92 protein-coding genes (1 of these 92 cut by a window edge) are annotated in these 114,651 nt (G+C 69.5%); 49 read left to right on the top strand and 43 right to left on the bottom strand.

What is annotated here, in order from left to right:
- On the top strand, positions 1-212 hold the end of the coding sequence (locus tag NR810_RS29450) for a C40 family peptidase (RefSeq protein ID WP_257457582.1). 472 nt of this gene lie to the left of the window's left edge; the window shows 212 of its 684 coding nt (coding positions 473-684); its start codon lies off the left edge, out of view; it ends in the stop codon at positions 210-212.
- Positions 213-314: 102 nt separating this feature from the next.
- On the opposite strand, the gene NR810_RS29445 is transcribed toward NR810_RS29450, so the two are convergent.
- Positions 315-1,454, bottom strand: coding sequence for an AAA family ATPase (locus NR810_RS29445; RefSeq protein ID WP_257457581.1), 1,140 nt, complete (start codon positions 1,452-1,454; stop codon positions 315-317).
- A gap of 184 nt (positions 1,455-1,638) precedes the next feature.
- Here NR810_RS29445 and treZ point away from each other — a divergent pair, with 184 nt between their 5' ends.
- On the top strand, positions 1,639-3,483 hold the full coding sequence (gene treZ / locus NR810_RS29440; RefSeq protein WP_257457580.1) for a malto-oligosyltrehalose trehalohydrolase: 1,845 nt from the start codon (positions 1,639-1,641) through the stop codon (positions 3,481-3,483).
- Positions 3,484-3,512: 29 nt separating this feature from the next.
- Here treZ and NR810_RS29435 read toward each other — a convergent pair whose 3' ends face one another.
- Positions 3,513-4,121: a hypothetical protein gene (locus NR810_RS29435; protein WP_257457579.1), complete on the bottom strand. Its 609-nt coding sequence runs from the start codon at positions 4,119-4,121 to the stop codon at positions 3,513-3,515.
- Between the two features lie 450 nt (positions 4,122-4,571).
- Here NR810_RS29435 and NR810_RS29430 point away from each other — a divergent pair, with 450 nt between their 5' ends.
- The 3 genes from NR810_RS29430 (at position 4,572) to NR810_RS29415 (ending at position 9,051) form a co-directional block, all read left to right on the top strand.
- Positions 4,572-5,855 carry a discoidin domain-containing protein gene (locus NR810_RS29430; RefSeq protein WP_257457577.1) on the top strand — a complete coding sequence of 428 codons (1,284 nt, stop codon included), beginning with the start codon at positions 4,572-4,574 and terminating at the stop codon, positions 5,853-5,855.
- A 163-nt stretch (positions 5,856-6,018) separates the two neighbouring features.
- Positions 6,019-7,701: a hybrid sensor histidine kinase/response regulator gene (locus NR810_RS52230; RefSeq protein WP_306818600.1), complete on the top strand. Its 1,683-nt coding sequence runs from the start codon at positions 6,019-6,021 to the stop codon at positions 7,699-7,701.
- A gap of 42 nt (positions 7,702-7,743) precedes the next feature.
- A complete protein-coding gene (locus NR810_RS29415; protein WP_257457576.1) occupies positions 7,744-9,051 on the top strand; it encodes an NCS2 family permease in 1,308 nt (435 codons plus the stop codon).
- Positions 9,052-9,138: 87 nt separating this feature from the next.
- Here NR810_RS29415 and NR810_RS29410 read toward each other — a convergent pair whose 3' ends face one another.
- Together NR810_RS29410 and NR810_RS29405 are read right to left on the bottom strand one after the other, a co-directional pair.
- Positions 9,139-9,561, bottom strand: coding sequence for a hypothetical protein (locus NR810_RS29410; RefSeq protein ID WP_257457575.1), 423 nt, complete (start codon positions 9,559-9,561; stop codon positions 9,139-9,141).
- A gap of 45 nt (positions 9,562-9,606) precedes the next feature.
- Positions 9,607-9,894 (bottom strand): hypothetical protein, encoded by a 288-nt coding sequence (locus NR810_RS29405; RefSeq protein ID WP_257457574.1) that lies wholly within the window; start codon positions 9,892-9,894, stop codon positions 9,607-9,609.
- 86 nt (positions 9,895-9,980) lie between these two features.
- Here NR810_RS29405 and NR810_RS29400 point away from each other — a divergent pair, with 86 nt between their 5' ends.
- Positions 9,981-10,382: a hypothetical protein gene (locus tag NR810_RS29400; protein ID WP_257457573.1), complete on the top strand. Its 402-nt coding sequence runs from the start codon at positions 9,981-9,983 to the stop codon at positions 10,380-10,382.
- A 10-nt stretch (positions 10,383-10,392) separates the two neighbouring features.
- Here the strand turns inward: NR810_RS29400 and NR810_RS29395 are convergent, their stop codons facing one another.
- The 4 genes from NR810_RS29395 to NR810_RS29380 form a co-directional block, all read right to left on the bottom strand.
- Complete coding sequence (locus NR810_RS29395; RefSeq protein ID WP_257457572.1) at positions 10,393-11,538, bottom strand: serine hydrolase domain-containing protein; 1,146 nt, start codon at positions 11,536-11,538, stop codon at positions 10,393-10,395.
- Between the two features lie 52 nt (positions 11,539-11,590).
- On the bottom strand, positions 11,591-13,192 hold the full coding sequence (locus tag NR810_RS29390) for a serine/threonine protein kinase (protein WP_257457571.1): 1,602 nt from the start codon (positions 13,190-13,192) through the stop codon (positions 11,591-11,593).
- A gap of 92 nt (positions 13,193-13,284) precedes the next feature.
- Complete coding sequence (locus tag NR810_RS29385; RefSeq protein ID WP_257457567.1) at positions 13,285-14,046, bottom strand: ABC transporter permease; 762 nt, start codon at positions 14,044-14,046, stop codon at positions 13,285-13,287.
- Positions 14,043-14,993: an ABC transporter ATP-binding protein gene (locus NR810_RS29380; protein ID WP_257457566.1), complete on the bottom strand. Its 951-nt coding sequence runs from the start codon at positions 14,991-14,993 to the stop codon at positions 14,043-14,045. The genes NR810_RS29385 and NR810_RS29380 overlap by 4 nt, the downstream gene beginning before the upstream one ends.
- A 67-nt stretch (positions 14,994-15,060) precedes the next feature.
- Between NR810_RS29380 and NR810_RS29375 the strand changes: the two genes are divergently transcribed.
- The 4 genes from NR810_RS29375 (at position 15,061) to NR810_RS29360 (ending at position 19,562) form a co-directional block, all read left to right on the top strand.
- Positions 15,061-15,642 carry an FHA domain-containing protein gene (locus NR810_RS29375; RefSeq protein ID WP_306818599.1) on the top strand — a complete coding sequence of 194 codons (582 nt, stop codon included), beginning with the start codon at positions 15,061-15,063 and terminating at the stop codon, positions 15,640-15,642.
- A gap of 201 nt (positions 15,643-15,843) precedes the next feature.
- Positions 15,844-17,523, top strand: a complete 1,680-nt coding sequence (gene ettA / locus NR810_RS29370) for an energy-dependent translational throttle protein EttA (RefSeq protein ID WP_257457565.1) — start codon at positions 15,844-15,846, stop codon at positions 17,521-17,523.
- A gap of 178 nt (positions 17,524-17,701) precedes the next feature.
- A complete protein-coding gene (locus tag NR810_RS29365) occupies positions 17,702-17,953 on the top strand; it encodes a hypothetical protein (protein WP_257457564.1) in 252 nt (83 codons plus the stop codon).
- 448 nt (positions 17,954-18,401) lie between these two features.
- A complete protein-coding gene (locus tag NR810_RS29360) occupies positions 18,402-19,562 on the top strand; it encodes an ATP-grasp domain-containing protein (RefSeq protein WP_257457563.1) in 1,161 nt (386 codons plus the stop codon).
- Between the two features lie 6 nt (positions 19,563-19,568).
- Here the strand turns inward: NR810_RS29360 and NR810_RS29355 are convergent, their stop codons facing one another.
- Together NR810_RS29355 and NR810_RS29350 are read right to left on the bottom strand one after the other, a co-directional pair.
- Positions 19,569-20,138, bottom strand: a complete 570-nt coding sequence (locus tag NR810_RS29355) for a TIGR02265 family protein (RefSeq protein WP_257457561.1) — start codon at positions 20,136-20,138, stop codon at positions 19,569-19,571.
- A gap of 10 nt (positions 20,139-20,148) precedes the next feature.
- Positions 20,149-20,919: an alpha/beta hydrolase gene (locus tag NR810_RS29350; RefSeq protein ID WP_257457560.1), complete on the bottom strand. Its 771-nt coding sequence runs from the start codon at positions 20,917-20,919 to the stop codon at positions 20,149-20,151.
- Positions 20,920-21,087: 168 nt separating this feature from the next.
- On the opposite strand from NR810_RS29350, the gene NR810_RS29345 reads away from it, so the two are divergent.
- The 6 genes from NR810_RS29345 (at position 21,088) to NR810_RS29320 (ending at position 29,045) form a co-directional block, all read left to right on the top strand.
- Complete coding sequence (locus tag NR810_RS29345; protein ID WP_257457557.1) at positions 21,088-23,271, top strand: hypothetical protein; 2,184 nt, start codon at positions 21,088-21,090, stop codon at positions 23,269-23,271.
- A gap of 32 nt (positions 23,272-23,303) precedes the next feature.
- Entirely contained in the window at positions 23,304-24,515 is a 1,212-nt protein-coding gene (locus NR810_RS29340) for a lamin tail domain-containing protein (protein WP_257457556.1), read from the top strand.
- The gene (locus NR810_RS29335; protein WP_257457555.1) at positions 24,503-25,003 is read left to right on the top strand and encodes a thermonuclease family protein; all 501 of its coding nucleotides are present in this window, start codon (positions 24,503-24,505) and stop codon (positions 25,001-25,003) included. The genes NR810_RS29340 and NR810_RS29335 overlap by 13 nt, the downstream gene beginning before the upstream one ends.
- Positions 25,004-25,129: 126 nt before the next feature.
- Entirely contained in the window at positions 25,130-26,791 is a 1,662-nt protein-coding gene (locus NR810_RS29330; RefSeq protein WP_257457554.1) for a mechanosensitive ion channel family protein, read from the top strand.
- Positions 26,792-26,817: 26 nt separating this feature from the next.
- Entirely contained in the window at positions 26,818-27,561 is a 744-nt protein-coding gene (locus NR810_RS29325) for an ATP-binding cassette domain-containing protein (RefSeq protein WP_257457553.1), read from the top strand.
- Entirely contained in the window at positions 27,558-29,045 is a 1,488-nt protein-coding gene (locus NR810_RS29320) for an ABC transporter permease/substrate-binding protein (RefSeq protein ID WP_257457552.1), read from the top strand. The genes NR810_RS29325 and NR810_RS29320 overlap by 4 nt, the downstream gene beginning before the upstream one ends.
- Positions 29,046-29,067: 22 nt before the next feature.
- Here the strand turns inward: NR810_RS29320 and NR810_RS29315 are convergent, their stop codons facing one another.
- Positions 29,068-29,979 (bottom strand): DUF3396 domain-containing protein, encoded by a 912-nt coding sequence (locus tag NR810_RS29315; protein ID WP_257457551.1) that lies wholly within the window; start codon positions 29,977-29,979, stop codon positions 29,068-29,070.
- Complete coding sequence (locus tag NR810_RS29310) at positions 29,976-30,815, bottom strand: hypothetical protein (protein ID WP_257457550.1); 840 nt, start codon at positions 30,813-30,815, stop codon at positions 29,976-29,978. The genes NR810_RS29315 and NR810_RS29310 overlap by 4 nt, the downstream gene beginning before the upstream one ends.
- 47 nt (positions 30,816-30,862) lie before the next feature.
- Between NR810_RS29310 and NR810_RS29305 the strand changes: the two genes are divergently transcribed.
- Entirely contained in the window at positions 30,863-31,078 is a 216-nt protein-coding gene (locus NR810_RS29305; protein ID WP_257457549.1) for a hypothetical protein, read from the top strand.
- Positions 31,079-31,175: 97 nt separating this feature from the next.
- Complete coding sequence (locus NR810_RS29300; protein ID WP_257457548.1) at positions 31,176-32,222, top strand: ribonuclease T2 family protein; 1,047 nt, start codon at positions 31,176-31,178, stop codon at positions 32,220-32,222.
- Between the two features lie 54 nt (positions 32,223-32,276).
- Here NR810_RS29300 and NR810_RS29295 read toward each other — a convergent pair whose 3' ends face one another.
- Both NR810_RS29295 and ppdK read right to left on the bottom strand, forming a co-directional pair.
- Positions 32,277-33,983: a hypothetical protein gene (locus NR810_RS29295; RefSeq protein ID WP_257457547.1), complete on the bottom strand. Its 1,707-nt coding sequence runs from the start codon at positions 33,981-33,983 to the stop codon at positions 32,277-32,279.
- Positions 33,984-34,076: 93 nt separating this feature from the next.
- Positions 34,077-36,872 (bottom strand): pyruvate, phosphate dikinase, encoded by a 2,796-nt coding sequence (gene ppdK, locus NR810_RS29290; RefSeq protein ID WP_257457546.1) that lies wholly within the window; start codon positions 36,870-36,872, stop codon positions 34,077-34,079.
- Between the two features lie 143 nt (positions 36,873-37,015).
- Here ppdK and NR810_RS29285 point away from each other — a divergent pair, with 143 nt between their 5' ends.
- Positions 37,016-40,501 carry a methyl-accepting chemotaxis protein gene (locus NR810_RS29285; protein ID WP_257457545.1) on the top strand — a complete coding sequence of 1,162 codons (3,486 nt, stop codon included), beginning with the start codon at positions 37,016-37,018 and terminating at the stop codon, positions 40,499-40,501.
- On the opposite strand, the gene NR810_RS29280 is transcribed toward NR810_RS29285, so the two are convergent.
- The gene (locus tag NR810_RS29280) at positions 40,483-41,493 is read right to left on the bottom strand and encodes a coiled-coil domain-containing protein (RefSeq protein WP_257457544.1); all 1,011 of its coding nucleotides are present in this window, start codon (positions 41,491-41,493) and stop codon (positions 40,483-40,485) included. The two genes, NR810_RS29285 and NR810_RS29280, sit on opposite strands and share 19 nt — an antisense overlap.
- A 52-nt stretch (positions 41,494-41,545) precedes the next feature.
- Here NR810_RS29280 and NR810_RS29275 point away from each other — a divergent pair, with 52 nt between their 5' ends.
- The 3 genes from NR810_RS29275 (at position 41,546) to NR810_RS29265 (ending at position 45,636) form a co-directional block, all read left to right on the top strand.
- Positions 41,546-42,490, top strand: a complete 945-nt coding sequence (locus NR810_RS29275; protein WP_306818598.1) for an NlpC/P60 family protein — start codon at positions 41,546-41,548, stop codon at positions 42,488-42,490.
- A 181-nt stretch (positions 42,491-42,671) separates the two neighbouring features.
- The gene (locus NR810_RS29270; RefSeq protein ID WP_257457542.1) at positions 42,672-44,093 is read left to right on the top strand and encodes a hypothetical protein; all 1,422 of its coding nucleotides are present in this window, start codon (positions 42,672-42,674) and stop codon (positions 44,091-44,093) included.
- A gap of 97 nt (positions 44,094-44,190) precedes the next feature.
- Positions 44,191-45,636, top strand: coding sequence for an ATP-binding protein (locus tag NR810_RS29265; protein WP_257457540.1), 1,446 nt, complete (start codon positions 44,191-44,193; stop codon positions 45,634-45,636).
- 181 nt (positions 45,637-45,817) lie between these two features.
- On the opposite strand, the gene NR810_RS29260 is transcribed toward NR810_RS29265, so the two are convergent.
- The 3 genes from NR810_RS29260 to NR810_RS29250 form a co-directional block, all read right to left on the bottom strand.
- The gene (locus NR810_RS29260) at positions 45,818-46,789 is read right to left on the bottom strand and encodes a COX15/CtaA family protein (protein WP_257457539.1); all 972 of its coding nucleotides are present in this window, start codon (positions 46,787-46,789) and stop codon (positions 45,818-45,820) included.
- A gap of 431 nt (positions 46,790-47,220) precedes the next feature.
- Positions 47,221-48,606, bottom strand: coding sequence for a hypothetical protein (locus tag NR810_RS29255; protein ID WP_257457538.1), 1,386 nt, complete (start codon positions 48,604-48,606; stop codon positions 47,221-47,223).
- A gap of 64 nt (positions 48,607-48,670) precedes the next feature.
- Positions 48,671-51,538 (bottom strand): sigma 54-interacting transcriptional regulator, encoded by a 2,868-nt coding sequence (locus NR810_RS29250; protein WP_257457536.1) that lies wholly within the window; start codon positions 51,536-51,538, stop codon positions 48,671-48,673.
- 248 nt (positions 51,539-51,786) lie between these two features.
- Here NR810_RS29250 and NR810_RS29245 point away from each other — a divergent pair, with 248 nt between their 5' ends.
- Complete coding sequence (locus NR810_RS29245) at positions 51,787-52,962, top strand: AAA family ATPase (RefSeq protein WP_257457534.1); 1,176 nt, start codon at positions 51,787-51,789, stop codon at positions 52,960-52,962.
- On the opposite strand, the gene NR810_RS29240 is transcribed toward NR810_RS29245, so the two are convergent.
- Entirely contained in the window at positions 52,952-54,361 is a 1,410-nt protein-coding gene (locus tag NR810_RS29240) for an NAD-dependent succinate-semialdehyde dehydrogenase (protein WP_257457533.1), read from the bottom strand. The genes NR810_RS29245 and NR810_RS29240 overlap by 11 nt on opposite strands.
- A 417-nt stretch (positions 54,362-54,778) precedes the next feature.
- On the opposite strand from NR810_RS29240, the gene NR810_RS29235 reads away from it, so the two are divergent.
- Positions 54,779-56,200, top strand: a complete 1,422-nt coding sequence (locus NR810_RS29235; protein ID WP_257457532.1) for an alpha/beta hydrolase — start codon at positions 54,779-54,781, stop codon at positions 56,198-56,200.
- A 164-nt stretch (positions 56,201-56,364) separates the two neighbouring features.
- Complete coding sequence (locus tag NR810_RS29230) at positions 56,365-57,063, top strand: class I SAM-dependent methyltransferase (RefSeq protein WP_257457531.1); 699 nt, start codon at positions 56,365-56,367, stop codon at positions 57,061-57,063.
- A 46-nt stretch (positions 57,064-57,109) separates the two neighbouring features.
- Here the strand turns inward: NR810_RS29230 and NR810_RS29225 are convergent, their stop codons facing one another.
- Positions 57,110-57,595 carry a DofA protein gene (locus NR810_RS29225; RefSeq protein WP_257457530.1) on the bottom strand — a complete coding sequence of 162 codons (486 nt, stop codon included), beginning with the start codon at positions 57,593-57,595 and terminating at the stop codon, positions 57,110-57,112.
- Between the two features lie 298 nt (positions 57,596-57,893).
- Between NR810_RS29225 and NR810_RS29220 the strand changes: the two genes are divergently transcribed.
- Positions 57,894-58,595, top strand: a complete 702-nt coding sequence (locus NR810_RS29220; RefSeq protein WP_257457627.1) for a phosphatase PAP2 family protein — start codon at positions 57,894-57,896, stop codon at positions 58,593-58,595.
- On the opposite strand, the gene NR810_RS29215 is transcribed toward NR810_RS29220, so the two are convergent.
- From NR810_RS29215 to NR810_RS29205, 3 genes are all read right to left on the bottom strand, one after another.
- Positions 58,590-59,855: a GAF domain-containing sensor histidine kinase gene (locus NR810_RS29215; RefSeq protein ID WP_257457529.1), complete on the bottom strand. Its 1,266-nt coding sequence runs from the start codon at positions 59,853-59,855 to the stop codon at positions 58,590-58,592. The genes NR810_RS29220 and NR810_RS29215 overlap by 6 nt on opposite strands.
- A gap of 140 nt (positions 59,856-59,995) precedes the next feature.
- Positions 59,996-60,619, bottom strand: coding sequence for a head protein (locus tag NR810_RS29210; RefSeq protein ID WP_257457528.1), 624 nt, complete (start codon positions 60,617-60,619; stop codon positions 59,996-59,998).
- 32 nt (positions 60,620-60,651) lie between these two features.
- Positions 60,652-60,858 (bottom strand): hypothetical protein, encoded by a 207-nt coding sequence (locus NR810_RS29205; RefSeq protein WP_257457527.1) that lies wholly within the window; start codon positions 60,856-60,858, stop codon positions 60,652-60,654.
- A 491-nt stretch (positions 60,859-61,349) separates the two neighbouring features.
- On the opposite strand from NR810_RS29205, the gene NR810_RS29200 reads away from it, so the two are divergent.
- The 3 genes from NR810_RS29200 to NR810_RS29190 all read left to right on the top strand — a co-directional run bounded on the left by NR810_RS29200 (position 61,350) and on the right by NR810_RS29190 (position 65,543).
- Entirely contained in the window at positions 61,350-61,970 is a 621-nt protein-coding gene (locus NR810_RS29200) for an acyltransferase (RefSeq protein WP_257457626.1), read from the top strand.
- 217 nt (positions 61,971-62,187) lie between these two features.
- Positions 62,188-63,372 (top strand): two-component system sensor histidine kinase NtrB, encoded by a 1,185-nt coding sequence (locus NR810_RS29195; protein ID WP_257457526.1) that lies wholly within the window; start codon positions 62,188-62,190, stop codon positions 63,370-63,372.
- A gap of 83 nt (positions 63,373-63,455) precedes the next feature.
- Positions 63,456-65,543, top strand: a complete 2,088-nt coding sequence (locus NR810_RS29190; RefSeq protein ID WP_257457525.1) for a neutral/alkaline ceramidase — start codon at positions 63,456-63,458, stop codon at positions 65,541-65,543.
- An 18-nt stretch (positions 65,544-65,561) separates the two neighbouring features.
- Here NR810_RS29190 and NR810_RS29185 read toward each other — a convergent pair whose 3' ends face one another.
- Complete coding sequence (locus NR810_RS29185; protein ID WP_257457524.1) at positions 65,562-66,401, bottom strand: hypothetical protein; 840 nt, start codon at positions 66,399-66,401, stop codon at positions 65,562-65,564.
- 115 nt (positions 66,402-66,516) lie between these two features.
- Positions 66,517-67,953: a serine/threonine-protein kinase gene (locus tag NR810_RS29180; RefSeq protein WP_257457523.1), complete on the bottom strand. Its 1,437-nt coding sequence runs from the start codon at positions 67,951-67,953 to the stop codon at positions 66,517-66,519.
- A 227-nt stretch (positions 67,954-68,180) separates the two neighbouring features.
- Between NR810_RS29180 and NR810_RS29175 the strand changes: the two genes are divergently transcribed.
- Positions 68,181-68,678 (top strand): gluconokinase, encoded by a 498-nt coding sequence (locus NR810_RS29175; RefSeq protein ID WP_257457519.1) that lies wholly within the window; start codon positions 68,181-68,183, stop codon positions 68,676-68,678.
- Here NR810_RS29175 and NR810_RS29170 read toward each other — a convergent pair.
- The 4 genes from NR810_RS29170 to NR810_RS29155 all read right to left on the bottom strand — a co-directional run bounded on the left by NR810_RS29170 (position 68,663) and on the right by NR810_RS29155 (position 72,273).
- Entirely contained in the window at positions 68,663-69,706 is a 1,044-nt protein-coding gene (locus tag NR810_RS29170; protein WP_257457518.1) for a phosphotransferase family protein, read from the bottom strand. The two genes, NR810_RS29175 and NR810_RS29170, sit on opposite strands and share 16 nt — an antisense overlap.
- Before the next feature lie 68 nt (positions 69,707-69,774).
- A complete protein-coding gene (locus tag NR810_RS29165; RefSeq protein WP_257457517.1) occupies positions 69,775-70,035 on the bottom strand; it encodes a hypothetical protein in 261 nt (86 codons plus the stop codon).
- Positions 70,036-70,048: 13 nt separating this feature from the next.
- Positions 70,049-71,488 carry an aldehyde dehydrogenase family protein gene (locus tag NR810_RS29160; protein WP_257457516.1) on the bottom strand — a complete coding sequence of 480 codons (1,440 nt, stop codon included), beginning with the start codon at positions 71,486-71,488 and terminating at the stop codon, positions 70,049-70,051.
- Positions 71,489-71,598: 110 nt separating this feature from the next.
- Positions 71,599-72,273 carry a TetR/AcrR family transcriptional regulator gene (locus tag NR810_RS29155; protein WP_257457515.1) on the bottom strand — a complete coding sequence of 225 codons (675 nt, stop codon included), beginning with the start codon at positions 72,271-72,273 and terminating at the stop codon, positions 71,599-71,601.
- Between the two features lie 107 nt (positions 72,274-72,380).
- Here NR810_RS29155 and NR810_RS29150 point away from each other — a divergent pair, with 107 nt between their 5' ends.
- Entirely contained in the window at positions 72,381-72,998 is a 618-nt protein-coding gene (locus NR810_RS29150; RefSeq protein ID WP_257457513.1) for a phospholipase D-like domain-containing protein, read from the top strand.
- On the opposite strand, the gene NR810_RS29145 is transcribed toward NR810_RS29150, so the two are convergent.
- Positions 72,995-73,672 (bottom strand): helix-turn-helix domain-containing protein, encoded by a 678-nt coding sequence (locus tag NR810_RS29145; protein ID WP_257457622.1) that lies wholly within the window; start codon positions 73,670-73,672, stop codon positions 72,995-72,997. The genes NR810_RS29150 and NR810_RS29145 overlap by 4 nt on opposite strands.
- Before the next feature lie 247 nt (positions 73,673-73,919).
- Positions 73,920-74,405, bottom strand: a complete 486-nt coding sequence (locus NR810_RS29140) for a helix-turn-helix domain-containing protein (protein ID WP_306818596.1) — start codon at positions 74,403-74,405, stop codon at positions 73,920-73,922.
- A 425-nt stretch (positions 74,406-74,830) separates the two neighbouring features.
- On the opposite strand from NR810_RS29140, the gene NR810_RS29135 reads away from it, so the two are divergent.
- The 9 genes from NR810_RS29135 to NR810_RS29095 all read left to right on the top strand — a co-directional run bounded on the left by NR810_RS29135 (position 74,831) and on the right by NR810_RS29095 (position 87,110).
- Positions 74,831-76,513, top strand: a complete 1,683-nt coding sequence (locus NR810_RS29135; protein WP_257457512.1) for a HEAT repeat domain-containing protein — start codon at positions 74,831-74,833, stop codon at positions 76,511-76,513.
- A gap of 41 nt (positions 76,514-76,554) precedes the next feature.
- Entirely contained in the window at positions 76,555-77,514 is a 960-nt protein-coding gene (locus NR810_RS29130; RefSeq protein ID WP_257457510.1) for a ParA family protein, read from the top strand.
- 29 nt (positions 77,515-77,543) lie between these two features.
- Positions 77,544-78,563, top strand: coding sequence for an extensin-like protein (locus tag NR810_RS29125; protein ID WP_257457508.1), 1,020 nt, complete (start codon positions 77,544-77,546; stop codon positions 78,561-78,563).
- A gap of 261 nt (positions 78,564-78,824) precedes the next feature.
- Positions 78,825-80,024, top strand: a complete 1,200-nt coding sequence (locus tag NR810_RS29120) for a hypothetical protein (RefSeq protein WP_257457506.1) — start codon at positions 78,825-78,827, stop codon at positions 80,022-80,024.
- Entirely contained in the window at positions 80,024-80,782 is a 759-nt protein-coding gene (locus tag NR810_RS29115; RefSeq protein WP_257457504.1) for a ferritin-like domain-containing protein, read from the top strand. The genes NR810_RS29120 and NR810_RS29115 overlap by 1 nt, the downstream gene beginning before the upstream one ends.
- A 132-nt stretch (positions 80,783-80,914) precedes the next feature.
- The gene (locus NR810_RS29110; protein ID WP_306818595.1) at positions 80,915-81,448 is read left to right on the top strand and encodes a TspO/MBR family protein; all 534 of its coding nucleotides are present in this window, start codon (positions 80,915-80,917) and stop codon (positions 81,446-81,448) included.
- 83 nt (positions 81,449-81,531) lie between these two features.
- Positions 81,532-82,443 (top strand): ABC transporter ATP-binding protein, encoded by a 912-nt coding sequence (locus tag NR810_RS29105; RefSeq protein WP_257457502.1) that lies wholly within the window; start codon positions 81,532-81,534, stop codon positions 82,441-82,443.
- Positions 82,444-82,456: 13 nt separating this feature from the next.
- On the top strand, positions 82,457-86,032 hold the full coding sequence (locus tag NR810_RS29100; RefSeq protein WP_257457500.1) for a M1 family aminopeptidase: 3,576 nt from the start codon (positions 82,457-82,459) through the stop codon (positions 86,030-86,032).
- A 523-nt stretch (positions 86,033-86,555) separates the two neighbouring features.
- The gene (locus NR810_RS29095; protein ID WP_257457499.1) at positions 86,556-87,110 is read left to right on the top strand and encodes a hypothetical protein; all 555 of its coding nucleotides are present in this window, start codon (positions 86,556-86,558) and stop codon (positions 87,108-87,110) included.
- A gap of 12 nt (positions 87,111-87,122) precedes the next feature.
- Here the strand turns inward: NR810_RS29095 and NR810_RS29090 are convergent, their stop codons facing one another.
- A complete protein-coding gene (locus NR810_RS29090; RefSeq protein WP_257457498.1) occupies positions 87,123-87,896 on the bottom strand; it encodes a M50 family metallopeptidase in 774 nt (257 codons plus the stop codon).
- A 95-nt stretch (positions 87,897-87,991) separates the two neighbouring features.
- A complete protein-coding gene (locus NR810_RS29085; RefSeq protein ID WP_257457496.1) occupies positions 87,992-88,879 on the bottom strand; it encodes an aldo/keto reductase in 888 nt (295 codons plus the stop codon).
- 173 nt (positions 88,880-89,052) lie between these two features.
- Between NR810_RS29085 and NR810_RS29080 the strand changes: the two genes are divergently transcribed.
- Positions 89,053-90,117 carry a sensor histidine kinase gene (locus NR810_RS29080; RefSeq protein ID WP_306818594.1) on the top strand — a complete coding sequence of 355 codons (1,065 nt, stop codon included), beginning with the start codon at positions 89,053-89,055 and terminating at the stop codon, positions 90,115-90,117.
- Between the two features lie 24 nt (positions 90,118-90,141).
- On the opposite strand, the gene NR810_RS29075 is transcribed toward NR810_RS29080, so the two are convergent.
- From NR810_RS29075 to NR810_RS29065, 3 genes are all read right to left on the bottom strand, one after another.
- Positions 90,142-90,906 carry a class I SAM-dependent methyltransferase gene (locus NR810_RS29075; RefSeq protein WP_257457495.1) on the bottom strand — a complete coding sequence of 255 codons (765 nt, stop codon included), beginning with the start codon at positions 90,904-90,906 and terminating at the stop codon, positions 90,142-90,144.
- 30 nt (positions 90,907-90,936) lie between these two features.
- A complete protein-coding gene (locus NR810_RS29070) occupies positions 90,937-91,707 on the bottom strand; it encodes a hypothetical protein (protein ID WP_257457494.1) in 771 nt (256 codons plus the stop codon).
- 82 nt (positions 91,708-91,789) lie between these two features.
- A complete protein-coding gene (locus NR810_RS29065) occupies positions 91,790-92,701 on the bottom strand; it encodes a LysR family transcriptional regulator (RefSeq protein ID WP_257457493.1) in 912 nt (303 codons plus the stop codon).
- A gap of 119 nt (positions 92,702-92,820) precedes the next feature.
- Here NR810_RS29065 and NR810_RS29060 point away from each other — a divergent pair, with 119 nt between their 5' ends.
- Positions 92,821-93,837, top strand: coding sequence for a zinc-dependent alcohol dehydrogenase family protein (locus tag NR810_RS29060; protein WP_257457489.1), 1,017 nt, complete (start codon positions 92,821-92,823; stop codon positions 93,835-93,837).
- Here NR810_RS29060 and NR810_RS29055 read toward each other — a convergent pair.
- The 3 genes from NR810_RS29055 to NR810_RS29045 are packed head-to-tail and all read right to left on the bottom strand — an operon-like array spanning position 93,818 to position 96,478.
- The gene (locus NR810_RS29055) at positions 93,818-94,735 is read right to left on the bottom strand and encodes a PhzF family phenazine biosynthesis isomerase (RefSeq protein WP_257457488.1); all 918 of its coding nucleotides are present in this window, start codon (positions 94,733-94,735) and stop codon (positions 93,818-93,820) included. The genes NR810_RS29060 and NR810_RS29055 overlap by 20 nt on opposite strands.
- Before the next feature lie 37 nt (positions 94,736-94,772).
- A complete protein-coding gene (locus NR810_RS29050) occupies positions 94,773-95,576 on the bottom strand; it encodes a hypothetical protein (protein ID WP_257457487.1) in 804 nt (267 codons plus the stop codon).
- 26 nt (positions 95,577-95,602) lie between these two features.
- Positions 95,603-96,478: a hypothetical protein gene (locus tag NR810_RS29045; protein WP_257457486.1), complete on the bottom strand. Its 876-nt coding sequence runs from the start codon at positions 96,476-96,478 to the stop codon at positions 95,603-95,605.
- A gap of 343 nt (positions 96,479-96,821) precedes the next feature.
- On the opposite strand from NR810_RS29045, the gene NR810_RS29040 reads away from it, so the two are divergent.
- Positions 96,822-99,041, top strand: coding sequence for a class I SAM-dependent methyltransferase (locus tag NR810_RS29040; RefSeq protein ID WP_257457485.1), 2,220 nt, complete (start codon positions 96,822-96,824; stop codon positions 99,039-99,041).
- Positions 99,042-99,114: 73 nt separating this feature from the next.
- Here the strand turns inward: NR810_RS29040 and NR810_RS29035 are convergent, their stop codons facing one another.
- Entirely contained in the window at positions 99,115-101,466 is a 2,352-nt protein-coding gene (locus NR810_RS29035; RefSeq protein WP_257457484.1) for an ATP-binding protein, read from the bottom strand.
- Positions 101,467-101,793: 327 nt separating this feature from the next.
- Here NR810_RS29035 and NR810_RS29030 point away from each other — a divergent pair, with 327 nt between their 5' ends.
- On the top strand, positions 101,794-103,683 hold the full coding sequence (locus NR810_RS29030; protein WP_257457483.1) for an OmpA family protein: 1,890 nt from the start codon (positions 101,794-101,796) through the stop codon (positions 103,681-103,683).
- 33 nt (positions 103,684-103,716) lie between these two features.
- A complete protein-coding gene (gene agmC / locus NR810_RS29025; protein ID WP_257457482.1) occupies positions 103,717-107,166 on the top strand; it encodes an adventurous gliding motility protein AgmC in 3,450 nt (1,149 codons plus the stop codon).
- Positions 107,167-107,241: 75 nt separating this feature from the next.
- On the opposite strand, the gene NR810_RS29020 is transcribed toward agmC, so the two are convergent.
- Together NR810_RS29020 and NR810_RS29015 are read right to left on the bottom strand one after the other, a co-directional pair.
- A complete protein-coding gene (locus tag NR810_RS29020; RefSeq protein ID WP_257457481.1) occupies positions 107,242-108,810 on the bottom strand; it encodes a sensor histidine kinase in 1,569 nt (522 codons plus the stop codon).
- A gap of 129 nt (positions 108,811-108,939) precedes the next feature.
- Positions 108,940-109,929: an endonuclease/exonuclease/phosphatase family protein gene (locus NR810_RS29015; protein WP_257457480.1), complete on the bottom strand. Its 990-nt coding sequence runs from the start codon at positions 109,927-109,929 to the stop codon at positions 108,940-108,942.
- 219 nt (positions 109,930-110,148) lie between these two features.
- Here NR810_RS29015 and NR810_RS29010 point away from each other — a divergent pair, with 219 nt between their 5' ends.
- The 4 genes from NR810_RS29010 to NR810_RS28995 all read left to right on the top strand — a co-directional run bounded on the left by NR810_RS29010 (position 110,149) and on the right by NR810_RS28995 (position 113,353).
- Positions 110,149-110,685: a hypothetical protein gene (locus NR810_RS29010; protein WP_257457477.1), complete on the top strand. Its 537-nt coding sequence runs from the start codon at positions 110,149-110,151 to the stop codon at positions 110,683-110,685.
- 46 nt (positions 110,686-110,731) lie between these two features.
- Positions 110,732-111,574, top strand: a complete 843-nt coding sequence (locus NR810_RS29005; RefSeq protein ID WP_257457476.1) for an AAA family ATPase — start codon at positions 110,732-110,734, stop codon at positions 111,572-111,574.
- A gap of 13 nt (positions 111,575-111,587) precedes the next feature.
- Positions 111,588-112,796 (top strand): vWA domain-containing protein, encoded by a 1,209-nt coding sequence (locus NR810_RS29000; protein ID WP_257457475.1) that lies wholly within the window; start codon positions 111,588-111,590, stop codon positions 112,794-112,796.
- A gap of 116 nt (positions 112,797-112,912) precedes the next feature.
- Positions 112,913-113,353 carry an organic hydroperoxide resistance protein gene (locus tag NR810_RS28995; RefSeq protein ID WP_257457474.1) on the top strand — a complete coding sequence of 147 codons (441 nt, stop codon included), beginning with the start codon at positions 112,913-112,915 and terminating at the stop codon, positions 113,351-113,353.
- Between the two features lie 58 nt (positions 113,354-113,411).
- Here the strand turns inward: NR810_RS28995 and NR810_RS28990 are convergent, their stop codons facing one another.
- A complete protein-coding gene (locus NR810_RS28990; RefSeq protein ID WP_257457472.1) occupies positions 113,412-114,593 on the bottom strand; it encodes a DUF6068 family protein in 1,182 nt (393 codons plus the stop codon).
- Between the last annotated feature and the right edge of the window lie 58 nt (positions 114,594-114,651).

Here is a 114,651-nt window from a genome sequence, read left to right as displayed (position 1 = left end):
ACTTCAAGCGCGTGTCGCTGTCCGAGGCGAAGCCGGGTGACGTGGTGTGCCTGAAGACCAACGGCGGCCACCACGTGGTGATGTTCGCCGGCATGAAGGACGGCAAGCCCCAGTTCATCGGGTCCAACAACGTGAACCCGGATGGCTCGCAGAGGATCTCCATCTCCTCGATGAACTACCCCATCATGTCCATCCACCAGTACCGCGGCTGAGCGGAGCCGCACGAGGACGGGGGGACGCTCGAGAGACGGCTCTCCGGGACCTGGATGGACGCGCGGTGCCGGAGGCTCGTACCGGCATCGCGTTTTCTTTTCTCACCCGGCGACGGTGACGACCTGATCGCCGTCCAGCACCAGGCGCACGGTGGACACCTGGGGCTCGCCGAAGTGGTCGTACGCGGCGCGCTCCAGCTGCGGCACCAGGGCGGCACGCAGGCCGCGTGCCCCCGTCTCCCGCTTGAGCGCCCGCGCCACCACCCACTCGCGCACCGCGGGCTCCACCACCAACGTCAGGCCCTCGTGGGCGAACTCGCGCTCGTAGGCGCGCAGCACGTTGTCCTCGAGGATGCTGCCCAGCGTCGTCGCGTCCAGCGGCGCGAAGGAGACGATCCGGCTGAAGCGGCCGATCAGCTCCGGGATGAAGCCGTAGCGCGCGAACGCCGTCGTCTGTTCGAGCTGATCCTCCGTCACCGCCTCCGCGATGACCGGCTCGCGCTTGCGCACCTCACGCCCGAAGCCCATGCGCTCCTTCGTCCCCAGCTCCTCGGCCGTGCCCTTCAGCCCGCTGAAGGCCCCGCAGGCGATGAAGGTGAGCGCCGACAGCTCCATGGGCATGGGCGGCGTGCGGCTGGTGAAGCCGAAGTCCGGCGGGAAGTCCGCCCTCGGCGCGCTCAGCAGGTTGAGCAGGCCGCGCTGCACGCCGAAGCCACTCACGTCCTTGGTGGTCTGCTGCCCGGCGAAGCGGGCATCGGAGCGGCTGGTGGCGAGCTTGTCGAACTCGTCCATGCAGATGGCCCCACAGGCCGCCCACGCCGCGTCCCCGCCCGCTGACTCGTAGAGGCGCGAGAGCATCGTGGTCACGTCGTCTCCCACGTACCCCGTCTCGGAGAACTGCGTGGCGTCCACGATGAGCGTGGGCACCCCGAGGATCTCCCGGAAGAGCAGCTCCACCAGGAACGTCTTCCCACTGCCGGTGGGGCCCAGGAACAGACAGTTCTCGCGAGTGCCGGGCTCGGGGGCGATGCCCTCCAGGTGGATGCGCCGCAGCCGCTGCAGGTGGCGGTAGGCCAGCACCGACGCCGCGCGCCGGGCCTCCTTCTGGCCACGGTAGCCGAGCCCGGAGAGGCGCTCGTCGATCTCCCGTGGGGAGAGCACCTCCAGCGCGGCGACGCGCTCGCGAACGGACTGGCCATGCTCGAAGGGGAGTGCCTGCAGATGGTCGGGACGTGGGCTCATGAAGTGGGCGGCATCTTTCCGGCAGCGACGGCACCGGACAAGCGTTGCCTGGAGACACTCCCGTTGCCCGGCCGCTCTCGGAGGGGGCGAACACCGTGCAACAGGGCCACCAGTGAACATCTCCCTGCCTCATGGGCTCGGAGGACACGTTCCTCGTGGCGTCAGGGTGGATAAGTAGGTGGACATGGAACGAGCAGAGGACACGCGGGGGCGGACTCATCGCCTGGGCGCATGGGTGGAACCGGGTACGGGTGTCCGGTGGCGCGTCTGGGCCCCCGGACATCACAAGGTCGAGGTGGTGCTGTTCGGCCGGGACGGGCAGCCAGGCTCCTCGCTGCCCATGGCCGACGAGGGCCACGGTTTCTTCTCCACGACACTTCCGGGCGAGGGCGCGGGCGTGCGCTACAAGCTGCGGGTGGATGGCGAGGGTCCCTTTCCGGACCCGTGGAGCCGTTCACAACCGGACGGTGTGCACGGCCCCTCCGAGGTGGTGGTGCCGGACTTCGCCTGGACGGACGCCGCGTGGAAGGGGCCGGACCCGGAGGCCCAGGTCATCTATGAGGTGCACGTGGGCACCGCCACGCCCGAGGGCACCTTCGAGGCCCTCATCCCCCGCCTGCGCTCGCTCAAGGCGCTGGGCATCACCACGCTGGAGCTGATGCCGCTGGCCAGCTTCCCGGGCTCGCGCAACTGGGGCTACGACGGGGTGGACCTCTTCGCGCCCCAGGCGGAGTACGGCGGCCCCCAGGGCCTGCGGCGTCTCATCGACGCGGCCCACGCCGAGGGGCTCGCGGTGCTCATCGACGCCGTCTACAACCACTACGGGCCGGACGGGAACTACCTGCGCTGCTACTCGCCCTACTACTTCACCGGGCGCCATCACACCCCGTGGGGCGAGGCCGTCAACTACGACGGCGAGGGCGCCGAGGTGGTGCGCTCGCTGGTGCTCTCCAACGTGGAGATGTGGATCCGCGACTACCACGCGGACGGGCTGCGGCTGGACGCGGCCCACGCCATCATCGATGACGGCAGGTCCCACCTCCTCACGGAGATCGCCGAGCGCGCGAGGGCCTCGGCCCCCGGACGGCGCGTGGTGGTCATCGCCGAGGACGAGCGCAACGACACGCGCCTGGTGCGTCCGCCCGCCCAGGGCGGCTACGGGCTGGACGGCGTCTGGGCGGATGACTTCCACCACCAGATGCGCCGCGCCTTCGCGGGCGACAGCGAGGGCTACTACCGGGACTACACCGGCAGCGCGGAGGACCTCGCGCGCACGCTGCGGCAGGGGTGGTTCTACGAGGGGCAGACTTCCCAGGTGCATGGCCGTGCCCGGGGCACGCCGGTGGAGGGCACCGAGCCCTGGCGCCTGGTGCACTGCATCCAGAACCACGACCAGGTGGGCAATCGGGCGCATGGCGAACGGCTGGGGGCGGACGTGTCCCCGGCGGCCTTCCGCGCCATGAGCACGCTGCTGCTGCTCTCGCCCTACACGCCGTTGCTCTTCATGGGGCAGGAGTGGAACGCGAGCACGCCCTTCCTCTACTTCACGGACCACAACGCCGAGCTGGGCAAGCTGGTGACGGAGGGGCGGCGCAAGGAGTTCGCCGGCTTCGCGCGCTTCGCCGGTGAGGAGGTGCCGGACCCGCAGGCCGTGGAGACCTTCGCGCGCTCGAGGCTCGACTGGAGCGAGGCCGAGCGGCCGGAGCACGCCGGGGTGCTCGCCCTCTACCGCGAGCTGCTGCACCTGCGCGCCACGGATCCGGCCCTGAGGCACAACCGCCGGGGCCAGTACGACGCACGGCCCCTGGGTGAGCACGCGCTGGTGCTGGAGCGCCGGGGTCCCGAGGGCTCGCTGCAGGTGCTCGTCAACGTGCGCGGCACGCTGGAGCACCGGCTGCCCGCTGGCGCCCGGCTGGTGTTGTGGAGCGAAGCGCCCCGCTTCGGCGGCACCTCGCGCGAGGAGCCGCTGCGAAGCGGGGTCGTCCGGCTCGAGGGGCCCTCGGCCGTGGTGGTGCGCATCACGGGCTGAGCCCCGCTGGAGCCACGTGGGCGGTGTGACTAGAAGGCACCGCCCACGTTGAGGCCGACGTTGATGTTGTTGCCGTCCTGCGCCAGACCCAGGTTCTCGCCGCCGAGGAAGCTGTAGGTCGCGCGCGCGCCGGCCCGGATCGCACCGAACCGGTAGTCGACGCCCGCGGCCAGGGGCACTTCGGTGACGAAGTCATTGTCGAAGATGACCTCCGAGTCGCCGCTCGGGTTGAGCACGCTCACGCCGAAGCCCGCGCCGACGAAGGGCATCAGGTTGCCCTCGCTGCCGAGCTTGGGGCCCACCTTCGCCAGCGCGCCCACGTTGTGCCGCCACAGCGCGCCGTCCAAGTTCTCGAACGGGTTGCGCGAGCCCGCGTAGCCGAGCTCCACGCCCAGCAGGGGCAGGGGCCTCGAGTCGGCCTGGATGCCGAGGGACGCGCCCGCGCCCGTGTTGTCTCCCAGGTCGCCCGTGTATGCGTTCAAGCCGCCGGTCACGGAGATGCCCAGGTCATTGGTGATGCCGCGGTCCGCTCCCCGGTCCGGGTCGTAGATGCGCACGTCGTCCTGGGCGAATGCGGGTAAGGCCAGCAGCGCGGCCGCCGCGGCTGCGCCGAGACCCCAGCTCTTCTTGAAACCCATGGTGTTGCCTCCCTGTGGTCCCCCGTAATCGTTCGGGGGTCTGTCGAAAACTGGACCCGGGGTCCGATGACAGGAAGCGCACCCCTCCTCATCCCTCCCACCCCAGCACCCCCCCAGGCGGCCAGCGCTCCGGTTCCCGGTCTGGCCGAGGCTGGGAACGTGGAAAGTGACTTGCTATACCGCCCCCTCCCCTCCGACCTCTCAGGTCGGTAGGCGAGCAGCCAGCGCAGGGCCTACACGGGTCGCGCGCTGGCGGCCCGACTCCGGGAGTCCATCGGACCGATGCGACTCCATAGGGAGGGGTATGCTCGCAACCACTTGTAATTACTGAGAAATTCTCAGGAATTGATTGGAGGAGCGAGTGTTCCATGGCCAACACTCGGGATGGGTGCCCTGCTGGAAGTCCTGCCGGCGCACCGGTCCCTTCACCGCAAAGGAAGCGACATAGTGATGAATCGACTCCCCTCCCGCCGCCGGCAGCTGGCCGCTTTCGGGCTCGTCTCCCTCGTCACCTTCACCGCGTCCCAGGCCCTGGCGGCCGGTGGCTTCGTCTCCGCCATCGCGAGTGCGGATGACGGCAACACGCCGGCCAATGCCATCGACGGCAGCCTGCCCACCCGTTGGTCCGCGGATGGCCGCGGTCAGTGGCTCCAGGCGGACCTGGGTGCCGTGAAGTCCCTGAGCGCCCTGGACATCGCCTGGTACCGGGGCAACGAGCGGGCCAGCCGTTTCACCATCTCCGTCTCGTCGGACGGCAACACCTTCACGCAGGCGTTCTCGGGCACTTCCTCCGGGACGACGGCCTCCGCCGAGCGTTACACCTTCCCCGCGCAGAGCGCCCGCTACGTGCGCGTGACGGTCGATGGCAACACCATGAACAACTGGGCGAGCATCTCCGAGCTCGCCGCGCCCACCTCCGGCGATCCGGCGCCCACCCCGACGCCCACCCCGACTCCCGAGACGGGCAAGGACGTCTTCGGCGTCACGATGATCTACCCGACGAAGGCGGGCGGCGAGACGTGGTTCCTCAAGGACAACGCGCTGCAGGACTCGCGCTTCGACCCGCAGGACACCATCACGCGCAACGCGGACGGCTCCTGGAAGATGAAGAGCAGCCAGGTGCGCATGCACGCCAAGACCTCCACCGGCTACGACTCGAAGAAGATCCCCACGTATGACCCGGACGTGCTGGCGAGCCGCGGCTACATGCAGGCCGCCAACGACTGGAAGAACGTGGAGATGACCGGCTTCATCAAGGTGAACGCCGCCAGCGACATGAGCGACAACTTCGCCTGGTACGCGCGCGGTGGCCGCCACACCGACTCGCTGGCGTGCGAGGGCTCCTCGTACAAGGGCAGCCTCCACTACGACGGGCGCGCCCGTTGGCAGAAGGAGTCCTGGCACGTGAGCTACGACCAGACCGCGTACAAGACGGCCACCACCTCGCTCAAGGGCCGCTGGGTGGGCTTCAAGTCCATCATGAAGAACACCGCCTACAACGGGAAGCCCGCGGTGAAGCTGGAGCTGTGGCTCAACGACAACGCGGACAAGGTGACCTGGAAGAAGGTCTACGACACCATGGACTACGGGCAGATCGGCGGTGACCTCGATCACTGCGGTGGCTCCGTGGCCGCCGCGCCCATCGTCTGGGGCGGCCCCCTGGCCACCTTCCGCTGGGACAGTGCCTCGGACGTGGACTTCAAGTGGTTGAGCGTGCGTGAAATCACCGAGTAACGAAGGCCTCACCCACGATGGGTGAAGTACCGGGCGCGGGGAGTGTGACTCCCCGCGCCTCTTTCGTTTCCGGGTGCTGGCCGGGTACTCGCGGCTCGGCGGAAGGGGAGGGTAGACTGGTGCTCCGACACACGGTGGGGGGCCCCGTCGTAGAGGATCATCGATGTCCGCCGTGACCCAAGTCAGCCACTCGTCCACCGCCGCCACTTCCGAGAATCATGGGGACGCCCTGCTGAGCGCCCTGGCCGAGGTGGAGCGGGCGAGCCCGGATGGCAGCCTGGTGCTGAGGGTCGTGCGGGACGCCGCCGGGGCCATCGCCGATTTCGAGTGCGTGTTCATCAACGCCGCCGGGGAGCAGGTGACGCGGCGGGTGGCCGGTCCGCTCCTGGGGCGGCGGATGTTGGAGGTCTTCCCCACCGAGAAGGCCCGGCAGCACTTCGCCATGTACCGCCAGGTGGTGGAGTCGGGGCAGCCGTGCGTGCTGGAGGTGATGCTGCCCGAGGACGAGGGGATGTGGCTGCGCATCACCCTGACGCGGTTCCAGGATGGCGTGCTGGTGCGCTTCCAGGACATCTCCCCGAGCAAGCGCTCGGAGCGGGAGCGGGACACGCTGCTCGTGCAGGAGGTCACGGGACGTCTGGAGGCGGAGGCGCTGGCGCGGGAGCGAGCGGGAGAGCTGAACGCGGCGCGCGAGAGGCTGGTGCAGACGGAGCGGCTGTCGGTGGCCGGGCAGCTCGCGGCGGGGGTGGGGCATGAAATCAACAACCCGCTGGCCTTCGTGACGGGCAACCTGCACGTGGCGCTCGAGCAGTTGTCGGTGGCGGCGCGGGAGCTGGGGCCCACGGTGGCCGAGCGGTTGAAGGACACGGTGCATGCGCTGGAGGATGCCCGCCGGGGCGCCGAGCGCATCCGCACCATCGTGAAGGACCTGAGGACGCTGGCGCGGGCGGACGAGACGCGGCTGGGGCCGGTGGACGTGCACGCGGCGCTGGAGTTCAGCGTGTCGCTGGCGATGCCGCACCTGCGCCACCGGGCCCAGGTGGAGCGCCGTTACGGCGTGGTGCCGCCGGTGCGGGCCAACGAGGCGAAGCTGGGGCAGGTGTTCCTCAACCTGCTCGTCAACGCGGCGCAGGCCATCCCCGAGGGAGACGTGACGCGCCACCGGGTCTCGCTGGTGACGCGGCGGGAGGGCGAGCGGGTGGTGGTGGAGGTGCGTGACACCGGCGTGGGCATGACCCCGGAGGTGCTGGCGCGCATCTTCGAGCCCTTCTTCACCACCAAGGATCAGGGAGAGGGGACGGGGCTGGGGCTCTCCATCTGCCTGGGCATCATCCATTCGATGGAGGGCGAGCTGAAGGCGGAGAGCGAGCCGGGACGGGGCAGTACGTTCCGGGTGGTGCTGCCGGTGAGCGAGGTTCTGGATGTCATGGCCGTGCCGACGCCGGCGCGGACGATGGCGGACGTGCAGGCGCGCAAGCGGGTGCTGATCATCGACGACGAGCCGGGCATCGGCTCGGTGATGAGGCGAATCCTCGGGCGGGTGCACGAGGTGGTGGTGGTGCAGAGCGGCCGCGAGGCGCTGGCGGTGCTGGAGAAGGACGACGGCTTCGACCGCGTGTTCTGCGACCTGATGATGGCGGATCTGACGGGGATGGACCTGTACGCGCGGCTGGTGGAGACGCGGCCCGAGTGCCTGTCACGTTTCGTCTACATGACGGGAGGCGGGTTCACGGACCGGGCGCGGGACTTCCTCAAGCAGGTGTCGGCGCCGCGCATCGACAAGCCCTTCGAGGCGGAGGTCATCCGGGCGTTGGTGGCGCAGGCTCCGCCGAGGCGCGCGACATAAAAGGCTGGGGTGGGGGCGTGGGGGCGTCTATATGGGCGCCCCATGGAAGCTCTCGAGCGTTTCTTCCTCATCCGTGAGCGGGGCTCGTCCGTGGGGACGGAGCTGCGCGCGGGCCTGGTGACGTTCCTGACCATGGCCTACATCCTGCTGGTCAACCCGCAGATTCTGTCCGAGGCGGGGATGCCGGTGGCGGATGTGACGGTGGCCACGGCCCTGGGAGCGGCGTTCGGCACGCTGCTGATGGGGGTGTACGCGAAGTTCCCGTTCGCGCTGGCACCGGGCATGGGGCTGAACGCGTACTTCACCTATGGGGTGGTGAAGGGGCTGGGGGTGGACTGGCGCTTCGCGCTGACGGCGGTGTTCGTCGAGGGCCTGCTGTTCATCGTGCTGTCGTACGGAGGAATCCGGACGATCATCCTCAATGCGATTCCGGCACCCATCAAGCTGGCCACGACGACGGGCATTGGCCTGTTCCTGGCGCTCATCGGGCTGAAGAACGCGGGGCTGGTGGCGGACAGCCCGGCGACGCTGGTGCAGCTGGGGGTGTTGCACGCGCCGGTGCCGCTGCTGGCATTGGCGGGGCTGGTGCTCATCGGGGCGTTGATGTCGCGGAAGGTGCAGGGGGCGTTGTTGATAGGCATCGCGGTGGTGGCGGTAGCGGCGTGGGGGCTGGGGCTGGCGAAGGCGCCGGAGTCGTTCGTGAGCGTGCCGGGGCTGCCGCGCGAGACGTTCTGGGCGTTCGACTTCTCGCAGGTGCTGACGGGGAAGTTCCTGACGGTGATGCTGGCGTTCCTGTTCGTGGACGTGTTCGACACGGCGGGCACGCTGTTGGGAGTGGGGCGTATCGGAGGCTTCCTGAAGCCGAACGGTGAGCTGCCGGGAGCGGGCCGGGGCTTCATGGCGGACGCGGTGGGAACGGTGGCGGGGGCGGCGTTCGGCACGAGCACGGTGACGTGCTACATCGAGTCGGCGGCGGGCGTGGAGGAGGGTGGGCGCACGGGACTGACGGCGGTGGTGGTGTCGGTGCTGTTCCTGCTGTCGCTCTTCTTCGTACCGACGCTGGCGGCGATTCCGCCGGTGGCGACGGCGCCGGTGCTGGTGGTGGTGGGGGCGCTGATGATGAGTGGAGCGCGCGAGCTGGATTGGAGCCGGATGGATGACGCGCTGCCGGCGTTCCTGACGATCGCGCTGATGCCTTTCACCTACTCCATCGCGAACGGAATCAGCGCGGGCATCGTGTCCTACGCGGCGCTGAAGCTGTTGTCGGGACGTCCGCGCGAGGCGCACCCGGTGGTGTACGTGCTGGCGGTCCTGCTGGTGCTGCACTACGCCACGGGAGGGGGAGCCTGAAAAAGCTGCTCTGTCGTAGGCACCTGGATGCCCTTGGAGCGCCTACCGCTGCCTCATGCTTGCCGTTCCTGCTCGTCTCCGCGCACGTCATGAATGATGGGCGCGTCGCTGGTTCGCTTCGATGATGACTTTGAGGATCATGAGGAGGTCGAACACATCCTTGAACTTCCCTTGAGGACCTCGACTTCCGGCCATACGGATGAACCGGAAACCGTCTCTTGTACGGACCCTGACGCCAACAGCCTCATTCTTCGAGGGCGGCGATTCGCAGTCGATGATGTCGTCGAGCGCAATTCGGACGATCTGCTGCTTCTCGAGGGCATAGATGGCCTTGTCGGTGAACGCGACGAGAGATTCTTCCCAGGGAGGCGGATTCTTGTACCAACCTACCAGTGATTCTCCGGCGGGCAGTTCCATGGACAGTGGGGCCGCGGAATGTCCATCGGACACTTTGAAGGCGGTCGATTCCTTCATGTTGCGACGAATCAGCGCGGCTATCATCAAAGCCATCAGGTCCCTCCGAGAATGAAAGTGGCGGTATCCCTTCCGCCAACATTACGCCGCGACACGAGCGCTCGTATCCGGGAAGAGGATGTCGCGCAGTGCCATCTCGCTCCGCGGGTAACCACCCATACCCGGTGCGCTCGGCGACGCGAGGCACGACTCGTTGGGAGGCGACGAACTCATCGGCCATCGGGCCTCCACGTCGCCGAGCACCGCTCGGGCGCGCGAGGGGGCTCGCGTCAGCACCACGGGGCGCTCCAACCGCGCCACCAGTCTCCGCCCGAGGTAGCCCGTGTAACGGCGGACGGGGAAGATGGTCGAGTTCGAGTATCTGACCATCCATCAGGGCCGCCTGGGGTCCGGGGAGGCAGGCATGGGTTGGCGGAGCCTGTCGCCGGACGCAGCTTCCCGGCAGGAGGTGGGCCATGCGCTCACGGACCGTACTCGCCGGGCTGACCGTGGCCATGTGCGCCTTCGGCGCGCTGGCGGAGGACCCCACGCCACCGGAGCTGAAGGCGATCGAGGAGAAGGCCACGCCCGGGGATCAGTTCACCCAGCAGGAACGCGGCTCCATCCTCGGCACGGTGAAGGGGGCCACCGGCAACGTCATCACCCTCGACGTGGGCCCGAGGGAGCCACTGGTCCAGGTGGTCGTGAAGGACGAGGACAGGCTGCCGATCCGTCAGGACGGGGGACAGGGCTCGCTCACCCTCGAGCAGCTCCAGGAGGGCATGCCCGTCCGCACCTGGTTCCGAGGCGAGGGCGGCGTCCGGGTCGCCACGTCCATCGAGGTATTGCCCCCGCGCGCCCAGGCTCCCCGGAAGTGAGGCGCCTCTCCTAACGCGCGTTGGGGAAGGTCTCGAAGGGCCACTCGCGCCGCTCCGTCTCGTGGCCGAGCCAGCGGTCCGCGAGCCGCTGCGCGAGCCTCCACGGCTCCCCGCCGGCACGATTCGTCAGGACGATGACCGTGAGCCGCTGCTCCGGGTACTTCACGATGGCGTTGGTGAAGCCACTCGTCTCGCCATGATGGGAGAGACGCATCCGTCCCCCGTCCTCATCGACGAACCAGCCGAACCCATAACGCGCGGACGCGCCATCCGGCAGCGTCGGCGGCGTCCACGCGAGCCGCTGGGTGTCCGCACGGACGAGCGTGTGCGCGTCCAGCGCCGCGTCCCAGGCCACCAGCTCCGCCACGGACGAGTAGATGCCACCATCTCCCAGCACCGCGCTGGTGGGGCTCTGGTCTCTCGGGCGGAAGCCGTTCGCATCGGCCACGTAGCCGTAGGCGCGCCGTGCCACCGTCGAGATGCCCTCCTCATGGGCGACCGTCGAGCGCATGCCGAGCGGGGCGAAGATGCGCTCGTGCAGGAACCGGGCGAAGGGCATTCCGCCCACCCGCTCCACGACGAGGGCGAGCACCGCGTAGCCGGAGTTGCTGTAGCGCACCGCGCTCCCGGGCGGGAAGTACGTGCGGTCGGCGCGGGAGAGCAGCTCGAGGACGTCCCTGTCCTTCACCTGCACGGTCTGGGTGTCCGGGACGAAGGCCTCGTAGTCCCAGATGCCCGAGGTGTGGTGGAGCAGGTGCCGGATGCGGACCTCGCGCAGGTACGCCGGGAAGCCGGGGAGCACGTCGGCCACGCGGTCGTCGTAGCGGAGCTTGCCTTCCTCGGCCAGGAGCATGATGGCGGTGGCCGTGAACTGCTTGGAGAGCGAGGCCAGGCGGTACTGGGTCTCCGGCGTGGCCCGGGTGCGCGTCTGGAGGTCCGCCAGTCCGTAGGCGCGGCTGAGCACGACCCGCCCTTCGTGGATGACCACGACGCTGGCGCCAGGCGCCTCCGGGGTGTCATGGGCGGCGAAGATCGCATCCACGGCGTGCGCGTCCGCGGCCGGGAGCGCCCGGGTGCTCGACGTGGCTCCGGCGCATCCCAGCATCACGGCGAAGAGGACGGGGAGCGCGAGGGAAGGGGCGGTGAGGTTCGGCATGGCCGGGAGTCGTACCACCCGCGCGCGAGCACGGGGACTCCCGGAGCGCGCCTCAACGGTCCGTCTTGATGCCCAGCGGCGAGGCCGAGGGGCGGCGGGGCTTCTGTACCGCGGGCTTCGGCGTGAGCTTCACCGAGACCTCGGGTGCGTCCCCGGCGGACACCGGGCGTGACACCGGCTCGTAGCCATCCAGCTTCAGGGCGAGCATCACCGGTGGCGCGTTCGTGGTGAGCGGCAGTTCCAGCGGCGTCTCTCCATGCTGCTTCCCATCCACCACCACCACCGCGCCCGACGGCTCCGAGAGCACCTTCAACGTCACCGCTTGCGGCGCCGGGGCCCGCTCGGGCTGCGTGGGTGGGGTGGGTTGGGCCACCGGAGGGTGCTCCGGCATGGGCGCGAGGGACTCCGCGGGCGTGGAGCGCAGGAAGACGAGCGCGACTCCCGCGCTGATGAGCAGCGCGCCCAGTCCGGCCACCATCGGCACCACCGGCATGCGCCGCCGCCGCGTGACGGGGAGGGGACTGATGGACAGCGTGGGCCGGGAGGCGACCAGCGTGATGGGCCTGGGCGGTGAGACGGCCGGGGTCCCCGTCTGCGAGGGGGGAGAGCCGGGCGGGGGCGGGAGCGGAGGCCGCTGCGACTGCGAACGGACGCTGCTGCGGGACGGATTGGTCTTCGCGTCCAGGTCCGTGTCCTCGGCGAGCTGGTCCAGGTTGGCCGGGTCCGACTCGCGCGCGATGCGCTCCGCGTACACCTCCCGCAGGAAGGCGGACAGGTGCGCGTTGCTGGCCGGCAACCGCTGCTGGAGGATGTAGTCCTCGATGGCCAGCCGGAAGGCCCCGCAGTCCGGGTAGCGCTCCTGCGGCGTGGGCGCCAGCGCCTTGAGCACCAGCTCGTCGAGGCCCGGCGGCAGCTTGGGGTTGAGCTGCGAGGGCTTCGCCACCTGGCAGTCCCGCACCAGCCGCAGCGTCATCATGTCCGACTCGCCCTTGAAGAGGCGCCGGCCCGTCAGCAACTCCCACAGCACCACACCCAGGGCGAACAGATCACTCCGCGCGTCCACCGGCTGGCCATTGGCCTGCTCCGGCGACATGTACGGGTACTTGCCCTTGAGCACTCCGGTGGCCGTGTGCGACGCGCTGCCCACCGCCTTGGCCACTCCGAAGTCGATGACCTTCACGCCTCCGTCGAAGCCCACCAGGATGTTCTGCGGCGACACGTCCCGGTGCACCAGCTGCAGCGGCCGGCCCTGGGGGTCTCTCGCCTGGTGCGCGTAGTGCAGCCCCGCGGCCGCCTCCGCGATGATGCGCAGCACCAGCCCCACCGGCAGCGGTCTGCTCAGCGAGCGCGCGAACTTCTCCATCCGGCGCACGTCGTCGCCCTGCACGTACTCCATGGCCAGGCAGTGCCGGCCGTCGATCTCCGTCAGCTCCAGGATGGTGATGAGGTTGGGATGCGCCAGCCGCGCCACCAGCCTCGCCTCCTCCAGGAACATCTCGAGGAAGTCCTCATCCTCGGCCAGGTGCGGCAGGATGAGCTTGAGGACGACGAGCCTCTCCAGCCCAGATCCCTTCTCCAGCGCGAGGAACACCTGTCCCATCCCGCCGGAGGCGATCTTGCGCAACAACTGGTACTTGCCGAAGGGGACTGCCATGGCGCGTCACGATAACCCGGGTTCCAAGAATCCGCGAATGTCCAATTCGTGACTTGTTCGAGTAGGCAGGCGGGCAAGCATCGGACGGGTGGTCATGCTTTCAATTTGTAACCAGATTGCAATGCAGCCCAGGCCACGCCGGTAGCAAACACCGCGAGGGCCAGAAGGATTCCGCTGCCCAGCAAAGGGGAGAAGCCGCTGGTGCCCAGCATCCCGTAGCGCAGCCCCTCCACCATATAGACCATGGGGTTGAAGAGGCTGAGGTGGTTCCACGGCGAGGGCAGCGTGCGCACCGAGTAGAAGATGCCGCCCAGGAAGGTGAGCGGCAGCATCACGAAGGTGGGGAAGAAGTTGATCTGCTCGAACTTCTCGGCCCACACCGCCGCGAGCACCCCCAGCACGCTGAAGGTGTAGGAGGAGAGCAGCAGGAAGAAGAGGGTGGCGGGCGCGTGCTCCAGGCGGAAGCCGGTGAAGAGCGTGGCCACGGCCCAGGTGAGCCCGCCCACCATCAGCCCGCGCACCATGGCTCCGCCGATGAAGCCGGCCATCAGCTCCAGGGGCCCCAGGGGCGCCACCAGCAGGTCCACCACCGTGCCTTGAATCTTGGTGATGAACAGCGAGGAGCTGCTGTTGAGGAAGGCGTTGTTGGCCAGGCCCAGGAAGACGAGGCCCGGGACGATGAAGGACAGGTACGGCACGCCCTCGACCTCGTGCACGCGCCCGGAGAGCGAATAGCCGAAGACGAGGAAGTAGAGCGAGGTGCTGATGAGGGGCGAGAGGACGGTCTGGCCCGGCACGCGCATGAAGCGCCGGACCTCCTTCGCCAGCAGGGTCTTCATCCCGATGGTGTTCATGGTGTCGTCGAGGCGGAGGCGGCGGGCTTGCCGCGCAGGATGTCGATGAGGATGTCCTCGAGGCGCGAGTGGCGCGTCTCCACGTTGTTGACGGGCAGGCCCTGCGTGTAGAGGGCGCGGAGGATGTCGCTGGCGGGAGCGCAGCCCTCGCGCTCGGCGTAGGTGAGGGTGGAGCCATCGGCGGAGAGTACGGCCCCCATCTGACGCGTGGACTCGGGGAGCACGGCGACGGCGTCGGTGAAGGTGACGACGAGCCGCTTCTCGCCCAGCCGGCGCAGCAGCGCCTTCTTGTCCTCCACCAGCAGCAGCTTGCCCTCGTTGATGACGCCCACGCGGTCAGCCAGCTCCTCGGCCTCCTCCAGGTAGTGCGTGGTGAGGACGATGGTGGTGCCCTCGGAGGCCAGCTTGCGCACGTACGTCCACAAGTCCCGGCGCAGCTCCACGTCCACGCCCGCGGTGGGCTCGTCCAGGAAGACGAGCTTCGGCTTGTGCACCAGCGCCTTGGCGATGAGCAGCCGGCGCTTCATTCCGCCCGACAGCGCGCGCGTGAGCGAGTCCGCCTTGTTCTGAAGGTTGAGCGCGGTGAGGACCTCCTGTACCCGCGCCTCGTCCCGGTGCTGCCCGTAGAAGCCCTGCTGGATGTGGAGCGACTCGGCCACCGTGAAGAAGGGGTCGAAGTTGATCTCCTGCGGCACCAGCCCCACCTCGTAGCGCGGGCGCACCGGATCTTCGTCCAGGTCCTTGCCGAAGAGGATGATCTTCCCGCTCGTCTTCTTCACCAGCCCGCACACCGAACCGATGAGGGTCGTCTTGCCGGCGCCGTTGGGGCCGAGCAGGGCGAAGATCTCCCCGGGGCGGATGCTGAGGTTGACGTCGGAGAGGGCCGTGAGCTTGCCGCCGTAGGTCTTCGTGAGACCTCGGAGCTCGAGCGCGGGGGTGGAGGACATGATGGGATGCGCCTTTACCACCACCGGGGCTCACGGAAAGGCCTGACTGCATTACAATGGGGCTGCAATGCTGACCGTGAAGGAGCTGAGGACACTGGCGGTGCGCCTGACGGAGCCGTTCTTCTGTCAGCAGGTGGGTCCGTTCGCGCTGGTGCAGAAGCCGCCCAGGCCGGTGGTGGAGCAGATGGCGATGCGGCTGGGGGCTCAACGCACGGTGCTGGGCCCCGGCATGGGCAGCCTGGAGGCGCTTCAGGTGTCGATGCTGTTGAATTTCGACCTGTTGCAGGTGGCGACGCTGCCCCCGCTGCGCTCCCAGGACTCGCTGGCGGTGGGGCGGTTGCCGAGCTGTGACCTGGTCATCAACGACCCGTCCGTGTCCAAGCACCACGCGGAGCTGCGCTGGTACGGGCCGGCCTCCAGCTGCCGCGTGAGGGACCTGCGCTCCACCAACAGCACCTTCCGCAATGGCCAGCCCCTGGTGCCCGAGCGGGAGTACCTCCTGAGGGACGGGGACCTGCTGCGCTTCGGGAACGCGGATTTCGCCTTCTTCCTGGCGAAGTCGCTCCACCTCCGGCTGCTGCGCAGTGGCCCCACGCCGATGGCCCCCGCGGTGGGCCCCGGCCGGCGCGGCATCCCGCCTGGGGAGTAGGGGGGCAGGTCATCTCCGGGGGAGGGGGGAGGACTCCGAGGACGTGACGCGTGGTACGGGCTGTTCTCACGCGGAAGAGGCGGAAGCCCGGGAAAGACATGTCCGGGAAGAGCGGGAGCTCGGCCGAGCGCCTTGAGCCCGCCGCGGCACCCTGCTATCCGCCACCGTCCCCGTCACCGAGTTGGAGGCAGAAAGAGCACGATGGCCCAGAACTTCATCTTCACCATGCAGGACCTGCGGAAGGTCAAGGGCGGCAAGGAGATCCTCAAGGGCATCTACCTGTCCTTCTTCCCGGGAGCGAAGATCGGCGTCATCGGTCCGAACGGCTCCGGTAAGTCGACGCTGCTGCGCATCATGGCGGGCGTGGACAAGGAATTCTTCGGCGTGGCCAAGCCGGACCCGAGCGCACGTGTGGGCTACCTGGCACAGGAGCCGCAGCTCGACAACTCGCTGGACGTGAAAGGCAACGTGGAGCTGGGCCTCAAGCAGGTGCGTGCGCTGCTGGACCGCTTCAACGAGGTGAGCGCGAAGTTCGCCGAGCCCATGGACGACGCGGCGATGGAGAAGCTGCTGGCCGAGCAGGGCCGGTTGCAGGATGCCATCGACGCCTGCAACGGCTGGGAGTTGGATCGGACCCTGGAGATGGCGATGGACGCGCTGCGTCTGCCGCCCGGGGACGCGGATGTGACGAAGCTGTCCGGCGGTGAGAAGCGCCGCGTGGCGCTGTGCAGGATTCTGCTGGAGAAGCCGGACCTGCTGCTGCTGGACGAGCCCACCAACCACCTGGACGCCGAGAGCGTGGCGTGGCTGGAGCAGGCCCTGAAGGAGTACAAGGGCACCATCGTCTGCATCACGCACGACCGGTACTTCCTCGACAACGTGGCGGAGTGGATTCTGGAGCTGGACCGCGGCGAGGGAGTGCCCTGGAAGGGCAACTACTCGAGCTGGCTGGACCAGAAGCAGAAGCGGCTGGAGCTGGAGGAGAAGTCGGAGAGCGCGCGGCAGAAGACGCTCAAGCGCGAGCTGGAGTGGGTGCGGGCCTCGCCCAAGGCGCGCCAGGCGAAGAGCAAGGCGCGTATCGCGGCGTACGAGGATCTGCTCAACCAGACGCAGGAGAAGAGGGATCCGACGGGCGAGGTGACGATTCCGCCCGGGCCGAAGCTGGGTGGCCTGGTGGTGGAGGCCAAGGGGCTGCGCAAGGCGTACGGGGACCGGCTGCTGGTCGACGAGCTGAACTTCAAGCTGCCGCCGGGCGGCATCGTGGGAATCATCGGGCCGAACGGCGCGGGCAAGACGACGCTGTTCCGGATGCTCACGGGAGTGGAGAAGCCGGACGCGGGCGAGCTGCGCATCGGCGAGACGGTGAAGATGGCGTACGTGGACCAGAGCCGCGACGCGCTGGACGGGGACAAGAGCGTCTTCGACGAGGTGAGCGGCGGGCTGGACTACATCGACCTGGGCCGTGCGGGACAGATTCCGAGCCGTGCGTACCTGGCGGGCTTCGCGTTCAAGGGACAGGACCAGCAGAAGCGGGTGAAGGACCTGTCGGGCGGCGAGCGCAACCGGGTGCACCTGGCGAAGATGCTGAAGAGTGGCGGCAACGTGCTGCTGCTGGACGAGCCCACGAACGACCTGGACGTGGAGACGCTGCGGAGCCTGGAGGACGCGCTGCTGAACTTCGCGGGGTGCGCGGTGGTGATCAGCCACGACCGGTGGTTCCTGGACCGCATCGCGACGCACATCCTGGCGTTCGAGGGAGACAGCCGGGCGTTCTTCTTCGAGGGCAACTTCCAGGACTACGAGGCGGACAAGAAGAAGCGGCTGGGGGCGGAGGCGCTGGAGCCGCACCGCATCCGCTACCGTCCGCTCACGAGGAGCTGAGCTTCCACGAAGCACCCACCCCCTCCCTCTCCCTCTGGGAGAGGGTCGGGGTGAGGGTATCGGAGGTCCCAGGTTCACGGCTGTGGAAGTCCCCTCTCCCTCTGGGAGAGGGCTAGGGTGAGGGTCCACGAGCCACTCGCCGTTCATCCTGAACTACCTCGACCCGAAGGAGGTCCGGATGACCTTGCTCGCGGAGAACGGCTTCGCCCGCTGCGAGAAGCTGACGGCCCACCCCGAGTTCGAGCGCTGGAAGGACATGATGAGCCCTGGCGAGTTCTGGAGCACGGTGGGTGAGTCCTGGCTGGAGAAGGTGGGCGAGCCCGCGAGCCATGAAGCCCAGGAACGCGGAGGAGGCGGCCCGGCTCGAAGCCGAGAGACAGCGGCTCTCTTTTCATCCTGTTCGCGAGGCACACCAACTGACCGCGCGTGAGCATGGCGCCAAGAAAGACGCCAAGGTCGCCCTGGAGGCCCTCACTCTAGGTGACGGGGAGCGCGTGCGCGCATGCCTGGAGGAAACGTCCCTCTCGGTGCTTGATGAGCGCGGTGGGAAGACGGGCCTCTCCGCATACCTGAAGGAGGTTCGCGAGCGGCTCGTTCCCGTGCTCGGTGGACGAGCCCCGGGCTCCTGAGCACTGGCGGGGGGACGGGAGCACCCGTGTTCAGTCCGGGTAGACCCTCACCCCAGCCCTCTCCCAGAGGGAGAGGGGGCATACACGGTTGGTTGCCCAAGGGCCGGGTACCCTCACCCCGGCCCTCTCCCGGCGGGAGAGGGAGGGCGGGTGTGCGGGTTCTCACCTCCGCTCGGGCCTGAATGTGGGCCGCGTCCCGGGTCGCGCTATGGTGCTCCCGTCGCGCAGGAGGCCCGCCCGAGCCCGCCCATGAACGTCGTCTTCATCTCCCCTCACTTCCCCCCTCAGTTCTTCCACTTCGTCACCGCCCTGCGCGAGCGCGGTGTCAATGTCCTGGGCATCGGCGATACCCCCTACGACTCCCTCCGCCACGAGCTGCGCGAGTCCCTCTCCGAGTACTTCTTCACCCCCAACCTCAACGACTACGACGCCCTCCTGCGCGCCACCGGCTACCTCACCTGGCGCCATGGCCGTATCGATCGCATCGACTCCCTCAACGAGACCTGGCTCGAGGTCGAGGCCCGTCTCCGTCAGGACTTCCACGTCCCCGGCCTCCTCCCCGCCGACATCGCCCGCCTGCGCACCAAGCTCGGCATGCACGATGTCTTCAAGAATGCCGGCGTCCCCCACCCCGATGGCATCCCCGTCAAGGACGCCGCCGGAGTGAAGGCCTTCGCCACGAAGGTCGGCTACCCGCTCGTCCTCAAGCCCGACGTGGGTGTTGGCGCCGCCCGCACCTTCAAGGTCTCCTCCGACGCCGACGTCGACGCCGCCCTCTCCGCGCCCCTCCCCGGCTACGTGGCCCAGGCCTTCGTCCGCGGCACCATCGTCACCTATGACGGGCTCGTGGACCGCGACGGCCACATCGTCTTCCGCCTCAGCCACGAGTACAGCGACGGCGTCATGGAGGTCGTCCTCGAACAGCGCGACATCTCCTTCTGGAGCCTCAAGGAGATTCCTCCCGCGCTCGAGACGCTCGGCCGCCGTGCCGTGGCCGCGCTCGGCCTGCGCGAGCGCTGGTTCCACCTCGAGTTCTTCCGGCTCTCCGATGGCAGCTACGTCGCCCTCGAGGCCAACCTGCGTCCGCCCGGCGGCTACATGACGGACATGATGAACTACGCGTGCGACATCGACGTGTACCGGCTCTGGACCCGCATCCTCACCGGCGATGACGTGCGCGACTTCCGTTACACGCCTCGCTACCACGTCTGTCACACCGCCCGGCGCGCCTCCAAACGCTACCGCTACTCCCACTCCGAGCTGGTGGCGAAGCTCGGCGATGCGCTGCTGATGCATCGCGAGATGCCCTCCGTCTTCCACAGCGCCATGGGCAACGAGATGTACCTCACCCGCCACGACAGCCTCGCCGCCACCCAGGACGCCGTTCGCCTCATCCAGGCCACGGCCTGACGGCCCTCAGCGCTCCTTCCAGCTGAGGAGGTACGTGGTGCCCTCCTCCTCCCTGTGCACGATGACCACCCGTGGCTCCTCCGCGCCGCTCACCCTCAGGAAGCTGGTGAAGAGCTCCTCGGCATAGCCCGGCGCGTCCAGCACCGAGTTCATCCACATCTCGTACCTGCTCGGCCCCAGCTCCTTGAGCTGCACCTCGGTGTAGTTGTCCGAGGAGCGCAGCGCCTGCACCATCCTGTGCACCGTGCGCTTGGGCCCGAGCAGCCGCAACAGCCGCAGCAGCGCGCGGCCCACCAGCGTCTGGCCGTAGCCCTCCACGTGCCGCGCCGCCAGCTGGCGGAAGGCCTCCTCGCGAGGCACTCCCGGGTACACCTCCGCGATGATGATGTGGAGGCAGTGCTTCCACATGTCCAACCGGTAGGCCGGCAACAGCGGCCGATCCAGATCCAACCCCGCCTGGCGCAGGCGCTCCCGCATGCGCGGCGTCACCCGCTCTCCCACTCCGTGCCGGAGCAGACCCTCCACCACCTGGACGAAGACCATCCGGTCTTCCCCCTTCACTTCGCGGGGCCGCATCCGGACCTCGTCACCCGAGCAGCCAGCGCATGGCGAACGGAAGCCGCCGCTGCCAGTCCCGCTCGTGGTGCTGGCCTTCCGGCTCGAGCACCAGCGCCACCTCGTGGTCGGCGTAACCCAGCCCCTTGAGGTGGAAGTAGAAGTCGCGCGTGGCCTCGCCGTAGGGCAGCGGGACGCCACCCGGGTCGATCCACTCGTGCGTCCCGGCGTCCAGGTAGATGCGCGTCCAGCGCCGCGAGTGCGCCGTCCAGTGCTGGAACAGCTTGTACTGGCTCCACATCACCGAGGGCGACAGCGCCCCGATGCGGCCGAACACCTCGGGGTTCCTCCAGCCCAGGTAGAGCGACATCAGCCCGCCCAGCGATGAGCCCATGATGCCCGTCCACTCGGGGCCCTGGCGCGTCCGGTAGACGCCATCGACGTAGGGCTTGAGCGTCTCGACGAGGAAGCGCGAGTAGGCCTCGCCACCGCCGTTCACGTTGACGCTCGGATCGTCCCAGGGCGAGTACTCCCTCATGCGCCCCGGGCCCGAGTCGATGCCCACGATGATCCATGGCTCCTGGCCCTCGCCCACCATGTGCTCCAGGACGAGGTTGGCGCACCAGGTGTCGAAGAGGGCCGACTCGGGATGCGCGAAGACGTTCTGCCCGTCGTGCATGTAGAGGACGGGGAAGCGGTGGTGGGGGGCCTGGTCGTACCCTTCCGGCGTGTAGATGCGCACGGTGCGGGCGAAGCCCTCCTGGGGGGAGGCGAAGTCTCGGATGATGTGCACGTGACCCATGGGGGGACGCCGACGAGCGGCTGGGTTCGAAGATAGATGGCCCGGCGCTCCCGGCCAACCCTCTCGCGGATGTCCTCGCTACGCCCGAAGTGTGGGTCCGCGTCGGTCCGGGTCCGCTGTCTGGATGGCTGTCCCCCTCCGGGACACCTCGCAGGTGGGGTCTCCGAGGTGTCCTCGTTGGTCTCCTTCGTGCAGAGCGCCGGCTCCGTGCGACACGCCTGCCTGTTTGCCCTGCTGATTGCCTGCACCCTCCTCGCCGCGCCGGGCGCGCGCGCCGAGCCATACGAGGCCGGGCTCGCCATCGACGACGAGACGGACCTGCGAGCGCTCTTCGAGGACGGGGTGCTGTCGCGGGAGAGCTTCGACACGCTGCTGGACCTGCTGCGCACGGGGGTGGACCTCCGCACGGCCACGCGCGAGGCGCTGTACTCGTTGCCGGGCCTCACCTGGGCGCAGGTGGATGCGCTCCTCGCGTACCGGGCGCGGCGGGAGGGGGTTTTCTCGCCGGGAGAGCTGGTGGAGGCCGGGGTGCTCTCCGCGGCGGAGCTCCGCCGGCTGAGGCCCTTCCTGGTGGAAGAGGCGCGCGGGGCGTGGGACGTCTCCGGGCGGCTGCGCCTGCTGACCGCGTACGCCGCGGCGGATGCGTTGGTACCTCCGGTGCTGCTCCAGGGCCAGGCCGAGGGCCCCCTGGGCTTGCGAGGTGGAGGCGTGCTCTCGCTCACCCGGCGGCGCCTGGGCTCCGTGCGCCTGGACTCGCGACGCCGCGTGCTGGTGGCCGAGCTCCCCAGCGTGACGCCCCGTGCGCCGAAATTCCACGTGCGCTGGGCGGGCGAGCACGCCTCGGTGCTGGTGGGCACGTACCGGTTGGGCTTCGGACAGCGACTCACCCTCGACACCACGGGCCGTCCGGCGCCGGAGGGCTTCGTTCCCGATGAGAGCTTCCTCACGCCTGGCACTCCCGAGAAGCGCTGTGTGTTGTCGGGAACGGGCGCATGCGTGGGCGAGGAGGCCCAGGGCCGCGTCACCCCGGACTTCGGCTGGACGGAAGGCTTTCGCGGCGTGGTGGGCACCGTGCACGGGCAGGTGGAGGGACTGGAGCTGTCCCTCACCGGCTTCGGCTCGCACCAGTCGCGCGACCTCTCCCAGTACGAGCTGTTCGACCGGAAGGACTGCCAGGGCTCGCGCACGGAGGGGTGCCGGGCGCCGGAGGTGCTCGCCGTGCTCCCCGGGAAGCAGGTGCCGGGGCCCGCGCGCTTCGTCTCGCGCACCCTGCCGGACGTGTTCCACGAGGTGGCCGGGGGCGGCCATGTCTCCCTGGGTGTCTCTCCTCGCACCCGGGTGGGGGTGACGGCCTGGGGAGCCTGGCCGGTGTGGGCGGTGGAGGGCGCGGTGCTCGACTTCCGGGAGAGCGCTCGCTACCCCATGGGTGGCGGTTACGGCGCGGTGGGCGCGGATGCCGCATGGGGCCTCGGGCCGGTGGACCTCTTCTTCGAGGGCGCGCGGAGCTTCGCGGGCCTTTCCGGACAGCCGCGCGGAGGTTTCGGCGCCGTCCAGCGCACCGTGCTCGGAGACCCGGGCCAGGAGTGGGAGCTGACGCTGCGCTACTACGGGCGGGACTTCGACAACCCCTACAGCCGCGCCGTCTCCAGCCCCGACGAGTCCGAGGGCCTGCGCGCGAGCAACGAGCTGGGTGCCCGGCTGCGCTACCTGCACCGCACGGTGGAGGGGGCGTGGCGGCTCTCGGGTCGGGTGGACGTGTGGACGCAGCCTCCCGGTGGCGAGGCGCCCGGCGTCTTCCACCTGCGCACCTCCGCCCGGGTGGACTTCACGGGTGTACCGGAGCTCCAGCCCTCGGTGTGGGTGGAGCATCGCAACAAGGACCTCGGGCGCAACGGGCCGGAGCTGTGCTTCGAGGGCAATGACGGGACCCTGTCCACCGGAGAGCCGATTCCCTGCGCGGGTGAGCAGTACGGCGTCGCGGGACGCGTGCGGCTCGAGGCCTCCGAGGCGCTGACGCTCGCCGTGCAGTACCAGCACACCCTGATGGGCAGCCGCCGTCAGCCCAGGGGCTTGCGGAAGGATGGGCGTGCCGTGCTGGAGCTCCTCTTCCGGCCGCTGCCGTCCCTGCGCCTGCACGGGCGCGCGAGCTGGCGGGACGAGGACCTGTCCGAGAACACCCGGCTGACGCAAGCGCTGCGCACCTCGTTGGAGGTGGCCTGGGCGGTCCTGCCCGGGTGGAGCGCACGCGGGCGGTACGAGCTCGCGCTGGACCTGAAGTCCCCCGAGGGCTCGCTCACGCCCCCCGAGCCGCCGCAGCACCTCTTCCGTCTGGAGTTGGAGAGCCGTTTCTGAGTCTGGAGCCGATCGTGGAGAAACACGTTGTCATGTCTCGTGCTGTCCTGGCCCTGGCGCTCGCGAGCAGCGCCTGTGGTCTGTCTTTCGATGAAGTGGAGCCATCCTGTGAGGGATGGAGGCCCGGAGATGTCGTCATCACCGAGCTGCTGCCGGACCCGGCGGGCGCGGACACCGGACAGGAGTGGATGGAGCTCCACAACCCGGGGAGCGCGGCGGTGGACCTGAAGGGGCTGTTGCTCTACGCGGCGCGCTTGGATGGCTCGCAGGAGCGGGCATACCTCTTCGAGGAGTCCATGCCGGTGGATGCGAGGGGCTACCGGGTGCTCGGGGACGTGCGCGTCGAGCAGTTGCCGGCCCATGTGAATCACTCGTACGGCGACACGCTGGGCTCCCTGGGCAACACGGGTGGGCTCATCGGTCTGCGCTGTGGAGATGTCGTCGTGGACGAGGTGCATTACATCGCGCCGCTCCGCTCGGGTGTGGCGCGCATCTACGACGGAAGGCTCGTGCCGGATGCGCTCGACAATGACGACACGAGCCGTTGGTGTGATGCACCCGCGCCCGGCTCGGGCAGTGGCCCACGGGCGAGCCCCGGGACCGCGAACCCGCCCTGTGCGAATCCGCCTGGAGGCGGGGATGGAGGTGTGTCCGTCGATGCGGGGGGGACCGCGGATGCGGGTGTGCCCGGGGACACGTGTCTGTCTCCTGGCATGGGCACGCTCCGGCCCGTGTCGCGCCCTGGTCCTGGTGAGCTGGTCATCACCGAGGTCATGTCCGATCCGAAGGCCGTGGCGGATGCGCAGGGAGAGTGGGTGGAGGTGCATGCCCTGCGAGATGTGGACCTCAATGGGGTGTTGCTCTCGGACGAGAGCGGTGGGGGAACCCTGCTCAATGACAGGCAGTGCCTGGAGGTGAGGGGTGGTACCCAGGTGGTGTTCGCGCGGAGCAGGGAGTCCTCGACCAACGGGGGCGTGCGGTCCGTGTTGGCGACCTTTTCCTTCGGTCTGAGCAACAGCGGGGGAACCCATGCGCTGCGGTTGTCCCTGAATGGGACGCTGCTCGATGAAGTGACCTGGACGGGCACTTCGCTCCCCGGCGTGTCCCGGCAGCTCGATCCCACGCGGAAGGACGCCGTGCGCAATGATGAGGCGGGGAGCTTCTGCTCGACACCCGGGGGCGTTCTCTACAACGCGGTGGACCGGGGCACTCCCGGTGCGGAGAACCGTCCATGCGCGCCGTGAGTGCCTGGCGGGTGCTCGCGGTGGTGCTCGGGTGCGTGCTCATCGTCCTGTGTGCATGCGGCTCGGAGTCCGCCTGTGGCCCGAGCGCCGGTGTGGTGTCGAGGGTCATCGACGGTGACACCGTGGTGCTCCAGAGCGGCGAGCGCGTGCGCTACCTGCTCGTGGACACTCCGGAGAGCACGGGGGGCAAGCACGAGTGTTTCGGTGCCGAGTCCCGTGACTTCAACCGCTCGCTCGTCGAGGGCCGTGTCGTGCGGTTGCGGTACGGAGAGGCGTGTACGGACCGCTACGGGCGGCTGCTCGCGTACGTGAGCGTGGATGGGCAGGAGGTGAACGCACTGCTCGCCGAGCGCGGCTACGCCTGCGTCCTCTACATCGCTCCCGCGGGCGAGTCGCGGCGCTCGGAGTTCCAGTCCCTGGAGTCCTCGGCCCGGCGGGCCGGGCGCGGCATGTGGGGCGAGTGTTCCTCCGTCCCTTGTGAGAAGTAGGGGCCGCCGGAGCAGCAGCACCCTCCGACCAGCCAGCAGGGCGAGCGGTTGGTTCTTCCGGGCTCGTGGGGAACGAAATCGTCCTCCGCTATTTGATTTGAACTCAAATTAGTTTAGGGGAGAGAGATGTACCGATACCTCGTCTTCTTCCTGATGTTGCTGCTGGCACCGGCCACCGGCCTCGCGCTCAACGAGGGACTGGGTGAGGTGCCCGCGGAGGTGGATCGCCATACGCCCGCGGCCACGGTGGCCGGCTTCCTGGATGCCACGCACGCCCGGGACCTGGCTCGCATGCCGCACTACCTGTGGTTGTCACATCTGCCAAAGGAGAAGCAGCGCGCCGAGGGCGAGCGGCTCGCGCTGCGGTTGATGTTCGTGGTGGACCGCACGTTGTGGTTCGACTTCTCGCACATCAGCCAGGAGCCGCAGGGGGAGCCCACGGATGCGCTCCATGACAGCCTCGGGAAGATTCCGCTCGGACGGGGCCTGCGGGACATCCGGCTGCGGAAGGTGGACGGGCCCGAGGGTGCCTCTCTCTGGGTGTTCAGCGAGGACACGGTCCGCGCCATCGATGCACTCTTCGCCGAGCATGGCTCGCCGATGCTGGAGGTGCTGCCTCCCTTCCTCTTCGTGCGCCCGTTGTGGATCCTGGAGCTGTGGCAGTGGTTGGGCCTGGCGCTGCTGGTGGGGGTGGCGGGGCTGGCGAGCCGGGTGCTCGAGGGGTGGGGCCATGGCCTGGGCCTGCGAGCCATGCGCCTGACGAAGTCCGGTTGGGATGATCAGCTGCTCGCGGCGGGCCGGGGTCCGGTGCGCTACGGACTCGGGGCGGTGCTGATGGCGCTGGGCTCGCGCCTGCTGCTGCTGCCACCGCCCGCGCAGCACGGGGTGGACCTGCTCGCGCGCTCACTGGTCATCATCGCGGTGGCGTGGTTCGTCGTGCGCTTCGTCAAGCTGGCCGCCGGTTTCATCGAGCAGAAGGTGGCCAGCGAGTCCGGTGCGGACGTGGGGCGCGTGCGAGGCCTGCGCACCCAGCTCGCGGTGATGCGCCGCATCGTCGAGGTGGCCAGCTATGTCATCGCCGCCTCGCTGCTGCTCCTGCAGTTCGAGGCCGTACGCAACGTGGGCGTGTCGCTGCTGGCCTCCGCGGGGCTCGCGGGCCTCGTCGTCGGCCTGGCGGCGCAGAAGTCCATCTCCACGCTGCTGGGCGGCATCCAACTCTCCATCACCCAGCCGGTGCGCATCGGCGACACCGTCATCGTGGAGAACGAGTGGGGGTGGATCGAGGAGATCACCCTCTCCTATGTGGTGGTGAAGGTGTGGGACCTGCGGCGGCTGGTGGTGCCGATGAGCTACTTCCTCGACAAGCCCTTCCAGAACTGGAGCAGGACGTCGACGGAGATCCTCGGCACGGCGGAGCTGTACGCGGACTACAAGACGGACGTGGGCGCGGTGCGTACCGAGCTCGCGCGCATCCTCCGGGAGGAGGGCCGCGAGCTGTGGGACGGCAAGGCGCAGGGGGTGCAGGTGACGGGGTGCAGCGAGCGGACGATGACGCTGCGCGTGCTGGTGAGCGCGTCGGACGCGGGCAAGGCGTTCGACCTGCGGTGCCTGGTTCGCGAGAAGCTCATCGCCTTCCTCCAGCGGCAGCCGAACGGACTGCCCGTGCTGCGCGCCGAGGCCCTCCTCCCACCGGAGGTGGCCTCGCCCTGGGGCAACGCGGCGTTCTCCGCGCCAGCCGGCAAGCCCGCGGAGAACGTGGTGGCCCCGCCGGGCTCGCGGCGCGAGTAGCCTACACGGATGGAGGAGGGTGCTGCGTGTTCGAGCTCGAACAGGTGTCCAGACGCTTCGGCGACATGCAGGCGCTGTATCCGCTCGATCTCCGGATACCCGCCGGGCGGACCACGGTGCTCCTCGGGCCGAGTGGCTGTGGCAAGTCCACCCTGCTGCGGTTGATGAACGGCCTGCTCCGGCCCGACACCGGCCGCGTCCTCTTCCGTGGCCAGCCCCTGCGTGACGAGGACCTGCTCGCCATACGCCAGCGCATCGGCTACGCGCTCCAGGGCGGAGGCCTCTTCCCGCACCTCACCGCCGAGGGCAACACCACCCTCATGGCCCGCTACTTGAAATGGCCCGAGGAGCGCATCCACGCACGGCTGCGCGAGCTCGTCGAGCTCACCCGGTTTCCCCCGGACGCGCTCGACCGCTACCCCGGCCAGCTCTCCGGTGGCCAGCGCCAGCGCGTCAGCCTCATGCGCGCGCTGCTGCTCGAGCCGGACGTGCTCCTGCTCGACGAGCCGCTCGGCGCGCTCGACCCGATGATCCGCTACGAGCTGCAGGGCGACCTGCGCGACATCTTCGCCCGGCTCGGCAAGACGGTGGTGCTCGTCACCCATGACCTCGGCGAAGGCGCCTTCCTGGGCGACCACGTGGTGCTGATGCGCGAGGGCCGCATCGTCCAGCAGGGCCCGCTCGCCGAGCTGGAGCGCGCTCCCGCCGACCCCTTCGTCACCCGCTTCTTCCAGGCCCAACGTCTGCCCTTCGAGGGCCGCCAGTCATGAGGGCCCTCGCCGCCAGCCTGCTCCTGGTGCTCGCCGCGTCGTGCTCCGGCACGTCCTCGGAAGAGCCTCCCGTGCGCGTGGGCTCCAAGAAGTTCACCGAGTCCGTCATCCTCGGTGACATGGTGACGCAGCTCGTTCGGAGCACCGGCGCGAAGGCCGCACATCGGCGCGAGCTCGGCGGCACCCAGGTGCTCTGGCAGGCCCTGCGCCGGGGGGAGATCGACGTGTACCCCGAGTATACCGGCACCCTGCGCCAGGAGATCTTCGCCGGCCGCCCGCTGCCCGATGAAGAGGCCCTGCGCCAGGCGCTCGCCGCCGAGGGCCTGCGCATGAGCGCGCCCCTGGGCTTCAATGACACCTATGCGCTCGGCATGAAGGAGGACGAGGCAGAGCGGCTGGGCATCCGGACCCTCTCCGACCTGCGCAAGCACCCGGAGCTGCGCTTCGGCTTCAGCAACGAGTTCATGGACCGGGGTGACGGCTGGCCCTCCCTGCGCGCCCGCTACGCGTTGCCCCAGAAGGATGTGCGCGGGCTCGACCATGACCTGGCCTACCGGGGTCTGGAGAGCGGCGCCATCCAGGTGACGGACCTGTACTCCACCGACGCGGAGATCCAGTACTACGGCCTGCGTGTCCTGGAGGACGACCTGAGGCACTTCCCCGCGTACGACGCCGTGCTCGTCTTCCGCGCGGACCTGGTCGAGCGCGCCCCCGAGGCGGTGGCCGCGTTCGGACGATTGGAGGGCCGCATCTCCGAGGGGGAGATGGTGGAGCTGAACGCGCGGGCGAAGCTCCAGCGTGTCCCCGAGCGGCAGGTGGCCGCCACGTTCCTGGAGCGCGAGCTGGGACTGGTGGTGACGGTGCGAGGGGAGGGGTGGGGCGCGAGCCTGTGGAGGCATACGCGCGAGCACCTGTTCCTCGTGGGCCTGTCCCTGCTCGCGGCCATCGTGGTGGCGGTGCCCCTGGGCGTGCTGGTGGCGAGGCGGCCGAGGGTGGGGCAGGGCGTGCTCGCGCTGGCCGGCATCATCCAGACGGTGCCATCGCTGGCGCTGCTCGTGTTCATGATTCCGCTGCTGGGCATCGGCTCGAGGCCCGCCATCGTGGCGCTGTTCCTCTACAGCCTGCTGCCCATCATCCGGAACACGGCGGCCGGGCTCTCCGGCATTCCACCCGAGGTGCGCGAGTCCGCCGAGGCGCTCGGTCTGCCGTCCGGCGCGCGCCTGCGCCTGGTGGAACTGCCCATGGCCGCGCCGTCCATCCTCGCGGGCATCCAGACATCCGCCGTCATCAACGTGGGTACCGCCACGCTGGGGGCTCTCATCGGTGCCGGGGGCTACGGACAGCCCATCCTCACCGGCATCCGGCTGGATGACATTCCTCTCATCCTCCAGGGCGCCGTGCCGGCGGCCGGGCTCGCCCTGCTGGTCAATGGCTTGTTCGAGTTTGTCGCACGGCTCGTGATTCCCCGAGGGCTGCGGCTGTAGCTCGACTTCTCCGCGTGGTGCTTCAATCGAGGAAGCGACGCTCCCAGCGGAGCAGGTCCTCCGGGGTGAAGGTGCCGCCACGGAGGGGTTTCTCATGAAAGAGCCAGGGCTCCAGCACGCGCGCCAGTTCCCGGTAGGCGGGCAGGTCCCTTCCGTTCTCTGCGTCGCCCGCCTCGGGCCATGGACCCAGGATGATGACAGCGCGCTCCGCTCCCATGTCCTGGACGGTGGTTTCGGGCGAGCGTAGCCGCGCTCGCAGGTTCTCGACTCCCCCGAGCTCGCCCAGGACGGGTTGTCCCAGGAAGGTCAACCAGGCAGGGCCTCGCACACGTGTGCCGATCTCCCAGGAGGTGTAACCCAGCTCTGGGATGTCCATGCCAGGGTAGCGGAAGCAGAGCTTGCGAACTTCACGCTTCACACCCACCAGGTCGGTCTCGCAATTGAAGGAGAGGCCCGCGTGACCCGAGCAGAAAGGGAGGAGCGCCGCTATTTCGATTGCCAGAGCGCGCACCCGGTCAGGGCCGTGTTCCTCGAGATATTCCGTGGGAAGCCAGAAGGAGACCGCTGACACCGCGCCCGGCTTGTTACCCAGTGAGGGGTCATTGAGGGGCTTGCCATGGTACCGGAATCGGTAACGATCCTCGGTGGTGGATGCATCCGTCAGGTGAAAGGCAAACCGTTGGTTCGAGAGTATCTCGCGCCGGACGTGGTCCCAGCCTGCATCATCGAGCTCGTGCCAGTTGCCCTCGGCGTCGGTGTACAAGCCAAGTGCGTTGGGGCCGACCATGGAGCGGTAGATTCCCAGCGCGCGGAGCACGGCGGGCGCTACCTCCGCATGAGCGCGCCGCATGTAGAAGGTGAGGGTCAGGCCATCGCGTATCAGGAGGTAGCCGCTCTCCGCATGGATACGGATTCTCGGGTAGTGCCCACTCATCGAATGACTCCCAGGCGGGGAACGATACGAGCGGCTTCTTCGCCAAACGCTTCCTGATACATCCTGCCCTGGTTGGAGCCTTGATAGGGGTGCCCAGGTGGGTACTCGTACCAATCGGGGGCTTTGTCGGTGTTCACACAGGGGAACTTGAAGTCGTAGACGGCTCTTACATCGAGTGGATCGCCTGAGTGGATGACCACGTCGGGCTTGAGGGAGCCTTTCAGCTCCCCTGCGTTGCCGGTCTTCTCCAGAAGGCGCTCCTCCGCTGTACTGACCAGCCTCTTGTGGCCTGTCTGTCCGTCGTAGAGGTAGCGCTGCTCCAGGCTGAAGCGACCCGGAAGCAGCTTGCTCAACGCGGCTTCGACACAGTCGCGGGCCTGCTCGTGCATCTCCGTGCCGAGCTGCATGGCCCACGTGACGTTCCTGCGGGGCGCGTTCTTCGCCGGCTGGTTGCACTCGTCCGCATTGGGAGTCAGTTCCTTGAAGTCGCCCTCGTGCCGAAGGAGGACCTCCGAGCGAGCGGAATCCGCGCACCTTGTCAGTTCCTCTTCGACGGATCTTCGCGTGTCCTCGTCGAGAGCTAGCCTCACCACGGCGGCAGCGGAGGCGACCTCCTTGCCGACCATGGCGAGGCATGCGCTGGGGTTGTGCCGGCAGCTTGCCGTCGCGGAGTCGAAGCTGGCGGCGGGAGCGGCGTTGCTGTAGCTCGGGGTGAGCAGGGGAGGTCGTCCACCGCTTGGAGTGGCACACCCAGCCAGCAGCAGTGCGGTTGCCGCACTCAGCCCGGAGCCGAGGGCGATGGTCTTTTTTCTCAACCCAATCGTGGGTCCCAGCATCCATGGGTCTCCTTGCCAAGCCACGGCGAAGGTCATTCTAGAAGTGCATGCCGCGCTTCGTTTCAGGCAAGGTGGGCGAGCTGTCGGCTACACGAACCATGCCCTGGGCCCAGGGCGGGGTAGCCCCCTGCACCGGCATCCGGCTGGATGACATTCCTCTCATCCTCCAGGGCGCCGTGCCGGCGGCCGGGCTCGCCCTGCTGGTCAATGGCTTGTTCGAGTTTGTCGCACGGCTCGTGATTCCCCGAGGGCTGCGGCTCTAGGATTGTGCGGCGCGCGACTCGCATCCTCGTTGCCCGGTGATGGGGAATTGAAGAGGACATACGTTGCGCGGCCACACCCCACAGCAACGGAGAATCGATGACCATGGAACTGCACGGGCGCTCCATCACCGCGCTCCTGGTGGCCAGTGTCCTCTTCGGTCTCGGGCCTGGCGCCTGGGCGAGTGTTCCCGTCAGTGGCACCCTGCAAGCGGAGAGGGATTGCGAAGCCTTCGTCTCGAAGAAGAAGAAGAGCAACCCGGACAAGGCGCACCTCGAGCCCGGTGACGCCTATGTCATCCTGGAGGTGAACCGCCCCAACCAGCCCGACTGGTTCCGGGTGCGTGTGGAAGACGCCAATCCCCCGGAGCGGTGGGTGGAGGCCAGCTGCGGAAGGCAGACGCTGAGTGGGGTATCGCCAGGGGTCGAGGGTCCGACCCAGCCCGAGGCGCCCATCGACGCGGACGACCCTTCCCTCTGTAGAACCGCGGGCCTGCAGGACAGCTTCAAGCTGGCCCTCAGCTGGCAGCCGGCCTTCTGCGAGAGCCACCGCAGCAAGAAGGAGTGCGCCGTCAACTTCCCCGCCACCTTCCAGTCCTCGGGCAACTTCACCCTGCACGGCCTCTGGCCCAACCGGGAGGCGTGCGGCATCAACTATGGCAATTGTGAGAACAGGCGGAAGCCGCGCGAGTTCTGCGACTACCCCGACCTCGGGCTGAATCCAGAGGTGGCCAAGCAGTTGAGCCAGGTGATGCCCGGCACCGCCTCCTGTCTGGAGCGCCATGAGTGGTTCAAGCATGGCACCTGCCAGGTGGATTGGGACATCGACCAGTATTACGAGGTGGCCATGGACCTCGTCCGCCAGTTCAACGGCTCGGGCATCAACAAGTACATGGCCGAGAACATGGGCAAGCAGGTCGCGATGGAAGACTTCCTGAAGCAGGTGGACACCGCCCTGGGCGCCGAGGCTCGCAGCCGGCTGCAATTGAGCTGCGCCGGAGGCAAATTGACGGATGTCTTCATCTCCCTGCCGCCCCAGATCGAGCCGGGGGCGAGCCTGAGCGAGCTGATCGGCATGGCCCCGCCAGACTTCCGCAGCAAGTGTCCCTCGCGGTTCACCATCGACGCGGTGGGCTACTCACGCTGAGCCTTCGCCCAGGCCCGCCGCTTCCGGCGGGCCGCGGCCCCGTGCCCCGGGCCGCTACTTCGCCTCCTCGTACATCCGCATCCAGGCGTTGATGTCGAAATCCTTGCTCGGATCCAGGTACGCGCCCGTCTCCTGGGTGCCCCAGGGCGGCGGATCCATCGAGGACGGCTGGTTGGTGTACGCCCAGCGGTACAAGTCCACCGCCTGCTGCGGGGTGACCTTCCCATCCTTCAGCGCGTTGCCGAGCATCACCCCGAAGTAGCCGCTGCGCACGTCACCCGGGTTGGTGGCCTTGTCGTCGATGTGCTCGACGGCCGCGTTGCCCACCGCGGGAATGCCCTGGAACGAGCTGCCGACGGCCAGGAACTCCGCGAAGTGGTGGGTGACGGTGCTGGCCGAGGCGGTGTCGGTGATGTTCGGGTTGAACCCGCCCGCCGCGTTGTTGAGGTCACCATCCAGCTCCTTGAAGGTCGTCTCCAGGAGCGAGCCCGCCGGGATGTTGCCTCCGCCGAGCGCCTTGCGCGCGGTCTCGTGGTAGCCCGCGTTCTCCGGCTCGTTGAAGGCGAAGTGCACCAGGTGGGCGAACTTCTTCCCGTCGTTGCCGGCGATGTCCGCCGCGGCCTGCATGACGTTCGTCATGTACTGCGAGGGGCTGAGCGAGCCCGCCTTCACCGCCTCGAGCTCCTTCACCGTGGCGAGGAACATCCGCCGCTCCTCCGGGGAGGACAGGTTGCGGATGTGGGCCTCCTGCTCCGGGGTGAGCTTGTCGGTCCGCAGCGCGTTGAGCCGGTCGATCAGCTCGGCGTCGTTGGGCACGCGAAGCAGCTCGATGCGCGCCGGCAGCAGGCCCCGGGCGCTGGCCTGGCGCATCACGTCCTCCAGGCCGTTGAAGGGCATGTCGCTGGAGCGCGGCCCCCAGGACGGACCCTGGTTGATGCCGTTCTCGAAGAAGCGCGTGCGCTCGCCCTCCGTCATGCGGCCCACGTACTCCTGAAGGGAGTGCCCGCTCTTGTCTCCGGCGATCGCCTCGCCAGCGGCGCGCGCCCACAGGCCCGCGTCACGGCCGGAGCCCAGCGCCTTGCCCGGCGTCATCGCCGCGTCCAGGAAGCCGCGCCGCATCTCGTCCGCGCCAGGCGCCGAGGCGGTGGAGCCCAGCACCTGCGAGACGGTGAGCGCGGTGTTCACGTCCCGCGCCGCCTGCTCGCCGAACATCCGCTGCTCGGCCACGGAGAACTGGCCCGAGGAGAAGGCGGTCCCCAGGCTGCGAGCCGCCATGTCGAGGTCCGCCCGCGTCTCCGCGGCCCGCCCCGCGTTCTCCAGCATCCGGGCCGTGTTGGCCGGGCCGAGCGCCTTGTACATGTCCGCGAGGAAGGCGGGGTCGTCCTTGTGCTTCTCCACCGTCTGGAGGAAGTCGCTCCCCCGGATGCGCTCCCACTCCGCGGTGGGGTAGTTGTTCTCCTCGAGCAGGCGCGCGGCGGCCTCGGCGCCGTTGCGCGCCTCCTCCGCCCGGCCGTGCGGATCCACCTGCTGGGGGGCGCCCGTGCGCGGGGCGGCCAGGGCCTGGGGCTGGGCCCGTGCCGCGGGCTCGTAGCGGTCCGCCTGGAAGGGGGAGCCGCCCCGCGCCTCCGTCCGCGCCGTGTCGGCCTGGTTCCGGGTGCCGTCCTGGCTCTTCACCTCGGACTTCGCTTCGGCGGGCTTCGCCTCCGCGGGTTGCCGATGCTGGATGCCCTCGGACTTCCGGTTCGTTCCACTGATGGCCATGGCGTCACGTCCTCCCCTGTCGAGCCGCCACCCGGGTTTCAGGGGCGCGCCATGCCATTATCGCGCACTTCGCGCCCGTGTTGCTCGGGGGGGTCAGGACGTGAGCGCCGCGTGGGCCGCGGCCAGCCGCGCGATGGGCACGCGGTAGGGCGAGCACGACACGTAGTCGAGCCCGATGCGGTGGCAGAAGGCGATCGTCTTCGGGTCCCCTCCGTGCTCGCCGCAGATGCCCACGTCCAGCTTCGGCCGCGTCTTCCGGCCGAGCTTCACCCCCAGCTCCATGAGCGCGCCCACCCCCCGCTGGTCCACCGTGGCGAAGGGGTTCTCCGGGAGGATGCGCTTCTGGAGGTACTCGCTCAGGAAGCCCGTCTCCGCGTCGTCACGCGAGATGCCGTACGTCGTCTGCGTGAGGTCGTTCGTCCCGAAGGAGAAGAACTCCGCGTCCTGGGCGATCTGGTCCGCGGTGAGCGCCGCCCGGGGGATTTCGATCATCGTCCCGAACTGGTACGCCACCTCCAGGCCCTGCTCCTTCATCACCTCGCGGGCCTCGGCCTCGAGCAGTTCCTTCTCCACCCGCAGCTCGTTGCTGTGCGCGATGAGGGGAATCATCACCTTCGGGAAGACGCGCACGCCCTCCCGGGCGCACTGGCAGGCCGCCTCGAAGATGGCCCGCACCTGCATGCGCACCAGCGCCGGCAGGTGGATGCCCAGCCGCACCCCGCGCAGGCCTAGCATGGGGTTGGTTTCGCGCATCGACTCCACCGCCTCCAGCAGGCGGCGCTTCTGGGCGAGCCTGGCCCGCATTCCCGCCGCCTCGGGCCCGTCCTTCAGCAGCTCCAGCCGCGTCTCCAGCTCGGTGACGTCGTGCAACAGCCCGTCATGGTTGGGGAGGAACTCGTGCAGGGGCGGGTCGATGAGCCGGATGGTGACGGGCAGGCCGTCCATCGCCCGGAACAGGCCGAGGAAGTCCTCCCGCTGGAAGGGCAGCAGCCACGCCAGGGCCTCGGCGCGCTCCTCGTCCGTGCGGGCGAGGATCATCTGCTGCACGTGCGGCAGGCGCTCCGTCTCGAAGAACATGTGCTCGGTGCGGCACAGCCCGAGGCCCTCCGCGCCCAGCTCCCGCGCCAGCTTCGCGTCGCGCGGGTAGTCCGCGTTCGCGTACACGCCCAGCTCGCGGAGCTCATCGGCCCACTTCAGCAGCTCGAGCAGGTGCGGGTCCGACAGGTCCGGGATGACCGTCTCCAGCGTGCCCGCGAAGACCTCGCCCGTGGTGCCGTCGATGGAGACGGTGTCCCCCTCGCGCAGCACGCGCCCGGCCACCGTGAGCTGCCGCTTCTCGCAGTCCACCTCCATCTCCGCGACGCCCACCACCGCCGGCTTGCCGAACTGCCGCGCCACCAGCGCCGCGTGGCTGGTCCGCCCGCCCCGGCTGGTGAGGATGCCCCGGGCCGCCAGCATGCCGTGCACGTCGTCCGGCTTCGTCTCCGGCCGCACCATGATGACGGCCTTCTTCTCCTCCTTGCTCCAGCGCTCGGCGGTGTCGGCGTCGAGGGCCACCACGCCGCTGGCGGCGCCAGGCGAGACGTTCAACCCCGTGGCGAGCAGGTCCCCCCGCTCCCGCGCCGCCTTCACCTCGGCGGACGAGAAGCGCGGGTGCAGGAAGAAGTCCACCTGCTCCGGCTTCACCCGCAGCACCGCCTCCTTCCGGGTGATGCGCCGCTCCCGGGCCAGCTCCACCGCGATGCGCACCGCGGCCTGCGCCGTCCTCTTGGCGTCCCGCGTCTGGAGCATCCACAGCTTGCCCCGCTCGATGGTGAACTCGACGTCCTGCACGTCCCGGAAGTGCCGCTCCAGCTTCTGGCAGATGCGCTCGAGCTGGGCGTGGAGCTTCGGATGCTGCTCCTTCAGGGCGGCGATGCGCAGCGTGGGGCGCGTGCCCGACACCACGTCCTCGCCCTGGGCGTTGGTGAGGTAGTCGCCCTCCATCTCCCGCTCGCCCGTCGACACGTTGCGCGTCGTCACCACGCCCGTGCCCGAGTCCTCGCCCCGGTTGCCGAACACCATGGTGACGATGTTGACGGCCGTGCCCAGGTCATGCGCGATGCCGGCCGCGTTGCGGTAGTCCACCGCGCGCTTGCCATTCCAGCTGCGGAAGACCGCCTCGGTGGCCAGCCGCAGCTGCTCGATGGGCTCCTTCGGGAAGTCGCGGCCGGACTTCTCGCGGATGATGCGCTGGAAGGCCTGGGTGATGGCCTTCAGGTCCTCGGCGGGCAGGGCCGCGTCGTTCTGGATGCCACGCTGGCGCCGGTACTCCTCCAGCACATGCTCGAAGGGCTCGTCGGGCAGCCCGAGCACGACGGTGCCGAACATCTGCACCAGCCGGCGGTAGGCGTCGTAGACGAAGCGCGCATCCCCCGTCTCGGCGACGAGCCCCTCGGCGACCTCGTCGTTCAGCCCGATGTTGAGCAGGGTGTCCATCATCCCGGGCATGGAGAACTTCGCCCCCGAGCGGCACGAGACGAGCAGCGCGTTCTCCGGGTCTCCGAGCGTGCGGCCCGTCCGTCTCTCCAGCGTCCGCAGGGCCGCCAGCTCCTGCTCCCACAGGCCCTCGGGGAATCCGCCCTCGGCCTGGAAGGCATTGCACGCCCGCGTGGTCACGATGAAGCCGGGCGGCACGGGGAGTCCGATGCGGGTCATCTCCGCCAGGTTGGCCCCCTTGCCGCCGAGCAGATCCTTCATGTCTCCGCGGCCCTCGTCGAAGAGGTACACCCACTTCTCACGGGGGGCCGGCTGGGCGCGGGGGGCTCGAGCGGCCCGGGTGCGCCGGGAGTGGGTACGGGCCAGGGTGGGTGTCTTGCGGGGCGGAGTCTTCCGGGCGCGGGTGGGCATGGCGAGCCTCCTCCAAAGCTGGGGATGGGGCGCGCGGAAGCGCAAGATGTGGCGTCACAACCCTCCCTCCCCGACGTCTTGAGCTTCGAGCGGCCCAGGAGCCGTGCGGGGCCCTCTTCCGGGGCTCCAGGGCAAGGCATTCCATGGGAGAGGGAGAGGTCAACGTCGAGTCGCTCGTCCGGCGGCGCCGCGCCGTCAATCTGATCTCCACCCTGCTGGGACTGGGTCCCACGGTGTACCTGCTCGGCCTGATGCTCGGGCTCACCGGCGGGCAGATGTGGAAGTTGTTGGGCATCCATGTCGTGGTGGCGCTCGGGCTCTACCGGCTGGTGCTCGCCATGCCCCTGCAGGTCCGGCTCATGCGGCTGGCGCTGGAGCCGCGGCCGGGAGAACCGCCAGGGCCCCGGATCGCGCGCATCCTCGAGCTGCCCCAGCAACTGCACCTGCTCCACCTGGGCCTCATCACCGTCATGCAGGTGGCGGCCTGCTTCGCGTACTGCTGGTACTTCGAGCGCGGGATGGGGCTGGCCCTCGCGTGCGCCGCCGTGCAGGTGGTGCTGATGGCCTTCGTCCTCGTCCACCACCTTCAAGGGGTGGAGGACTCCCTGCTCCCCCAGGCGGTGGAGGAGTTCCACCGCGCGCCCTGGGTGCGGCCCGCTCCCCGTCCCCTGCTGTGGCGCAGGCTGCGCTGGTTCCTGCCCTACATCTCGGGCCTCACGCTCGCCTGTGCCCTGGCGGTGCCCGGCGGCATCCTCTGGAGCAAGGGCAGGGGCGCGCAAGGGCAGCTCCAGCTCGAGCTGACGTTGGTGTTGCTGGGCCTCTTCTTCGGAGGGCTCGGCATCCTGTCCACCTGGAGGATCGCCCGGCAGATCGACCTGGGCGCGCGGCGGCTCCAGCGCTCGCTCGAGCAGGCCGCGACGGGCGACTACCAGCCTCCAGAGTGGATCTCCACCGACGAGCTGGGACGCCTGGCCATCGTCACCACCCGCGCCCTGCTGGGGTTGAACGAGCTGGCGCGGCGGCTGCGTGAGTCGGGCCAGCAGCTCCAGCTGTCCGCGGAGGAGCTGGGACGCAGCCAGGAGGAGCAGCGCGAGAAGCTGGAGGGCCAGGTCACTGCGCTCGAGAACACCCGCGCCCACGCCCAGGGGCTGCTGAAGACCTCCGAGCTGTCGGTGCTCAAGGCGGAGGCGGTGATCGGCCTGGCCGAGAGGGCCAGCGCCTCCCGCCAGTCCGGATTGGCCGCCGTCCATCAGGGCATCGCCAGCCTCACCGGGCTCCAGGACGACTCCGGGCAGCTCTCGGCCCGCCTGCTGTCGCTCGAGGCGTCCACCGGACAGCTCGAGTCCCTCACGGGACGGGTGCAGGAGCTGCTCGTCCAATCCCGCCAGCTCGCGCTCAATGCCTCCATCGAGTCCGCGGGCTCCGGAGCCCTGGCCCGGGACTTCTCCAACGTGGCCCTGCAGTCCCGGCTCCTCTCGGAGCGCTCCCTCGCGGCGACCCGGCGGGTGCACGAGCACCTCCAGGACATGCGCGGCGCCCTGCGCGAGGCGGTGCGGACGACGCAGCAGGGCGCCGCCAGCGTCGCACGCGACATGCGGCAGGTGCGCGAGGCGGGAGAGGCCCTGGGGATGATCGCCACGTCCGCCGAGGAGAGCGCCGAGGCGGCCCGCACCATCGCCGGTGTGCTCGGCGAGCAGAACGAGGGCATCGCCCGGCTCTCCCAGGCCGTCTCCGGCCTCCTGGAGGTGGCGGGCAGGGTCTCCCACCAGGCCCGGGACTCCTCCGAGGTCACCCTGGAGGTGAAGGAGCTGGCCGGGAAGGTCATCGCCTCGGTGCGCGAGCAGGGCGTGGCCGCGGAGACGGGCCCCGCGTCCGGGAGCGAGCAGGAGCGCTCCCTGCTGGTGAAGGGCCTCGTGCGCGTCCAGCTCCTCACGCTGCTGCTCTGGGTGGGTCCGAGCGCCTGGCTGATGTGGCTGCTGCTGGGGTTGGAGCCGAAGTACGCCCCGGAGGCGGCGGTGACGGGGCTCCTCCCGCTCCTGCTGATCTGCGGGGCGCTGGTGCCCGTGCGCATGGCGCGGCGGTTGGCGGACTGGGCCCTGGAGTCTCCCGCTGGCGCGAGCCCCGAGTCGCGGCTGCGGCGGATGTTGGAGCTGCCCCGGCGTCAGGGCGTCGCGCAGATCCTCCTGCTCGCCGCCGCGAGCCTGGTGGCCGCGTGGGGGTGCTGTGTGCTGTACGGGGGCGATGCATGGCGCGCCGTGCCGTGCGCGCTCATGTCCCTGCTGGTGGCCGCCTTCGCCAGCGTGCCGGAGATGCTGCGCATGGAGGACGTGGTGCGGCCCCTGGCGTCGAGGCGGTTCCTCGGCCACCCGGAGGTGGAGCTTCCGGGGAGCTGGCCCTTCTGGCGCTCCTTGGACTGGTACCTGCCGTACCTGATGGGGCTGTCGGCCATCTGTGCCCTGTCGACGATGGCCGTCGTCCTGGGGTGTACCCGGAGCGAGGCCGCCCTGCGGTTGACGGCCCTGGCCGTGGAGTCCGGGTGGGAGCTGGCGTTGATGGGCACGTTGCTGGTGCTGCAGGCGGGACGGATCGCCCGGCGGATGGCGTCACAGCTCGCCCGGGGCACCCGCGAGCTGGAGACGTCGCTGGTGAGCATCGCCGACATGGCGGGCCAGGCCGACAAGGAGAGCCTCGCGGGCCGGGAGCCGCCCCTGCCCCGGTGGGTCTCCACCGATGAGATTGGCATCCTCTCGCTGGCCACGGCCCCCATCTTCAAGGAGCTGGGGCGGCTGACGCGCGAGGTGGTCGAGGACAACGCGCGGCTCGAGCAGGCCTCCGGGAAGCTGCGCGCCTCGCGGTCGAGACAGGCCGAGAGCTTCGAGCGGCAGGCGGTGGCGGTGGCGGAGGCGGACGCCACCATGCGCGAGGTGAAGAGGACGTCCTCCATGGCGGCGTTCCAGGCGGCCGCGGTGTTGGAGCGGGCCGAGCGCAGCGAGACCTTCCGCCGCGTGGGAGAGGCGGCCATCGCCGAGGGCCAGCGGGGCCTGGAGGCCCTGCGGGCGCACGAGCTGGGAGTGGAGGAGCGGCTGGGCGCGCTGGAGGCGCACGCGGGCCGCGTCGGTGCCACGACGACCCTGCTGCGGCAGCTCGCGTCGGAGTGCGACGTGCTGGCGCTCAACGCCTCCATCCAGGCCATGCAGGCCGGGGACGCGGGCCGGGTCTTCTCGGTCATCGCCCGGGAGCTGCGGGGGCTGGCGGAGAGCTCCAGCCAGGCCACGCGCGAGGCGGAGCGCCTGCTCAAGGGCATCACCCGCGAGACGCGTGCACTGGCCGAGACGGTGCGCGAGAGGGGAGCGCGGCTGCGGGAAGGGCTGGCACAGGCGCACCGGCTCTCCGAGGAGCTGCGCCAGCTCTCCGCGCTGGTGGAGGAGTACCGCGGCGCCGCCCGGCAGATCGCCGCGGCCATCCACCAGCAGAACGCCGCCATCGACGAGGTGCTGCGGGAGATGACGGAAGTGGACCGGGCGAGGGAGGCGCTGACGCGAGGGCTGGCCGCCTCGCCCCACCTGCGCGACAGCGTGGGGCGGGGGCTCGTGCCCCCCGCTCCCGCCGGCTACTTGCCCTTGGCGTAGTCGCGGTTGGCGATGACACCCTGCACCTCGGCGAGCGCGCGAGCCCCCGAGGCGGACTCCAGCGCCTTCTCGGCGATGGTCTGGACCTGGCGCTTGGCCTCGGCCAGCTCGGCCTGGAGCGTCTGCAGGGCCTGCGCCTGCTTGCCATTGGTCTCCTTGAGCGAGGCGATCTCCATGTTCGCCACCCGCTGCGCCGTCTCCGCGTCCTTCTGGGCGAGGGTGAACTTCACCTCCCACTCGTGCTTCACCCGGTTGCCGGCGATGGCCGCCGCCGTGTCCGTCTCCTTCTTCAGCACGAGCGGGAAGTCCGTCACCTGCCTGCGCAGCTCCTCCAGCTCCTTCTCGCGCAGCTTCAGGGCCTCCTCGCGGGCCGCCCACTCCTTGCGCAGCGTCTCCTCGCGGTCACGCTCGGCGGCGGTCTGCAGCCGCAGGTGCTCGGCGAAGGCGTCCTGCTCCTTCTTGCGCTGAAGCTGGATGTCGTACTGGTACGCCTCCTCGGCCCGCTTGCGCGCCAGCTCGGTGGCTTCCCGCTCCGCCGCCAGGTCCGTGGCGAACTTCGCGCGGGTGTCGGCGATCTCCTTCTGCAGCCGCTCCATCTCCGCCTGGAGCTCCGCCTTCTTCTTGTCGTACTCGGTGACGAGCAGGTCCAGCGCGCTGGCGGCGATGTCCTTGCCGTGCAGGACCGAGAGCTCCTCGTTCTTGAGCTGGATGGCCTCGTCGAGCTGCTTGAGCTCCTCGACGAGCGCCATCACCTGCTCGTTGATGCCGGCGAGCGTCTTGTTGATGGTGAGGCCGGCCTCGGTGACCTTCTTGACGGCGGACTCGGCGGTGAGGCCGGAGACATCCGTGAGGACGTTGCGGGCGTGGGCGTGACGTGCCTCCTGCTCCTTGGCCGAGACCACGGGCTTGTTGCGGGTCTTCCGGGCCAGCTCCTCGAAGGCGGCCTTGGTCTGCTCGGTGGAACGGCTGCGGGCGGAGTTGCGGTTGGCCATGACGTGATGCTCCAGGTGGGATGAGGGGCCGCGACGGATCGGGCCCGGTGGGATGTGTGAAGTCCTGGCCCCCTCTCGGGCGGCCATGAGCAAGGAATACCCAATGGGTCTGACATGGCCGGGGCTCCGGACAGGCTCCCGGAGGTCGTTTCCGGGGCCGTCCTCGAGGGTGACCTGGGATGTCAGACCCCCCGCTCTCCGGATGCGGAGTCACGGTGAAGGCACATCTCGCGTCTTCCACTCAAACCCATACACGCCCAGGGCGAAGGGTCGAATCGTGGAGACACTCAAGAAAGGCAGCAGGGGAGCCGAAGTCAGTCAATTGCAATCGCTCCTGAACACCGTCCTGAAGCCGAGCCCGCAGCTGCCCGAGGACGGGGACTTCGGACAGAAGACCCACGAGGCCGTGGTCCGGTTCCAGAAGGCCCGGCACCTCACCGCGGATGGGGTGGTGGGCGCCAAGACCTGGGCGGCGCTGGGCCAGCCCCCCTCGGCCCCTGTCTCAAGGCAGGCGTTCGCGGCTCCGTCCGCGGAGCCCTCGGAAGCGGGGCGCGCACCGTGGATGACCATCGCCTCCGGCGAGGTGGGCGAGAGCGAGGAGAAAGGGGCGGGTCAGAACAACAGCCGCATCGTCGAGTACCACGGCGCGACGAGCCTCCGCGCCAAGGATGACGAGACGCCCTGGTGCTCCTCGTTCGTCAACTGGGTCATGAAGAAGGCGGGATACTCCGGGACGAACAACGCGCAGGCCAGGAGCTGGCTGGAGTGGGGCGAGCCCCTCTCCTCGCCGCGCTATGGGGCCATCACCGTCATCAAGCGCAAGGGCGCCCAGAGCGACGCCGCCACGGGCTCCTCGACGGGGTTCCATGTCGCGTTCTACGTCGGCTCGACGGCGACCCACATCGAGCTGCTGGGCGGCAACCAGAGCGACTCCGTGAAGATCTCCAAGTTCCCGCTCGGCTCCTACGAGGTCCACGGCTACCGCTGGCCGCGCTGACTTCATCGGCCACGCGCCCACCATGCAGCCAGGCACCAGCGTCTTCCGGTGAACGCCGGAATCACCCTGAGGGACAGAGGTAACGACCGCGAGCGTGAGCACGGTTCCCCCGCGCCGGGATGCAATGCCCGGGCAAGACGGAGGGGGATTCACCATGGGACGTTCAAGTGGAAGAAGGGGTGTGTTGCCGCTGCTGCTGGTCGCGGGGCTCGCCGCGTGCGGTGGGCCGGCGCTCGACGAGCCCGGGACGCTCGCGACGACGGCGCAGGCCCACGAGCAGGGGCCCCTCACCGGCGCCATCCGGTGGGCCCGGCAGATCTCCGGAGAGCCGGTCATCCTCGGCGAGTTCCCCGCGGAGAAGTATGGAACGCTCGTCAAGGATGGGGAGGAACACCTGCTCGCCTTGTATAGCTTCACCGGGAACATCGACCTGGGCGACAGGGTCCTGACGGCACCGGGAGGCCCGACCAGCTCGGCGATCGCGCTCGCGCGCTACGACCAGGAGAGCGGCTGTCTGGAGTGGGTGAAGGTCTTCGGTCCCGGCCCCGGCGTGGATGGCGGTGTCTTCGGCCGCCGTGTCGTCGTGGACTCCAAGCACAACATCCTCATCGCGGTCGGTGCGCTGGGCGTGGACTTCGGAGATGGCCCCGTCTGGGAAGGGGAGTACCTGTTGAAGTTCGACCGTCAGGGACGGCTTCTGTGGAAGCGCTCGTGGGAGGCCGACCCCGGGTTCCTCTCCGTGTTCGACCTCCTGACGGACAGCCACGACAACATCCTCATGACCGGGACCCTGGTGGGCTCGGTGGACTTCGGGAGCGGACGCATCACCTCGAGGCCGGATCCGGATGAGGGCTTCTTCGGTCCCAGTGCCTTCGTCACCAAATACTCCCCCGGGGGGGAGAACCTGTGGGCCTATGTCCACGTCGCTCCGCAATTCGGAGAGGGACTGGGCGCCACCGTGGACAGTCAGGACCACATCCTGCTGTGCGGGAGCATCAGCTCCCAGGGCTCCACTCCCTTCGTCCTCCGGCTCTCTCCGGACGGACAGCTGCGCTGGGAGCGCTACATCCGGTTCTCCGGCTACGGCACCGGCCGGGCCAGCGACGTCGCGGCTCACGGGGACCGGATCGTCCTGACCGGTACGTTCACGGGCACCTTCACCTTCGGGGGACGCACCGTCACCTCGGATACCAGCCGGCCCGTTCAGGGTGATGCCTTCCTGGTGGCCTACACCCGCGAGGGCAAGGAGCGCTGGTCGAGGAACTTTGGCTTCTTCGGCGAGCGCATCGCCATGGACCAGAAGGACGGGGTGGTCGTCACGGGCTCCTACCATGACGGGGACGATCTCGGCCTGGGGCCGCTGCCGGGCAAGGGCAATGGCAGCAGCAACCTGTTCGTCGCGAAGTTCGACCGCATCGACGGCGAGCCTCTCTGGACGCGCGGCTTCCCCGCGGGCCTCGCCGAGCCCTCGTCCGTGGTGACGACGAAGGATGGCCGCCCCTCTGTCCTCGGCAGCTTCAGGTCGGGCTCGCTCATCCTCGACGGCGAGGAGTGGCCCCAGAAGAGCCCGAACGATCTCTTCCTGCTCGGCCTCGACAGATAGGCTGGGAAGAGACTCGCGGCCCCGGGTGTTTCATCCGGTCCGGTTGCCTCGCGAGCGGCTCATGCGCTCGCGAGAGCCCGGAGCACGGAGAGTCTCGATGCGCCAGGCCCGGAACGGCCGTTCGGAGTGGTTCGAGTTGTCGGAGGAGGGATGGAGGCGTTCCAACCGCGCCCGGCCGCTTGGTCAGCTCGTTCGCGAGGCGTTGCAGAACGCGTTCGACCAGCGCGCCCGCCGGGTGAAGGTGCGCCTGGAGGAGGACGAGGTCCGCATCGAGGACGATGCCCCCGCGGGCCTGGCCCGTGACGAGTTCGCCTTCACCGTCTTCCTCGGGGAGAAGGACACGCCGCCCACGTGGCGCGGGCGCAAGGGCCGGGGCCTGAAGGAGATGATCGCCTCGAGCGACCGCGCCGAGGTGGAGACGGTGGGCCGCACGCTCGTCTTCGACGACACCGGGCGCCACGTGAAGCCCAACACGCGCCTGGTGGGCACGTGCCTGCGGCTCTTCCGCCGCACGAGCGCCAGCGAGCGCGAGGCCGCCGTCCAGTTGCTGCGCCTCACGCTCCCACCGCCGGGCGTCGAGCTGATCATCAATGGCCGCACGGTGCGGATGCCGAGGGTCAAGGAGTCGCTGGAGGACTGCCTGCTGGAGACGGTGGAGCTGCACCGCGGGGTGGAGCGGTACGTCGAGCGGGCCACGCGGGTGGACCTGTACCATCCGCGGCCCGGTGAGACGCCGCACCTGTTCGAGCTGGGGCTGCCGGTGGAGCCGCATCACCTCCCGTGGCACGTCGACGTGCAGCAGCGCATCCCGCTGGCCGCCGAGCGTGATGCGGCGAGAGACCCGTACAAGCGCATCCTGGCGGCCATCCTCCTCGAATCGCTGGCGCCCGAGCTGAGCCGGCAGGAGTTGTCGGGCGCGTGGGTGACGGAGGTGCTCTCGCACTTCACGCTCGGCCCGGAGGCGATCGAGGCCTACGTGGAGAAGGTGCTGCCGGCGCGGGCGGTGCTGTCGGTGGGACCGCGAATGGATGACCGGGCGCGCCAGCTCGGAGCGAAGGTGGTGGACCTGCGGGGGATGCCGCTCACGGCACTGGAGCAACTCGAGACGGTGGTGGAGTCCGCGGACGCGTACGTGGAGCGGATGGAGGGCCCGCCGCGCGATGTGCTGGTGAACCCCGGGGCGCGCGCCGAGCGCTTCGTGGGGCTGGTGCGCTGCCTCTCGCGAGAGCTCATCGGGCGCGAGGTGCGCGTGGAGTTCTTCGAGCGCAAGGTGAGGGATCCGAGCGCCCAGGTGGACGCGGAGTACGACCGGGAGCGCCGTGTGCTCCGCGTGAACATGCGGGGACAGGTGCGGCTGGATGATCCGCTGGAGTCGCGGACGCTCGGCATCGTCCTGCACGAGCTGGCGCACGAGGCGGGTGAAGAGCACGACTTCGCCTTCATCGACCGGCTGGAGAGCTTCGCCGGGAGGGCGCTGCGCTGTCTGGTGGACCAGCCCGGTCTCCTGGAGCCCTACGCGAGCCCGAAGAAGCGGGTAGGGTGATGCGGCTGGCAGGGCGCACTTCCGAAATCGGTCTCGGAACGCGGTTCCTGCTCGTCGAGGGCCCGGACAGCTGTCCGTCCCGGACACCTGTCCGGACACCTGTCCGTGGCATCCGGTGTGTTCCGATGCTTCAGTTTTGATTGTGGGGAAACCTGCGTAGGACCGTTTCAGGTCCAAGGACTCAGGCCACCGAGGGATCCAGGTCGGGCCGGGTCTTCACGTCCGCTCGCGGCGCGCCCAGCGCGAGCCCCGCCGCGCTCAGCCGCACCAGCACCACCCACACCAGGTCCGCCAGCAATAGGTGCACCAACTGCATCCACACGGGCGCCAGCAGCACCACGTTCACCATCCCCGCCAGCAGCTGCACCGCGTACAGCACGCCGAGCTGCCACGCCGCCTTCCGCACCGCTGGCGAGGGCCGCAGCCGCGTCACCATCCCCGCCGAGAACACCACCAGTGCCCCCACGACCACCGCCAGCACGGGGTGCAACACCCGCAGCCGCAGCAGCACGTGCGCCGTCGGCGACAGGTCCTGGCGCAGTCCCTCCGCCAGGCTCGTCGCCGGGAAGAGCGTGTCTCCCAGCGCCGCGATGGCCCCGCTCACCCCCAACACCAGCAGCCCCACCAGACTCCCCGCCAGCAGCCACCCCGTCAGCCCCTGCCGCTTCAGCGTCAGCCGCTCCCGGCCTTCCGCCCACCACGACGTCAGCGCCATCGCCCCCACCAGCAGGAACGTGTTGATGAGGTGCACCGCCATCCAGAAGGCCCGGGCGATGGACTCGTTGTCCGCCACCATCTTGAAGAGCACCAGCCCCGCCCCCACCGCCGCCTCCGTCAGCATGAAGAAGAGCGAGGCCGCCGCCGCCATGCGCACCGGGTGCCCCTTCGCGTGCGCCCTCAGGCCCCACACGCACAGCACCACCGCCAGCACCATCGCCAGCCCGCTCGTCACCCGGTGCGTGTACTCGATGAGCGTCTGCACGCTCGGCGCCAGCGGCACCACCTCGCCGTTGCACACCGGCCAGTGGTCTCCACACCCCGCTCCCGATTTCGTGGCTCGCACGTAGGCGCCCCACAGCACCACGGCCAGCGTGTAGGCGAGGGTGAACCAGCTGAAGACGCGGTAGGCACGGGAGGAGACGGAGGTGCTCATCGGGTGTCTCCTCCCTAACTCACTTTGCCCCCGAGCGCCCCCTCCACGTGCCCCGCTCTCCGGCCCGGAGCCTTCGCCTGGCCGCTCTCCGGGGTCTCCTTCGCTCATATCCACCGGGGCATCCAATACCCACCCCCGTTTCCAGGGAGGGTCGCTTTGGATATGCCCGCCTGCTCGCGGAAGGCCTTTGGATGATTTCCATCCGGCTTCCAGCGGCCTCCGGCTCCTGGCATGCCGGATGCTACGTGTCTGCTCGACAACGATTTCGGGTTCGGGCGCTTCGGTGCCCGAAGCGTCCGTGGGTCGGGGGCCCCCCCACCTCGGCCCCCGGACGCATCTTTTCGCGGGTGTAGTCGTAGCCATGCACCGCGGGTCGGGTTCGCCCCCTGTCCTGGCCCGCGGTGTTCTTTTTCCTCCTCACCCGTCACGACTCAGCGCATCTCGGCGCGGACGCCCTCGAGCAGGCCGGCCTCGGTCCCGCGGTAGACGGAGTCCGGCTCCAGCACGGGTTCTCCCGGGGCCACGAGCAGGTGGATGGCCCCCTCGAAGGGCGCGTTCGGGAAGTACGTGCGCATCCAGCCGCTGCCCGGCTCGCGCAGGTCGGCCTCGGGGACCCATGCGCTCGTGCCCGTCCACGAGTCGTGGATGAGGAGCTCCTGCCCGGACTCTCCCTGCCGCATCGCCGTGGCGCTCAGCCAGTGGTCGGCGAGTCCGATGGCCACGGGCTTGCCCTCGGCCAGCTGCGTGGTGAGCGCGTCCACGGCCTGTTTGCGATTGTCGGGTTTGACCACGGTGGCCTCGCCGCCGAAGCGATCGCTCACCTGCCACTTCATCATGTCCAGGCCCCAGCCCGTCGTGGTGCCGCCCGGCCGCGAGCCCAGCGCGAAGCCGTCGTTGTCCGGATGCGAGCGGAGCACCGCGCCCTCATAGGCCGCGCGCTCGTCGGGGGACAGGGTCGCGAACCGGGCCGCGCGTTCCGGATCCAACGAGGCCTCCATGGACATGAGGGCGTTGGCGCCGCAGGTGTTGTTCCACGCCTGGGGCGCGTTGCCCGAGGGGTTGGTGGCCTCCGGAGTGGTGGTGGGCCGGGGCGCGGCGGTCGGTGTGGCACCCCCGCTGGCGCTGGTTTCCGAGGGGCCGGGCCACATCCCCTCCGCGAAGGCCAGCTCGGGCGTGGTGTAGCCGAGGTACGGGCCCGAGTCCTCGATGAGCTGGCCGATGGACGAGAGGTGCACGCCCGGGGCGCCCTCGTAGCCGGAGGTGATGACCTCGGGGGTGCCATCCGCCGCCATGCGGCCCGTGGCGATGCAGATGTGGCCATCGTCGTCGTTGTCCTCGGTGGCATCGAAGAAGACGATGGCGCCCGCGTCCAACGGGGTCTCCGGGCTCGCTGTCCTTATCTTGTCTTCCCGCTGGAGGCCGTTGAAGGCGCCGATGGCGTTGTTGGTGCCACTGGCGTAGTTGATCTCCGGAGCCCGCGCGGCGGTCTGGTGGATGGCGTACGCGCGGATCACGAAGTTGAGGCACGCGTCGTCGTAGCCGGTGTTGCCCATCTGCTCGTTGGCCCAGGCGAGCGCCGTGGCCGGGCCGCCATCCCGCACCACCGGGCCCTGGGAAACGGGTGTGCCTCCGTTGATGTCCACCACCGCGGGGGCGTTGCTGGCCGCCTCGAAGACGCTCTGGGCCGTGCTCGCGGCGTTGCCTGCCGCGGACGCCACCTGCTCACCCACCTTCTTCGCGACCTCGGTGACGGTGCGTGCCACCTGGGTGGCCGTCTGGAGGAGAGAGGAAAGACCAGGGCGGATGGGGTCGGTCATGCGGAGCCTCCTGCGGCGTGGGCACTGTCCTCCAGTATGCCCCACCGCCCTGACGCCAGCGTCATCAGCCCCGGATGCGCAGCCTGTCCGCCCCCAGCACCGTCGGCAGTGGCCCGAAGGCCAGCGAGCGCTCGATGGCGTTGCGCAGCTCGCGCACGTTGCCCGGCCAGGAGTGCGCCACCAGCGCGGCCAGCGCGTCCGGCGCGAGCTGCGGCGGCTCCTGTCCCGCCGGGGTGAGCTGGTTCACGAAGTGGCGCGCCAGGGCCACCACGTCCTCGCGCCGCTCGCGCAGCGGGGGCACCCTCAGGGGCACCACCTGCAGCCGGTAGTACAGGTCCTCGCGGAAGCGGCCTTCGCGCACCAGCTGTCCCAGGTCCCTGTGTGTGGCGGCGATGACGCGCACGTCCACCTGCGCGGGCCGCGTCTCGCCCAGGGGGAAGACCTCGCCGTTCTCCAGGAAGCGCAGCAGCTTGGGCTGCACCTCGAGCGGCAGCTCGCCAATCTCGTCCAGGAAGAGCGTGCCACCGTGGGCCGTGCGGATGACACCCGGGTGGTCCGTGGCCGCGCCCGTGTAGGCGCCGCGCCGGTAGCCGAAGAGCTGGCCCTCGAAGAGCTCGCGCGGCACCGCGGCGCAGTTGAAGGCCACATAGGGCCGCTCCGCCCGCACCGACAGCCGGTGGAGGGCGCGTGCCACCACCTCCTTGCCGCTGCCGGACTCGCCGGTGACGATGACGGTGGCGCGCGAGCCGCTCAGCCCCGCCAGCTCCCCCTTCAGCTTGCGCATGGCGGGGGAGGCGGCGATGAAGCCGGGCACCTCGGGGGCGCTCTCGGGCTCGCCCGCGGGAGGCTCCACGTGGGCGAAACCGCGCAGCACCGCCACCTCCAGCGCGAAGCCCGCCAGCCGCGCCAGCGCGGTGAGCAGCGCCCGGCCATCCGCCGGCAGGGGGCCCGCCACGCCCACGCGCAGCCGGCGGCCACACCCATCGCCGAACTCCACCCACTCGCTGGCGGGGACGCCTTCCTCTCCCAGCAGCAGCGTGGCCCGGCCCTGCGAGTCCAGCTCCTCCAGGCGGGGGCCGAGGCCGGGGAAGAGGCCCTCCAGCACCCTCACCAGCTCGCGCTGGATGAGCGGCGCGCCCATGCCCCGCACGGCCAGCCGCTCGAAGGGCACCATCAGGGACTCGGCGCCCAACCGGGGGGCGCCGTCGGACGCGGGGGCCTCCTGCACCTGCACCGGCGTGGGGAGCGGCTCCGGGCTGAAGTCAGGGGGCGGGGTGATGCCGTGGCGCCGCAGCTCCTCCTCACTCTGGATGAGCCGGGCCTCGGCGCCGGGCTCGCCTCCGGCGCGCGCCGCCTGGGCGAGCGTGCGGCGGGTGAGGGCGGTCTCGGGGCGGTCTCCCGCGAGGGTGAAGGTGGCCAGCGAGGCCTCCAGCTTCTCGCGGGCCTCGCGCGAGCGCCCCTCGCGCGCGAGCAGGGCGCCCTCGTGGCGGTGGAGCAGCGCGGTGCTCCAGGCGGAAGGGCACTGCTCCAGCAGGGTGCGGGCCCGGCGCAGCGCGGTGCGGGCCTCCGGGAGCTGGCCCGCGGCGGCGCGCGCTCCCACCTCGGCGACGAGGCAGTCGCGCCGCAGGATGGGCCAGCCGCCCCCCTCCTGGATGCGGGCCTGGGTGTGGGCGAAGCCCTCCGCGGCCCGCTGCGCGTGGCCCTCGGCCCAGTCCACCAGCGCCTCCACCCAGCAGCCGGTGGCGTGGGTGTGGGCCTGCAGGTGGGACCCGGCGTAGCCCGAGAGCCGCGCCGCCAGCCGGCGCATGTCCGCGTAGCGCCCGGTGAGGTACAGGAAGCGGGCGCGCTGCAACGCCAGATGCTGGGGCGTCCAGCCGTGCTCCTCCAGCACCGCGTCGCCCTCGTCCAGCACCGCCTCGGCCTCGGCGAAGCGGGCCAGCCGCAGCAGGGCGTCCGCCTCCGCGCGCGCGGCGAAGATGAAGGTGAAGCCCCGCGCCCCCCGCCCGTCCCAGGCCAGCTCCCGGGCACGGCGCACCAGCGCGAGCGCCTCGTCGGGCTCGGCCGCCTCGTCCAGCCGGCGCTGCGCCAGGAAGGCCAGGGCGCGCGCCTCCATGAAGGCATAACCCTCGCGCGCCGCTTCCCGCGCCAGCTCGCGGAAGCGCCGGGTGGCCAGCGAGACCTCGCCCCGGAAGGCGGCCTCGTGCGCGAGCGCGTCCGCGCCCACCAGCCGCATCGTGGGGTCCGACACCCCGGCCAGTGCCTCCTCCACGCGTCCTTCCTGGCGGGAGATGAGCTCGGGCGCGCCCATGTAGAAGGCCGCGGACATCTCCGCGATGCGCAGGTGGCAGCGGGCCTCCGCGCTCGCGAAGACGTTGGGCCGCAGCAGCGCCTCGGCGCGTGCCACGTGCACGTTCACCTTGCCCAGGTCGAAGAGCCGGCCGTCCGGTGAGGCGAAGAGGTTGGCGGCCATCGCGTGCACGTGCACCTCGACGGCCTCGGGCAGCAGGCCCGCGTCGGCCTCGGCCAGGTGGGGCAGCAGCAGCGTGAAGGCCCGCCGCACGTCCTCGTGGCCCCAGCGGTATGCGTAGGCCAGGCCCACCGCGGCCAGGGCGCGCGCCCCCACGGAGCGCAGCCCGCCCGAGGCCAGCACCGCCAGCAGGGCGTCCTCCGCGGCCCGCCACTCGGCCCGCCGCAGCAGCGCATGGCAGGGCGCCAGCAGGGCCCGCTCCTCGCGTGACACCTCCTGACGCATCAGGCCCAGGCGCGCGGGAGGCGGCGGCAGGGCTGGCTGGCCCCCTTCGGCGAACAGTCGCAGCGCCTGGGCCCCCCGGCCCCTCGGCCGCCGGGCCTGCGGGGCGGCCTGCGGCAGCTCCCAGCGGTACACCGTCAAGGGCGTCACACCGAGCTGCCGGGCGAAAGCCGCGCGACTCAACCCTCCGCGCAGCGCGCGAATCACCTCGGGTCCGAATCCCTCTGCCTCAGTCCTCGACACCTGCGTCCCCTTGCGCCCCCCCAGCGCTTTCTCTTCTTCGATCATTTGGCGTGGAAGGGCAAACTCCGCGGGCCCGCCAACAGGTGAGCCCGGTGCTTCCATCCCCCGGAGGAGGATTCGGAAGCCAACGGCTTCCCTGGCCGGAGGGTGGAATCGGTGCAATCGTGGTTCCAGAGGAGGCGCTCGCCATGGCTCCGCAACCACCCTTTCCACCTCAACCCCCCGGTTCTCCTCCGGAATCCCCGCTCCAGAAGCACCTGCGCCGCATGATGGAGGCCCTCGCCGAGGGCCAGAAACACCATGCCCGATGGATGGAGATGTGGGCGCGCTACGAGGCCCAGGAGCGGGAGAAGTGGGCGCGCCACCACGGGAAGGACTGGGAGGCGCGGGTGGACCACCAGGTCCGCAAGTGGGAGCGGTGGGGCGAGCAGCAGGCGCGGAGGTGGGAGGAGTGGGGGCAGAACCTGGGCAAGCGGGAGCGCCGCAAGTTGGAGCGGCAACTGCAACGGCAGATGGTGCGCGAGCAGCGGCGCGCCCTGAAGCGGCAGCGGCGCAACGAGGAGGCCGAGCCGTTGGTGGGGTGGGTGTTCGCCATGGCCTCGCTCGTGCTCACGGGGATGGCGTTCCTCCGCCCTCAGATGTGGTGGCTCGTCTTCGTGGCGCTCGGCCTGGGGATATCCTCGGCGAGCATCCTGGGCCGCGCCCGGCAGCACCGGCTCCAGGAGGGCAAGCGGGAGGGGACGGCCGCGCTCGAGTCCGAAGGCGAGGAGGCCTCCGGGGAGCCGGAGAAGACCGTGGCCCCCGGGGCGTCGGAGGACCCGAGGAAGGCGCGGGTGGACACGCTGTGCGACAAGCTGCTGGCGGAGCTGCGCTCGGGGCCGGGGGTGCTGCGGGAGGTGGTGCACCAGCCGGAGCAGACGGTGGAGGGGTTGCGCAAGAGCTGCCACGAGCTGGTGCGCCGCGAGCGGGAGCTGCGCTCGCTCTCCTCGCCCGAGGACGAGCGCCGGCTGGAGGACGAGCGCGCGCAGCTGTCGGCCCGGGTGGAGTCCGAGCGCGACGCGGTGGTGAAGGAGCGGCTGGAGGGGGCGCTGCGCCTGCTGGACGAGCAGCGGCGGCAGCGGGCGGAGCTGGCCACGGCGGCCTCGCGGCTGGAGGCCGAGCACATGCGCCTCTACTACACGCTGGAGAACCTCTACACGCAGGTGCTGCGGGTGCGCTCGGCGGACGCGGCGAGCGCGGACGTGGCGGGCGCGGGGCTGCGCCGGAGCGTGGAGCAGCTCGGCCTGGAGATGGACGCGGTGGCCGAGGCGGTGGAAGAGGTCCACCGCGATGCGCCGCCGCGCGAGCGGGTGCCTACTCGTTAGCCTGGGCCTGCGTCCGGTCCGGGAGCGAGGATGGGTGCGCCACGCGCACCGTCTTGATGTTGAGGAACTCGAGCAGCCCGTGGCGTGCCAGCTCGCGCCCGTGGCCCGAGGCCTTCACCCCGCCGAAGGGCAGGCGGGTGTCGCTCGCCACCATGCCGTTGATGAACACGGAGCCGGCCTCCAGCCCGTCGATGAAGAGGCGCTGCTCGGCCTCGTCGCGCGTCCACACCGAGGAGCCCAGTCCGTAGGGTGAGTCGTTGGCGAGGCGCAGCGCGTCCTTCGCGTCCTTCGCGCGGAAGAGGACGGCGACGGGGCCGAACATCTCCTCGCCGTAGGCCGGAGTGCCCGGAGGGGGGTTGGCCAGCACGGTGGGCGGGTACCAGAAGCCGGGGCCGGGCGGCTTGAGTCCCCCGAGCAGCAGCTTCGCCCCCGAGGCCATGCTGCGCTCCACCTGGTCGTGCAGCCCGTCGCGGATGCTCGCCGTGGCCAGCGGGCCCACCTCCGTCTTCGCGTCCGTGGGGTCTCCCACCACGGCGCGGCGCATCCGCTCGACGAAGCGGCGCTCGAACTCGTCATAGACGGGCTCGGTGACGATGAAGCGCTTGGCGGCGATGCAGGACTGGCCGTTGTTGATGAGGCGGGCCTTCACCGCCGTCTCCACCGCCAGCTCCAGGTCCGCGCTCGGCAGCACCACGAACGGGTCGCTCCCACCCAGCTCCAGCACCACCTTCTTGAGCTGCTGGCCCGCGCGCTGGCCCACGTCGCGGCCGGCGCCCTCGCTGCCCGTAATCGTCACCGCGCGAATCCGTGGATCCTCGATGAGCTTGCGCACCCCGGCCACGTCCACCAGCAGCGTCTGGAAGACGCCCTGGGGGAAGCCCGCGCGCACGAAGAGCTCCTCCAGCGCGAGCGCGCACTGGGGCACGTTGTGCGCGTGCTTGAGCAGGCCCACGTTGCCGGCCATGAGGGCCGGGGCGGCGAAGCGCACCACCTGCCAGAAGGGGAAGTTCCACGGCATGATGGCCAGCACCGGCCCGAGCGGCTGGTAGCGCACGAAGCTCCTGTCCGGCGGGGTGTCCACCGGCTCGTCGACGAGGAAGCGCTCGGCGTGCTCCGCATAATAGTGACAGGCGGTGGCGCACTTGCGGGCCTCGGCGCGCGCGGCCTCCAGCGGCTTGCCCATCTCCTCCGTCATCATCCGCCCGTAGCGCTCCGCCTCGTCCTCCAGCAGCTGCCCGGCCCGGCGCATCCACCCGGCGCGCTCGGCGAACGAGGTGTGGCGGTACGTGTGGAACGTCTCCCCGGCCCGCCGCAGCCGCGCCTCCACCTCCTCCTGTGAGTGGGCCGCGAAGGTGCGCAGCGTCTTGCCGGTCGTGGGGTCGATGGTGGCGAAGGCCATGGTTTCCTCCCGGGGCGCGGAGTGTGGGCCCGCCGCGGGGTGGCAACAAGGCGTGTGTGTGTCCGCCGCTCACTCCCGGACGTGTCCTCCGGGGAGGGGTGTAACGCGCGAGCGGTTCGTTCGTTGATGGCGCGGCTGTCGTACTTCACGGCGATTGCATGTTTTCTGATTCATTCTTGAAGCGTGGATTTCAATTTCGACGCGGAACATCCGCTGCCTCTGAAAATCAGGCTTTCCTTTGTTCAGTAACAGCGACATGTTTCAGCGCTGACGGCATGCCCACGGGGGCATTCCAGTCCTTTCAAGCGCTTGGCGGGTTGGTGCGATTCCTGCTTCGAGCTCGCGCAAGTCGTACCAGGGGGGGGCGGCAGAAACGTTGCTTCACCCTGCTGGCAGCAAACCTTTTCGAGGAACCCAATGCGATTCAATCTCCGCCACATCGTCCCGTTCGCCCTGCTCTGGCTGGGTTGCGGTGCCGAGCCGTCCGTCTCCGAGGCCCTGCCCGCGCAGGCCGAGGAGCTGGCCCAGGAGCAGTCGATGCTCCGGGATTTCGACTGCTCCGATTGCCTGAAGGGGACGGAGGGTGCCCGGCTCGTGGGAGGCTTCTCTCGCGAGCGGGTGGTGGACGACATCTACCACTACAGCGTCGACGTGCGGGTGGGCCCCACGGTGTATGACACCATCACCCTGCACCGCGTGGTGCGGGAGCGGAGGGTGTGGTCGCCGAAGAAGGGCTCCGAGGCCGTCTTCATGGTGCACGGCGATGCCTGGGACTTCCGGGGCGCCTTCATGGCCAGCACGCAGACGAGCGCGGTGCCGGTGGACCACTCCATCGCCGTCTACCTGGCGCAACGCGGCGTGGACGTGTGGGGCATCGACCTGCGGTGGACGCACGTGCCGCTGGGGACCGAGGACTTCTCCTTCATGAAGAACTGGGACCTGGGCATGCACGCGCGGGACGTGGGCACGGGCCTGACGGTGGCGCGGGCGGTGCGCGCGCTGACGGGCAACGGCGGCGGCAAGGTGAACCTGCTGGGCTGGAGCCGCGGGGCGATGGTGGCCTACGCCTACCTCAACGCGGAGACGCAGCTGCCTCCGGGGCTGCGCAACGTGAGCGGCTTCATCCCGGTGGACATGGTGGTGAAGTTCGGGCCGGAGGGCGAGTCGCAGCGCCAGTGGGCGTGCGCGCGCGCGGAGCTGGCCAAGGTGCAGCTCGAGGCGGGGCGCGTCGAGGGCGGTCTGCTGGGCGCCGGCGCGGGCGTGGCCATCAAGCTCCTGGGTGAGGCGGCCATCGCGTACCCGGATGAGCCCGCGAACCTGCCGCCGCTGCCGCCGCTGCCCAACAAGCAGCTGGCCATCACCCTGGGCGCGGCGACCTTCTCGTTCATCTCGGCCCCGGAGCTCGGCGTCCAGCCGACGGTGCCCGTCTACCACTTCAACGCCGGCCAGTTCGGCGAGGGCGGCGACCTGACGGCGCTCCGGTACGTGAAGGAGCGGCAGTTCTTCGACTTCATGCGCTCGGCCCACCCCTTCCAGAGCTTCAAGGAGATCGTCGAGTCCGAGCAGTTGCTGTGCGGCCAGGAAGACCTGCCGTACGACGACCACCTGAACAAGATCTCCGTGCCGGTGCTGCACGTGGGCGCCGCGGGCGGCTTCGGCAGCTACGGCGAGCACCTGCCCAAGAATCTGCTGGGCAGCAGGGACGTGACGGTGAAGCGGGTGCAGCGCGAGTCGAACGACGCGCGCTTCGCCGACTTCGGCCACGCGGACCTGTTCCTGGCCGAGGACGCGCCGGAGCATGTCTGGGAGCCCATCTATAAGTGGATGAAGCGTCACTGAGCGTCCGGGCGCACCTGCCGCCCTCCCGCCGGGCCTCGCGGATTCGCGGGGCCCGGTTTTTTTGTGGCCCGGGTGCGCGCCGGGGGAGGGCTTGCCACACGACTTAGATTGGAACCCTGCGCTCCGGGTCTATCCCGCCAACCCGGAGGGAGGGAGTCCCAGCCATGGTCGACAACATCTGGTCCGAATTCGCGTGGAGCTACGATGCCATCTGCTCCCAGCTCAACTGCTACCGGAGGATGGTGGCCAAGATTCTGCGCGACACCAAGGGCCGCCGGTACGTCATCGACGCGGGGTGCGGCACGGGCCTGGTGAGCCAGCCGCTCGTCGAGCGTGGGCACACGGTGGTGGGCTTCGACAACAACGTGGCGATGCTCGGGCTGGCGCTGCGCAAGCACGCCCAGGCCCCCGAGGAGGCGCGGCGCCGCTGGAAGATTCTGGAGGGGGATGTGCGCTCCTTCCCCCAGGGAGTGCCGGGCGAGGCGGACGCCGTGGTGCTCAACAACGTCCTCTTCTACGTGCGCGAGCCGGGGGCGGTGCTGTGTGAGGGCTTCGAGCGCCTCAAGCCAGGAGGCGTGCTCATCGTCACCGGGCCGCGGAAGCGGCCGGACCTGCAGAAGGTGATGATGAGCTCCATCGAGGAGTGGAAGGCGGAGGGCCGCTGGGACGAGGCGCTCAAGTCCGCCACCACCTACCACGCGGACGTGACGCGCCGGCTGGTGTCCGACCCCAACGAGATGGTGACCTTCTTCGAGACGGAGGCCCTGGTGGACACGCTGCGGGGCCTGGGCTTCTCGCGCGTGGTGGCGGCCGACAGCGACGACTACTACGGCGAGAACTACTACGTCTGCGTGGCCCGGTAGGGCCGGTGGGCCCGGTGGACCCGGGCCCCTCCCCCGCCACGAGGGCCTAGGCGACCAGGCCCAGCAGGCGGGCGTCGGAGATGATGCGGTTGCCGTCCACCTTCAGGCGGTTGGTGAGGAAGGGCGCGATGTCATCCGCGCGCTTGTGCAGGCGCGCGTAGTTGTTGTCGTAGATGCGCGTCACGATGAGCTGAGCGGACGCGATGATGCGCTGGAGGTTGTGCTGCAGCTCGTTGCCCTCCATGACGAGGTGGAGCTCGCAGATGTACTTGCGGTGGTCCTCCAGCAGCTTGAAGAGGCCCTTGCGCTCCTCGCTGTTGGGCACCCGTGCCTTGGGCGCGGTGGTGATGACGGCGCACAGCTGCTGGCGGTTCTTCTCGTAGGCCTCGCGGAAGCGCGAGGCCACCACCATGAGCTCCTGTGGCGTGGGAGGCTGCTCCCAGCGGATGAAGAAGACCCTGTGGATGTGGGCCGTCTTGAAGTTCGGAGCGGGAATTGAAGAGGACTTGGAAGTCGTAGCGGAAGCGAACATGGGGACCATCACTCCCAGAGCTGGCCGGGGAGGAGGCCGGACATGCGCGTCCGAAACCACCTGTGTGCCCGGCACGAGCACAGCTTGGTGCCCGTAAGCTGGTGACGGTGGGGGAGATCCCCAAGCCCCCGAGGCATGGTCTGCCCTCCGGAGCACGAATCCCCGGGGCGCAGTGTCGGAGAGCGCACGGATGGGAGGTGAGGATCAGAAGGGAGAGGTCGTCGAGCAGTGCCAGGAGCGCTTAACGTGGGGGCATATGCGACTCGCGCTGAATGCGCTGCGGGAGCGCGTCCGTGGGATGGGAGCGGACGGTATCGGCCTGTTGGCTACATTGCTGGCACTGGTGACGGTGGTGCTGGGCTTCATCGCGCTGTCGGATGAGGTGAGGGAGAAGGAGACACAGCACGTGGACGAGCGCGTGCTGTTGTCGCTGAGGCGCCCGGACAATCCGGGGGAGCCGGTGGGCCCGCTGTGGCTGGCCGAGGCGGCGCGGGACGTGACGGCGCTGGGCAGCGTGTCGGTGCTGACGCTGGTGGTGTGCGCGGTGAGCGGCTTCCTCCTGCTGGTGAGGCGCTGGCGCACGCTGGGGCTGGTGGTGGGCTCCACGGTGGGAGGGGCGCTGTTGAACACGCTCCTCAAGGGCCTCTTCGCGAGGCCGAGGCCCACGGTGGTGCCACACCTCACCTCGGTGCTGACGGAGAGCTTTCCGAGCGGGCACGCGATGCTGTCGGCCATCGTCTACCTGACGTTGGGGGCGCTGCTGGCGCAGCTCACCGAGCGGCGGCGGCTCAAGGCCTACCTGGTGGCGGTGGCGCTGCTGCTGACGATGTTCATCGGGGTGACGCGGGTGTACCTCGGGGTGCACTACCCGACGGACGTGCTGGGCGGGTGGATGGCGGGACTGGCGTGGGCGCTGCTGACGGCGTTGGTGGCGCGAGCGGCCAAGCGGCGCAGCCCCGAGCTCCAGGAGGAGGCCCGGGGCGAAACCACCCCGTCATGAGATGGGGAAGAGGGGCCCGTGGGGGCGAGTGGGCAGCCGCACGCAGAAGGCGACGCCTTTGGGGTGGTTGTCCTCCACCCAGAGCCACCCACCGTGGGCCTGCACGGCGCGGCGGCAGAAGGCGAGGGCCAGCCGGTTGCCGCCCTCGGCGCGCCCGGTGGTGGGCGTGTGCTCGGGCACGTGGGCGTCGAAGAGGTGCGCGCGCGCGGCGGGGGCGATGTGGGGGCCCTCGTCCCGCACCCGCAGCTCCAGCAGTCCCGGCTCGGGGTTGGAGGCCTCGAGCGTCACCTTGCTGCTGCCCAGCGCGGTGTATTGGAAGGAGTTGTCCAGCAGGTTGAGGAGGGTGCGCCGCAGCAGCTCGCGGTCGGCGGTGAGGTGCGGCTCCACCAGCTTGATGTTCTGGGCGAAGCGGCGCGGGGAGCTCACCAGCCGCTGCTGGAAGTCGCGAGCCACCTCGGAGAGCAGCAGGTGGGCATCGAACTCCGTCGCGTTGAAGGCGAAGGTCGCCTCGTCACCGCTGGCGTCCAGCAGGTTGGACACGGTGCGCTGCAGGCCGTCGGCCGCGTCGCGGATGTCGCGAGTGGCGCGCAGCAGGTCCTCCGGCAGGTGGGGTCGGTAGAGGGTGAAGGTGGCGTTGGTGAGGATGCTGGACAGGGGCGCCTTGAAGTCGCGCATCACCTTGAAGAGCAGTGTGTCCTTCTGCTGCTGGAGGCTGGCCAGTGTGTCGCGCTGGGAGCGGAGCTCCTCCTCGCGCCGCTCCAGCTCGCGCACGCGCAGCCGCAGGAGCAGCTGGGCCTCGACCTGACGCCCGAGCACCGCTAGCGCGTCCGCCTGACTGGGGGTGAGCTGACGCGGCTGGTGGTCGATGACGCAGAGGGTGCCGAGGGGATGTCCGCTCGCGCTCCTGATGGGGATGCCAGCGTAGAAGCGCACATGAGGCCCCTGGGTGACGAGCGGGTTGTCGTGGAAGCGCTCGTCGTTGTGCGAGTCCTCCACGACGAAGAGCTGCTCGCCGAGGATGGCGTGAGCGCAGAATGCGAGGTCGCGCGGCGTCTCCGGGGCGTCAAGCCCGACGCGGGACTTGAACCACTGGCGGTAGTGGTCGACCAGGGACACCAGGGCGATGGGCGTGCCGCACAGCTGCGAGGCCAGGCGCGTCAGATCGTCGAAGCCGGCCTCCGGCAGCGTGTCGAGGATTTCCAGGGTGTCGAGCGCCGCGAGGCGCGCTTCCTCCTGGGGATGGGGCGGGGCTGCCTTCATCGATCGTTCTCCGGGAGGGAGACTCCTAGCAGGGGCATCCGGCCACGCAACATTCGATGTGGGACCACATGTCCGGAGCCCGCCTGCTGGGACGGAGAGCATCCGGAGGACGTGCTCGTCCGGGATGGAGCGAGGGGAGATCAGGCTTGCGGCTCGGGTTTCTTCGTTTCTTTCCCCTCCTCTTCCTTTTTCTTCCTCCACTCCTTCAGTCTCTCGACGATGGAGAATGGGTGAAAGGCGAGATGGTCAATGTTACGATGATACGCCGCCAGGTAGTGCTCGCCCCCGAGCTGGATGACGGCTTGCGAGGGACGTTCTGGCAGGCTGTAGAACCAGGCTTTTGCTTCCTCACGCGTGTGGAAGGCGGCCATCGCGGGAGGAAGGCCATTCTGCATCATCTCCTCAAGATGGAACTCGAGAGTGGGACTGTGGAGTAGCCCGCGGCGATTGCGCTCACGCCAGTAATAGACAGTGTAGTACTCGTCCGCGATCAGTACGCTGGCCATATGAGGTGGTTTGGGATTGTCTTTTAGCCAGGCATCCGCCTCCTCGCGCGTGTTGAAAGCGGCGATCACTTGAGCAGGTCCTTCGGTCCCAAGTTCCTTTCGGTAGTCCTCGAAATCATACTGTTGGCCGGTCGTATCTATGAATCTGAGTGCTTCAGCTGCGGCGAGAAGCAACTCCCGCTCCTCTCGGGATTGATTCGTTTCATGGAGCCGACCGAGGAACTCTATTGCTTCGAGAATGAGTTTTCCGATTTCCATATGACGCCGTCATGAGAGGCGAGCAGGGCTCATCATGATGCCAGAAGCACCGCTGGCGCGAGGATAACGACCCCCGCACCAGCGGAAACCGTGACAAAGGCAATCCCTGCGATGATGACAACGCTTCCCACCAAGAGCATCTGACGGTTGTGCTTCAACCAGTCAATCGCTTCGTCCACGGCAGAGAATTCCTGGGGGCGGCGCTCCTGTAGTTCCTTGCAATCGATGTAGGGTTGCATACATCGGTGCTCACAGTACACCTGCTTCCCGCCCTTGCCCCGATTCCCAGTCGTCATGTGTCCAAATCCCCGAGCAAGAGGGCGGCTCATGCATTCGCGGACGCACTCGCGGTTCTCCTCATCGCAGTCGCGTTGGTGGCACGACACGGGGGCGCTGCGTCCATGGGGTGCACGGGCGCCCGATAGCGACCCGTACCGCGAGAGGTCGAAATCCTTGGCGGGCCGCCAGTCGTGGGTGACCTGGCCGCTGGATGATTCCTCGATGACGAGCACGTAGCGGGTGAGCTCCTCGACGTCAGGGGCGGTGGTGTGGCGCGTGGCGCCACAAGAGGCGAGCAGCAGGCAGAGGATCGAGGTGAGGAGTCTTGCTGGGGCCATACGGGGGGGCGGATAGCACGCGGCGCCCACCTCGCGCGAGGCCGTGGTACTCAAGAGCCGTGGACGATCTCGACGCCCGCCGCCGTGAGCAGCACAAGCTGCGTCTCTCCTGGATGCCGTGGCTCTACTTCACGCTCAAGCCGCGCCACCGCGCCTGGGCCGAGGCCTGGCAGAAGGAGGTGCAGGACCAGCTGCGCGAACTGGAGACAGTCGAAATCGCCGAGGGCTGCTTCATCGCCCCGGAGGCGCGGCTGTTCGCCGAGCCGGGCCGGCCCATCCGCATCGTCGGCCCCGGGGTGAGCATCGCCGCCAACGCCTTCGTCCACGGGCCCGTGGTGCTCGAGGCCGGGGTGAGCCTCAACGCGCGCGTTAGCCTGGACGGCGGGGCGGGCGGCATCCACATCGGCGAGGGCAGCCGCGTCGCCACCGGCGCCACCCTCTACGCCTTCGACCATGGGCTCGCCCCGGATCGGCCCGTGCGCTCCCAGCCCGTCACCTCGCGCGGCATCGTGCTCGGCAAGGACGTCTGGGTGGGCGCCAACGCGGGCATCACCGATGGCGTGCGCATTGGAGACCATGCCGTGGTGGGCATGGGCGCCGTCGTCACCCGGGACGTGCCCGCCTGGGCCATCGTCGCCGGCGTCCCCGCGCGGGTCATCGGCGATCGCCGCGACCGCCATCGCTCCGGCGCTCCGGATGCCTCCTGGCCACCAGTGGACGATTCCCAGGACTGACCGTCCAACAGTCTCACGGCATTCTTTCAACGCCGGACAACCTCGCATCCGCGAGCGATGGCTGATTTGACGCGCTTTCATTCCGAGGCCTTATGCTCTCGGAAAAAGAAAATGGGTCCACTCGGAGCCGAGGGGGGGATGCGCGAGGGGCCCAAGGGAGACGGACGGGGAAATCGTTTCCTCTCGACCGTCCTCCCCGGGGGAAAGGAGCGCGGGAATGGTGTACCAGCAGCTGTCGCAGGCCAGCGTCTTCGAGGCCGAGAGCCCGGCGCCGGGTTCGCTCTCACGTATGGACATGCTGGCGCTCGCCGCGGGCCTCCGCTCGGGATTGTCGGCGGACGCGCTGCGCTACCACTTCCTGGCGGAGCAGCTGAGTGAGGTCGTCTTCCACCTCGACGGCCTGGGCGCGCTCACCTTCCTGGGCCCCACCTGGACGTCGCTGACGGGGCTGGAGGTGGAGGAGGTGCTCGGGCAGCCGCTGGTGGAGATGGCGCACCCGGAGGACAGGCCGCGGGTGCAGGCCGTGCTGGATGCGCTCGCCGCGCGCGTCCAGCCCTCCTTCCGCATCGAGCTGCGGCTCCTGGCGGCTGGAGGCCCGTTGTGGGTGGAGCTGGCCGCCCACAGCTCGCCGACGGGGCAGGGCGAGGTGCTGGGCACGCTGACGGACCGCACCGAGCGCCGGCAGATGCAGGCGCGCCTCCAGCAGTCGGATCAGCTGGCCACCCTGGGGATGCTCGTGCCGGGCTTCGCGCACGACATGAACAACCCGCTGGCCTTCATGCTCGCCAACCTCGACTACCTGCTGTCCAGCATGGGCGACGTGGCCGGGGCCACCCGGCCGGAGCAGGTGGCCGAGTGGCGCGAGGCGGTGGGCGAGGTGCGCGAGGGCGCCGAGCGGCTGCGGCAGCTCATCGGCCACCTGCGCAGCTTCCGGGCGGACCCGAGCCAGGGACCGGTGGACGTGAACCGCCTGCTCGACCTGGTGGGGCAGATGGTGTCCAGCACGCTGCGCTCGCGCGGACGGCTGGTGCGGGACTACGGCTCGCGGGCCACGGTGGCCTGCGGCGAGGGCGTGCTGCGCCAGGCCTTCCTCAACCTCGTCCTCCACGCGGTGCTGTCGCTGCCGGACCACGGGGACACGAATGAGAACGAGGTGCGCCTGGTCACCCGCGAGGATGGCGAGGGCCACGTGGTGGTGGAAGTGCACCACACCGGCGCCTGCATCCCACCCGAGCAACTGTCGCGCCTCTTCGAGCCGCTCTTCACGCCGCGGGAGGCGAAGCAGGGCCCCTCGCTCTCCGTGTGTCATGACATCCTGCGAGGCTTGGGAGGGAGCATCTGCGTCTCCTCCTCGTGGGGTGAGGGCACCGTCTTCCGGGTGACGCTGCCCAGGGCCTCCTGAGCAGGGCCACCGGCCGCCCTGCACGGCCACCCGCGCTGTCCTATACCTCTGCAGGGGCCGCCCGGCCCTTTCTGGAGGTGTGTGTGCGCTCGTCCATCATCCGCCACGGTGCGCTCGTGCTGGCACTGCTCCTGGCGCTCGCCGGCTGTGGCCATCGTGGCTCGCGGAGCGGACAGGCGGACGCCGGGCAGACGCTGGGGCCGGAGGGACAGGGGCTCGGTGGCTCCTGCGCCGGGCAGCAGTCGTTCCTCATCGGCAGCGGTCTGTACGACATCACCGGCCCCGCCGCCGAGGTGGGGATGATGGGCTACGTGGAGCTGGAGCAGCAGACGGCCGGCATCCACCAGCGCTTGCGCTCGCGCGCCTTCGTCATCGCCTCGCCGTGCAACGGCAAGCGCGTGGTGTTCGTGAGCGCGGACCTGGGCATGATGTTCCAGGGCGTGAAGCAGCAGGTGGTGAAGCGGCTGCGCGACACCTTCGGCGGGCTCTACTCCGATGAGAACGTGCTGCTGAGCGCCACCCATACCCACAGCGGGCCGGGGGGCTACTCGCACTACGCGCTCTACAACCTGAGCACGTTCGGCTTCGTCCCACGCAACTTCGAGGTCATCGTCGACGGCATCTACCAGTCCATCGTCCGCGCGCACGCGCACCTGGGCCCGGGCCGCATCACCCTGGCGGCGGGGGACCTGCTCGACGCGAGCCGCAACCGCTCGCCCGAGGCCTACCGTCTCAACCCTCCCGAGGAGCGCGCGCGCTACGCGTACGACACGGACAAGCGGATGACGCTGCTGCGCTTCACCAAGGACTCGGGCGTGGAGGTGGGGCTCATCGACTGGTTCGCGGTGCACGCCACCTCGATGGGGATGAAGTACCGCTACATCAGCGGCGACAACAAGGGGTACGCCTCCTATCTCTTCGAGAAGGCGAAGGGCACGCGCTACGACGCCACCGGGGAGACCTTCGTGGCCGCCTTCGCGCAGAGCAACGAGGGGGATGTCACGCCCAACATCCACGGGGGCGAGGATGGGGGTGGCGAGGACGACTTCGAGAGCACGGAGCTCTCCGGCCGCAAGCAGTACGCACGCGCCGTGGCCCTCTACGAGAGCGCCATCACGCCCCTCACGGGCGGCGTGGACTACCGGCACGTGTACGTGAAGATGGACGACGTGACGGTGTCGCCGGCCTTCACGGGAGGCACCGAGGGGCACACCTGCCCGGCGGCCATCGGCATCTCCATGCTGGCGGGCGCCGAGGACGGGCCGGGCGTGGGACACGAGGGGGCCACCTGCGCCGCCATGCACGACGTGTGGAGCGCCTTCACCTGCACCACCACCACCACGCCCTGCCAGGCGGAGAAGCCCATCGTGCTGGAGATGGGCACGATGCAGCCCTTCCCGTGGAGCCCCGAGGTGCTGCCGCTGCAGCTCGTCACCGTGGGGAACGTGGCGCTGGTGGCGGTGCCCTTCGAGCTGACCACCATGGCGGGCCGCCGCCTGCGTGAGACGGTGCGGGCGCGGTTGGCCCCGGCGGGGGTGACGGAGGTGGTCATCGCCGGCCTGTCCAACGCCTACTCCGGCTACATCGCCACGCGCGAGGAGTACGCGAAGCAGGAGTATGAGGGGGCCTCCACCCACTTCGGCCCGTGGACGCTGGCGGCCCTCCAGCAGGAGTTCGACGGGCTGGCCCGGGCGCTGCGCGAGGGCACGTCCGTTCCCCCGGGACCGGCGCCGCGCGAGCTGCAAGGCCTGCAGAACCACCTGCGGCCCGGCGTCCTCTTCGACGACAAGCCGCTGTGGGGGCGCTTCGGGGATGTCTTCGTCGACGCGCGGGAGTCCTATGCGCGCGGGGAGACGGTGCGCGTCACCTTCTGGGGCGGGCACCCGAAGAACGATCCGCACATCCAGGGCACCTTCCTGCGCGTGCAGCGCCGCCGGGGCCTCTTCTGGGATGACGTGGCGTATGACTGGGACTGGGAGACGAAGTACACGTGGCGGCGCGGCTACTGCCTGCCCACCCTGGCGTGCTCGCACGTCATCATCGAGTGGGCCATCCCCCAGGACGCGGAACCGGGCACCTACCGCATCGTCCACGAGGGCGACTGGAAGTCCGGCTGGGATGGCAGGGTGCGCCCCTACAAGGGCGCCTCGCGCCCCTTCACCGTGAAGTGAGCCGGCGCCGGGTGGCGCTCAGCCGCAGGTCCGGTCCGCGTTGCAGCTCTTGCACTTGCTGCAGGCCTCGCCGCCCTTGCCACACTTGTCCTTCGTGTTGCCCGGCTCGCACGTATTACCCGAGCAGCAGCCATCGCAGGAGTCCGGCGTGCATTGGCAGGTGCCGTTCACGCATGCCTGTCCCGCGCCACAGGGCCCGCTGCTCCCGCACTTGCACTGCCCGTTCTCGCAGCGGTCCACGTTCACCCCGGTGCAGGAGGGCTGGGTGCCGCAGACACAGACGCCCCGTGCGTCACAGGCATTGGCTCGCGCCTCGTCACAGGCCACGCAGCTGATGCCTCCCGCTCCGCACGTCTGGAAGGTGGGGCGGGTGCAGATGCCCTCGATGCAGCAGCCGTTACACTCGATGCAGAAGGTGCCGTTGCCCCCGTCCGGGTTCTTGGCCTCCAGCCGGATGGCGACTTTCACCTCGTACCCATCCCGGATGTGCGTGCTGTTCTCGCCGCGCGCCACCGTGCCGGAGTCGTTCAGTCCCTCGATATAGACCGTCGTCCGCGCGCCATTGGGAGCATCCCCCAGCAGGATGCGCAACGTCTCCCCACTCTGTAGCAGCCGTTCCGGTTGCTCGGGCAGCAGGTGCGGGCCGAACGAAGGCCCTCCCTCCACCTCACCCCACACGCGCACCTGGGTGAGCAGCAGCGTGGGGGTGAACTCGGTGGTGACGTAGAGCGCCGTCCCGGAGACGGCGTCTGGATCCCTACAGGCTCCCAGCAGCACCGCCCACACGAGCACCCACGCGCCACGCCACCCGACGCGACTCCAACCCCCCCGGGTTCGATCACCTGATCCGCGCATCATGGCACACACCAGGGTATCCATCGCCCACAGCGGGGGCCGTGCTGATCTCCCACCGCCGTCCGGCAGGAAACGTTTCGCTCCCCCGGAGTGACGGGAAACGGACACGCGCGGGGCTTCAGATGTGCGCGAGGGCTTCCTTCGCGAGGATGGAGTGTGGTGCCGCGGACGGACGCCGCGTGGACCGGAGCCTCATCAGCATGTCCCGCAGCCGGGCGGAGGGGTTGATGAACTGGAGGCCCACGCCCGGGGACATGTGCCAGTTGCGTGCCAGGGCCGAGTCCACGTGCCGCACCACCTCCCCGACGCACTCCACCTCCTCGCCGCCGAGCTGGAGCGTGAACTCGAGCCGGGTGAAGAGTGGAGGGAAGGGCTCGGCGCAGCACATGAAGAGGCCGCCGCGGCTGAGCTCACTGCAGTGCACCACCACGGAGCCGGGGCTCCCGCCGCCGCGGCGTACCCGGGCCGTCCAGGTGGGCAGGGGCGTGGGATCATTGGGCTCGGGCCGGGGTGGTGCCGCGGGGATGGGTGTGCTGGTGGGGGGGAGGGGAGGGACCTGGACGGCGCGGGGAGGGGTGGGTCGCGAGGCGAGGGTCGGGCGCACCGAGGAGAGCAGGGCCCGCTTGAAGTCGAGCGCGGTGGCGAAGCGCTCCGCCGGGCTGCGGGCCAGGGCGCGCAGCAGTGCCTGGGAGAGCGCCTCCGGCACGGAGGGGACGAGTGTATGCGGGGGGCGCAGCGGGGGCAGGGGCTCCGGCGCGAGCACCAGCTCCGCGAGCTGCCCTCGGGGATAGGGCAGCTGCCCGGTGAGGAGCAGGTAGCCGGTGACTCCCAGCGAGTAGAGGTCCGAGCGCCCATCCACGGGCTGGCCGCTCCACTGCTCGGGGGCCATGTACGCGGGGGTGCCGAGGACCTGCCCGGCCATCGTCTGCTCCTGGCCGGTGTCGCGCAGCGCCTTGGCCACGCCGAAGTCGAGCACCTTGAGGGCGGGGCGCTCCCCCGGGCGTTCCACCATGAGGAGGTTGTCCGGCTTCAAGTCCCTGTGCACCACGCCGCTGCGGTGGACGGCCTCCAGCGCGTCACAGGCCTGGGCGAGCAGCCAGGCCACCAGCCCCGGCTCCATCGGGCGCGGCAGCCGAGACAGGGGCTGGCCCTCCAGGTGCTCCATGACGAAGTAGTGCAGCCCATCCTCCGACTCGCTGATGTCGAAGATGCGGACGATGTTGGGGTGGCCGATGAGGTTCACCGTGCGCGCCTCGGCGTAGAAGCGCGCGCGCAGCCGGGCGTCCTGCGCCAGGTTCGGGTGTAGCACCTTCACCGCCACACGGGCCCCGATGAGCGTCTGCTCGGCGAGGTACACCGTCCCCATGCCGCCACTGCCCAGCAGGCGTGTCAGCCGGTAGTGGCCCAGCGTGCGGCCTCGCAGGTCCACCACCGGCGGCTTCCCCGTGGAGACGGACCGCCGCGCCGGGCTCGCGAACTCGGCGCCGGAGCAGGTGACCTGCTGGTCGCACGGGACGCTCGCGGGGTGCTCTGACGAACAGTGCTCGCAGTGCATGGGGACCGGCTCGGAGTGATGGATGAAAGGCAGTGAATGACCTGCAAGGGCCATGCTGCGTTTCGTGATGGACGGGGGACGGGAATCCGCGTGCTTGCAATGCCCAGCACCGTACGTCTGGCGGATCCTCGTGTCGGATGCTCAATTCGTTCAGCTGGAGGTTGTGGGGATTGATCAAAACTTCCACATCTCCCGGGGTTGGTTGGAACTTCTGAGAGGTCACACGCGTGGTGGTCATCGTGATGGGAGTGTCCGGGGCGGGGAAGACGACGGTGGGACAGCGGCTCGCCGCGGCGCTCGGGTGGCGTTTCCGGGACGCGGATGATCTCCACTCCCGCGAGAACGTCGCGAAGATGGCGGCGGGCATTCCGCTCACGGACGAGGATCGGGCGCCCTGGCTGGCCGCGCTACGGGACGTCGTCCGGAGGGCGCTGGAGTCGGGGGAAGACCTGGTGCTGGCGTGCTCGGCGCTCAAGCGCTCCTACCGGGAGCTGCTGACGGTGGACACGGCGCGGCAACGGTGGGTGTACCTGTGGGCGCCGCGCGAGGTGCTCGCCGAGCGGCTGGCACGGCGGCGGGGCCACTACATGCCGACGACGCTGCTCGACAGCCAGCTCGCGACGCTGGAGGTGCCCGAGGGCGCGCTGGCGGTGGACGTCTCTCCGGACCCGGACACGGTGGTGGCCACCCTGCTCCGGGGCCTGGAGCTTCAGCGGTCTTCCTGACGGAAGGCGGGCCAGACGAAGGGCGTCACCGTCCATCGCTCGCGCAGGCGGGTCTCCAGCGCCTCCAACGTGTGGGCGAGTCCCGGGAAGCCATCGGCTGGGGCGAGCAGGGCCCGGCAGCGCGCCAGGTGGTGCAGCAGGGCGGTGCGCGCGGAGAAGCCCGGGGCCCACTCCCGGTCCTCCTCGAGCACCTGGGGGTTGAGCCACTGGAAGAGGTTCACCGTGCGCGCCAGCGCCACCGTGGCGCGGGCCCGGGCCCAGAGCGAGTCCACCTGGGCCGCCTCGCAGTCGGCCGACAGGGTGATGCGGTAGGTGATGTCCGCGCGGGCCACGAGCTCCTCGGGGAAGGGCACGCTGACGAGCCACATCAGCGCGTCGTACATGGCGTGACGCATGCCCGCGTACTCGAAGTCGAGCAGGCGCGGGCCGTTGGGCGTGAAGAGGACGTTGCTCGGCGCCATGTCCCCATGGGTGAAGGAGAAGAAGGGGCCCGGGTCCGCGAGCGCGCGCGCCACCGCCTCCAGGTCCTCGCTCAGGCCCGGCGCGGCCTGGGCGTCCACCGCGTTGAGCCAGCGCAGCAACCGTCCCTCGTGGTCGAGCAGGAAGCGCGCGTTCTCCACCCGTATCCGCTCGTGGCGGGGAGGCAGCGCCAGTCGGACGAGCTCGTAGTCGGACTGTGAGCCCAGTGTCCGGGCGTGGAGCTGGCCGGTGAGGCGCGCGGTGGCCATCAACCCCGCGTTGGCCGCGCGTGCGTCCCCGCCGCGCAGCAGGGCCTCCAGCGTGGGCCCGCGCCCGAGGTCCTCCATCACGAAGAGGCGTGCGTCCACGTTGCCCGCGAGGAAGCGGGGGCCCGTCTCCAGTCCGCGGTGGGTGAGGAACTCCGCGCCCGCCCAGTCGTCGAGCCCGCACACCAGGTCGTCCCGGAAGTGCTTGAGGACGACGGACGGCACCGGGCCTCCGCGCACCTGGGCACGCACCACCACGCTGCGGGTCTCCGCCTTGAGGAGCTCGGGCCCGCTGAGCAGCACCGGACGGTTCCAGGCCGCCGACAGCGCGCGCGCTCCGTCCGCCAGCAGTTGGGTCAGGTCGGGGGTGCTCAGGGCTGGCGCTCCACCGCCGCGCCCAGCTTTTCGAGCAGCTCGCGGTACCAGGTGAAGGTCTGCTGCTTGTAGCCGCCATGACGCAACAGGTCTCTTCCCAGGCCGCGCACGGCGTCGTCGGCGCGCAGGGGCGCCCGGGCGTCCAGCTTCAGCAGCGCCACCAGCCACTCGGGCGAGGGGCTGGCGGACAGCGGGGACGGGATGGTGGCCGTGAAGACCACCGGGTCCAGCAGGGGATGGGGATCGACGGTGAACACGGCCGGCGTTCTACTACTCGAAGAGTCGGGTGGCCATGCGCTGCATCTTCCTCACCTTCTCCGTGTACGGCGGGAACATGGTGCGCAGGAAGGACAGGGGCCCCTGGCGCAGCACCGCCCGTTCGTGGCTGAAGGTGCGGAAGCCGAACTCGCCGTGGTAGTTGCCCACGCCGCTCTCGCCGATGCCGCCGAAGGGCAGATCCGCGTTGCTGAAGTGCACCACCGTGGTGTTCACGCACGTGCCGCCCGCGGACGTCTCCGACAGCAGCCGCTCGATGTTCTGGCGGTCGTGGCTGAAGATGTACATGGCCAGGGGCTTGGTGCCCTCGCGGATCTGCCGCACCGCCTCGTCCAGCCGCTGGTAGCGCAGCACCGGCAGCACCGGGCCGAAGATCTCCTCCTCCATGATGGGCGAGTCCGGCTTCACGTCCGCCAGCACCGTGGGGGCGATGTAGCGGCTGGTCGGGTCCGCCGTGCCGCCCTCCACCACGCGCACCCCGCTGGCCACCGAGCGCTCCAGCAGCTTGTTGACCCGGTTGAACTGACCGTCATCCACCATGCGGCAGAAGTCCGGCGTGGCCTTCCGCGCCTCCTCCGTCGTGCCGTAGAAGCGCGCGAGCGTCTGGCCCAGCTTCGAGAGGAACTCCGCCTCCTTCGAGGCGTGCACCATCACGTAGTCCGGCGCCACGCACGTCTGCCCGCCGTTGATGAACTTGCCGAAGGCGATGCGCTCGGCCGCGGCGTCGAGGTCCGCCGTCTCGTCCACCACGGCGGGCGACTTGCCGCCCAGCTCCAGCGTCACCCCGGCCAGGAACTTCGCCGCCGCCTCCATCACCTTGCGCCCCACCTTCGGGCCGCCGGTGAAGAAGAAGTGGTCGAAGGGCAGCTCCAGCAGCGCCTGGCTCACCTCCGGCCCACCCAGCGCCACCGTCACCTCGGACGGGTCGAACACGTCGCGGATGAGCTGGTCGATGAGGGCCGCCGTGTGCGGCGTCTTCTCGCTGGGCTTGAGCAGCACGCAGTTGCCCGCCGCCACCGCCGCCACCAGCGGCGCGATGAGCAGCTGGAAGGGGTAGTTCCATGGCGAGATGATGAGCACCACGCCCTTGGCCTCGTAGCGCACCTCGCTGCGCGTGCCGGTGAGCAGCACGGGCGTGCCCACCTTGCGCGGCTTCATCCACTTCGCCAGGTTCTTGACGATGTGGTCGATCTCCGTGAGCGCCATGAGGATTTCCGTCGTCTCCACCTCGGCGGCCGGCTTGCGGAAGTCCTTGTGGATGGCCTGATAGATGGCCTCGCGCCGCTCGACGATGGCGCGCCGCAGCTTCTCCAGCCGCGCGATGCGCTCCCGGGCGGTCGTCCTCGACATCTCCCAGCGCCGGGCCCGCAGGCGCTCGAAGGCTTCCTGGAAGGGGTTCTTCCGGGACTGCTCATCCATGCTCACCATGCGCATCGCTTCGTCTCCTCGGGTACCGCGTCCGCCTTCGGTTCCACCGCTCCCGGGCTCTACGTCATCCTCTATCGGCCCGGCCCGGGCGGGGCGATGGGAATGTTCACGGCTGGTCAGCGCGCTTCCAGCCCGCGCAGCAGGGTGGTGAGCGAGTCCGTCAGCTCCCGGGTGAAGTCCACCCGCAGGGGCTCGAGGTGGGGGGCGGCCTCGTGGACCGCGCGGGCCACGGGCGCCAGGTCCGCCATCTGCCGCAGGCCCGTCACCAGGGCATGCACCTGGAGGAAGAAGCGCACGCCCTCTCCCGCCTTCAGGAAGGCCAGCCGCTTCTCCACCAACGCCCCCGCCCGCACCACCGCCTCCAGCAACCGCTCCTTGAAGCCGCGCACCTGCTCCTCGGTGACGTTCTGCTCCAGCACCGTCTGCAGCCGGGCCAGCAGCCGCGTGAGCGACTCCTCTCCCTCCAGCGACTCCGCCAGCGTGCGCGCCACCCGCGCCCCCGTCCACCGGCTCTCGCCTCGCGACAGCGCCTCCTCCACCCGCGCGAACCAGGCGAAGAGCCGCTCCTCCAGGAGCGCCAGGAAGAGCGCCTCCTTCGTGGGGAAGTAGAGGAACACCGTCCCCTTGGCCAGCTGCGCCCGCTCCGCCACGTCCGCCATCTTCACCTCGGCGTACGAGCTGCCCTGGTAGAGCGCCATCGCCGCGTCCAGCAACTGCCGCCGCCGCGCCTCCTTGTCCTCTTCCTTCCGCGCTCGCTGGGGCATCACGCGCTTCGCGTCATTGCTGACCATGAGTCATCAGTTAAGGGGGCCCGGGTCGGCTGTCAAGTGACCCCAGGTCATTCACAGGGTCGGCCGGTAACCTCGCGCCGGTCCGCCCGGTGTGCGAGCATGTGTGCATGCGGCCCATTCAAGCGGAGCTCCTCGACGGTGGCGCGCTGTACCGGGAGGTGGTGCTCGGCAAGCTGGCGCACGCGCGCGAGTCGGTGTGGATCGCCACCGCGAACGTGAAGGCCATGTACGTGGAGCAGGCGGGGCGCTTCGTGCCACTGCTGCAGGTATTGGACGGGCTGGCGGCGCGTGGGGTGGCGCTGAGGCTGCTGCACGCGGAGCTGCCCAGCCGGCCCTTCCGGGCGGAGTTCGACAAGCGCGCGCGGCTGGTGAAGGGAGGGCTGGAGCTGAAGGTGTGCCCGCGCGTGCACTTCAAGGCGGTGCTGGTGGACGGGGCGTGGGCCTACCTGGGCAGCGCCAACCTCACCGGAGCGGGGCTGGGGGCCAAGGGCGAGGACGTGCGCAACTTCGAGCTGGGCTTCGTCACCGAGGACTTCGACGTCATCGACCGGACGACGGCCCTGTTCGAGTCGGTGTGGAGCGGGGCGGAGTGCCGGGGCTGCCGGCTGCGCGCGGTATGTCCGGATCCCATCCTGCCCGCGGGGGCGGAGGCGGCGAAGAAGGGCGCCGCCAACGGCATCCGCCTGGGCAAGACGCGGCGGCTGGTGCGCGGGCGCTCGCGTTAGAGCGTGTTGCGGTGCCGGGCCCGCCAGGCGCTGGGGGACTCCCCGGTCATCTTGCGGAACAGGCTGCTGAAGTGCTGGAGCGACGCGCACCCCACCTCCACGGCCACCGCGGTGAGCTTGGCGTCGCTCTCCAGCAGGAGCGACTGGGCGGTGCGCACCTGCACGGTGTTGAGCTCGGACTGGAAGGAGGTGCCGGCCTCGCGCAGGCGCCGCTGGAGGGTGCGCTCGGACATGCCCAGCTCCCGGGCGATCTCCGCGAGGTTGGCCCCCACCAGCCGGTTGCGCAGCACCCGGTGCAGCTCGCCGAGCACCGGGGACTGCCCCATGGCCTGCATCACCAGGTCGTTCAACTTGTTCATGAGCGACTGGGCCTCGTCCAGGGGACGGCCCAGCCAGGCGAGTGCCTCGAGCGGCTCGGCGAAGGCGCGGGTGGGGTAGCCGGAGCTGACGAGGCTGTAGAAGCCGCCCACCACCGCGCCCGTCATTCCCTCGGGCCGCACCAGGGCCTGACGCTTCACCGTCTGGGAGAAGCCGTTGATGCGCGGCACCATGTACTTCACCAGCACGGAGAGGCCGTTGGCGTCCGGAGCCTCCACGCGGCGCGTGTCCACCAGCGACACATGGGGGAGCGCGGGCGCGAGCTCCACGTCCAGCACCTGGGTGAGCCGCTGGATCTGCGTCTCCCCCGGTCTTCCCCACACGATGAACCCGCATAACTCGGCCGACGCGTACCAATGGAGGAAGTTCTCCCCCGTGAGGTAGTGACCGATGGGTTCTCGGAGATAGTCGTCGAGTCCTGCTGCGGGGCGCACGGTGCGGCAGCATAGCGCCTGACGAGCCGGGCGACCCATGTGGGATGGAGGGAGGTCCACCAGACGACCGATCCAGCTGCCCGGACGGGTGGCCTCCCTGGAGACGGGCTCAGTCCTCGCGGCGGAGCGTGGCGGCCACCAGGGACAGGGCGCGGAGCTGGGTGGGATTCAGCTTGCGGACATGCCGCATCAACCGCCGCATCTGCGGGCCCTCGTCATGGGGTGGGGGGAGGGGCGCCTCGGCCCAGGCGGGCGTATGGGGGGAGCCGAGCGCCAGCAGCGCATCGGCGGGCAGGTGCAGGGCCAGGCACAGCCGCCGCAGCGTGGGGACGCTGGGCATCAGCAGCCCCCGCTCCAACCGCCCGTACACCTCGGTGGCCACCCCGATACGCTCGGCCACGTCCGCCTGCGTCAGCCCTGCCCGCTGCCGCGCCTCCCGGGCCGAGTCTCCCAATGCCTTGGCCAGCTTCTGCTTGGCCTCTCGCTTTCCTCGGGGTGCGCCAGCCTGGGGAACTGCCTCCTTGCCCCGCGTGGCGCGCCGGGAGGTGGAGGACGACTGCTCGGGGGGGACTGGAAAAGTAGTCTTCGACGCCATGGATCCTCTTGGCTCCGTCCTGACTCACGTCCTGACTCATGAGGTTATATGACTTATTGAGTCATGTGTCAGCGGATAACTTTTGAAGTCGGTTGGCGGAAACACCTCTTTTCCTGGCCCTGTCCAATGTCCATGCCAGGGCGGGCGGGGAAGGGTGTTGCCTATTTCAAGGAGGCGGGCGCTCGCTCCGCTCCTCGTCCCGGGGGCGCGAGCGCTCGGAGGCCCGAGAAATCGGCCCCGGCGCGATTGTCAATCCCCCAGGTGGGTCCATTCGGAAAAGTCCCAACCATTTCAGGGGTTTACCTCTCATGACGGTCTGACATATGGTGGCGCCCTCCCGGAGGTTCCCGGGTACCGGAGTCCCCTGCGTTCCCAGGCGCGGGGCTCCTGGTGTGCCACGGGTTTAGGAGAGGGCTGATCAGGCCGTGAGCGACGAGCGTCCGGACGCGCTGCTCAAGAGCGCACTCGAAAAGATCGTCTACTTCGAGGCCCGTGCCGAGCAGCTGCACCACGAGCTGATGTCCACGCACGAGGAGCTGGAGCACCTGCGGCGCGAGCTGTCCCACTCGGAACAGCGCGAGCTGGCCCTGCGGCGCGAGGTGGCGGAGCTGGAGGTGCGCGTGGGCCGGATGAGCGCCGAGCGTGAAGAGCTCACGCGCCTCAACCAGGCCCTGCGCACCGAGCGCAGCCAGCTGCTCGGCAAGCTGCTGGAGGCCAGCCGCATCCGCGCCTCGGACCGGCGCGAGCGCGACGAGGACGAGGAGGACGACCTGGGCATCGACCTGGCCTCGTTCATCTCGCAGCTGCGCAGCGAGGCGCTCGGCCGCCCGGCGGTGACCGCGGCCCAGTTCCCCTGGCCCTCGCAGGCCGAGGTGGAGCAGGCCCCCGCGCTCGCGGTGGTGGGGGCGGCCGGGGCGGCGGCGAACGTCTCTCCCGTGGTGCAGCACGCCCAGCGCCTCATGTTGGAGGGGCGGCTGGCGGTGAGCCCGGGGCAGATGGCGGAGCTCGGCGGTGGCAGCGACGAGACCCTCTTCGGCTTCTCCGTGCGCGAGCTGTCGGCGCCGGATGCCACTTCGCGCGTGCGCGCCGCCGAGCGCCTCAAGGCCCTGGGCCAGCCGGCCGCCGCGCCCGCGCTCGCCACCGCGCTGCACGCGGAGACGGACCCCACGGTCCAGGTGGCCCTGCTGGCCGCCTTCTCCGAGGTGGGCAAGGAGCAGGGGGCCTCGGTGGTGTCGCCCCTGCTGGCCTCCTCCGTCCCCGAGGTGCGCATCGCCGCCCTCAAGGCGCTGCTCACCCTGTCGCCCCTGGAGGCCGCGCCCCACCTCGCCCAGGCCGTGAAGGACCCGGACCGCTCCGTGCGCCGGCGCGCCTCGCTGCTGGCGCTCGGGCTGGAGGGGGAGGGCGCCCGGCGTCTCGGCGAGGAGGCCATCCACGACCCGGACGCCGAGGTGCGCAGCCTCGCCGCCCTGGCTCTTGGGGCCGGCAGTGGGGAGTCCGCCCGGTCGATGCTGCTGGAGGCCCTCAAGGACCCTGAAGTGCGTGTGCGCCGCTCGGCCGCGCAGAGCCTCTCGCGCATCCTCGGCCAGGACGTCTCCTCCGTGGTGGACATGGACGAGGGCCGGCGCCGCCGGGAGATCCGCCGGCTCGCGGGGCTCCCCGTGCAGCCCGTGCGGGCCTCCCTCGCCCCGAAGGCTCCGCCGCCGCCCGTGCGCGCCCCCGAGCCCGCTCCGGCCCCTGCCCCGGTGGCCGCCGTCCGCGCGCTGCCCCCCGTGGCTCCGCCGCCGGTCCCGGTGGTGCGTTCCGCGCCCGCCGCCGCCGCATCGGTCCGGAGCGCGGTACAGGCCGTCCGGACGGCCGCCACTCCCGTGGCACCCAAGCAGGCGGCGGTCCAGTCCGCACCGCGTCCCGCGGCCCGGAAGGCGGCCTCGCCGGTGGAGGCCCTGTGCGGTCCCCTGATGTCGGAGATTCGCGCGGCCATCCGGGGCCGCTCGCTCGGTGAGCTGGCCTCGGGGGTCTCCGCGTCCGCCGAGGTAGCCGAGGAGGCGCTCGCCCTGTTGGTCGCCAGGGGAGCGATCGTGCGGCGAGGTCACAAATACTTCGCCGCTTGAGGCAAGGTATGCGCCCTTAAGGGTTCGACGAAGGGTTCTCCATGGATGCGCCGACGTACAGCACCAAGCAGGTCGCCGAGATGCTCGGCCTGCCGCCAAAGTCCATCGCCTCGGTGCTGAAGCAGGACAGCTACACCGGCACGGAGGTGTGGGCGTTGCGGGCGCAGCTCGGCGCGTACCCGCAGCCGCTCGGCCGGCGCAAGCAGCTCTTCCTCAACTTCAAGGGCGGTACGGGCAAGACGTCCCTGTCCACCTCCTATGCCTGGCGCCTGGCGGAGCTGGGCCACAACGTCCTCATCGTCGACCTCGACAGCCAGGGCCACGCCACCAAGTGCCTGGGCTTCGAGGGCGAGGACTTCGACAAGACGCTCCTCAACGTGCTGGTGCGCAAGTCACCCATGTCGGAGGTCATCCAGAAGTCCTCCCTGCCCAACCTGCACTTCGTGCCCTCCAACCTCACCATGTCCACGGTGGACCTGGCGCTGATGCCCATGGCGGGGCGTGAGTTCAAGCTGCGCAACGCCCTCAAGGAGGTGGAGGCCCAGTACGACGTCATCGTCTTCGACGCGCCACCGTCCTTCGGGCTGCTCAACCTCAACGCGCTGATGGCGGCCAACGACCTGTTCGTCCCGGTGCTGGCCGACTTCCTCTCCTTCCACGGCCTCAAGCTGCTCTTCGAGACGGTGCAGAGCCTGGAGGAGGACCTCAACCACGTGCTGGACCACGTCTTCATCGTGGTCAACTCCTTCAACGCCACCTTCAAGCTGGCCAAGGAGGCGCTGGAGGCGCTGCAGACGCATTACCCGGAGTACCTGCTGCCGACGATCATCCGGCAGTGCACGAAGTTCGCGCAGGCCTCGAGCGAGGGCCGGCCCGTCTTCGTGGCGGACCCGTCTTCCAAGGGGGCCACCGACATCGAGGCCCTCATCCAGAACGTACTTCCGCGCTTGCGAGCGAACGCGGCTCCCGGTAGCGATACCGGTGCGCAGCAGGCCGGTTGACGTCCACCTTTCCGCTCTCGAGCCCGTCCATGAAGAAGGCCTTCGAACAGAACGTGTCCCGCGCCAAGCCGCGCCTCCGCCTGGGGGCGTTCACCGGTGTAGTCGACCCCGTCGCGCCCGACGAGGCGCAGGAGCCCGAGGCGCAGGTGCAGGCGCCCGAGCAGGAGCAGGCTCCGGAGCAGTCCGTGGAGCCCGAGCAGGCCCGGGCCCCCGAGCCGCCGCGGGCCCCCGAGCCGGCTCCGGCTCCGGCCAATGACCTGTCCACCGAGGTGCGTGCCCGCATCGAGCGCGCCCGCGCCCATCAGGCGGTGGAGGTGGCCGCCCCGGTGGCGCACGTGGAGGCGCCCGAGCACGAGGTGGAGGTGCAGACGCCGGCCCCGCCCCGTGAGGAGCTGGACTCCCACGCCCGCCGCGAGCGGCTGAAGGAGCGCCTCAAGGCGGTGCGCGAGAACCCGCGTCCCGAGCCCCTGCCGGCCAGCGTGGCCGAGGCGGGCCTGCGTGCGGTGGAGCGCATCTCCGCGCTGCAGGCGGAGCTCACGAAGGTGAAGGCGCTCAACCTCTCGCTCACGCAGGAACTGGAGGTGTCGCGGCGCCAGGCGGAGAAGGCCACGGAGGAGGCCCGTCTGCGCATGGACGAGGCGCGCCGGCTGGCCACCGACATGGAGGGCCGGGTGAAGCTGCTGGCCGACCTCGAGCGCGAGCTGGCGGCGCTGGAGGGCGAGCGAGACGAGGCCCTGCTGTCGCTGCAGGAGGCGCGTCAGGCCATGCAGGCGTCCGCACAGGAGCGCATGACGCTGGAGGCCGCCGTCGCCGAGGCCAAGAAGGCCCTGGCCGACAGCCTCTCCGAGGAGGAGCGGCTCGCCGGCGAGCTGGAGGCGGCCAAGGACGATGCCTCCGCGTTGCGCCGTGCCGTGGACGCGCTCCAGGGCGAGCGGGACGTGCTGGCCCAGCAGGTGGCCTCGCTCACCGCCGAGCGCGCCGAGCTGCTCGAGGCCCGCAAGGCGCTCGAGGCCGTGCACCGCGCCCTCAGCCACGCCGTGGTGCGCTGAGCTCCCGCGACTTCCTCGCGCCGTGCCCCGCAAGCCCGCCTGGGTCCTCGTGACCCGGCGGGCTTCGTCGTTTCTCGTGGCGCGTGGCTCGTGGAGCGTCCGGGCGGCCGAGCCGTCGTCATGCCCCATGCCATCCGGGCGAAGACGGTTGGCTGCGTTGCCGGAGCTGGGAGTGCGTCTGAGCTTTACCCGCGAACCCGGGGGGCCTGGGGCCCTTCCGGCCGAACGCGCATCCCCGAGCGACAGATAAAGGAGTCATACGTGGCCCTGGACCTCTTCAAGGAGAAGGGTGTCTCGCTGGATCGCCAGAAGTTCACCTGGAAGGATCTCACGCGGCGCACCATCAGCAAGCTGGACGACGACGCCTTCACGCGAGTGCGCGTCATCCTGATGAACGGCATCGAAGCCGAGTCGGTGCGCTTCAGCCACGCGTGCGCCCGGATGAACCGCGAGCTGCGTGAACCTCTCGCCATCATCCGCCGGGTGGAGCACTTCCAGCAGACGGTGGTCAACTGGTTGAACCCCCCGAACCAGAACCCGATCGAGACCACGCTCGGCTACGAGCAGACGGCCATCGAGGTGACGGCGAGCGTGGCGCAGCACGAGCCGGATCCGTACCTGGCGCAGGCCTACCGCTTCGGGATGCTCGAGGACTTCGATCACCTCTACCGCTACTCGGCGCTGTACGACCGGCTGACGGGGAGGGATCCGAACTACATCGTCCAGAGCTACACGGACATCATCCCCGGGCGGCCCACGGTGGTCGAGCACCGCCACCCGCTGGACGACGTGCGCCGGCCCTATGACGCGCGCACCGCGGAGCCCATCACCAAGCTCAACGCGCTGACCATCGTCTCGGCGGAGAACCAGGTCCACACCTACTACATGAACATCGGGCCCATGTTCTCCGACCCGGTGGCGCGCATGCTCTACGCGGAGATCGCCGCCATCGAGGAGCAGCACGTCACGCAGTACGAGTCGCTGAGCGACCCGGGCGAGACGTGGCTGGAGAAGTGGCTGCTGCACGAGGCCACCGAGGTCTACAACTACTACAGCTGCCTGCACTACGAGTCGAACCCGCGCATCAAGGAAGTGTGGCAGCGGTTCGTGGACTACGAGCTGGGACATCTGCACTACGTGATGGAGCTCTTCCAACGGTTGGAGGGGAGGGATCCGGCGGAAGTGCTGCCCCGGGAGCTGCCGGAGCCGGTGCGCTTCGACAGCCACCGCGAGTTCGTGCGCCAGGTGCTGCGCGACGAGGAGGGCCTGAGCGCGAAGGGCACCGAGTTCGTGCCGCGCGCCGAGGAGGCGGAGCGCACGGTGCTCTACCGCCAGCAGCTCAATTCGGAGGGCTCGCCGTCCGACATCGCCTCCGCGGGTTACCGGTGGCGTCCGGGCACCGAGCTGGCTGACGAGGCCGAGCGTGTGTCCACCACCATGGTCGAGGGGAGGATTCAGTAATGGAGCGCAAGGCGAGCGAGTTGGGGATGAACCGGACGGGAATCCAGACCTCTCCGGTGCACAGCAAGAAGGCCATCGAGGGCGCCGAGCAGAGGCCGCCCAGCAGCCTGGGTGATGCCTCGGGTATCTGGAAGGTGCGCCAGGAGTTCTCCCGGGAGGTGGACGGCTTGGGCTCGGTGCCACCTCCGGGAACCCTGAAGGGGATGGCCAAGACGGCGGTGGACCTGCTGAAGGGAGGACGGTCCCAGGTCTTCATCGACAAGCTGGGGCAGCGCGCGGGCTTCGAGCGCACGGGGGTCCGGCTGTACGAGGCGGCCCTGTCGAAGCTGGACGTGTTCGGCACGTGGGAGGGAGGACCCTCACGGGAGCAGCTGGAGAAGATCCGCCTGGATGAGCTGTCGCACTTCGCGCTGGTGAAGCGGTGCATCGAGAAGCTGGGGGGAGACCCCACGGCGCTCACGCCGGCGGCGGAGCTGCAGGCGAACATGTCGGAAGGCGTGCCCAAGATGCTGGTGGATCCGCACGTCAACCTGCTGCAGTCGCTGGAGGGGCTGCTGACGGCGGAGCTGGTGGACAACGCGAGCTGGGAGCTGCTCATCCAGCTGGCGCGGGAGCTGGGGCACAACGGGCTGGCGGACGACTTCCAGCGGGCGTTGGAGGTGGAGCAGGAGCACCTGGTGCTGGTGCGCAGCTGGCTGGCGTCCGGGACGCGGCTGGAGGCGAGGATCGGCGAGGAGGCCGCGGGAGCGCCTGTCTAGCCGTCGTCGCCCCCTCTCCCTCTGGGAGAGGGCTGGGGTGAGGGATTTCCCTCGCGAGAAGAGAGCCCGGCTCCAGGAGGAAGGCGACTTCCTCCGGAGCCGGTTCCCGTTCAGGCACGCTTGGAGGCAGAGATGATGCAGGAGCCGTACGACCTGAGCAGTCCGTCGCTCACGACGCTGAAGAACCCCTCGCTGCGCACGGAGTCGCTCGTGGCCCTGGGTGCCTTCGGAGCCCTGACCACGGGGGCGGCGGTGCTGGGAGCGCGGGCCTCGAACAGCTCGCAGCTCTGGTACCGGAAGCTGCGCAAACCCTCCTTCCAGCCGCCCTCGTGGGTCTTCGGACCGGTGTGGACGGCGCTGTACGGACTGATGTCCTTCTCGGCGTGGCGGGTGTGGAACGGGCCCGCGGGCCGGAAGCGCTCCTGGGCGCTCATGCTCTGGGGGCTTCAGCTCGGCTTCAACGCGCTCTGGTCGCCGCTCTTCTTCGGCAAGCACCGCCAGAGGGCGGCCCTGGCGGACATCGCCGCACTGGGGGTGAGCCTCGCCGCGTACACGGCGACGGCGCGAGAGGTGGACCGGGGCGCGGCGTGGATGATGGCGCCCTACCTCGCCTGGGTGGGTTTCGCCAGCGCGCTCAACGAGGAGATCGTCCGACTCAACCCCTGAAGTCTGGTGGAGCCGGGGTGTCGAGCAGTGGACGGAGCGCGGCAGGACCTTCCATGATGCCCTTCTCACTTTCGGAGGGCTCAATGGAGCTCCGCATCCAGAACCTGTCCAAGCGCTACCCGAACGGCACGCAGGCGCTGCAGGACGTCACGCTCACCATCAAGCCCGGCATGTTCGGGCTGCTCGGCCCCAACGGGGCGGGCAAGTCCACGCTGATGCGCACGCTGGCCACCCTCCAGGAGGCGGACAGCGGCAGCGCGTTCCTCGGCGACATCGACATGCTGAAGGACAAGGACGGGGTGCGCCGGGTATTGGGCTACCTGCCCCAGGACTTCGGCCTCTATCCGAAGGTGACGGCGGAGGAGCTGCTCAACCACCTGGCGACGCTCAAGGGCATCTCGAACCCCTTCGAGCGCAGGAAGGTGGTGGACGCGCTGCTGCACCAGACGAACCTGCACCACGCGCGCCGCAAGCAGCTGGGAGGCTTCTCCGGAGGCATGCGCCAGCGCTTCGGCATCGCCCAGGCGCTGCTGGGCAACCCCAAGCTGCTCATCGTGGACGAGCCCACGGCGGGTCTGGATCCGGAGGAGCGCGTCCGCTTTCACAACCTGCTGAGTGAAATCGGGCAGGACGTCATCGTCATCCTCTCCACGCACATCGTCTCGGACGTGAGGGATCTGTGCCCGCAGATGGCGGTGCTCAACGGGGGCCGGGTGCTGCTCACCGGCGCGCCCGAGGACATCATCGCCCGGCTGGAGGGCCGCATCTGGAAGAAGTTCGTGGACAAGGCGGAGCTGTCGGGCTTGCAGTCCGCGTTGCCGGTCATCTCCCACCGGCTGCTGATGGGACGCACGCTCGTCCACGTCTACAGCGAGGGTGCGCCGGACGGCTCCTTCTCTCCGGCGGTGCCGGACCTGGAGGACGCCTACTTCGCGACCATCAAGGGCCACCTGGCGCAGGACGCCGCTTCCGCTCCTCGCGTGGCCGTGGGCTGAGGGACCACCACACATGCTCACGATCGCCCTCTTCGAGCTGCGTCGGCGGCTCAAGATGCTGTCCACCTGGGTCTACTTCGGCATCTTCTTCGTGCTCGCCTGCCTCGCGATGAACGCGGCGGGAGGCGCCTTCAAGACGGTGATGTTCGGCGCGGCGGGAGGCAGCAAGGTGCTCGCCAACTCGCCCTTCTCGTTGAACTCGCTGCTCACCCTGCTCGGCTTCGCCGGAGTCATCATCACCGGTGGAGTGATGGGGCAGGCGGTGTACCAGGACTTCGCCAATGGGACGCACCCGCTCTTCTTCACCGCGCCCATCTCGCGGGTGCAGTACCTGCTCGGGCGCTTCCTGGGAGCGCTGCTCACGCTGCTGCTCATCTTCTCGAGCATCGGCCTGGGGGCGAGGTTCGGCGCCACCATGCCCTGGCTGGACCAGAGCCTGATTGGCCCCACGGTGTCGGGCTCCTACCTGCGGCCCTACCTCCTCAGCATCCTGCCGAACCTGTTCTTCACCGGTGCGCTCTTCTTCGGGATGGCCGCGCTCACGCGCCGCATCCTCCCCGTCTACGTGGCGAGCGTGGTGTTGCTCGTGGGCTACCTGATAGGCAGCAGCCTGCTGCGGGAGCTGGACACGAAGTGGGTGGCCGCGCTGGTGGACCCGTTCGGCATGAACGCGCTGCGCCTGCTGACGGAGTACTGGACGGTGGCGGAGAAGAACACGCGCCTGGTGCCGCTCGAGGGCTGGTTCCTCGCCAACCGCCTGCTCTGGGTCTCGGTGGGGGCCGCCGTGCTCGGCTACACGCTCGTGCGCTTCCAGCGCACCCACGCGCTGGCGGGAGGCCGCTCGGCGGAGACGCCGGCCGAGTCCTCTTCCGGGCAGGTACCGCTCGCGTCCCTCTCCGTCTCGCGTGACTTCCGGGGCGCCACCTACCTGCGGATGCTGCCGCGCCTGGCGTGGCTGGACCTGAAGGAGACGGTGAAGAACGTCTACTTCCTGGTGATCGTTCTGGCGGGCGTCATCTTCGTGCTGGGGACCTCGCGCGTCATCGGCGTGATGTTCGGCACCGCCGTCTACCCGGTGACATACATGGTGCTGGAGCTGGTGGGCGGCACCTTCGCGCTCTTCCACTTCATCATCATCACCTTCTATTCGGGCGAGCTCATCTGGCGCGAGCGGGACGCGCGGATGAACCAGCTCTACGACTCGCTGCCCGTGCCCGGGTGGCTGCCCTTCGCCTCGAAGCTGCTGGCGCTCATGGGCGTGCAGGTGCTGCTCAACGCGGTGGTGCTCGTCTGCGGCATGCTGGTGCAGCTCTTCCACGGCTACACGAACTTCGAGCTCGGCCTCTACGCGACGGACCTCTTCGGCTACCGGCTGTTGGACTTGTGGCTGCTGTGCGTGCTGGCGGTGCTCGTGCACGTGCTGGTGAACCACAAGTACGTGGGCCACTTCGTGATGGTGCTCTACCTGCTGGCGGGCCAGTTCGCCTCGGAGTTCGGCTTCCAGCACAACCTCTACAAGTACGGCACCGCGCCGCCGGAGACGTACTCGGACATGAACGGCTTCGGTCCGTTCGTGGCGCAGATGGTGTGGTTCCGCGCGTACTGGGCGCTCGCCGCGCTGGCGCTGGCCTTCGTCACGCACCTGCTCTGGGTGCGAGGCACCGAGACGCATGTGCGCTGGCGGTTGCGGCTGGCGGGCGCGAGGGCCTCGCTGCCGGTGCGGGCGGGCCTGGCGCTGTCGGTGGTGGCGGCGGTGGGGGCGGGTGCCTTCATCTTCCACAACACCAACCGGCTCAACACCTTCAAGACGGAGCACGAGGACCAGGCGGAGAACGCCGACTACGAGAAGCAATACAAGACATTGGCGAAGGTGGCGCAGCCGCGCATCGTCTCGGTGAAGGTGGAGATGGACCTGTTCCCCGAGGAGCCGCGCATGAGGGCGCGAGGCACCTTCGGGCTGGTCAACAAGACGGCCGAGCCGGTGAAGACGGTGTACGTCAACCTGCCGCCGGAGCTGAAGGTGTACCGGATGGTGGTGGCGGGAGCGGAGACGCCGAGCGCACAGGACACGCGGCTGGGCTTCTTCACGTACACGCTGCCCACGCCGCTGGCGCCGGGGGCCTCGGCCGAGCTCCAGTTCGAGCTGGGGATGGAGCCGAAGGGCTTCCGCAACACGGGGGCGGTGACGTCGCTGGTGGAGAACGGCACCTTCCTCAACAGCGGCGTGCTGCCGTCGCTCGGATATTCGGAGGGCCGGGAGCTCCAGGACGATCAGCAGCGCAAGAAGCAGGGATTGGCCCCGCGGCCGCACATGGCGGACGCGAGTGACATGGAGGCCCGGCGCAACACATACATCGCCTCGGACTCGGACTGGGTGACCTTCGAGGCGACGGTGAGCACCTCGCCGGACCAGATCGCCCTGGCACCCGGCTACCTCCAGAAGGAGTGGACGGAGAACGGCCGCCGCTACTTCCGCTACACGATGGACAGCCCGATCCTGAACTTCTACTCGTTCCTGTCGGCGCGCTACGAGGTGAAGCGGGACAAGTGGAACGACGTGGCCATCGAGGTGTTCCATCACCCGGGTCACGCTTACAACGTGGACGGGATGATCCAGGCGGTGAAGGACTCGCTGGACTACTACACGAAGAACTTCGGGCCGTATCAGCACCGGCAGGTGCGCATCCTGGAGTTCCCGAGGTACGCGCGCTTCGCCCAATCGTTCCCCAACACCATTCCCTACTCGGAGAGCATCGGGTTCATCGCGAAGGTGGATCCGGAGGATCCCGAGGACGTGGACTATCCCTACTACGTGACGGCGCACGAGGTGGCGCACCAGTGGTGGGCGCACCAGGTCATCGGCGGGAACGTGCAGGGCTCGACGATGCTGTCCGAGACGCTGTCGCAGTACTCGGCGCTGATGGTGATGAAGAAGAAGTTCGGCGCGGAGAAGATGGGGCGCTTCCTGCGCTACGAGCTGGACGAGTACCTGCGGGGACGCACCTTCGAGCGCAAGCAGGAGATGCCGCTGGTGAAGGTAGAGAACCAGGGGTACGTGCACTACAAGAAGGGCAGCCTCGTGATGTACGCGCTGCAGGACTACGTGGGGGAGGAGAACGTGAACCGCGCGTTGTCCACGTACCTGAAGAAGGTGGGGTTCCAGCAGCCGCCCTTCACGAGCTCACTGGAGCTGGTGGCCGAGCTGAGGGCGGTGACACCGGAGCACCTGCAATACGTCATCCACGACTTCTTCGAGCGCCTGACGCTGTACGAGAACCGTGCGTTGAAGGCGACGTACACGGAGGTGGGGGGAGGGAAGTACGAGGTGAAGGTGACGGCGAAGGTGCGCAAGCTGGAGGCGAATGGAACGGGAACGGAGTCGGACCTGAAGCTGGCGGACTGGATGGATGTGGGAGTGCTCGATGAGGAGGGCAAGCCGCTCTATCTGGAGAAGGTTCAGGTGACGAAGGGGGACGTGGAGTTCACGGCGCTGGTGGACAAGCTTCCGGCGAGGGCGGGAGTGGATCCGTTCAACAAGCTGATCGACCGAAAGCCGAACGACAACACGGTGGTGGTGGAGAAGCTCTGAACCCCTCCCTCTCCCACCGGGAGAGGGTCGGGGTGAGGGTATGTGCGGGCCCCAGGCTGAATCCGTGTCAGCCCCCTCTCCCTCTGGGAGAGGGCCGGGGTGAGGGTCAATCCCAGGTGCAAGTGGATGACCCATCAGGTCGACCCGGGCACTTGACGTTTCAAGTCGTCCCTTCGATAATCCCGACATGTGAGGCGAGATCCGATCGACGAGCGTGTCAGAGGGGTTGGTTAGCCTTTCACGATGTGAGGGCGTGGTCGGGGGGGTGGAGAGGGATGAGAAGTACGTGGGCTGGGTGCGTTCGATGGAAAGGGTGGGCCTGCTCGACTCGTGGGAGCGGGTGTCGAGTGCAAGCATTGGCAGGAGCCCGTCGACTTCAGTCCGATCGCAAAGTTCAAGGTTCGGGTGGCTCGCAGCCCCTGCGCAACGTCCTGCTGTGGCACGGCAGGGACGTGTCTCTCGCGTGGCGAAAGGCCGTGGAGGAAGCCCTGGTGGACTACGAGTTGAAGGCGGAGGATCTGCGATGATTCCATGTCTCGTCATACGAGGAGTGGCGAACGCCCTGGTGTTCCGCAAGCTGCTCGAGCCGGAGTTCGGCCCCGAGCTGCGAGTGCTCGAGACAGACGTGTTCTCGGAGAGCGTCTCCCTGGCGAGGTCCGTCCTTGGCAATCGCAAGGCCATCGTGGCGCTCGTGGCGGGGACACGGTCGGCCGAGCGCCAGAAGATCCGCGAGCTATACCGCTTCCTCATCTACGCGCTGGTGCAGATCGACTATCCGGACCTGTGGAAGGTGGTCCTGGTGGTGCCGGACGCGGAGGTGCTGCTCTTCCAGGAGCCGAGCGTGCTGCGTCAGGTGCTCGGGCGGGAGCCGACGGAGGAGGAGGTGACCCGGGGACGGGCCGAGCCGCTCCTGGTGCTGGAGGAACTGCTCGGGCTCGAGAAGTTGCGCCTCGACGAGGAGCTGTGCCGGCGTCTGGAGACGGTGGACGTGAGTCCGCTGGCCGGGCACACGGCGGTCCAGCAGGTGCGGCAGTTCTTCCGGGACCACCGGGACGGGAGGGCCTCGCTGCCCTTCTGAATCACCGCGGGCCTACCGGAAGGACAGGCCGGCCATGGGGCCGCGGGAGGCCATGAGGCGCCGGCGCCGGAGGATGGAGCGCAATCCCAGCCACATGGCCCCGAGCGACACGGCCATCCACACCGCGGCCCAGAGGGGAGCGGGCAGGTACGTGAGCCGTGCCATGGTGTGCGCGTCGGAGACGCCTACTTCCAGGCCGAAGCCGAGCAGGCCCTTGATGTCCTGCAGGGCCATGAGACAGGAGAGCGCGGCGATCCACACCACGAGTCCCCGGCGGAGCCAGACGGGACCCTTCCACGCGACGAGTCCGAGCAGGGCGCCCATGCCGGCGATGAAGCCGAGGGTGAAGAGCCCATCCGAGCGAGACGAGCCGGTGGCGAGCGCGTGGGCGGAGCCGGGGTCGGGCGGGAGCAGGGGGACCCAGAGGACGGCCACGGCCACCATCCAGGCGACGAGGCCCCACAGCAGGGCCCGTCCGCTGCGCATGCGGCCGGCGGCGACCAGCAGCAGCGCACCGGCCACCGAGGAGCCCACATAGCCGCCGGAGGAGATGAGCAGCTCCTTCCAGAGAGAGCCGGTGCCGGAGTGGTAGGTGAGCCCACCCGTGGCGGGGCTGATGGTGACGCTGCCCACCTGAGCGCCCAGGGCCCAGGCGGTGAAGGCGTGCCCGCTCTCGTGCATGAGGGTGACGAGTAGCCGGAAGGGGTACAGCCACACCGTCTGCCAGAGGAAGAGGCTGGCCACGGTGGCGAGCACCAGGCACGCCAGCAGGGCGCGGGTGGTCATCGGCGGTGGCTCGGGGACGGGACGCATGGCGCTTGGACGCTAACACGGACGGATTCGTTCCAGCTCTCGTCCCGCTCGCCTGCCTTCCGGGCGCGCTACCTCCGGCTGCGCTGCCACGCCTCGCGTCCCTGGGCATCGAGCGCGCGGAAGTCGTCGCTGGAGAGGGTGATGCCGGCGGCCGCGGTGTTCTCCTCGAGGTGGCGGACCTTGCCCGTGCCCGGGATGGGGAGCATGACGGGGCTGCGCTGGAGCACCCACGCGAGCGCCACCTGCGAGGGCGAGGCGGAGAGCTTCTTCGCGAGGGTGTCGAGCAGGCCGCCGGGGGCGGCGAGGCTTCCCGCGGCCAGCGGGTACCAGGGGATGAACCCGATGCCTTGCGCGGCGCAGTAGTCGAGCACCTCCTCGCTCTGACGGTTCACGAGGTTGTAGAGGTTCTGCACCGTCGCCACCTTGAAGAAGCGGCCGGCGGCCTTGACCTCCTCGACATTCACCTCGCTCAGGCCGAGGTGCCGGATGAGGCCCTCGCGCTGCATGTCCGCCATGACGCCGAACTGCTCGTCGCGCGGCACCTTCGGGTCGATGCGGTGCAACTGCCAGAGGTCGATGCGCTCCTGCTTCAGCCGGCGCAGGCTCATCAGCACGCACTGGCGCAGGTACTCGGGCCGTCCGAGGGGGGGCCAGACGTTGGGCCCGTGGCGGGTGAGGCCGCCCTTGGTGGCGATGACCATTCCCTTGGGGTAGGGGGCCAGCACCTCCGCGAGCAGCTCCTCGCTCACGTGCGGGCCGTAGCTGTCCGCGGTGTCGATGAAGTTGATGCCCAGCTCGGGCACGCGCTTGAGGGTCCTCCGGGCCTCCGCGGGGTCCTCCGGGGGTCCCCAGATGCCCTGGCCGGTGATGCGCATCGCGCCGAATCCCAGCCGGTACACCTCCAGGTCTCCGCCAATCTTGAATGTGCCGCTCGTCTTCGCGCTCGTCTCCGCCATGTGTTGCCTCCTGCGGGGGTGGTGGCTCACCGGGTGACCCGGGAAAGAAGTAGGCGGTCCATAACAGGTCATCTTCCCCGCCGGGCGCTGGACCCGGCGTGCACTTCGCGGTCTGTTCGGGACTCCACGGCGATACGATGCCGGGGGTCCTCGCATCCAGGAGGCGTTGAGGGATGACCAGTCAGGAGCCGGTGAGGGAGGCCGATGCCGCGCGCCTGCTCTTCGTGGCGGGAGAGGGCGAGACGCGGCAGGTATTGGAGCGGCTGAGGGGAACGGGGCTGGAGGTCTCCTCGGAGCGGGTGGGCACACCGGAGTCGCTGAAGGCGGCGCTGGAGCGTCCGTGGGACCTGGCCGTGTGTGGGGCGGAGCTGGCGGGGCTGGGCTTCCAGGAGGTGGCGCCGCTGTTGCGCGAGAAGGCACTGGCCTTCCTCGTGCTCACGCCGCGGTGGGATGAGGCGGAGCTGCACGCGGCCCTGGCGGCGGGAGCGCATGGCTACCTGGACATGGGGCGGCTGGCGCAGGTGGTGCTGGAAGTCCAGCGTGAGGTGCGGCGGGCCCGGCGCCAGCGCAGGAGCGAGCTCGTGGCCAGCCTCAACCATGACATCCGCTCACCCCTCAACGGCATCATCGGTTATTGCGAGCTCCTGCTGCTCGAGGAGGGCGGCCACCTGACGCCGCGCGGGCAGCGTGACCTCGGCATGATCAAGAAGAGTGGCAAGGCGCTGCTCTCGCTCATCAATGACGTCCTGGAGCTGATCAAGATCGACGCGGGCCAGATGCTGGTGGAGCGGGAGTTGTTGAACTTCCGGGAGCTGACCGAGGAGTGTGCCGACACGGTGCGCGAGCAGCTCGAGGGCAAGGACGTCGAGCTCACCACCCAGCTCACCGAGCAGGTGTACATCCTGCGGACAGACGAGCTGAAGCTGCGCCAGGTGCTGCTCCACCTGCTGTCCCACGCGGCCAGCGTCACCCCGTCCGGACGCATCGCGCTCACCGCGTGCGCCGAGGGCCAGGAAGCCATCTTCACCATCGAGGACACGGGAGGGGGCATTCCCGAGGACGAGCTCCCCTTGCTCTTCGAAGAGCCAGGCAAGGGAGGCGGTCCCCCCCTGGGGCTGGTGCTCGCCAGGGAGCTGACGCAAGTGCTGGGGGGCTCACTGTCCGTGCGGAGCATCCCGGGGTGTGGCACCACCTTCACGGTGCGGCTGCCCTGTCTCGTCGAGGACGAGGCGGGTTGAGATCCCTGCTCGAGGGGTAGACTTCTACTGCTTCACGGAGGAGCCGTCCGAGCGGGCCTCCACGAGGACCAGGGGCTCCATCTCCACGAACCGTTGCCAGAAGGCGGCGGCCTCGCTGTCCGGGTTGGGGCGCGCCCTCACGGGCACCCACTGGATGGAGGAGAAGCCCGCCTCCCGGAAGGCCCACTCATAGGACTCGGGTGACAGATAGGCATTGGTGAGCTGGAAGCTCGTGCCGTCCGGGTTGAAGAAGGTGAGGGTGATGAGGTCCCCCTCGGTGCGTGGCGAGGGGACCTGCTTGGTGAGGCCATAGGGGCGGTAGCTCGCGTAGTGCTTTGGATCACTGCGCGGGTTGTCGGCGACACCCACGAAGCATCCGCCCGGCGCGAGGTTGCGGCGGATGGCCCGGCAGAAGTCCAGGAGCTGCTCGCGCGTCCGCGCCTGATTGAGCAGGTAACAACCGACCACCCGATCGAAGTCGCCCAGGCGCTCGAGCCCGGCCACATCGCCCACCGCATAGGTGCACCCGAGCGGCTCGCGGCGCTCGGCCTCGCGGGCCAGCTCGATCATCGCCGAGGACACGTCTACCCCATGAACGGTGGCCGCCCCCCGCCGCTTCATCTGCCGGCTGTAGAAGCCCTCGCCGCAGGCGAGGTCCAGCACCCGCTTGCCCCGGAGATCGCCCAGCTGCTCGAACAGGCTGTAGTGCTCGAGCTCGAGACGGAAGGGGATCAGCTTGGACTGCTGGTATTCCTCGGCCAGGGTGTCGTACTCGGGGGGGTGCCCCATGGGCCCTCCAGGAAAGGGGTCGTGAGCACTCTAGACCGCCGGGAAAGGTGTTCGGGAACGCCTGACGAATTCGGCGGCATTCTCGAGGAACCCTCGGATGGCCTTCTCGTGGTCTCCATGACTGGCTTGGAGCAGGGATTGCTCCCTGGTCTGCCATGGGGGCAATTCCTTCTCCCGATGGAGCCACTGCTCGAACCGAGCATATTCCTCGTCTCGGGTGCCCGAGAGCTCCAGGCACAGGCGGTAGCCGTCGATGAGTCCTGCCATGCGCTGCACCTTGATGTCGCCGATGATCATGGCCAGGCGCCCCTCTACATCGCCGATCGCCTGGCGAGCCTCCAGCAGCATGTCGAGGGTGGGAACAGGAGGGTTGGTGGAGAGAAGGGACGGCCGCTGGTTCCAGGGATGAGCCCCTTGCCCATGGTATGGAATGGCGGCCAGCGCCTCGGGAGACAAAGAGCGGAACTCCGCGACGCGGTCCAGGTACTTCCTGACGGCACATTCGTGATCGCCACCGCACTCGTCCAGGAACCTGCCGTCCCAGGCCCTGCCTCGCTGTGGATTCGTGAGAATCTCCAGCCAGTCGTGGAACAGGACATCGCTGCCTTCGTGCACGCCCAGGCTGCACATGCACTGCGTATAGCCGATGGAGAACGTGGAGAGCCGAGCCGCATCGGCCATGCCGATGTAGACATAGGGTCCCGTGCGTTTCTCCTGTACGTCCTGACGAATGCGCAGGAGTACATCGAGCAACGCGACGACCTGCCTCGGAGTAGCCGGAAGATTGGACTGGGGACTCATGGCATTGATTCCGGCAAGGCCTCGATGACATTCTCATGAATCTTCAACCCTCGGGTCAATGACGATTGCTCTGCCCTCGGTGTCATCTGTCGCTCGACAACCGTTCCGGGATGCGTGCGACGAGCACGTCGATGGCGGCGCGCACCTTCGAGGGCAGGTGCTTGTTCTGTGGCCAGACGGCGTAGATTTCATTGCCGTAGCGGCGCTCCTGCTCCAGGACAATGACGAGCTGTCCTCCGCGCACGCGCTCCGCGACGAGCCAGCACGGAAGCCATGCCAGCCCCACCCCCTGCACCGCCGCGTCGGCGATGGTCTCCCCGTCGTCGAAACGCAGGCGCGAGGGAACGGACACGAGCTTCTCGCCACCCTGGCCATCCGGAAACCGCCAGGGTTTGGAAATGCCATTGCGCCCGTAGGCGATGGCCTCGTGACCTTCCAACTCCTCAAGTGAGGTGGGACGGCCGTGCCTGGCGAGGTAGGCGGGCGCGGCGCAGACCACCATCTCCTGGACTCCCAGCCGACGGGCCGTCAGTCCGGCCTGGTCCGCCAGGGGCGCGACGCGGACCGCCAGGTCGTAACCGTCCTCGATGAGGTCGACCACGCGGTCGGTGAAGGAGAGCTCCACTTCCAACCCGGGATGCTGGCGGGCCAGCTCCCAGAGCAGCGGCGCCGCGCAGTGCCGGCCGAACATCACCGACGCGCTCACGCGCAGGCGGCCGGTGGGCGCGCGGCGGCCGGAGTCCAGCTCCGCCTCGGCGGCCTCCAATTCCGCCAGCGCGCGCACACAGCGCTCGTAGAAGGCCTGTCCATCATCGGTGAGGCTCTGCCGGCGGGTGGTGCGCTGGAACAGGCGCGTTCCCAGCCGCTCCTCCAACCGGGCAATGCTCTTGCCGATGGCCGAGCGCGACAGGCCCATGCGCTGAGCGGCGAGCGCGAAGCTCCCGGCTTCGGCGGCTTGCACGAACGAGAGGACTCCGCTGAGGCGATCCGTCATGACTCCGCTCCGATTGGTGACTTCATGTCCGCGGTGAGTGGACGAAGTGTCGCCACTGGCGAACAGGATTCGTCTCTATATCCCTCGTGCCTCTTTCACGCATCAGCACGGAGCAGACGATGAGCGGCACGATGAAGCGTTGGCAGTTGCGGCAGCCCGGCCGGGCGCATCTGGAGCTGGCGGACGTGGCGATTCCGAATCCGGGACCGGGCGAGGTGTTGGTCCGCGTCTCGGCCGTGTCGCTCAACTACCGCGAGAAGCTCGTCCTGGACGGCGGAGGCAACTCGGACATGCCCCTGCCGTTCGTCCCCACCTCCGACATGGCGGGGGAGGTCGTCGCCACCGGGGCGGGTGTGCGGCGCTTCAAGGAGGGAGCGCGGGTCATCGCCAACTTCCAGACCGACTGGTTGGAGGGCCCGGCGCCCCGGCCGGTGCGAAGCCTGGGTGGCAGCGCGCCTGGCGTGCTGGCCGAGTACGTGGCCATGCCCGAGAGCTGGCTGGTGGCCGCTCCCACGACGCTGGATGACGTGCGGGCGAGCACGCTGCCATGCGCCGGACTCACGGCCTGGACCGCGCTGGTGGAACTGGGCGCGCTCCGTCCGGGGCAGACGGTGGTCACCCAGGGCACGGGCGGCGTGTCCCTGTTCGCGGTGCAGCTCGCGTCGGCCATGGGAGCGCGGGTCATCGTGCTCTCCGGTGACGAGGACAAGCTCTCCCGCGCCAGGGAACTGGGCGCGGCCCATGGCATCCATCGTGGCCACACGCCCGACTGGGCGAAGGTGGTGCTCGACCTCACGGACGGGCAGGGCGCCGACCACATCCTGGAGGTGGTGGGTGGCGAAAACCTCGCCCGCTCGGCGAATGCCATCGCTCCTGGCGGGCGCATCTCCCTGATTGGCGTGCTGGAGGGGTTCGAGGCCCGCTTCCCGGTGCTTCCGGTGCTTCAGTCGCAGGGCGTTCTCCAGGGCATCTTCGTCGGCCACCGGCGAGGGCTGGAGAACCTGGTGCGCGCGGTGGACCAGCTCGCGCTCGAGCCGGTCATCGATGCGGTCTATCCCTTGGCCGAGTTCCCGAAGGCTCTGGAGCACCTGGACCGCGGGCCATTCGGCAAGCTCGTCATCCGCGTCCGCTCCTGACGACGGGGGGAGACGGCTCCAGCACGACGCGGCCCCCCACCCGCCAGCCGGTCGCGTCGTCATCGCCTGTGTGCTCCACCACCAGACGGCACGGCCGTCCCATGTCTTCGCCTTGTGCAAGGGTCAGGTGCTCGAGCCCGGGATGCCCTCCCACCCGCCTGAGCCACAGGGCGGGGGCGGCGGCGGAACCCCCCGTGGCTGGGTCCTCGACGATGCCAATGCCAGCAGGGAAATGACGCACGGCGAGGTGCGCACGGGTCGCGTCCGCATGCTCGACGACGAAGGCATAGAGGCCAGTGCAGCCCAACTGGGCGGCAATGCGCTCGACGGCCGCGGGATCCACGGTCATCGCCTTCAGCCGCTCACGTCTTTCGAGCGGAATCAGGGTCTTCAGGCGCGCTCCGCCCGCGTTCCACAGCCGCGCGGGCAGGTCGCCCGGCGTGAGTCCGAGGGCCGCGGCCAGTGCCGCTCGCATCTCCGGTCCCACCTCCACCGGGGACAGCAATTGCCTTCCCAGCTCCACCGAGACCTCGAAGGTCATGGCATCCACCACCTCGACCCGGGCCGTGAGCTCCCCAGAGGGGGTTGTCACCGCCACGGCTCGCCCCTCACCGGTGATGCGCCCTTCGCTTCGGGCGAGCGCCAGTCCACCCAACAGACCGTGGAGGCACAAGCTCAGCTCTCCATCCGGCGCGATGAACCGGAAGTCCCTGCCCGCGGCCTCGAGTGTCACCTCGACGCTGGTTTCGCGAGCAAGCGCCCGGGCCATGTCGACCGCCGCCGCGGAGGCACCTGGCTCCATACCCACCGGCAATACCCAGGTGGGGTTGCCGCCGCGCGCGGCGGCGGAGATGAAGGCGCGGGCATAGCGGGCCTCAGCAAGCACGATAGCGGTCACGTCGGTGCTCCCCAGCAGGGCGGCTCTCTGGCCGTCTTTATTGCTTCCCGAGCTGCCGGTCCCAGGCATACACCTGCCCCAGCAGATCCGACGTGCAGGCGCCAGACACCCGCTCGAAAGTGCGAGGATCGAGCGTGGCGAGGCGCTCACGCTGGAAGGCGGGATCGGCCAACACCTGTTGGTGCTTCAGGTCGCGTGCGAAGGTGAGCACACGGGGCAACTGCCGGAGGACGGCCTCGATGCTGTCTTCCCGTGTTGCCCGCGCCATGCGTTCCGTCGCCGTTTCCAGGCGCATGCGCACCGAGGCTCCTTCCTCAGGGCACCACGCATCCATGGCCCAATCACGGGCGGCCAGCATCAGTTCCTCCAGGGTGAGTAAAGCCCCCAGGGTCTTGAAGAGGTAGCGCACGGATTGGAGTGTTTCCCAGAAACGCAATACCGCTCGCAGGCGCAGCGCCATGAGCTCCGCGCTCCTGGGCGCATCCGAGTCAATCGCGAAGTACAGTGCACCCCAGGCCGTCTCGCGGAAGAACGCCTCGTAAGCGTCCCTTGCGACAAATGCATCCTGTCCTTCCATGTCTTCGGACAAGCCGTTCATGACATTGGACATCATGTACAGCCGCCAGGCCGGGCGCTCGCGTTGGAAGTCGGCCACCCCATGAGCCACCACCACTTCGCCGGGGGGCACTTCCACCAGCCGCAGGGGGGCGGGGAAGGTACCGTCCTTCTGGTACTGCTCAGCGCACCACAGCCCTTCCTTACGCGTCTTTTGTTGGACCGAGGCGTAGCTGCCATGCAGGAAGGATGGCATTTGCAGTGAAGAAGGCTGTCCAGGCGCCATGGCGCGCGTCCTATCAAATCGGGCTCTCATCGAGTAGGGGTCATGCCCGCTGCGGCGGGTGCCCGTGCTGGAGGCGCAGGCGGTTGCGTCCGTGCTGGAAAGGGGATGACTTGTCCACCTCCTTGGCTGGGGGGTTGCTGCGCCCTCGTGCCCGAGCCCATCCGACCGAAAATCTCACCTGAGAAGACCCCTGTCGCGACGGTGCCGACAACCTCGATGACGATGCCCACGTAGCCGCTGAAACTGGCGAGTTTTTCGCGACGGCTGATCATTCCTTCCACGGCTTGACCCACCCACCCGCCGTACTGCTGCATCTCTTCCTTCGTGAGATCCACCCATTGCCTGGCCTCGTATGCCGCCGCCTCGGACTCGAAGCGTTGCTGGCTGCGCGTCCAATGATACTGGACCACTCCTGGTTCAGTGGTCCGCCACTCCAGACGCCAGATGTATTGTCCCTGGGCGAAGCGGATCAGGATTTCCCCCTGGAACCCCGTTCCCCCTGAGAAACTCGATTCCGGCGCCACGGCCCGGTTCAGTGCGGCCAGGTAGGTCTGCACTTCCTGCCGGCCTTCCTGGCGCCCCTGCTCGTTCCAGGGCTTGATCTCAAAGGCATGCAGAACGGTAACGTCCGTGATGTCTGGGCGTAGATTGCGTTCGTCCAGGCGCAAGCGGGATGTATTTCCGAGCCTCGCCTTCTCGAGGATGACTTTGATTGTCTCTTTGTTGTAGTAGACTTCATTGCCAGGGTGATCCACACCGTACATGTAGGCAATCATTCGATGCGCTGCGTTGCCAAGGAAGAGTTCCCAGGGGAGCTCTGAATCCAGATTCCGGCCGGGAACGTTGTAGCCCTGGACTGCAGGGCCGGTGGGCTCCCCACTCGCCGTTGGGCCGTTGCTCATGACCAATAGGGCTCCTGGCGTTGGCGCAGGGCTCAGCGGCGCTCTGGTCCTTGTTACTTCCTGGCTCCAGGTAGATGAAGCCCGCATGCCGGGGGCGCTCGCGCAGCCGGCGTGCATCCAAACGAAGAACAGGGCCGCCCAAAACCGTGCGGCCCGGGACATGGCCAGATACCCAACGGCTGCACTCAAGGTCACCTCCCGCTCCACTTGCCTGGGCATACGCGGAGCCAGGAGTCACTAGAGGCCGCAGGCTGCGGGAAGACCATGCCCTCCCAGGTGAGATCCTCGCGAAAACTCCCGGCTCCCTCCCGCAACGGGTCCTTCGCGGTAGACTGGTGCCCCGATGGCCTCCAAGACGAGCACGGCGGAAACCTACGCGGCCCAGCACCGCGGCAATGCGGACCACTACGCCACCTACTTCGCTGGCATGGATGCCTCCATGCAGCAGAAGGTGGCTCTCACCACTGCTCACTTCCCCACGCGCGGCCGTGTGGCCGACATGGGCAGCGGCTCGGGCCGTGGCACCCATGACCTCGCCTGTCTCTACAGCGGTCTGGAGCTGGTCGGCGTGGACATCAACCCGGTGTCCGTGAAGATGGCCGCCGAGTCCTATCAGCGCCCCAACCTCCGCTTCGTCGTGGGCGACATCGCCGACCCCGTCTTCCCGCCCGAGTCCCTCGATGGCGTGCTCGACTCGTCGGTGCTCCACCACGTCACCAGCTTCAATGCCTTCTCGCTCGCCCGCCTGGAGGAGTGTCTGGACAACCAGGTGCGCGCGCTGCGCACCGGCGGCGTCATCATCATCCGCGACTTCCTCATCCCCGACGGACCCTCGGAGGTGTTCCTCGACCTGCCCACGACGGATGGGTCCGCCGAGGGGCTCGTTCCGGAGCTCTCCACCGCCGCGCTCTTCGAGCGCTTCGCGCGCGACTTCCGCTGCAGCGTCAACCGCGACGGCCCCGTGCCCTATACGCGGCTCGCTTCGCCCCACGCGGGGCACGTCCGCTACCGGCTCGCCCTGCGCGCCGCCAACGAGTTCATCCTCCGCAAGGACTACCGCACCGACTGGGACGTGGAATTGCTCGAGGAGTACACCTATTTCTCCCAGTCCCAGTTCGAGTCCGCCTTCCGCCGCCGCGGGCTGCGCATCCTCAGCTCGATGCCCATCCGCAACCCGTGGATCATCGCCAACCGCTACGAGGGCCGCTTCCACCTGAGCGACGTCGACGGCAGGCCGCTGCCGTTCCCCGCCACCAACTACCTCATCGTGGGCGAGAAGGTGCCCCCCGGCGCGGGCGTGGAGCTGCGCGAGGAGCGCAGTGAGCCTCTCGCCACGCCGCGCTTCCTGTCCCTCAGTGCCTGGCGTCATGAGGAGTCCGGTCACGTCTGGGAATTGGTGGAGCGTCCAGGGCGCACGCTCGACCTGCTGCCCTGGTTCCGCCAGGACGGTCAGGTGTTCGTGCTGGCCAAGAAGGGTTTTCCGCGCCCCATCGTCAATGCCTGCGCGGATCATCCCAACCTCGGCGGCGCGGCGCTGTCCGGCTATGTCACCGAGCCCCTCGCAGCCATTACCCACGCCGGTGAGCCGCCGGACAAGGCCATCACCCGCATCCTCCACGAGCGGGCCGGGCTCCCCGCCGACAGCATCCGCGCCCTCGGTGAGCCGGTGCGCTACTTCACCTCGCCCGGTGGCGTGAGCGAGCGCGTGTCCGCGTACCTCGTGGAGGTGGCCCCGTCCTCCACCGGGTTGCCGGTGCCCGACTACAGCCCCTTCACCAGCTCCGGCTCGGTGCGCGAGCTGGATGCGCGCCAGGTGCTCCGCGCGTGCCACGTGGGCGGCATGGTGGACGCCCGGTTGGAGCTCAACATCCACCGTCTGCTTCGCCACCTGGGCTCCTCACCGGGGCCGTGGATCGGCGCCTCCATCCAGCTCACCGAGCAGTCCGGTGGGCCCTCGTGGGCCGAGGATGCGTTGACCCCCGCGCGCCACGTGGGCTTCTCTCCCCATGAGGACGGTGCCGCCGGCTATCTGGACCTGCGTACCGGTACCTTCTCCGAGCGCGACGCGGAGGGCCGCGTGCTGGCCAGCGTGCCGCGCGAGTACCTCGTGCCCCGTGGCGAGGTCAGCCGCAACACCACCGTGGCCCTCCCCGTGGTGCGGACGCGCGAGGGCATCCGGGTGGGCATCGAGCACCGCGAGTTGCCGGTGGTTCAGCACTTCACGGGCAGCGCCCGCATCGCCGTGTCTCCCGCCTGGCGGCTTCCCCGGACGTTCACCCACCTCGCGCAGGTGCCCGCCTTCATCGCCGAGCGCCTCCGCGAGGAGTTCGCCGTCTCGGTGCGCCACACCTGGGAGCTCGGGGGCTCGTATCACACGACCCCGGGTGTTACTCCCGAGCTGGTCTGGCCTTTCGCCGTGGAGGTCGACGCGGACTCGGCTCATGATCCGCGCCTGCACTGGATGCCGCTCGAGGTCCTCATCAGTCAGTTGGATGTGGTTCAGGACGCCCACCTGCTGGTGGTCGCCTGGCGGTTGGCTCATGCGCTGGGCGTGCTGGGTTGAGATTCGAACCAGGGGTCTAACTACCCTCACCCCCCGCCCTCTCCCAGGGGGAGAGGGAGCATGCGAAACCCGTTCAGTGATCCGTCCGGTGGGGCACGTGGTGGTCGTGCTCGGGTTTCACGCTCAGCGGTAGTCGCACCGTCGCCACCGCTCCTCCTCCCTCGCGTGGGCGCAGCGAGATGCGTCCCCCGTGGCGGCGGATGATCTCCCGTGACACGTACAGCCCCACCCCTATTCCCGAGATGCTCGTCAGCTCTCGCCGGTCTCCGCGCTCGAACCGTCCGAAGAGCTGCTCCTCGTCCTGCACCCGCAGGCCGATGCCCCGGTCGGCCACCACCACCTCCGCCTCGTTGCCCGGCAGCACCCGGGTGTGCACCTCGATGGTGCCTCCCGTCGGGCTGTACTTGATGGCGTTGGTCACCAGGTTGTGCAGCACCTGCTCCATGCGCAGCTCGTCGAACTCGCCCACCAGCGGGCACACCTCGAGCTCCAGTGCGTGCAGTGGCGAGGCACTCACCAGGGGCTCCGCCACCCTCCTCACCACCTCGCCCAGGTCCAGCCGCGCCCGCTCCAGCGGCAGCTGCTCCAGGCCGAGCTGCGAGGCGTCCAGCAACTGGTTCACCAGCCGCGTCACCCGGTCCACCTGCCGGCTCACCGTGTCCAGCCGCTCCACGTGCTCGGCCGGCACCTTGCGCCGCAGTATCTGCACCTGGGCCTTGAGCGCCGTGAGCGGCGTCTTCAGCTCGTGCGAGGCGATGGAGAGGAAGGCGTCCTTCTCCCGGCTGGTGCGCTCGACGGCCTCCATCTGCCGCGACAGCTGCCACGCCATCCGGTCGAACGTCTCCGCCAGCTGGCTCAGCTCGCGCGGCGAGTCCTCGGCCACCTCGGAGGCGCGCGCCGTGCGATCCCCCGCCGCCAGCCGCGCCGCCGCGTGCGACACCCCATGCACCGGCGAGACGATGATGCGCGAGAAGGTGAGCGCCAGCAGCACCGCGGCCACCGTGGCCAGTCCCACCGTCCCCAGCAGGGCGAAGTAGGAGCGCTCCACGTCCCGCTGCAACCGTGTCCCCGGCTGCTCCACCACCACCCGCCACCCCAACCGTGGCACCTCGACCATGCCGAAGTGTTGCAGCGTCCCCGCGCGCACGAGCATCACCGCGTCCTGCTCGCTCTCGTAAATCCCGGTGCCGCCACTGCCCACCTGCTCCAGCGCCTTCGCCAGCGGCGAGCCGGTGGTGCTCCGCATCTGCCCGGTGCCCTCCTCGGACGAGTCGAGCACCACTCCGCCCCGCGCGTCGATGACCCGGATGCGCCGCTCGGTGTCCCTCACCTGGGTGTACGCGTGCTGGCGCAGCCGCGGCAGGTCCATCGCCGCCATCACGTACCCCGCGTAATTCTCTCCCCGGCGGATGGGGGCCGCCGTCACCACCAGCGGCCCGTGCACCCCCCCTCGTCCGAGGAAGACGTCGCTCACCACCGGCTCGCGGGACTGCCGCACCTGCTGCACGTAGGGCCGATCCGAGAAGTCGGTCCCCGCCAGCGGAAGGCCCGCCGCGTCGTTGCGGGGGGAGAAGGCGAGCGCCACCCCCTCCGGGCTGCCGACGTAGGCGTTGACCACCTCCGGCGAGTAGGAAACCAGCGCGTCCAGCTCGCCCTCGAGGAAGTGCGGGCCCGGCAGCGCCCCTTCCGGCGACAGGCTCGCCGAGAGCGTGCGGGCCAGCCGGAACACGCCATGGCGCGAGTGCTGCAGGCTGCTCTCGATTTCATTGGCCACCACCCGGGCCGCGTGCAGGTTCTCCTCGTTCACCTGCCGCACCTCGGTGTCGTAGCGCGCGCGGCCCTCGGCCCCGCCCACCACCAGCAGCGGGATGATGGCTCCCAGCGTGAGCGCCGAGCCGAACGCGCGCCCGATGGACACGTCCGCCATCGGCAGCGGCAGCAGCGCCCGCAGGTGTCTGCGCACCCCGGGCAGCAGCAGCACCACCTGGAGGAGGAGCGCCGCCAACAACCCGTTCACCGCCTGCTTCACCCCCGCCACCAGCGTGGCCTCGAAGGGGATGTCCTCCACCCACCGGTAGGTGAGGAGGAAGTACAGCGGGCTCAGCGCCCAGTAGCAGGCATCCGCCACCAGCGGCGTGAGGCGCCGGCGCAGCGCGCCCACGCAGACGCCCTCGAGAATCATGTTGAGCCACCCCCACGGGTGGCCCCACAGCCAGATCGTCCCCGCGCCCGATAAGGCGCCCGCCAGCCCGCCCGCTACAGGGCCGAACAGGACCGCGGCGAGCAGCACCACCAGGGGACCGAGCAGCAGATGCACCCCGGGCAGTACCTCCAGGGCCGCCAGGTTCACCACCCACCCGATCAGCCCGAGGCCCAGACCCCATCCGATGCGCCTCAGGGTGCTCACCGTGCCCAGGGTGCTCACCTGCTGCCTGCCCGGCAACGATTCTTTGCCCTCGGGATGCACTGGCAGTAGGAGGGAGCGGTCACTGAATGACAGAGGCCTCGGCGGAGCGCCGCACCCGGAGGAGTCAGAGCAATCCGCAATCGGGGCTCCCAGAGGGACGAGCGGGCGTGCACCATACCCTCTACAACTCCTGGACAGCCCTCGGCCTTCCGGTGTCTGTATGCGCGCGGCGACATCCGGAAGACACACGAGGAGCAGTGCTCCCCGAGCTTTCCACCCGGGATGCAGCGCCGCGAGGCGGTCCAGTCGGAACGGGACCCGCAGGGGCCTCGACATGGAGAACTCATGAGCCACAAGAAGCCGTCCCTCCACCGGGGGACGACCCAGCGTGGCGCGCCCTCGTCGACGCGTTCGTCGGGATTCGTGCGCCTGTCCGCCGTTGCCACCTTGCTGCTCGCCCCGGCCGCGCTCGCGCAGCCCACGGGCCTGCCGCGGTTCGAACTGGAGCGTCTGGAGCTCAACCCCAACGGCAAGGGGTCGCTGCTCATGGGCACCGGCGAGCTGCTGCCCGCCGGTGGCTTCCGCCTCTCGCTCGCGGGGCAGTACGAGAATGATCCGCTGGTGATGTATCGCGATGGTGCGCGGTTGGGCTCGGTGGTGGGAGACCGGGTGACGGCGCACCTGCTGGCGGCCTGGGCGCCGATGCGGTGGCTCGAGCTGGGTGTGCAGTTGCCGGTGGTGGCCTGGCAGCGCGGAGATGACCTCAGCGCCCAGGGCATCGGGGCACCGGCTCGCACGGGTCTGTCCACGCCCACGGCGCACGTGCGGTTGGGACTGCTCGCGCAGCAGCGGGAGGCGCCGGTGGACCTGGCGCTCGAGCTGGGCGTGGGGCTCCCCGTGGGCAGCGTGGAGGCGCTCTCGCGGGACAGCATCGTCCGCATCGCGCCCAAGGTGATGGTGGGTCGGAGCTTCGGCTGGCTGCGTGCCGGCGTGGAGGCGGGCGCGCTGGTGCGGCCCACCGTCGTGCTCGGTGACACGGGCACGGTGCAGGACGAGCTGGGCAACGAGGTGCGTCTGGGCGCGGTGCTGGCCACCACGGGCGAGGGGCTGCGCGGCGAGCTCAACGTGCGCGGCACCGTGCCGCTCTCGCGCGAGCCGAAGTCGCTGGAGGTGCTGGCCGGTCTGCGGCTTCCCCTGGGCGCGTCGTCCGAGCTCTATGCGCTGGGCGGTCCCGGCTTCGGTGACACCCCGGGCACGCCGTCCTTCCGGTTGCTGCTCGGCGTGGCCGTGGGCGGTGGGGAGCGGCAGGATGCCTCGCGGCGCGACGACGACGGCGATGGCGTGAGGAATGGCGAGGACACCTGTCCCGCGGAGGCGGGCCCGGCCGAGCGCCAGGGCTGTCCGGTGAAGGACGCGGACAAGGACGGCCTGGAGGACGGTGCGGACACGTGCCCCACCGAGGCGGGCCCGGCCGAGCGCCAGGGCTGCCCGGTGAAGGACGCGGACCAGGACGGCGTCGAGGACAGCGCGGACAAGTGCCCCATGGAGGCGGGTCTGGCCGAGCGTCAGGGCTGCCCGGTGAGGGACGCGGACCAGGACGGTGTCGAGGACAACGCGGACAAGTGCCTCCTGGAGGCGGGTCTGGCCGAGCGTCAGGGCTGCCCGGTGAGGGACGCGGACAAGGATGGCCTGGAGGACGGCGCGGACAGGTGCCCCACGGAGGCGGGCCTGATGGAGCTGCGCGGCTGCCCGGTGAAGGACACCGACGGTGACACCGTGGCGGACCACCTGGACAACTGCCCCGAAGAGAAGGGCGTGGCCACCAACCAGGGTTGCCCGGTGCAGAAGAAGCAGCTCGTGGCCATCCAGACGGGCAAGCTGGAGATCAAGGAGCAGGTGTTCTTCGCCACCGGCAAGGCCGTCATCCAGAAGCGGTCCTTCAAGATGCTGGACCAGGTGGCCCAGGTGCTCCGCCAGCACCCGGAGGTGGACCGCATGGTCATCGAGGGTCACACGGACGACCGGGGCAACGCGGAGGCCAACCGCAAGCTGTCGCTGGCGCGGGCCGAATCGGTGAAGCGCTATCTGGTGGGCAAGGGCGTCGAGGCGTCGCGCCTGGAGGCGAAGGGCTTCGGTCCCGACCGGCCCATCGCGTCCAACAAGACGGAGAAGGGCCGCGCGACCAACCGCCGCGTGGATTTCATCATCACCACCCCCGAGCGCGAGCTGAAGTAGCTGAAGGACGTGAAGATCATGAGGAATCCATTCATGAAGAACTGGCTCGCGGCCGTGCTGTGCGTGCTGGCCCTCGGCTCGACGGCGGCGCTGGCCGAGCCGGACTCGTTCGGTCTGGGCACCGGGCGCGACGGCGCGCACACGGTGACGGCCAACGGTCCCGTCAACAGCTACGCCCAGGTGAAGATGCCTCTGTTGAAGGGCGACGACACCATCGAGGTCGGGGTGTGCACCGGTGCGCCCCGGTGCTTCCAGGAAGGCGATCTGGTGATGGTCCTGCAGACCACGGGGATCCGGTCGGACGCCCCGGAGGCTGCCTCGGGGTATGCCGGCCCCATCGTCATCAACGACCCAACGAAGTTCCAGGTGGGCTTGTGGGAACTGGCGCGGCTGAAGTCGGTGACGGGAACGACGCTCGAGCTGACGGCGCCCCTCATCCGCGACTACCCGTCGAACGTCACCCAGGTCATCCGGGTGCCCGAGTACACGGACCTCGTCATCCCCACGGGGCTGAATCTGTCCGCCCAGGACTGGGACGGCACCAGTGGTGGCGTCATCGCGTTCCTGGCCACGGGTACCATCACGAACGAGGGGACCATCACCGCCAACCGGAGCGGGTTCCGCGGGGGCCTGCCCACCGTCGATACCGCGACGAACACCAGTTGCTCGGGTCTGGACGAGCCTTCCACCCGAGGGGCGCAGAAGGGCGAGGGTCTCGACATCACGCGGTATGAGCCGACGAAGAGCACCGGCCTGGGCAACGTGACCAATGGCGGAGGTGGGGGGGTCTGCAAATGGTCCGGAGGCGGTGGTGGTGGCAACGGTGGTGCGGGTGGCCGGGGTGGCTCTTCCTCCGACGGGAAGCGCCCCGTGGGCGGCCAGGGCGGCGCGGCGCTCCAGTATGATGGCCTCTATCGCCTGACGTTTGGCGGTGGCGGCGGCGCGGGTCATGGTCCTTCCGGGACCGGACAGCGAGGCGGCTCGGGCGGTGGTGCCATCTTCATTCGCGCGGGGGCACTCGCGGGAACGGCGGGCGCCATCACCGCGTCGGGTGGCGCCAGCAATTTGTCTGAGTCCGATGCCGGCAGCGGTGGCGGCGCGGGTGGGAGTATCTACCTGCGCCTCGCCGGGCCCGCCGAGTGCGCCAGCACCAGGGCGAACGGCGGCATCGGCGGCAACTCCAACTCGGACTTCAGGGGCCCTGGGGGCGGCGGCGGCGGCGGCCGTATCCTGTTCCAGGCCAGCACTGATGCATGCATCCGCAGCGTCAGCGGCGTGTCGTCCGGGACGCAGTCGGATGATTTCGATCCCCAGTACGGTGCGAGGTCCGGCTCCCCGGGTATCGCCGAGAGGCTCATCGGTGTGTTCGTCGTGCCGCCCGTACCCTCCGTGACCGAGCCAGCCCATGGCTTGTCCACCCGGAACGTCCGGCCAGACATCAGGGGCAAGGTCCCGGTCAACCCCTCGGGCCCCATCCCCGATGTCACGGCGCTCAGGGTGCTCATCATCATCGATGGGGTCTACGTCGACACGTCCGAGTACCGGGTGACGCCCTACGCCAATGGCGACTTCTTGCTGCCCATGCCCAGGAACCTCTCCGAGGGCCGTCATACGATCGAGGCGGTCACGGAGTACCAGGGCGTGCAGAGCGCCAGGAGCACGGTCAACACCTTCACGGTGGACACCACTCCTCCCGGGAAGCCGACGGTGCTCGTGCCCGCGACTGGCTCCTCCACGCAGGAGACCCAGCCGGAGATCTCTGGCACGGCGGAGCCCGGCAGCAAGGTGACGGTCATCATCGACGGCAAGGACTACGGTCCGGTGACGGCGGACGTGGACGGCAAGTGGACCTACACGCCCACCACGCCCCTGTCCGAGACCTCGCACACGGTGGAGGCCCGGGCCACGGATGAGGCGGGCAACATCGGCCCCGTGTCCGACACCACCACCTTCACGGTGGACAAGACGCCGCCGGGGATTCCGGCGGTGAGCACTCCCACGGAGGGGCTCCGCACGAAGGAGACCCGGCCGGAGATCACGGGAACGGCGGAGCCCGGCGTCGATGTGACGGTCATCATCAACGGCGAGGAGTATGGCCCGGTGAAGGCGGGTGCGGACGGCAAGTGGAGCTACACGCCGACGACGCCGCTGCCCGAGGACAGGAACCAGGTGGAGACCCGGGCCAGGGACGCGGCGGGCAACGAGAGCCCCGTGTCGCCCGTGCCGCGCGTCTTCTACGTGGACACCACCGAGCCCGCGGCTCCCGAGGTGCTCACGCCCACCGAGGGTGCCCTCGTCAGGGGTCCCACGCCGGTCATCACCGGTAAGGCCGAGGCGAACAGCCGGGTGACGATCATCCTCGACGACATCCCCGTGGACATCGTCGACGTGGATGCGGATGGCAATTGGAGCTACACGCCGAAGAGCGTGCTGCTGGATGACAAGCACACGGTGAAGGCCCAGGCCACGGATGAGGCGGGCAACACCGGCCCCGAGTCCGCGCTGCGCACCTTCTACGTGGACTCCACGGCTCCCGCCGCGCCGGAGGTACTGACGCCCGCGAACGGGACGACGGTGGGCACCCATACGCCGGAGCTCGAGGGCAAGGCGGAGCCCGGTAGCACCGTCACCGTCTACGTGGACGGGAAAGAGGTGGGTCAGGTGAAGGCCAACGCCTCGGGCGAGTGGAGCGTGACGGTTCCGGCCGACAAGGCGCTGGATGATGGCCAGCACACGGTGAAGGCGCAGGCCACGGACGCGGTGGGCAATCCCGGCCCCGAGTCCAACACCAACACCTTCACGGTGGACACCACGGCTCCGGACATCTCCATCACCTCGGGCCCGTCGGGCGTCACCCGCGATTCGAACGCCTCGTTCGGCTTCAGCTCCTCGGAGCCGGGCGTTTCCTACGAGTGCCGGCTGGACAACACGGGTGACTTCGTCCCGTGCACCAACCCGCATTCTCTCTCCAACCTGGCCGAGGGTTCGCACACCCTCGAGGTGCGTGCTCGTGATTCCCAGGGCAACGTGTCCGCCACCCCGGCCACCCGCACCTGGACCGTGGACACCCATGCGGCCGCCCCTGTGGTGAGCGCGCCGGCCGACGGCGCGACCGTGGACACCTCCACGCCGGTCATCTCCGGCACGGCGGAGCCCGGCGGCACCGTCACCGTCATCATCGACGGACAGGTGGTGGGCACCGCCCCGGTGGATGCGAATGGCAACTGGAGCTACACGCCGACCGAGCCGCTGACGCCCGGCTCGCACGTGGTGACGGTCCGCACCTCGGACCCGGTTGGCAACGAGAGCCCGGTCTCTCCTGGCCGCACCTTCACCGTCGTCCAGGACACCAACCCGGGCACGGGCGGGGACATCGCCTTCCTGGGTGATGGCTTCGGCTGCTCGGCCACGGGCGGTGACTCCTCGCTGGTGCTGTTGAGCCTGGGCACGTTCCTCGCCCTGGCCCGCCGCCGGCGCCGGTAACCCGCGGCCTCCCTGTCGTGAACCAGGCCGGGCTCTCCTCCCTCACGGGAGGCGGGGCCCGGTCTCTTCATTGGCTCAGTGCACCTGCTGGGGCGAGCCGGTGGTGGGGTGCGTGGGCTCGGGTGGCGTGGGGTTGGCCTCGGACAGCAGGGGGAGGGCCACGTAGAAGGTGGAACCCCGGCCGAGCTCGCTCTCCACCCATATGCGGCCCCCGTGACGCTCCACGATGTCGCGGCTGATGTAGAGGCCCAGTCCCAGTCCGCCGTAGGACGTGACGGAGACGTTGCGGGCGCGGAAGTAGCGCTCGAAGAGCAGCTCCTGCTGGTCCCGAGGTATCCCGATGCCCTCGTCCGCCACGGAGAGCAGCGCGAAGTCGCCGCGCATGTCCAACGTCACACGCACGGTGCTGTCCCCGGGGCTGTACTTGAGCGCGTTCTCCAGCAGGTTGGCGATGACCTGCTCGAGCCGATAGGGATCTCCCCGGATGCGCACCGGCTCGGCCGGGTGCGCGTAGTCGATGCGGTGCTGGCCCCGCTCGGCGTCCATGCCGGTCAGCACGTGCTCCACGATGTTGTCCAGCCGCATGGGCTCGAAGTGCAGTGCGAGCCGGCCGGCCTCGATGCGCGAGGCATCCAGCAGGTCATTGATGAGCGCCGCCAGCCGCACCAGGTGCTGACGGGCGTGGCGCAGCAGCGTGGGGTCCACCGGCTCCTTGCGCTCCAGTCGCCGCTCCAGGCTGGCCAGCCGCAGCGACAGCGGCGTGAGGGGCGTCTTCAGCTCGTGCGAGGCGATGGTGAGGAAGTCGTCGCGTACCCGGATGGCCTCCTGGGCCTCGCGCAGGAGGCGGCCCCGCTCGGCCTCCGCGCTCCGCTGCGCGGTGATGTCCTCGATGATGCCCACGCCGCCCTCCACCTCTCCCTTCTCGTTGAAGCAGGGGGCGAAGCGGGCGCGCACCGGGGTGACCTTGCCCGAGGTGACGGCGCGATAGTCCCCCTCGAAGTACGCGTGTCGCCCGTCGAGCACGTCGCGCACACAGCCCATGATCGACTCGCTCTGGAGGCTGAGCAGGTTCAGCCCGATGAGCATCCGCTTGGACGAGCCCAGGATGCGCACGAAGTAGTCGTTGCACGCGAGGAGGGTGGGCGTGGTGTCGAAGTGCAGGAGCCCCAGCGGAGCGTTCTCGAAGACGAGCTGGTAGGCGCGCTCCCCGGCGGAGATGGGGCTCACCGTGCGCGTGTGCACCGCGGAGGACAGCCGCTCCATCGGCTCCTGGGTGTAGTCGGGGAACTCGGGCGGACGCCGCAGCACCAGCGAGATGCGCTCCCCACCGACTTCTCCGGAGCTGCCCACCGTCACCTCCAGCTCCATCTCCGGCCCGCCCCGGCGCAGCAGGGACGTCCGGACGGGACGTCCACTCAGCGCGCGCCGCCGGCCCAGCAGGTAGCGCAGGAAGGTCTGCCCATCGAAGGAGCACAACCGTGAGGGGAGGAGAAGGGAGAAGGGCTGCCCCACCAGCTCCGGCAGCGTCCAGCCAAGCAGGCGCTCGGCGGCGGGGTTCAGGTAGAGGACGTACTCGCCCCCATCGCAGGCCACGAGCGGGTCGGCCATGGCGTCCATCAACTCCCTGAAGTCGTTGCTGGACATCCCTCCCACCACGCGGATCCTCCTCTAGAGATTACAGGTTGGAGATGAGGGCACGGAGCCGTGAGTACCACCGGCCCACGTCTCGGAAGGCCGCGTCCTGGCATGGAGGGCGAGCGGGCGGCCGTGGGCTCAGCCTGGCGCGGGAGGGGCGGCTTCGGCGTGCGCGGCTGGTGGCTCGAGGTGGAAGCGCGCGATGAGCGGCATGTGGTCCGACAGGCCGTGGAAGCGGCTTTGCGTGTCCCCGAAGGGACGCGTCTCGTCGGCGTCCAGCCAGCGCACCCCTCCACCGGAGAAGATGTGGTCCAGGTGCATGCGCATGTGCATGAAGCCGGCCGTGGGGAAGCCCCGTGAGAGCCGTGGATCGATCTGCCCCACCGCCACCTGGGCATCGGTGAGACAGGCCTCGTCGCACAGGTAGTGGAACACGGGCGAGGCGGGGGGGGAGTTGAAGTCCCCGCAGACGAGGAAGGGTTCCCCGGCCGCTCTGGCACGCACCAGCTGGGCCAGGGCGCGTGCCTCGTGGAGCTGGTTGATGCCGTTGCCCATCTTCTCCCGGGTGGCCCAGAAGGCGCGGGAGAAGGGGGTGGGCAGGCTCAGGTGGGTGTTGAAGACATGGAGCGGGAGACCGTTGTCCCTGCGCAGCAGGCGCATGTGCGCGCAGATGCGGCTCTGCTTGCGCTCGCGCAGCATCCGCACGTGGTGGTGCGTGATGTGGTGGGGCGAGTCCACGTTGTGGGTGTCCACCGCGAGCCGCTGGACGTTGACGAGGATGGCCAGCCCGGTGGTGTAGAGCGAGAACTCGCCCAGCTTGTAGTGGTGGGCGCGGAAGTAGAAGGCCTCGTAGGGCATGGGCCGGCGCAGGTTGGCGAACGTCTCCTCCATGCGCCTCATGAAGGCCTCCAGCTGCGTCTCGTCGGGGCGGGCCCGCCGGTGGGCGACGCTGCTGCGGAACGACTGCGTCTCCACCTCCTGCAGGCAGATGATGTCCGGGAGGGGATCGATCGCGGCCAGGGCCGCGGCCACCCGGCGCTTGGGCCCCAGCGTGCTGGCGAGCCCGCGCAGGGCATGTCCGAAGTAGCGGACGTTGTAGCTGACGATGCGTAGAGGCGTGTCGGCCATGCTCGCTCGTTCGTCCTGTGGAGGCGGGAAGTAGGGGGAAACTATTGCCTCCCATTTCCCAGTGGGAGCGCCCCAGCCTTGCGCGCGGCCCCGGGGGAGGGGTATTGCGCCGCGTCCGGGGTTGCTCGCTCCCCCCGGAGACGTACGGACCGCCCTCTGTCTGGCAGTGGGCCTTGACTCCGGCGCGGTTGCTCCGCGCCCAACCCGAAGAGGAAGCGCATGAACCTGCGTTCGACGCTGTGTGTGGCGATGGCCGTGGCCGCGGGCGGCCTGCTGGGCTGTGGTGAGCAGCCGAAGTACTACCGCGTGGCCATCGACCGGTCGCCGCTGGATGAGGTCTCCGGTGCCTGTTACAGCTCGGGCGAGGGGCCCTCGGACAGGACGACCAACGTGGTCGATGTCGGACAGTGGATCATCTGGGACGGAGTGGATGACCGGAAGTACCTGCAGGTGGGCAACATCAACTACCAGCTGGGCAGCTCCCAGGTGCTCATCCAGGGCGACGCCCTCGTGAGCACCGGCGACGCCAAGAAGCCGACCTTCACCGCCGAGCGGACGCAGGCCAATCCCAGCCGCACCTCACGGGCCACCTACACCTTCGACAAGCTGGGGGAGACCGTGGAGGGCACGCTCGCGCTGAGCTTCTCCTGCACAGGCCCCGGTTGCACTCCCGGTTGTGATGCCACGCTGCGCTTCGAGGGCCGCCGCCTCGACGTGGACCCAACGCTTCAGGTGAGCAACACCGCCAACAACTAGCGGACAGGCAGGCGTCGGGGGCGGGTCGGTGTTAGAAGGAGAGGGCATGACGTCCTCTCCTTCCCGTTTCCGCGGAACCGATACCTACCTCTCCAGCGAAGGCCTCCAGGCCGCAGTCAACTGCGCGCTGACGCTCCAGCGTCCGCTGCTGGTGCGCGGCGAGCCCGGCACCGGCAAGACGCTGCTGGCCGAGGCCGTCGCCGAGAGCCTGGGCCTGCGCCTGCTCACCTGGCACGTGAAGAGCACCACGCGCGCCCAGGACGGCCTGTACGTCTACGACACCGTGCAGCGCCTGTACGACTCGCGCTTCAATGACGGGGACGTGCGGGACATCCGCCGCTACATCCGCATGGGCCCCTTGGGCGAGGCCTTCGCCTCCCGCGAGCGCGTGGTGCTGCTCATCGACGAGGTGGACAAGGCGGACCTGGAGTTCCCCAACGACCTGCTCCACGAGCTGGACCGGATGCGCTTCCGCATCACGGAGACGAACGAGGAGGTGGTGGCCACGCAGCGCCCGGTGGTCATCATCACCAGCAACAACGAGAAGGAGCTGCCGGACGCCTTCCTGCGCCGGTGCGTCTTCCACTTCATCGACTTCCCGGACCAGGAGCTGATGCGCCGCATCGTGGCGGTGCATCACCCGGGGCTGGACGCGGCGCTGACGGAGCAGGCGCTGAAGATCTTCTACGAGCTGCGCGGCTTCACGCGGCTGCGCAAGCGGCCGAGCACGAGTGAGCTCGTGGATTGGATCGCCGTGCTCAAGGCCAACGGCGTCACGGACGTGAAGCTGGAGGACAACCTGCCCTTCCTGGGCGCGCTGTTGAAGCGTGAGCAGGACCTGATGGCGGTGGCGGAGGCCTTCGGGCGGGGCCGCCGGACGAAGGCCTGACGGGGAGCGAGCCATGTTCCTGCCCTTCCTCTACGAGTTGCGGCGGCGCGGGGTGCCGGTGGGCGCGCAGGAGGCGCTCGCGCTGGCGGGGGCGCTGAAGGCGGGGCTGCACGACAGCTCGCTGGATGGCTTCTACCACGTGGCGCGCGCGCTGCTGGTGCACGCGGAGACGCACCTGGACGCCTTCGATCAGGCCTTCCTGGCGCACTTCAAGGGCATGGAGGGCGCGGGGCAGAAGCTCAAGGACGAGCTGCTCGATTGGCTGAAGGAGGCGCGCCAGCGGCGCGAGCTCACCCCCGAGGAGCGGGCGCTGCTGGAGCACTTCGACGTGGAGGAGCTGGAGCGGCTCTTCCAACAGCGGTTGGAGGACCAGCGCGAGCGGCACGACGGCGGCACGCGGTGGATCGGCACCGGAGGCGCGTCACCCTTCGGGCACTCGGGCGAGCCGCGCGAGGGCTTCCGGGTGGGCGGCGAGGGAGCCGAGGGCGGTGGCGGCCGCATGGCGATGAAGATGGCCGGGGCGCGCAGGTACCAGGGGTACCGGGGCGACGTGGTGCTGGACACGCGGCAGATGGCGGTGGCGCTGCGCAAGCTGCGAGCCTTCGCGCGCGAGGGCGCACCGGACGAGCTGGACGTGGAGGGCACCATCGCCTCCACGGCGAAGAACGCGGGCGAGCTGGAGGTGGTGACGCGCCCACCGCGCCGGCCGAACACGCGCGTGGTGCTGTTGATGGACGTGGGCGGCTCCATGGATCCGTACGCGCACCTGGTGAGCCGGCTCTTCTCGGTGGCGAAGCAGGCCACGCACTTCAAGGAGCTGCGCACGTACTACTTCCACAACTGCGTGTACGGGCGCGTGTTCGACTCGCCGTACCTGATGGGAGGCCTCAGCGTGCCGGACCTGCTGGGGCAGGTGGGGCGCCACTACAAGCTGGTGGTGGTGGGTGACGCGTTGATGGCGCCGTACGAGCTGGCGATGCGGACGAACGCGGAGGGCCGCTACGACACGGTGAACGGCAAGGAGGGGCTGGTGTGGCTGATGGAGCTGGCCCGGCACTTCGAGCGCAGCGCCTGGCTCAACCCGGAGCCTCCGCAGACGTGGCGAGGCAACACCATCCAGGCGGTGCACAACGTCTTCGACATGTTCCCGCTGACGCTGGAAGGGTTGGGCGAGGCGGTGGCGCACCTGACGAAGGGGCGCATGGTGCGCGGTCGCCGGTGAAGTGATGTGTCCTGGGCAATAGAGCAGCGGGGGGCCGCTGGATTGCCATGCGAGTGGAGGGCGGGGGAGCTAGAAGGGGCGCTCCACTCGCAGTCCCAGCCGGAGGAGTCCCCGACATGGCCCCCATCGCCATCCAGCCGCTCTACACCGCCACCGCCACCTCTCACGGAGGACGCAACGGCCGTGTCCGCACGGACAATGGGACGATCGACATGGCGCTCACCATGCCGAAGGCCCTGGGCGGTCCCGAGGCCCCTGGCTCCACCAATCCCGAGCAGCTCTTCGCCGCGGGTTACTCGGCGTGCTTCGAGGGAGCGCTGCGCCTGGTGGCCGGGCAGATGAAGAAGCAGATCAAGGACGCGCACATCACGGCGAAGGCGACCATCGGGAAGACGCCGACGGGCGGCTTCGGCCTGGCGGTGGAGCTGCACGGCAAGCTCGCGGGCGTGTCGCAGGCCGAGGCGGATGAGCTGATGCACGCGGCGCACAAGGTGTGCCCGTACTCGCTGGCCACGCAGGGCAACATCGAGGTGAAGCTGTCGTCCGAGGTGGCCTGAGTCGCCACTCCACCCTCTCCCTTCGGGAGAGGGGACGGGGGTGAGGGTCTCCCCTGGCCTACTTCTGACTCCCCTCCGCCCAGGTGCCCCAGCGGACGAGCCGGGTGCTGCCCTCGGGCTCGCGCTTGCCGCCGGAGGCCACGCGCTCGGTGCTGTCGGCGAGCGACTGGAAGCGCGCCTCGTAGGGCAGGCCCGCGAGCGCCGGGGCCCAGGGGTCGGCCGCCCAGGTCTCCGACAAGACGCGCTGGACGCCCTCCACCGTCTCGGTGCGCTGCGCGGTGAGGGCGGGCACCTCACGGCCCTCCGCGGTGAACTTCGCGGGGACGGCGGAAGCCGCGGAAGCCGGAGGCCACTCGGTGGTCAGCGCCTCCCAGGGCAGTGTCAGCAGCACGTCCTCGAGCGGCTGCGGCTCGGCCTGCGAGAAGTCGGAGCAGGGGGCGGCGCTGGTGTCGACGGGGCCCTCGGTGCGCAGGATGAAGCCGCGCTCGGCGCCGAAGCACACGCGCTGCACGGTGGGCGACGGGCCCACCTCCACGCGCCGGTCGTAGTACGCGCCGGGGCCCAGGGGCCGCTCCAGCGTGGGAGGCGTGGCCTTGGCGCCGGCCTCGCCCTCGCGGAGCTCACGCAGCGTCACGCTGAAGCCGCCCGGGGTGCGGAAGCCGGCGAGCTCGGTGCTCGCCTCGAGCAGGCCGTGGGTGAGGTACAGCGGGCCCGGCTCGTTGGCGTACACGCGCGTCTGCAGCGGGCCGTCCACGGGACGCGAGTCCTCGACGTAGCGCATGGCCTCCCAGGTGCGGCCAGCGGAGGAGGGTTTCTCGGCGGTGGCCTGGCCCCGGTGGGGCACGTCGAGCGGGCGCGTCGTGTCCGCGCGCACGGGGATGATGAGCTCCCTGGCGAGCTTCGCCTGGGCCAGCGGCTTGCCCGCCGCATCCTCGAAGGACATGCGCACCCACACCCAGGGCTGCTGCACGGCCACCACCTCGAGCACCGCCTGCCCGGAGAGGGCGCGCGCGCCTCCGTGCATCCCGGCCCCCTGGTTGGCGGAGAAGGAGTAGGTGACACGGTCGCCCACGCGGGCGTTCTGCCAGGATTGTGCACCCGTGGTCACCGGGGCGGGCTGCTGGGTCTGGGGATCGGTAGGGGATGGGCCGCTCGACTTCGTACTCTCGCAGCCCGGGAGGAAGGACAGCGCCGCGCTCAGCAGCGCGGCCAGGGAACGTGGGGAGTGGCGCATTTGCATGTGAGACTTGATACACCGGGAGTGTATCCACTCCCACTATTCGTTGGAGCCGCGCGCA

Source organism: Archangium lipolyticum, from assembly GCF_024623785.1.
Classification (GTDB): Bacteria; Myxococcota; Myxococcia; order Myxococcales; family Myxococcaceae; genus Archangium; species Archangium lipolyticum.
Note: the sequence above shows the minus strand (reverse complement) of the source record. Positions and strands in the feature narration are given on the sequence as shown.

Coding starts and splice junctions, on each gene's coding strand:
- NR810_RS29445 (WP_257457581.1), bottom strand. CDS start 1,454: ATGAGCCCACGTCCCGACCATCTGCAGGCACTCCCCTTCGAGCATGGC.
- treZ (WP_257457580.1), top strand. CDS start 1,639: ATGGAACGAGCAGAGGACACGCGGGGGCGGACTCATCGCCTGGGCGCA.
- NR810_RS29435 (WP_257457579.1), bottom strand. CDS start 4,121: ATGGGTTTCAAGAAGAGCTGGGGTCTCGGCGCAGCCGCGGCGGCCGCG.
- NR810_RS29430 (WP_257457577.1), top strand. CDS start 4,572: ATGAATCGACTCCCCTCCCGCCGCCGGCAGCTGGCCGCTTTCGGGCTC.
- NR810_RS52230 (WP_306818600.1), top strand. CDS start 6,019: ATGTCCGCCGTGACCCAAGTCAGCCACTCGTCCACCGCCGCCACTTCC.
- NR810_RS29415 (WP_257457576.1), top strand. CDS start 7,744: ATGGAAGCTCTCGAGCGTTTCTTCCTCATCCGTGAGCGGGGCTCGTCC.
- NR810_RS29410 (WP_257457575.1), bottom strand. CDS start 9,561: ATGGCTTTGATGATAGCCGCGCTGATTCGTCGCAACATGAAGGAATCG.
- NR810_RS29405 (WP_257457574.1), bottom strand. CDS start 9,894: ATGGTCAGATACTCGAACTCGACCATCTTCCCCGTCCGCCGTTACACG.
- NR810_RS29400 (WP_257457573.1), top strand. CDS start 9,981: ATGCGCTCACGGACCGTACTCGCCGGGCTGACCGTGGCCATGTGCGCC.
- NR810_RS29395 (WP_257457572.1), bottom strand. CDS start 11,538: ATGCCGAACCTCACCGCCCCTTCCCTCGCGCTCCCCGTCCTCTTCGCC.
- NR810_RS29390 (WP_257457571.1), bottom strand. CDS start 13,192: ATGGCAGTCCCCTTCGGCAAGTACCAGTTGTTGCGCAAGATCGCCTCC.
- NR810_RS29385 (WP_257457567.1), bottom strand. CDS start 14,046: ATGAACACCATCGGGATGAAGACCCTGCTGGCGAAGGAGGTCCGGCGC.
- NR810_RS29380 (WP_257457566.1), bottom strand. CDS start 14,993: ATGTCCTCCACCCCCGCGCTCGAGCTCCGAGGTCTCACGAAGACCTAC.
- NR810_RS29375 (WP_306818599.1), top strand. CDS start 15,061: ATGCTGACCGTGAAGGAGCTGAGGACACTGGCGGTGCGCCTGACGGAG.
- ettA (WP_257457565.1), top strand. CDS start 15,844: ATGGCCCAGAACTTCATCTTCACCATGCAGGACCTGCGGAAGGTCAAG.
- NR810_RS29365 (WP_257457564.1), top strand. CDS start 17,702: ATGACCTTGCTCGCGGAGAACGGCTTCGCCCGCTGCGAGAAGCTGACG.
- NR810_RS29360 (WP_257457563.1), top strand. CDS start 18,402: ATGAACGTCGTCTTCATCTCCCCTCACTTCCCCCCTCAGTTCTTCCAC.
- NR810_RS29355 (WP_257457561.1), bottom strand. CDS start 20,138: ATGCGGCCCCGCGAAGTGAAGGGGGAAGACCGGATGGTCTTCGTCCAG.
- NR810_RS29350 (WP_257457560.1), bottom strand. CDS start 20,919: ATGGGTCACGTGCACATCATCCGAGACTTCGCCTCCCCCCAGGAGGGC.
- NR810_RS29340 (WP_257457556.1), top strand. CDS start 23,304: ATGTCTCGTGCTGTCCTGGCCCTGGCGCTCGCGAGCAGCGCCTGTGGT.
- NR810_RS29335 (WP_257457555.1), top strand. CDS start 24,503: ATGCGCGCCGTGAGTGCCTGGCGGGTGCTCGCGGTGGTGCTCGGGTGC.
- NR810_RS29330 (WP_257457554.1), top strand. CDS start 25,130: ATGTACCGATACCTCGTCTTCTTCCTGATGTTGCTGCTGGCACCGGCC.
- NR810_RS29320 (WP_257457552.1), top strand. CDS start 27,558: ATGAGGGCCCTCGCCGCCAGCCTGCTCCTGGTGCTCGCCGCGTCGTGC.
- NR810_RS29315 (WP_257457551.1), bottom strand. CDS start 29,979: ATGAGTGGGCACTACCCGAGAATCCGTATCCATGCGGAGAGCGGCTAC.
- NR810_RS29310 (WP_257457550.1), bottom strand. CDS start 30,815: ATGCTGGGACCCACGATTGGGTTGAGAAAAAAGACCATCGCCCTCGGC.
- NR810_RS29305 (WP_257457549.1), top strand. CDS start 30,863: ATGCCGCGCTTCGTTTCAGGCAAGGTGGGCGAGCTGTCGGCTACACGA.
- NR810_RS29300 (WP_257457548.1), top strand. CDS start 31,176: ATGACCATGGAACTGCACGGGCGCTCCATCACCGCGCTCCTGGTGGCC.
- NR810_RS29295 (WP_257457547.1), bottom strand. CDS start 33,983: ATGGCCATCAGTGGAACGAACCGGAAGTCCGAGGGCATCCAGCATCGG.
- ppdK (WP_257457546.1), bottom strand. CDS start 36,872: ATGCCCACCCGCGCCCGGAAGACTCCGCCCCGCAAGACACCCACCCTG.
- NR810_RS29285 (WP_257457545.1), top strand. CDS start 37,016: ATGGGAGAGGGAGAGGTCAACGTCGAGTCGCTCGTCCGGCGGCGCCGC.
- NR810_RS29280 (WP_257457544.1), bottom strand. CDS start 41,493: ATGGCCAACCGCAACTCCGCCCGCAGCCGTTCCACCGAGCAGACCAAG.
- NR810_RS29275 (WP_306818598.1), top strand. CDS start 41,546: ATGTGTGAAGTCCTGGCCCCCTCTCGGGCGGCCATGAGCAAGGAATAC.
- NR810_RS29265 (WP_257457540.1), top strand. CDS start 44,191: ATGCGCCAGGCCCGGAACGGCCGTTCGGAGTGGTTCGAGTTGTCGGAG.
- NR810_RS29260 (WP_257457539.1), bottom strand. CDS start 46,789: ATGAGCACCTCCGTCTCCTCCCGTGCCTACCGCGTCTTCAGCTGGTTC.
- NR810_RS29255 (WP_257457538.1), bottom strand. CDS start 48,606: ATGACCGACCCCATCCGCCCTGGTCTTTCCTCTCTCCTCCAGACGGCC.
- NR810_RS29245 (WP_257457534.1), top strand. CDS start 51,787: ATGGCTCCGCAACCACCCTTTCCACCTCAACCCCCCGGTTCTCCTCCG.
- NR810_RS29240 (WP_257457533.1), bottom strand. CDS start 54,361: ATGGCCTTCGCCACCATCGACCCCACGACCGGCAAGACGCTGCGCACC.
- NR810_RS29235 (WP_257457532.1), top strand. CDS start 54,779: ATGCGATTCAATCTCCGCCACATCGTCCCGTTCGCCCTGCTCTGGCTG.
- NR810_RS29230 (WP_257457531.1), top strand. CDS start 56,365: ATGGTCGACAACATCTGGTCCGAATTCGCGTGGAGCTACGATGCCATC.
- NR810_RS29225 (WP_257457530.1), bottom strand. CDS start 57,595: ATGTTCGCTTCCGCTACGACTTCCAAGTCCTCTTCAATTCCCGCTCCG.
- NR810_RS29220 (WP_257457627.1), top strand. CDS start 57,894: ATGGGAGCGGACGGTATCGGCCTGTTGGCTACATTGCTGGCACTGGTG.
- NR810_RS29215 (WP_257457529.1), bottom strand. CDS start 59,855: ATGAAGGCAGCCCCGCCCCATCCCCAGGAGGAAGCGCGCCTCGCGGCG.
- NR810_RS29210 (WP_257457528.1), bottom strand. CDS start 60,619: ATGGAAATCGGAAAACTCATTCTCGAAGCAATAGAGTTCCTCGGTCGG.
- NR810_RS29205 (WP_257457527.1), bottom strand. CDS start 60,858: ATGCAACCCTACATCGATTGCAAGGAACTACAGGAGCGCCGCCCCCAG.
- NR810_RS29200 (WP_257457626.1), top strand. CDS start 61,350: ATGCCGTGGCTCTACTTCACGCTCAAGCCGCGCCACCGCGCCTGGGCC.
- NR810_RS29195 (WP_257457526.1), top strand. CDS start 62,188: ATGGTGTACCAGCAGCTGTCGCAGGCCAGCGTCTTCGAGGCCGAGAGC.
- NR810_RS29185 (WP_257457524.1), bottom strand. CDS start 66,401: ATGATGCGCGGATCAGGTGATCGAACCCGGGGGGGTTGGAGTCGCGTC.
- NR810_RS29180 (WP_257457523.1), bottom strand. CDS start 67,953: ATGCACTGCGAGCACTGTTCGTCAGAGCACCCCGCGAGCGTCCCGTGC.
- NR810_RS29160 (WP_257457516.1), bottom strand. CDS start 71,488: ATGCGCATGGTGAGCATGGATGAGCAGTCCCGGAAGAACCCCTTCCAG.
- NR810_RS29155 (WP_257457515.1), bottom strand. CDS start 72,273: ATGGTCAGCAATGACGCGAAGCGCGTGATGCCCCAGCGAGCGCGGAAG.
- NR810_RS29150 (WP_257457513.1), top strand. CDS start 72,381: ATGCGGCCCATTCAAGCGGAGCTCCTCGACGGTGGCGCGCTGTACCGG.
- NR810_RS29140 (WP_306818596.1), bottom strand. CDS start 74,405: ATGGCGTCGAAGACTACTTTTCCAGTCCCCCCCGAGCAGTCGTCCTCC.
- NR810_RS29130 (WP_257457510.1), top strand. CDS start 76,555: ATGGATGCGCCGACGTACAGCACCAAGCAGGTCGCCGAGATGCTCGGC.
- NR810_RS29125 (WP_257457508.1), top strand. CDS start 77,544: ATGAAGAAGGCCTTCGAACAGAACGTGTCCCGCGCCAAGCCGCGCCTC.
- NR810_RS29115 (WP_257457504.1), top strand. CDS start 80,024: ATGGAGCGCAAGGCGAGCGAGTTGGGGATGAACCGGACGGGAATCCAG.
- NR810_RS29110 (WP_306818595.1), top strand. CDS start 80,915: ATGATGCAGGAGCCGTACGACCTGAGCAGTCCGTCGCTCACGACGCTG.
- NR810_RS29105 (WP_257457502.1), top strand. CDS start 81,532: ATGGAGCTCCGCATCCAGAACCTGTCCAAGCGCTACCCGAACGGCACG.
- NR810_RS29100 (WP_257457500.1), top strand. CDS start 82,457: ATGCTCACGATCGCCCTCTTCGAGCTGCGTCGGCGGCTCAAGATGCTG.
- NR810_RS29095 (WP_257457499.1), top strand. CDS start 86,556: ATGATTCCATGTCTCGTCATACGAGGAGTGGCGAACGCCCTGGTGTTC.
- NR810_RS29090 (WP_257457498.1), bottom strand. CDS start 87,896: ATGACCACCCGCGCCCTGCTGGCGTGCCTGGTGCTCGCCACCGTGGCC.
- NR810_RS29085 (WP_257457496.1), bottom strand. CDS start 88,879: ATGGCGGAGACGAGCGCGAAGACGAGCGGCACATTCAAGATTGGCGGA.
- NR810_RS29080 (WP_306818594.1), top strand. CDS start 89,053: ATGACCAGTCAGGAGCCGGTGAGGGAGGCCGATGCCGCGCGCCTGCTC.
- NR810_RS29075 (WP_257457495.1), bottom strand. CDS start 90,906: ATGGGGCACCCCCCCGAGTACGACACCCTGGCCGAGGAATACCAGCAG.
- NR810_RS29070 (WP_257457494.1), bottom strand. CDS start 91,707: ATGAGTCCCCAGTCCAATCTTCCGGCTACTCCGAGGCAGGTCGTCGCG.
- NR810_RS29065 (WP_257457493.1), bottom strand. CDS start 92,701: ATGACGGATCGCCTCAGCGGAGTCCTCTCGTTCGTGCAAGCCGCCGAA.
- NR810_RS29060 (WP_257457489.1), top strand. CDS start 92,821: ATGAGCGGCACGATGAAGCGTTGGCAGTTGCGGCAGCCCGGCCGGGCG.
- NR810_RS29050 (WP_257457487.1), bottom strand. CDS start 95,576: ATGGCGCCTGGACAGCCTTCTTCACTGCAAATGCCATCCTTCCTGCAT.
- NR810_RS29045 (WP_257457486.1), bottom strand. CDS start 96,478: ATGAGCAACGGCCCAACGGCGAGTGGGGAGCCCACCGGCCCTGCAGTC.
- NR810_RS29040 (WP_257457485.1), top strand. CDS start 96,822: ATGGCCTCCAAGACGAGCACGGCGGAAACCTACGCGGCCCAGCACCGC.
- NR810_RS29030 (WP_257457483.1), top strand. CDS start 101,794: ATGAGCCACAAGAAGCCGTCCCTCCACCGGGGGACGACCCAGCGTGGC.
- agmC (WP_257457482.1), top strand. CDS start 103,717: ATGAAGAACTGGCTCGCGGCCGTGCTGTGCGTGCTGGCCCTCGGCTCG.
- NR810_RS29020 (WP_257457481.1), bottom strand. CDS start 108,810: ATGTCCAGCAACGACTTCAGGGAGTTGATGGACGCCATGGCCGACCCG.
- NR810_RS29015 (WP_257457480.1), bottom strand. CDS start 109,929: ATGGCCGACACGCCTCTACGCATCGTCAGCTACAACGTCCGCTACTTC.
- NR810_RS29010 (WP_257457477.1), top strand. CDS start 110,149: ATGAACCTGCGTTCGACGCTGTGTGTGGCGATGGCCGTGGCCGCGGGC.
- NR810_RS29005 (WP_257457476.1), top strand. CDS start 110,732: ATGACGTCCTCTCCTTCCCGTTTCCGCGGAACCGATACCTACCTCTCC.
- NR810_RS29000 (WP_257457475.1), top strand. CDS start 111,588: ATGTTCCTGCCCTTCCTCTACGAGTTGCGGCGGCGCGGGGTGCCGGTG.
- NR810_RS28995 (WP_257457474.1), top strand. CDS start 112,913: ATGGCCCCCATCGCCATCCAGCCGCTCTACACCGCCACCGCCACCTCT.
- NR810_RS28990 (WP_257457472.1), bottom strand. CDS start 114,593: ATGCAAATGCGCCACTCCCCACGTTCCCTGGCCGCGCTGCTGAGCGCG.